Origin of the sequence: Streptomyces sp. NPDC127108, assembly GCF_042677545.1 — a bacterium.
Taxonomy (GTDB): Bacteria; Actinomycetota; Actinomycetes; order Streptomycetales; family Streptomycetaceae; genus Streptomyces.
The window spans coordinates 1-91625 of sequence record NZ_JBHXTE010000042.1 but is presented as its reverse complement, the minus strand read 5'-3'; the positions used below and the strand labels follow the sequence as shown (position 1 = coordinate 91625).

Annotated in this window: 78 protein-coding genes and 1 tRNA gene; 40 read left to right on the top strand and 39 right to left on the bottom strand. The window is 73.0% G+C overall.

Annotation, left to right across the window (positions count from 1 at the left end; genetic code table 11):
* Nucleotides 1-49 precede the first annotated feature (49 nt).
* A complete protein-coding gene (locus tag ACFVHO_RS30630) occupies nt 50-1096 on the bottom strand; it encodes a lytic polysaccharide monooxygenase (RefSeq protein ID WP_385721635.1) in 1047 nt (348 codons plus the stop codon).
* 196 nt (nt 1097-1292) lie between these two features.
* Nucleotides 1293-1979: a response regulator gene (locus ACFVHO_RS30625; protein ID WP_385721632.1), complete on the bottom strand. Its 687-nt coding sequence runs from the start codon at nt 1977-1979 to the stop codon at nt 1293-1295.
* Between the two features lie 159 nt (nt 1980-2138).
* On the opposite strand from ACFVHO_RS30625, the gene ACFVHO_RS30620 reads away from it, so the two are divergent.
* The 4 genes from ACFVHO_RS30620 to ACFVHO_RS30605 are packed head-to-tail and all read left to right on the top strand — an operon-like array spanning nt 2139 to nt 5671.
* Entirely contained in the window at nt 2139-3140 is a 1002-nt protein-coding gene (locus tag ACFVHO_RS30620) for a Bug family tripartite tricarboxylate transporter substrate binding protein (protein WP_385721630.1), read from the top strand.
* Nucleotides 3137-3673 carry a tripartite tricarboxylate transporter TctB family protein gene (locus tag ACFVHO_RS30615; protein WP_385721627.1) on the top strand — a complete coding sequence of 179 codons (537 nt, stop codon included), beginning with the start codon at nt 3137-3139 and terminating at the stop codon, nt 3671-3673. The genes ACFVHO_RS30620 and ACFVHO_RS30615 overlap by 4 nt, the downstream gene beginning before the upstream one ends.
* Nucleotide 3674: 1 nt before the next feature.
* Nucleotides 3675-5183: a tripartite tricarboxylate transporter permease gene (locus tag ACFVHO_RS30610; RefSeq protein ID WP_385721624.1), complete on the top strand. Its 1509-nt coding sequence runs from the start codon at nt 3675-3677 to the stop codon at nt 5181-5183.
* Complete coding sequence (locus tag ACFVHO_RS30605; protein ID WP_385721622.1) at nt 5180-5671, top strand: GNAT family N-acetyltransferase; 492 nt, start codon at nt 5180-5182, stop codon at nt 5669-5671. The genes ACFVHO_RS30610 and ACFVHO_RS30605 overlap by 4 nt, the downstream gene beginning before the upstream one ends.
* A gap of 19 nt (nt 5672-5690) precedes the next feature.
* Here the strand turns inward: ACFVHO_RS30605 and ACFVHO_RS30600 are convergent, their stop codons facing one another.
* The gene (locus ACFVHO_RS30600) at nt 5691-5843 is read right to left on the bottom strand and encodes a hypothetical protein (RefSeq protein WP_385721620.1); all 153 of its coding nucleotides are present in this window, start codon (nt 5841-5843) and stop codon (nt 5691-5693) included.
* A 126-nt stretch (nt 5844-5969) separates the two neighbouring features.
* On the opposite strand from ACFVHO_RS30600, the gene ACFVHO_RS30595 reads away from it, so the two are divergent.
* Nucleotides 5970-6599 (top strand): class I SAM-dependent methyltransferase, encoded by a 630-nt coding sequence (locus ACFVHO_RS30595; protein ID WP_385721617.1) that lies wholly within the window; start codon nt 5970-5972, stop codon nt 6597-6599.
* Between the two features lie 97 nt (nt 6600-6696).
* Here ACFVHO_RS30595 and ACFVHO_RS30590 read toward each other — a convergent pair whose 3' ends face one another.
* Together ACFVHO_RS30590 and ACFVHO_RS30585 are read right to left on the bottom strand one after the other, a co-directional pair.
* Nucleotides 6697-7212 (bottom strand): DUF402 domain-containing protein, encoded by a 516-nt coding sequence (locus tag ACFVHO_RS30590; RefSeq protein ID WP_385721614.1) that lies wholly within the window; start codon nt 7210-7212, stop codon nt 6697-6699.
* Nucleotides 7193-8125 carry a GNAT family N-acetyltransferase gene (locus ACFVHO_RS30585; protein WP_385721611.1) on the bottom strand — a complete coding sequence of 311 codons (933 nt, stop codon included), beginning with the start codon at nt 8123-8125 and terminating at the stop codon, nt 7193-7195. Before ACFVHO_RS30585 ends, ACFVHO_RS30590 begins: the two co-directional genes overlap by 20 nt.
* A 73-nt stretch (nt 8126-8198) precedes the next feature.
* Here ACFVHO_RS30585 and ACFVHO_RS30580 point away from each other — a divergent pair, with 73 nt between their 5' ends.
* Entirely contained in the window at nt 8199-8591 is a 393-nt protein-coding gene (locus tag ACFVHO_RS30580; RefSeq protein ID WP_385721608.1) for a GntR family transcriptional regulator, read from the top strand.
* A gap of 82 nt (nt 8592-8673) precedes the next feature.
* Here the strand turns inward: ACFVHO_RS30580 and ACFVHO_RS30575 are convergent, their stop codons facing one another.
* Nucleotides 8674-9768 (bottom strand): DUF5925 domain-containing protein, encoded by a 1095-nt coding sequence (locus tag ACFVHO_RS30575; RefSeq protein ID WP_385721606.1) that lies wholly within the window; start codon nt 9766-9768, stop codon nt 8674-8676.
* 130 nt (nt 9769-9898) lie between these two features.
* Between ACFVHO_RS30575 and ACFVHO_RS30570 the strand changes: the two genes are divergently transcribed.
* Nucleotides 9899-11323, top strand: coding sequence for a xylan 1,4-beta-xylosidase (locus tag ACFVHO_RS30570; protein WP_385721603.1), 1425 nt, complete (start codon nt 9899-9901; stop codon nt 11321-11323).
* Nucleotides 11324-11426: 103 nt separating this feature from the next.
* On the opposite strand, the gene ACFVHO_RS30565 is transcribed toward ACFVHO_RS30570, so the two are convergent.
* From ACFVHO_RS30565 to ACFVHO_RS30540, 6 genes are all read right to left on the bottom strand, one after another.
* Nucleotides 11427-15782 (bottom strand): lipopolysaccharide biosynthesis protein, encoded by a 4356-nt coding sequence (locus tag ACFVHO_RS30565; RefSeq protein ID WP_385721601.1) that lies wholly within the window; start codon nt 15780-15782, stop codon nt 11427-11429.
* Nucleotides 15775-16578: a polysaccharide deacetylase family protein gene (locus tag ACFVHO_RS30560; protein ID WP_385721599.1), complete on the bottom strand. Its 804-nt coding sequence runs from the start codon at nt 16576-16578 to the stop codon at nt 15775-15777. Before ACFVHO_RS30560 ends, ACFVHO_RS30565 begins: the two co-directional genes overlap by 8 nt.
* On the bottom strand, nt 16575-17615 hold the full coding sequence (locus tag ACFVHO_RS30555) for a glycosyltransferase family 2 protein (RefSeq protein ID WP_385721596.1): 1041 nt from the start codon (nt 17613-17615) through the stop codon (nt 16575-16577). Before ACFVHO_RS30555 ends, ACFVHO_RS30560 begins: the two co-directional genes overlap by 4 nt.
* Nucleotides 17612-18424 (bottom strand): glycosyltransferase family 2 protein, encoded by an 813-nt coding sequence (locus ACFVHO_RS30550; RefSeq protein ID WP_385721637.1) that lies wholly within the window; start codon nt 18422-18424, stop codon nt 17612-17614. The genes ACFVHO_RS30555 and ACFVHO_RS30550 overlap by 4 nt, the downstream gene beginning before the upstream one ends.
* Nucleotides 18425-18931: 507 nt before the next feature.
* On the bottom strand, nt 18932-20035 hold the full coding sequence (locus ACFVHO_RS30545; protein WP_385721593.1) for a GNAT family N-acetyltransferase: 1104 nt from the start codon (nt 20033-20035) through the stop codon (nt 18932-18934).
* A gap of 14 nt (nt 20036-20049) precedes the next feature.
* Nucleotides 20050-20370 carry a hypothetical protein gene (locus ACFVHO_RS30540; protein WP_385721590.1) on the bottom strand — a complete coding sequence of 107 codons (321 nt, stop codon included), beginning with the start codon at nt 20368-20370 and terminating at the stop codon, nt 20050-20052.
* A gap of 347 nt (nt 20371-20717) precedes the next feature.
* On the opposite strand from ACFVHO_RS30540, the gene ACFVHO_RS30535 reads away from it, so the two are divergent.
* Nucleotides 20718-21539 carry an SGNH/GDSL hydrolase family protein gene (locus ACFVHO_RS30535; RefSeq protein WP_385721587.1) on the top strand — a complete coding sequence of 274 codons (822 nt, stop codon included), beginning with the start codon at nt 20718-20720 and terminating at the stop codon, nt 21537-21539.
* 63 nt (nt 21540-21602) lie between these two features.
* Here ACFVHO_RS30535 and ACFVHO_RS30530 read toward each other — a convergent pair whose 3' ends face one another.
* The 4 genes from ACFVHO_RS30530 to ACFVHO_RS30515 all read right to left on the bottom strand — a co-directional run bounded on the left by ACFVHO_RS30530 (nt 21603) and on the right by ACFVHO_RS30515 (nt 28892).
* Nucleotides 21603-23318, bottom strand: a complete 1716-nt coding sequence (locus ACFVHO_RS30530; protein ID WP_385721584.1) for a serine/threonine-protein kinase — start codon at nt 23316-23318, stop codon at nt 21603-21605.
* Between the two features lie 42 nt (nt 23319-23360).
* Nucleotides 23361-25313 carry a nickel transporter gene (locus ACFVHO_RS30525; RefSeq protein ID WP_385721581.1) on the bottom strand — a complete coding sequence of 651 codons (1953 nt, stop codon included), beginning with the start codon at nt 25311-25313 and terminating at the stop codon, nt 23361-23363.
* A gap of 44 nt (nt 25314-25357) precedes the next feature.
* Complete coding sequence (locus ACFVHO_RS30520) at nt 25358-26785, bottom strand: tetratricopeptide repeat protein (RefSeq protein ID WP_385721578.1); 1428 nt, start codon at nt 26783-26785, stop codon at nt 25358-25360.
* Between the two features lie 511 nt (nt 26786-27296).
* Nucleotides 27297-28892: a DUF4331 domain-containing protein gene (locus ACFVHO_RS30515; protein ID WP_385721576.1), complete on the bottom strand. Its 1596-nt coding sequence runs from the start codon at nt 28890-28892 to the stop codon at nt 27297-27299.
* Between the two features lie 255 nt (nt 28893-29147).
* Here ACFVHO_RS30515 and ACFVHO_RS30510 point away from each other — a divergent pair, with 255 nt between their 5' ends.
* The 3 genes from ACFVHO_RS30510 (at nt 29148) to ACFVHO_RS30500 (ending at nt 30891) form a co-directional block, all read left to right on the top strand.
* Nucleotides 29148-29690 (top strand): sigma-70 family RNA polymerase sigma factor, encoded by a 543-nt coding sequence (locus tag ACFVHO_RS30510; RefSeq protein ID WP_385721574.1) that lies wholly within the window; start codon nt 29148-29150, stop codon nt 29688-29690.
* Nucleotides 29687-30502 carry an anti-sigma factor domain-containing protein gene (locus ACFVHO_RS30505; RefSeq protein ID WP_385721571.1) on the top strand — a complete coding sequence of 272 codons (816 nt, stop codon included), beginning with the start codon at nt 29687-29689 and terminating at the stop codon, nt 30500-30502. The genes ACFVHO_RS30510 and ACFVHO_RS30505 overlap by 4 nt, the downstream gene beginning before the upstream one ends.
* Before the next feature lie 116 nt (nt 30503-30618).
* Nucleotides 30619-30891, top strand: coding sequence for a hypothetical protein (locus ACFVHO_RS30500; RefSeq protein ID WP_030356142.1), 273 nt, complete (start codon nt 30619-30621; stop codon nt 30889-30891).
* Nucleotides 30892-31165: 274 nt separating this feature from the next.
* On the opposite strand, the gene ACFVHO_RS30495 is transcribed toward ACFVHO_RS30500, so the two are convergent.
* The 3 genes from ACFVHO_RS30495 to ACFVHO_RS30485 all read right to left on the bottom strand — a co-directional run bounded on the left by ACFVHO_RS30495 (nt 31166) and on the right by ACFVHO_RS30485 (nt 36008).
* Entirely contained in the window at nt 31166-34012 is a 2847-nt protein-coding gene (locus ACFVHO_RS30495; protein WP_385721567.1) for an AAA family ATPase, read from the bottom strand.
* A 62-nt stretch (nt 34013-34074) separates the two neighbouring features.
* On the bottom strand, nt 34075-35001 hold the full coding sequence (locus ACFVHO_RS30490) for an NADP-dependent oxidoreductase (RefSeq protein WP_385721564.1): 927 nt from the start codon (nt 34999-35001) through the stop codon (nt 34075-34077).
* Entirely contained in the window at nt 34998-36008 is a 1011-nt protein-coding gene (locus ACFVHO_RS30485; protein WP_385721561.1) for a zinc-binding dehydrogenase, read from the bottom strand. The genes ACFVHO_RS30490 and ACFVHO_RS30485 overlap by 4 nt, the downstream gene beginning before the upstream one ends.
* A 237-nt stretch (nt 36009-36245) precedes the next feature.
* On the opposite strand from ACFVHO_RS30485, the gene ACFVHO_RS30480 reads away from it, so the two are divergent.
* Nucleotides 36246-37637 (top strand): MFS transporter, encoded by a 1392-nt coding sequence (locus tag ACFVHO_RS30480; RefSeq protein ID WP_385721559.1) that lies wholly within the window; start codon nt 36246-36248, stop codon nt 37635-37637.
* 29 nt (nt 37638-37666) lie between these two features.
* Here the strand turns inward: ACFVHO_RS30480 and ACFVHO_RS30475 are convergent, their stop codons facing one another.
* Genes ACFVHO_RS30475 through hmgA form a run of 3 tightly spaced genes read right to left on the bottom strand, consistent with a single transcriptional unit; the run spans nt 37667 to nt 41016 of the window.
* Complete coding sequence (locus ACFVHO_RS30475) at nt 37667-38860, bottom strand: type ISP restriction/modification enzyme (RefSeq protein WP_385721556.1); 1194 nt, start codon at nt 38858-38860, stop codon at nt 37667-37669.
* A 25-nt stretch (nt 38861-38885) separates the two neighbouring features.
* Nucleotides 38886-39635: a GntR family transcriptional regulator gene (locus tag ACFVHO_RS30470; protein WP_385721553.1), complete on the bottom strand. Its 750-nt coding sequence runs from the start codon at nt 39633-39635 to the stop codon at nt 38886-38888.
* A 52-nt stretch (nt 39636-39687) separates the two neighbouring features.
* Entirely contained in the window at nt 39688-41016 is a 1329-nt protein-coding gene (gene hmgA / locus ACFVHO_RS30465) for a homogentisate 1,2-dioxygenase (RefSeq protein ID WP_385721551.1), read from the bottom strand.
* A 121-nt stretch (nt 41017-41137) separates the two neighbouring features.
* On the opposite strand from hmgA, the gene ACFVHO_RS30460 reads away from it, so the two are divergent.
* The 6 genes from ACFVHO_RS30460 to ACFVHO_RS30435 all read left to right on the top strand — a co-directional run bounded on the left by ACFVHO_RS30460 (nt 41138) and on the right by ACFVHO_RS30435 (nt 50003).
* On the top strand, nt 41138-41797 hold the full coding sequence (locus tag ACFVHO_RS30460) for a TetR family transcriptional regulator (RefSeq protein WP_385721548.1): 660 nt from the start codon (nt 41138-41140) through the stop codon (nt 41795-41797).
* Between the two features lie 141 nt (nt 41798-41938).
* On the top strand, nt 41939-44380 hold the full coding sequence (locus ACFVHO_RS30455) for a molybdopterin oxidoreductase family protein (RefSeq protein ID WP_385721545.1): 2442 nt from the start codon (nt 41939-41941) through the stop codon (nt 44378-44380).
* Between the two features lie 121 nt (nt 44381-44501).
* The gene (locus ACFVHO_RS30450) at nt 44502-45989 is read left to right on the top strand and encodes a CitMHS family transporter (protein WP_385721543.1); all 1488 of its coding nucleotides are present in this window, start codon (nt 44502-44504) and stop codon (nt 45987-45989) included.
* A complete protein-coding gene (locus ACFVHO_RS30445; protein ID WP_385721540.1) occupies nt 45989-47290 on the top strand; it encodes an MFS transporter in 1302 nt (433 codons plus the stop codon). Before ACFVHO_RS30450 ends, ACFVHO_RS30445 begins: the two co-directional genes overlap by 1 nt.
* Before the next feature lie 194 nt (nt 47291-47484).
* On the top strand, nt 47485-48873 hold the full coding sequence (locus ACFVHO_RS30440; protein ID WP_385721537.1) for an aldehyde dehydrogenase family protein: 1389 nt from the start codon (nt 47485-47487) through the stop codon (nt 48871-48873).
* A gap of 44 nt (nt 48874-48917) precedes the next feature.
* Nucleotides 48918-50003, top strand: a complete 1086-nt coding sequence (locus tag ACFVHO_RS30435; protein ID WP_385721534.1) for a Zn-dependent alcohol dehydrogenase — start codon at nt 48918-48920, stop codon at nt 50001-50003.
* A gap of 28 nt (nt 50004-50031) precedes the next feature.
* On the opposite strand, the gene ACFVHO_RS30430 is transcribed toward ACFVHO_RS30435, so the two are convergent.
* Nucleotides 50032-50679 carry a TetR/AcrR family transcriptional regulator C-terminal domain-containing protein gene (locus ACFVHO_RS30430; RefSeq protein WP_385721531.1) on the bottom strand — a complete coding sequence of 216 codons (648 nt, stop codon included), beginning with the start codon at nt 50677-50679 and terminating at the stop codon, nt 50032-50034.
* 98 nt (nt 50680-50777) lie between these two features.
* Here ACFVHO_RS30430 and ACFVHO_RS30425 point away from each other — a divergent pair, with 98 nt between their 5' ends.
* Nucleotides 50778-51929, top strand: a complete 1152-nt coding sequence (locus tag ACFVHO_RS30425) for an acyl-CoA dehydrogenase family protein (RefSeq protein WP_385721527.1) — start codon at nt 50778-50780, stop codon at nt 51927-51929.
* A gap of 88 nt (nt 51930-52017) precedes the next feature.
* A complete protein-coding gene (locus tag ACFVHO_RS30420; RefSeq protein ID WP_385721524.1) occupies nt 52018-52644 on the top strand; it encodes a TetR/AcrR family transcriptional regulator in 627 nt (208 codons plus the stop codon).
* Here ACFVHO_RS30420 and ACFVHO_RS30415 read toward each other — a convergent pair.
* Nucleotides 52635-53099, bottom strand: a complete 465-nt coding sequence (locus ACFVHO_RS30415) for a MaoC family dehydratase (protein WP_385721522.1) — start codon at nt 53097-53099, stop codon at nt 52635-52637. The two genes, ACFVHO_RS30420 and ACFVHO_RS30415, sit on opposite strands and share 10 nt — an antisense overlap.
* Nucleotides 53100-53195: 96 nt before the next feature.
* On the opposite strand from ACFVHO_RS30415, the gene soxR reads away from it, so the two are divergent.
* Nucleotides 53196-53657: a redox-sensitive transcriptional activator SoxR gene (gene soxR / locus ACFVHO_RS30410; RefSeq protein WP_385721519.1), complete on the top strand. Its 462-nt coding sequence runs from the start codon at nt 53196-53198 to the stop codon at nt 53655-53657.
* A gap of 95 nt (nt 53658-53752) precedes the next feature.
* On the opposite strand, the gene ACFVHO_RS30405 is transcribed toward soxR, so the two are convergent.
* Nucleotides 53753-54454 (bottom strand): 3-keto-5-aminohexanoate cleavage protein, encoded by a 702-nt coding sequence (locus ACFVHO_RS30405; protein ID WP_385721516.1) that lies wholly within the window; start codon nt 54452-54454, stop codon nt 53753-53755.
* Nucleotides 54455-54493: 39 nt separating this feature from the next.
* Here ACFVHO_RS30405 and ACFVHO_RS30400 point away from each other — a divergent pair, with 39 nt between their 5' ends.
* Nucleotides 54494-55012: a hypothetical protein gene (locus ACFVHO_RS30400; protein WP_385721513.1), complete on the top strand. Its 519-nt coding sequence runs from the start codon at nt 54494-54496 to the stop codon at nt 55010-55012.
* 3 nt (nt 55013-55015) lie between these two features.
* Here the strand turns inward: ACFVHO_RS30400 and ACFVHO_RS30395 are convergent, their stop codons facing one another.
* Nucleotides 55016-55624 carry a hypothetical protein gene (locus ACFVHO_RS30395; protein WP_385721510.1) on the bottom strand — a complete coding sequence of 203 codons (609 nt, stop codon included), beginning with the start codon at nt 55622-55624 and terminating at the stop codon, nt 55016-55018.
* A gap of 255 nt (nt 55625-55879) precedes the next feature.
* On the opposite strand from ACFVHO_RS30395, the gene ACFVHO_RS30390 reads away from it, so the two are divergent.
* Nucleotides 55880-58726, top strand: a complete 2847-nt coding sequence (locus tag ACFVHO_RS30390) for a penicillin acylase family protein (RefSeq protein ID WP_385721507.1) — start codon at nt 55880-55882, stop codon at nt 58724-58726.
* Nucleotides 58727-58796: 70 nt separating this feature from the next.
* Here ACFVHO_RS30390 and ACFVHO_RS30385 read toward each other — a convergent pair whose 3' ends face one another.
* Nucleotides 58797-60125 (bottom strand): serine-threonine protein kinase, encoded by a 1329-nt coding sequence (locus ACFVHO_RS30385; protein WP_385721505.1) that lies wholly within the window; start codon nt 60123-60125, stop codon nt 58797-58799.
* Between the two features lie 117 nt (nt 60126-60242).
* Nucleotides 60243-60878 carry a hypothetical protein gene (locus ACFVHO_RS30380; RefSeq protein ID WP_385721502.1) on the bottom strand — a complete coding sequence of 212 codons (636 nt, stop codon included), beginning with the start codon at nt 60876-60878 and terminating at the stop codon, nt 60243-60245.
* 242 nt (nt 60879-61120) lie between these two features.
* On the opposite strand from ACFVHO_RS30380, the gene ACFVHO_RS30375 reads away from it, so the two are divergent.
* Complete coding sequence (locus ACFVHO_RS30375) at nt 61121-62089, top strand: LysR family transcriptional regulator (protein ID WP_385721499.1); 969 nt, start codon at nt 61121-61123, stop codon at nt 62087-62089.
* A gap of 21 nt (nt 62090-62110) precedes the next feature.
* Here ACFVHO_RS30375 and ACFVHO_RS30370 read toward each other — a convergent pair whose 3' ends face one another.
* A complete protein-coding gene (locus ACFVHO_RS30370; protein ID WP_385721496.1) occupies nt 62111-63439 on the bottom strand; it encodes an erythromycin esterase family protein in 1329 nt (442 codons plus the stop codon).
* A 237-nt stretch (nt 63440-63676) separates the two neighbouring features.
* On the opposite strand from ACFVHO_RS30370, the gene ACFVHO_RS30365 reads away from it, so the two are divergent.
* The 3 genes from ACFVHO_RS30365 (at nt 63677) to ACFVHO_RS30355 (ending at nt 66866) form a co-directional block, all read left to right on the top strand.
* Nucleotides 63677-64441 carry an SDR family oxidoreductase gene (locus tag ACFVHO_RS30365; RefSeq protein WP_385721493.1) on the top strand — a complete coding sequence of 255 codons (765 nt, stop codon included), beginning with the start codon at nt 63677-63679 and terminating at the stop codon, nt 64439-64441.
* Nucleotides 64438-66201 carry an AMP-binding protein gene (locus ACFVHO_RS30360; protein WP_385721490.1) on the top strand — a complete coding sequence of 588 codons (1764 nt, stop codon included), beginning with the start codon at nt 64438-64440 and terminating at the stop codon, nt 66199-66201. Before ACFVHO_RS30365 ends, ACFVHO_RS30360 begins: the two co-directional genes overlap by 4 nt.
* Nucleotides 66202-66272: 71 nt before the next feature.
* Nucleotides 66273-66866: a TetR/AcrR family transcriptional regulator gene (locus tag ACFVHO_RS30355; protein ID WP_030356177.1), complete on the top strand. Its 594-nt coding sequence runs from the start codon at nt 66273-66275 to the stop codon at nt 66864-66866.
* A gap of 86 nt (nt 66867-66952) precedes the next feature.
* On the opposite strand, the gene ACFVHO_RS30350 is transcribed toward ACFVHO_RS30355, so the two are convergent.
* The 3 genes from ACFVHO_RS30350 to ACFVHO_RS30340 all read right to left on the bottom strand — a co-directional run bounded on the left by ACFVHO_RS30350 (nt 66953) and on the right by ACFVHO_RS30340 (nt 69715).
* Nucleotides 66953-68167: an acyl-CoA dehydrogenase family protein gene (locus ACFVHO_RS30350; RefSeq protein ID WP_385721486.1), complete on the bottom strand. Its 1215-nt coding sequence runs from the start codon at nt 68165-68167 to the stop codon at nt 66953-66955.
* 18 nt (nt 68168-68185) lie between these two features.
* Nucleotides 68186-69229, bottom strand: coding sequence for a phosphotransferase family protein (locus tag ACFVHO_RS30345; RefSeq protein WP_385721483.1), 1044 nt, complete (start codon nt 69227-69229; stop codon nt 68186-68188).
* A gap of 189 nt (nt 69230-69418) precedes the next feature.
* On the bottom strand, nt 69419-69715 hold the full coding sequence (locus ACFVHO_RS30340; RefSeq protein ID WP_385721480.1) for a hypothetical protein: 297 nt from the start codon (nt 69713-69715) through the stop codon (nt 69419-69421).
* Between the two features lie 131 nt (nt 69716-69846).
* On the opposite strand from ACFVHO_RS30340, the gene ACFVHO_RS30335 reads away from it, so the two are divergent.
* Nucleotides 69847-70794, top strand: coding sequence for an NADP-dependent oxidoreductase (locus ACFVHO_RS30335; RefSeq protein WP_385721477.1), 948 nt, complete (start codon nt 69847-69849; stop codon nt 70792-70794).
* Between the two features lie 106 nt (nt 70795-70900).
* Here ACFVHO_RS30335 and ACFVHO_RS30330 read toward each other — a convergent pair whose 3' ends face one another.
* The 3 genes from ACFVHO_RS30330 to ACFVHO_RS30320 all read right to left on the bottom strand — a co-directional run bounded on the left by ACFVHO_RS30330 (nt 70901) and on the right by ACFVHO_RS30320 (nt 72310).
* A complete protein-coding gene (locus ACFVHO_RS30330; RefSeq protein WP_385721475.1) occupies nt 70901-71326 on the bottom strand; it encodes a DUF202 domain-containing protein in 426 nt (141 codons plus the stop codon).
* Entirely contained in the window at nt 71323-71715 is a 393-nt protein-coding gene (locus tag ACFVHO_RS30325) for a YidH family protein (protein ID WP_385721473.1), read from the bottom strand. The genes ACFVHO_RS30330 and ACFVHO_RS30325 overlap by 4 nt, the downstream gene beginning before the upstream one ends.
* Nucleotides 71716-71776: 61 nt before the next feature.
* Entirely contained in the window at nt 71777-72310 is a 534-nt protein-coding gene (locus tag ACFVHO_RS30320) for an NUDIX hydrolase (protein WP_385721470.1), read from the bottom strand.
* A 476-nt stretch (nt 72311-72786) separates the two neighbouring features.
* On the opposite strand from ACFVHO_RS30320, the gene ACFVHO_RS30315 reads away from it, so the two are divergent.
* From ACFVHO_RS30315 to ACFVHO_RS30295, 5 genes are all read left to right on the top strand, one after another.
* A complete protein-coding gene (locus ACFVHO_RS30315; protein WP_385721469.1) occupies nt 72787-74442 on the top strand; it encodes an FAD-binding dehydrogenase in 1656 nt (551 codons plus the stop codon).
* A gap of 252 nt (nt 74443-74694) precedes the next feature.
* Nucleotides 74695-75657, top strand: a complete 963-nt coding sequence (locus tag ACFVHO_RS30310) for a hypothetical protein (RefSeq protein WP_385721466.1) — start codon at nt 74695-74697, stop codon at nt 75655-75657.
* A 116-nt stretch (nt 75658-75773) separates the two neighbouring features.
* The gene (locus tag ACFVHO_RS30305; protein WP_385721462.1) at nt 75774-77366 is read left to right on the top strand and encodes an APC family permease; all 1593 of its coding nucleotides are present in this window, start codon (nt 75774-75776) and stop codon (nt 77364-77366) included.
* Between the two features lie 134 nt (nt 77367-77500).
* Nucleotides 77501-78262, top strand: coding sequence for a molybdopterin-dependent oxidoreductase (locus ACFVHO_RS30300; RefSeq protein WP_385721459.1), 762 nt, complete (start codon nt 77501-77503; stop codon nt 78260-78262).
* Nucleotides 78246-78857 (top strand): cytochrome b/b6 domain-containing protein, encoded by a 612-nt coding sequence (locus ACFVHO_RS30295; RefSeq protein WP_385721456.1) that lies wholly within the window; start codon nt 78246-78248, stop codon nt 78855-78857. Before ACFVHO_RS30300 ends, ACFVHO_RS30295 begins: the two co-directional genes overlap by 17 nt.
* Nucleotides 78858-79115: 258 nt before the next feature.
* Here ACFVHO_RS30295 and ACFVHO_RS30290 read toward each other — a convergent pair whose 3' ends face one another.
* Nucleotides 79116-80522: a gluconate:H+ symporter gene (locus ACFVHO_RS30290; protein WP_385721454.1), complete on the bottom strand. Its 1407-nt coding sequence runs from the start codon at nt 80520-80522 to the stop codon at nt 79116-79118.
* A 136-nt stretch (nt 80523-80658) separates the two neighbouring features.
* Nucleotides 80659-81168 carry a gluconokinase gene (locus ACFVHO_RS30285; protein ID WP_385721451.1) on the bottom strand — a complete coding sequence of 170 codons (510 nt, stop codon included), beginning with the start codon at nt 81166-81168 and terminating at the stop codon, nt 80659-80661.
* A gap of 137 nt (nt 81169-81305) precedes the next feature.
* Here ACFVHO_RS30285 and ACFVHO_RS30280 point away from each other — a divergent pair, with 137 nt between their 5' ends.
* The 3 genes from ACFVHO_RS30280 to ACFVHO_RS30270 all read left to right on the top strand — a co-directional run bounded on the left by ACFVHO_RS30280 (nt 81306) and on the right by ACFVHO_RS30270 (nt 83835).
* A complete protein-coding gene (locus tag ACFVHO_RS30280; protein ID WP_385721448.1) occupies nt 81306-82022 on the top strand; it encodes a FadR/GntR family transcriptional regulator in 717 nt (238 codons plus the stop codon).
* Between the two features lie 158 nt (nt 82023-82180).
* The gene (locus ACFVHO_RS30275) at nt 82181-83395 is read left to right on the top strand and encodes a low temperature requirement protein A (RefSeq protein WP_385721445.1); all 1215 of its coding nucleotides are present in this window, start codon (nt 82181-82183) and stop codon (nt 83393-83395) included.
* Nucleotides 83396-83430: 35 nt separating this feature from the next.
* Complete coding sequence (locus ACFVHO_RS30270; RefSeq protein WP_385721442.1) at nt 83431-83835, top strand: YchJ family protein; 405 nt, start codon at nt 83431-83433, stop codon at nt 83833-83835.
* 24 nt (nt 83836-83859) lie between these two features.
* Here the strand turns inward: ACFVHO_RS30270 and ACFVHO_RS30265 are convergent, their stop codons facing one another.
* Nucleotides 83860-85152, bottom strand: a complete 1293-nt coding sequence (locus ACFVHO_RS30265) for a lipase family protein (protein ID WP_385721439.1) — start codon at nt 85150-85152, stop codon at nt 83860-83862.
* Nucleotides 85153-85533: 381 nt separating this feature from the next.
* Here ACFVHO_RS30265 and ACFVHO_RS30260 point away from each other — a divergent pair, with 381 nt between their 5' ends.
* Nucleotides 85534-88410: a peroxidase family protein gene (locus tag ACFVHO_RS30260; protein ID WP_385721436.1), complete on the top strand. Its 2877-nt coding sequence runs from the start codon at nt 85534-85536 to the stop codon at nt 88408-88410.
* 51 nt (nt 88411-88461) lie between these two features.
* Here ACFVHO_RS30260 and ACFVHO_RS30255 read toward each other — a convergent pair.
* Nucleotides 88462-88549 (bottom strand) — tRNA-Leu (locus tag ACFVHO_RS30255).
* A gap of 178 nt (nt 88550-88727) precedes the next feature.
* Here ACFVHO_RS30255 and ACFVHO_RS30250 point away from each other — a divergent pair.
* The 3 genes from ACFVHO_RS30250 to ACFVHO_RS30240 all read left to right on the top strand — a co-directional run bounded on the left by ACFVHO_RS30250 (nt 88728) and on the right by ACFVHO_RS30240 (nt 91462).
* A complete protein-coding gene (locus tag ACFVHO_RS30250; protein ID WP_385721433.1) occupies nt 88728-90071 on the top strand; it encodes a M20/M25/M40 family metallo-hydrolase in 1344 nt (447 codons plus the stop codon).
* Nucleotides 90072-90253: 182 nt separating this feature from the next.
* Complete coding sequence (gene chpH / locus ACFVHO_RS30245; RefSeq protein ID WP_030686223.1) at nt 90254-90487, top strand: chaplin ChpH; 234 nt, start codon at nt 90254-90256, stop codon at nt 90485-90487.
* Between the two features lie 156 nt (nt 90488-90643).
* On the top strand, nt 90644-91462 hold the full coding sequence (locus ACFVHO_RS30240; RefSeq protein ID WP_385721430.1) for a chaplin: 819 nt from the start codon (nt 90644-90646) through the stop codon (nt 91460-91462).
* The last annotated feature ends 163 nt before the right edge of the window (nt 91463-91625 follow it).

The window sequence follows — 91625 nt, the reverse complement described above, 5'->3', positions numbered from 1 at the left end:
TCACCACTCCCTGGCCGCGGATGACCTCCCTACGGCCGGGAGGGCCCGGTCAGCGGCCGTGACGGCCGCCGGTGGCCGCGCGGCGGCGGGTCGTCGCGAACATCGCGGCCGCGCCGACCGCGAGCACCGCGGCGCCGCCGATCGCGATGTACGGGGTGGTGCCGTCACCGCCGGTCTCGGCGAGGTTCTCGTCGGCGGCGACGGGCTTGCCCGCGGCGCCCTTCACCTCGGGCTGATTGCCGCCGGTGCCGGGGGCGGCCGCCGCGCCGTCCCCGGCGTCCGTGGTGTCCCCGGCGTCCTTCGCGGGCTTCGCCTCCGTGACCTTCGGCCCGGTCTTCGCGTCGCTGTCGCCGTGGCCGCGGTGCTCCACGGACGACTTGTCCGCGCCGTCGGCTATGTCCTTCTCGGAGGGTGCGGAGGCGACGGGAGCTGCGGCCCCGGCGCCCGATCCGCCGCTGCCCTTGCCGCCGAACACCACGTCGGAGCAGGTGTAGAAGGCCTCGGGGGAGTCGGAGCGCTGCCAGATCGAGTAGACCAGGTGGCGGCCGGACTTGGCGGGCACCTTCCCCTTGAAGACGTAACTGCCGTTCACCAGCTTCGGGTCGGTGACCTTCGCGAAGGGCCGCGCCTCCAGGTCCGACCACTTCAGGGGCTTCTTCGGGTTGTACGAGTCCTTGGTGACGTACAGCTCGAAGGAGCCCCGGTGCGGGGCGGTGGCCCGGTACTTGAAGGTGTGGTCACCGGCGGTGAGCCTGGAGGACGGCCAGTCGGCACGCGGCAGGTCGAGCCCCTTGTACTTGTCGTTCCCGGCGCTGCACAGCTTCCCGTCCGGGATGATCTGCTTCGACTTGCCCGCGGCGTTGGCGATGTTGACGCCGTTCCAGTCGTACAGGGCCTGCGTCCCGCCGGCTGCCACAAGTGCCTTGCACGCGGCCGACTTCGGCGCCTCGGGCCCCTCCTGGAAGCAGGCGGACACCCGGCTCACCGGGTCCGTCATCGACCCGTGCGCGGCGGCGGGCGACGCGGAGAGCACGGTCAGGGCGAGCGGGGCGACACCCGCGACGGCGAAGGCGACGACCTTGCGAGCTGCGGTCATGGGGGGATCTCTCCTAGGGCGGCGAACAGATGGGGGCGGACGAGTCGCGGGCCCCTGCGGCGGGCGGGGCGCGAACCTCGCGGCGATCAGCAAGCTAGCCGCCGGGATCCCCGAATTCGCCTGCTGGGACCGGCTGGAGGCGATCCTTATGCTCGCGTTAAGGACCCCCTCAGCCTGCCCTCAGGTCACCCGCCCCTCACCCCACCCACCGGTACCGCCGCTCCGGCCGCCCCGCCCCGCCGTACCTGAGGGTCACCTCCGCGCGGCCGGTGTCCGCGAAGTACTCCAGGTAGCGGCGGGCGCTGACGCGGGAGAGGGAGCCCGCCTCCGCGCACTCCGTGGCGGAGAGGCCGGCGGGGTGGGCGCGCAGGGTGTGCTCCACCAGCTCCGCGGTGTGCGGGGCGAGGCCCTTGGGGAGTTCGCGGGAGCCGGGCGGGCGGGTGCCGAAGATCTGGTCGACGTCCTCCTGACGGGCCTCGGCCAGGCCGTCCAGGCGGGCGCGCAGGGCCGCGACGTGCCGCAACTGCTCATGCAGGGCGGCCTGGTTGAAGGGCTTGATCAGATAGTGCAGGGCCCCGGCGCGCAGCGCGGCCCGGACCACCTCCGCGTCCCGCGCGGCCGTGATGAACAGGACGTCCACCGGCGCCCGCCCGGCATCCCGCTCCTCCGCCGCCCGCAGCTCCCGCAGCACCGCGATGCCGTCCATGTCCGGCAGATACACATCGAGCAGGATCAGGTCCGGCCGCAGCCGCTCCGCCGCCCGCAGCGCCTCCGTGCCGCTGTGCGCCACCCCCACCACCGTGAAGCCGTCCACCGTGGCGACGTACCGGCCGTGCAGCTTGGCGACCATGAAGTCGTCGTCGACGACCAGCACTCTCGTCATTGCCGGGCCCCCCTCGCCCCTCGTCGTCGCCGCAGGTTACGAGCGTGACCACAAGGACCACAACGTCCGTTGATTCCGGAAGAGAGACAGCTTCTTAACGCGTGGGCAACATGTGGGCCACTTCACACATGTATCCGGTCAGACAGGTGGTGGCACCCCGTGCGACTCCGCACCCCCAGGCGACTACGCGTCCCCCTCGCCCTGCTCGGGTCCGCGCTCCTCGTCCTCGTGGGGCCGCCGCTGCTCACCACGGGCAGCGGCGACGACACCGGCACGAAGATCCCCGGCCTGCGCCTCATGGTCCCCAACACCCCCGGCGGCGGCTACGACATCACCGCCCGCACCGCCGCCAAGAACGCCGAGGACGCCGGACTCACCCACAACATCGAGGTGTTCAACCTGCCCGGCGCCGGCGGCACCGTCGGCCTCAGCCGCCTCGTGAGCGAGCACGGCAACGGCAAGCTCGCCATGTCCATGGGCCTCGGCGTCGTCGGCGCCGCCCGCTCCAACCACGCCCCCAAGACCCTCGCCGACACCACCCCGATCGCCCGCCTCACCGAGGAGCAGGACGTCGTCGTGGTCTCGAAGGACTCCCCGTACAAGACCATCGGGCAGCTCGTCGACGCCTGGAAGGACAAGCCCGGGAAGATGCCCGTCGGCGGCGGCTCCTCGCCCGGCGGGCCCGACCACATCGCCCCCATGCTCATGGCCCGCGCCGCCGGGATCCCGCCCAAGGACGTCAACTACGTGCCGTTCGACGGCGGCGGCGAACTCCTCGCCTCGATCCTCGGCAGCAAGGTCGCCTTCGGCGTCTCGGGCGTCGGGGAGTACCTGGACCAGATCAAGTCCGGCGAACTGCGGCTGCTCGCCGTCACCGGACCGAAGCGGGTCAAGGGCCTCGACGGGCCGACCCTCAAGGAGTCCGGCTACGACGTGAACTTCACCAACTGGCGCGGCATCGTCGCCCCGCCCGGCCTCTCCGACGCCGAACGCGACAAGCTCACCGGCCTGATCCGCAAGCTGCACGGCTCCAAGGAGTGGCGCGCGTCCCTGGCGAAGAACGGCTGGGACGACGCCTTCCTCACCGGCGAGAAGTTCGGCGACTTCCTCGACGCCCAGGACAGACGCGTCGTATCCGTACTGAAGGAGCTGGGGCTGTGACGACCACCACCGAACCGACCGCGGAGCAGACCTCCACCCGCCGCGCCTGGCTGCGGGAACACTCCGAACTCGGCGTCTGCGTCATGCTGCTCGCCCTCGGCGTCGTCGTCCTCACCGACGCCCTCACCATGGACGTCGCCCTCACCCAGCGCGGCCCCGTCGGCCCCCGGACCGTCCCCGTCGCCGTCGGCACCGGACTGCTCGTCGTCTCCGTCCTGCTCGCCGTCGACGTGCTGCGCGGCGGCCGCGGAGAGGCCGAGGGCGGCGAGGACGTCGACCTGTCCGAACCCGCCGACTGGCGCACCGTCCTGCTGCTCGCCGGGGTCTTCCTCGCCACCGCCGTCCTCATCGAACCCGTCGGCTTCCCCGTCGCCGGAGCACTCCTCTTCTGGGGCGCCGCCTACGCCCTCGGCAGCCGCGCGGCGCACCGCGACCCACTCATCGCCGCCGGGCTCTCCCTGGCCACGTACGCCCTCTTCAACAACCTGCTCGGAGTGCCGCTGCCCGGCGGCCCCCTGATGGGAGTGCTGTGACATGAACGCCTTCAGCTCCCTGATGGACGGCTTCGGCACCGCCCTCACCCCCATGAACCTCCTGTGGGCCGCCGTCGGCGTGCTCCTCGGCACCGCCATCGGCGTCCTGCCCGGCATCGGCCCCGCGATGGCCGTGGCGCTGCTGCTCCCCGTCACCTACGGGCTCGAACCCACCGGCGCGTTCATCATGTTCGCGGGCATCTACTACGGCGCCATGTTCGGCGGTTCGACGACCTCGATCCTGCTGAACACACCGGGCGAGAGCGCCGCCGTCGTCGCCGCCATGGAGGGCAACCCCATGGCCAAGTCCGGGCGCGGCGCCCAAGCCCTCGCCGCCGCCGCCATCGGCCACTTCGCGGGCGGCATGATCGGCACGGTCCTCCTGGTCGCGCTCGCCCCGAAGGTCGCCGACCTGGCCGTCGACATCGGCGCGCCCGACTACTTCGCCCTCATGGTCCTCGCGTTCATCGCGGTGACGTCGGTGCTCGGCTCCTCCCGGATCCGCGGACTCGCCTCCCTCCTCATCGGCCTCACCCTCGGCCTGGTCGGCCTCGACCAGATGACCGGCCAGCAGCGCCTCACCTTCGGCTCGCTCCAACTCGCCGACGGCATCGACGTGGTGATCGTCGCCGTGGGCCTGTTCGCGATCGGCGAGGCCCTGTGGGTGGCGGCCCACCTGCGCCGCACCAGCGGCCGGGCGATCCCCGTCGGACGCCCCTGGCTCGGCAGGCAGGACGTCAGACGCACCTGGAAGTCCTGGCTGCGCGGGCCCCTCATCGGCTTCCCGTTCGGCGCGATCCCCGCGGGCGGCGCCGAGATCCCCACCTTCCTCTCCTACGTCACCGAGAAACGCCTGTCCAAGCACAAGGACGAGTGGGGCAAGGGCGCCATCGAGGGCGTCGCGGGACCGGAGTCCGCGTCCTCCGCGTCGGCGGCGGGCACCCTCGTGTCGATGCTGACCCTCGGCCTGCCCACCACGGCCGTCGCCGCCGTGATGCTGGCCGCCTTCCAGCAGTACGGCATCCAGCCCGGACCGCTGCTCTTCGAGCGCGAGTCGGAGCTGGTGTGGGGCCTGATCGCGTCCCTGTTCGTCGGCATGGTGCTGCTCCTCGCCCTGAACCTGCCCCTGGCCCCCGTGTGGGCGAAGCTCCTGCGCATCCCGCGGCCCTACCTCTACGCGGGCATCCTGTTCTTCGCGGCCGTCGGCGCGTACGCGGTCGGCGGGGAGGCGCTCGACCTGGTCGTCCTGCTGATCATCGGCCTGATCGGATTCGGCATGCGGCGCTACGGACTGCCCGTCCTGCCCGCCGTCATCGGCGTCATCCTCGGGCCAGGCGCCGAGCAACAGCTGCGCCGCGCCCTGCAGATCAGCGACGGCAGCGTCAGCGGCCTGGTGGACACGCCGTTCTCCGTGTCCGTGTACGCCGTCGTCGCGCTGATCGTGCTGTGGCCGCTGCTGCGGAAACTGGTGCGCGGCCTGCTGAAGTCCCGTCGTAACGTGACGGGATGACAGACAGGATCAACGCGGCCGAGACCCCCGGCGCACCCGCCGTCCGCCTCGCCACAGCCGCCGACGTGCCCGCCGTGAAGGCGGTCACCGACGCGGCGTACCACCACTACATCGAACGCATAGGCCGGGTGCCCGCCCCCATGGAGTCGGACCACGCCGCGAACGTGGCCGCGGGGCGGGTGCACGTCACCGAGGACACGGCGGGCACGGTCGTCGGCCTGGTGGTCCTGTACGCCCACGAGGACCACCTCTACCTGGACAACATCGCCGTCCACCCCGACGCGGCCGGGCAGGGCATCGGGCGCGTCCTCCTCGAATTCGTCGAGGCGCACGCCCGGGCCCTTCGCCTGCCCGAGATCCGGCTCTACACCAACGCCATGATGTGGGAGAACCAGAAGATCTATCCCCGGTTCGGATACGACTTCGTGGAGCGGCGCGTGGAGGGCGTCTACGACCGCTTCCACTACCGCAAGAGGCTCACCGACTGAGGCGGGCGCCCGCCCCCGGCTACTCGGTCGGCCACCAGACGCGCAGGACGTCTCTGCGGACCTCGGGGCGCTCGCGGGGCAGCCGCTGGGCGCCCTCGCGGGCCTCCCGGCTCTCCCTCGCGCGGCGCGCGGCGGACTTCTCGACGGTCTTGTGCACGGTCACTCGGCGCATGACGGCCTCCCTGCCTACCTCGTCGTGCCGTACCCACCGAAGAGCTCGGTGACACAGCGGTAGACCAGTTCCGGGAGCGTTTCTCATCGCGGGTCGATTGTCAGTGGCGCGTGTCACGATCGGCGCATGAGCTTTGACGTGGGCAATCGCGCGGGGGACGACGGCCTAGGCATCGACTGGGACGCGCAGGCCGCGGCGTTCGACGACGAACCGGACCACGGCCTGCGCGACCCCCTGGTGCGCGCGGCCTGGGCCGACCGCCTCGCCGACTGGCTGCCGGACGCACCGGGCGACGTCCTGGACGTGGGCTGCGGCACGGGCACCCTGTCACTCCTCGCCGCCGAGCGGGGACACCGCGTCACCGCGGTCGACCTCTCCCCGGAGATGACGAAGCGGGCCCGCGCCAAGCTCACCGCCCACGACGCCCGCGTCCTCGTCGGCGACGCGGCCCGGCCCCCCGTCGGCGACCACCGCTTCGACGCGATCCTGGCCCGCCACGTCCTGTGGATGCTCCCCGACCCGGACGCGGTCCTGCGCCACTGGCACACCCTCCTCCGCCCCGAAGGCCGCCTCATCCTCATCGAAGGCGTCTGGGGCACCCTCAGCCCCGTCGGCATCCCCGCCCCCCACCTCATCCGCTCCCTGACCCCCCTGGTCCCGCACACGCACACGGAGCGCCTGTCGGGCGACGCGCGACTGTGGGGGAGAACGGTGGCCGACGAGAGGTACGTGGTGGTGGGGACGGCGGCGCCTTAGGTTCGGCCATGGGGGGAAAGCCCTTCCGGCGATTGAGGACGAGGCCGGAGGCCGATTCGGTGGGAGCCGGGGTGGGGCGCGGCGAGGCGCACCTGGATCACGCGGACGGGTGGGTCCGGGGGAAGTTGCCGCCCGCCTTGGCCAGTTGTTCCAGGGCGTCCAGGGCCGCGAGGGCCGCGGCTGCCGCGGGTGGGTCCGTTTCGGGGAGGGGGCTCGCGGCGAACTCGTCCTCGTCCAGGCGGAGGATCGTGGTGCCGTCCGCCGAGCACCAGAGGTCCAGGTCGAGGTCCTCCACGGTGAGGACGGCGCCCTCGCGCACGGCCGGGCGGGTCACGTCGCAGTACCAGCCCTTGAGCGTGCCGTCCGCCGCGTACACCTCCTTCACCGCGTACCAGCGGTCCCGCCAGAAGTGCTCGACGAACACGTCGCCGGGCTCGAAGCGCACGAAGCCGAAGTCCCGTACGCCCGCGCCCGCCCAGGGCGCCCGCACCGTGACGCGGGTGCCGTCGTCCGACAGGAGCCGCGCCGGATAGCGGATCTTCGTGCGGCCCGCCTTGCGCAGGACGACCTCCACGTCGGTGGCGGGGATCTGCTCAGCCGAGGGTGCGGACATGACGTACCTCCGTGTCACAGATCTCGTAGCCGAACCACTTGTTGATCGCGAGCATCGGGCCGTTGTCCGCGTCGTTGCCGGTGAACGCCTCCGTGAACCCGGCGGCCCGCGCCCGGTGCAGCGAGTCGTTCTTCGCCAGCTTGGCCAGCCCCCGCCCGCGGTGCGCCCGAGCCGTGCCCGTCATCCCGCTCGCGTACCGCGACGCGTCGTCCGTGCGTGCCAGGCTGAACGCCGCGGGCCGCCCGTCCACCACGGCCACCGTCGTCAGCTCCTGGTCGACCAGGGGGTGGTGCCAGGTCTCGGCCAGCCAGTGCTCGTAGTCGGTGAACTCCGCCGCCACGTCGCTCGGTTCGTCCGCGACCGTCTCCGCGTCCAGGTCGAACAGGGGGCGCGCGTCGACGGCGAACTCGGCGCCGCTGCGCAGCTCCACGCCGGGCGGCGGCTCCGCCAGGGGCGGCAGCTCGCCGTTCGCCAGGTCCAGGCGGAGGAAGTGCGCGGACCGGCTCGCGCGGTAGCCGCGGCGCGCGGCGAACGCGCGGTTCTCCTCGCTGTCGAGGACCCAGGAGTACAGGGTCGTCGCGCCCTTGCCCGCCAGGTACTCCTCCGCCGTGCGGACCAGGAGCGAACCCGCTCCGACGCCCCGGTGCCCCGGGTGGACGTAGACGTTGGCGAAGCTCTGGCCCGGCTCCGGGCTGTCGTACGCGATGCCGGTCTGCGCGGTGCCGACGACCTCGCCGTCCACCTCGGCGACCAACTGGAGGTAATGCGCGTCGGGATGGGCGTGCGCCGCGTCGAACGCCACGGACGCGGACGTGGCCAGCATGGCGGGCACGCAGACGCGGCGGACCGCCGCGAACGCGGAGCTGTCCGCGGGATCGGTGGGGCGCAGGGCGCGGACCAGGACTTCTGTCATGGGCCGGACGGTAGTCGGGCCGCGCGGGAGCCGCCTCTCCTTTTTCCCGCGCGGGGTGCGGGACAATCGCCGCGTGACGCTGAAGATCGTGATCGATGAAGGTGCGGAGGGGCGGGCCGCGGCCGCGCCGTACGAGCAGGTGCGGGCGCAGATCGCTGCGCAGGCCCGGAGCGGGAGCCTTCCGGTGGGCTACAAGCTGCCCACCGTGCGCGGGCTCGCCGAGGGCCTCGGGCTCGCCGCCAATACCGTCGCCAAGGCCTATCGGGCGCTTGAAGAGGACGGGGTGATCGAGACCCGGGGAAGGAACGGGACGTTCGTGGCCGCCGCGGGGGACGCGGCGGCCAAGGGTGCCGCTTCGGCCGCGCAGGCCTACGCGGAGCGGGTGCGGCGGCTCGGCCTCTCCGAGGAGGACGCGGTGGCCGCCGCCCGGGACGCGCTGCGCGCGGCCTACGGCTCCGCCGGCTGAGGCTCTCCAGGGGGAAGGTCAGGCGAGGTCCCATACGTACAAGGCCGGCCGAGGTCCCATACGTACAAGGCCGGCCCAGGCCCTACAGGTACAAGCCCGCGTCGGCCCCGTCCCGTGCGGCGGGAAGAGCGGTCGGCGACTGCCCCCGGCGCAGCGCGTACAGCTCGGCCAAGGTCGCCCCTTCGCGGGACACGCCCTCGGACGTGCCGAGCCAGTCGACGGACTCGGCGAGGGTGAGCGGGCCGACCTCGATGCGGGCCAGGCAGCGGCCGGGGCGGACCACGGCCGGGTGGAGGCGCTCCAGGTCCTCGTTGGTGGTGACGCCGACGAGGACGTTGCGGCCCTGGCCGAGCAGCCCGTCCGTGAGGTTGAGCAGCCGGGAGAGCGCCTGGCCCGCCGTGTGCTTGGCCTCGCCTCGGATCAGCTCGTCGCAGTCCTCCAGGAGCAGCAGCCGCCAACGCCCCTTCGCCGTGCCGTCGTCCTCACCGATGGCGATGTCCATCAGATAGCCGACGTCGGTGAACAGCCGCTCCGGGTCGAGGACGCAGTCCACCTGGCACCAGTCGCGCCAGGACCGCGCGAGGGTGCGCAGCGCGGACGTCTTGCCGGTGCCGGGCGGCCCGTGCAGCAGCAGGAGGCGCCCCGAGATGTCCTCCGGCGTGGTCTTCATCAGCTTGTCCATGGCGTCGGCGACCGGCGCGGTGTAGTTCTCCCGCACCTCGTCCCACGTGCCCGCGGAGATCTGCCGGGTCGTGCGGTGCGGCCCGCGCCGCGGCGAGACGTACCAGAACCCCATGGTGACGTTCTCCGGCTGCGGCTCGGGGTCGTCCTGCGCCCCGTCCGTGGCCTCCTTGAGGACCCGCTCGGCCAGCTCGGCGCTGGTGGCCGTGACCGTGACGTCCGCGCCGCGGTTCCACCGGGACACGAGCAGCGTCCAGCCCTCGCCCTCGGCGAGCGTGGCGCTGCGGTCGTCGTCGCGGGCGGCACGCAGCACCGTCGCGCCGGGCGGCAGCAGCGCGGAGCCGGGCTTCACGCGGTCGATGTTGGCGCTGTGCGAGAACGGCTGCTCGCCCGTCGCGAAGCGGCCGAGGAACAGCGCGTCCACGACGTCGGACGGGGAGTCGCTGTCGTCGACGTTGAGCCGGATCGGCAGGGCGTCCTGAGGGTTCGCAGACATGCCGCCATGATCCGTCACGGGTGCGCTTCCGTGCACGCGGTTTCCCCAGTGCGCCACCCCGCGCGCCGTGGAGCCGACACTCGCGCGGAACCGCCCCCACCGCGAGGGCACGCCGATACGCTTGCCCGTGATGGGACGTCATGGGTGGCAAGTGGATGCACGGCGGTGGCGTCTCACCGCCTTCGTCGGTGTGGCGATGGCCGCGCTGGCCCTGGTCCTGACCATGCTCACGCTGCCCGAGGGGGAGCGCGGCAGCACGGCGGGCACGACGCCGGACGGCGACAAGGTGTACGGCACACCGGCCCCGACCCGCGGTGAGGCACGGCCCGACGTCGGCTGGGGCTTCACCCACACGCAGTACAGCGCCAACGAAGGAGACGACGAGGCGGTCGACCGGGTCCAGAAGCTGCTCGCCGACCAGCCGCGCCCGCTGCCGCAGATCCAGCACGTCATGGGCTGGGGCGCGGGCAACCCCGAGCCGGTCAAGGGGCGCTACGACTTCGAGGCGATGGACCACCGGATGGACTTCATCCGGGCCACCAAGGGCACGCCTGTCGTCACCCTGTGCTGCGCCCCGGACTGGATGAAGGGCGGCAAGCCCGGCTCCGACAACACGAACTGGAGCCAGGACTCCCTGGAGACCGCGCCCCGGCCCGAGCACTTCGACGACTACGCCGCCCTCGCGGCGACCGTCGCCAAGCGCTACCCCGACGTGCGGCACTTCCTCGTCTGGAACGAGTTGAAGGGCTTCTGGAACTCCGCCGAGGCCCGCTGGGACTACGAGGGCTACACCAAGTTCTACAACCTCGTCTACCAGGCCCTGAAGAAGGTCAACAAGGACATCCAGGTCGGCGGCCCCTACCTGGTCATGGACAGCGTCGACCCGCGCGGCCCCGACGGCTCCTCGGAGTCCGTGGAGGGCCCGTGGGGCCGCCTCGACCAGCGGTCCGTCGAGGCCTTCACGTACTGGAACAAGCACAAGGACGGCGCCGACTTCGTGGTCGTCGACGGCGCCAGCTACACCGAGGACGACGAGCTGCTGCCCGACGAGTTCGGGGCCACCGAAAAGTTCACGGCGGTCGGCCGCTGGGTGCGCGAGCAGACCGGCGACCTGCCGCTGTGGTGGGCCGAGTACTACGTGGAGCCGGGCGACCGCCAGGACAACCGCGACGACTGGGCCGAGGAGCGCCGCGTCGCCGTGCACGCCTCCGGCCTGATGGCGATGGCGCGCGGCGGCGCGACCAGCGGCTTCTACTGGAACCCGCAGAAGCGGGCCGGGAGTTGCGCGGGCTGCCTGTGGAGCCCCACCCAGAGCGCCGACGGCGGCCGCGAACAGCCCATGCTGCGACTCCTCGCCCGCTTCTCCGACGCCTTCCCGCCCGGCACCCGCTACGAGAAGGTGGACGTCGCCGAGGACGACGCGCCGAACGTCCGCGTGCTCGCCGACGACAAGACCGTGCTGGTGGTGAACACCCTCGACCGGAAGATCAGCGCGAAGGTCGACGGCAAGCGGTTCGACATGGCCGGGTACGAGGTCAAGTGGCTGACGAGGTGAAGCGGCTGACGAGGTGAAGTGGCTGACGCGCTGAGCCGCCTCACCGCGTGAGTCCCTCCGGCCGCGCGCCCGGCCCCTCCGGGTCCCGCTCCGCCGCCCCGTCCTACGCCATCGTCAGGAACCGCTGGATCAGCGACGCCACGAACACCGCGAGCAGCGGCAGCGAGAACCAGAAGCTGCTCTGCAGCCAGCGCTGCTGACCCACGCTGGGCGCCGCCGCGACCCGCACCACCTCGCGTGCCGCGAGCAGCACCATCAGCGCGAGCACCGCGAGGGCGCCCACCACCGTCCACGGCGTCCACGTCACCTTCGGTCCGACGGCGCCCGGGTCGGCCTCGGTGACCGGTCCTTCCGGCTGCTCGCGCAGCGCGTACAGGCTCGCGTCGGCGTTGCCGTAGACCTTCTTCAGCTCCGGGCGCTTGTCGAGGTTGCGGGCGAGGCGGGTGTCCCAGTTCGCCGGATAGCCGGTGTCCATCTGCAGATAGACGGTCTGGCTCCGGTTGATCATGAGGTACGAGTTGGGGCCCGCGTCCTTGAGCGCCTTCACCAGGCCGGACACCAGGACCGGATCGGGCGGCGCGAGTGTCGGCACGTACTCGACCTTCTCCGCGTCCTGCTTGCCCCAGGGGATCGCGGGCGTCACGTTGTTGACGGTGTCGTTGCTCATCCACAGCAGCCGCACCGTCGGGTCGTCGTGCGCGTACACGTACTCCATGGCGGCGACCTCGCCGGTCCTGACCCGCTCGAAGGGCTCGTTGCCCCAGCGCGCCACCAGGAAGCCGCCCACCAGGACGAGACCCGCGAGCAGCGCGGCCAGCGGCGCGAGGCTCACCTTGTCCCGGTCGCGCTCCTTCTGCGTGACGCCGGTGCGCGGGAACAGGGCGAGCGCGGCGAGCAGCGCGGCGCCCGGCAGCGCGAACATGAAGACGCGCAGCGCCATCTCGCCGCCGTACGACTGCATGCCGAAGCCGAGGAACGGCACGAAGGTCAGGACGAGCAGCGACACCTCGCGGTACTTGTGCCCGCGCCTGCGCAGCCAGCCCCAGCAGGCCATGGCCATCACGCCGCCGGCGAGCGCCACCCGGACGTACAGCACCAGCTTGTGCGTCGAACTGCCGCCCTCGATCCGGCCGGACACCGACGACGACACATTGCCGCCGACGCCGCCGACACCGCCGAAGAGCTCGTCGAAGTGCCCCGACCAGTACGGCTCGGCGAAGAAGCCCAGCCAGACGGCGACCATGACGCCGCACAGCAGCGGCAGCCCGCGCAGCTCGCAGCGGCGCAGCAGGACCAGGGCGGTGAGGACGCCGAGCATGACGAACGGCGTCAGCTGGTGCGCGGGCACCGTGCCCGCGAAGAGCCCCAGGAGGACGAGGAGCAGCACCGCCTGCTGACGGCGGTCGGCGGGTTCGACCTCGGCCTCGCCGGGCCGCCGCTTCGTCCAGAGCACGCGCGGCGCGCGGAACCACACGAGCAGGATCGCCACGAACGCGATGTACAGCAGATACGTGAAGCCCTGCGGCGAGAAGTAGTCCTGGCCGACCCAGCCGCTCAGGACGAAGATCCACAGCCCGGCCCACTTGGCGCGCCAGCTCGCCCGCAGGGAGCGCGTGAGCAGCAACATCGGGGCCAGGTAGAGGAGTTGGATGACCGTCGGCCACCAGCGGATGACCTCGGTCAGGTCCGAGACCCCGCACGCCTCGGCGAGGAACGTGGCGGCGGCGAAGAAGCCGGGCCAGCTCCAGCGCGCGTCCAGGTCCGGCACCGCCGTGCCGGTCCGGTCGATGTACTCGATGAAGCCCAGGTGCTGCCAGGCCGTCGCGAACCGCGGCTCGGTCTCGATGACGGCGGGCAGCGCGTGCAGGGACACGACGGTGGCGAGCAGCGTAAGCAGGAGCAGCCAGCGGTGCTGCCGCTCCAGCCACAGCAGCGACGCGAACACGCCCACCATGAGTGCGGCGCCGACCAGCGTCGGCAGCGGCAGCACGGAGACGATCCCGAGCCCGCCCATCCGGTCGAGGTCGCCCTCGTCGAGCCCGAACGCCGGTACCCAGTACAGGCCGAGGGCGAGGAGCAGCAGGAAGCCGAGGACGAGGGGCCTGCGGGGGGTGCGGGACGGGCGCGGGGTGGGCGCGGCGGCCGGGGGAGTCGGGGTCGGGGACAGCGGGCCGGGCTTTCCGATGGTGGCTGGTTCGGTGGTGCCCGGTCCCGAGGGGCCCGGAACCGTGGCGCCGGGTCCTGCGGCGCCCGGACCTGTGGCGCCCGGCCCGGTCGTGGGCCGTGTCGCGGGCGGTGTGCCGGGCGGACCGGCCGTGGGCGGCGGCACGGCGACGGGGGGCGCCTTCGGATCGGCCACGGTCGGCCAGGGCTCCTTCACGGGCAGGCCCATCGGGTCGAGGTCGAGGTCGCTGTCGGCGATGGGGCGGCCCGCCGAGTCGGCGGGGCTCTCCGTGTCCGGGTGGTTCCCGGCGGCCGAGTGGCTCTCGGCGCGCGAGTGGCTCTCCGCGCGCCGGTGGTGCTCCGCGTCCCTCGGGCCCGTCCCGCCGACGGGCTCCGTGACCGACGCCGGCCCGGGCGAGGCACAGCTCTCCGACCTGCCGGACCGCTCCCGCGCCATCGACTTGTCCGGCGCCTGCGACCGGCTGTCCGGTACGTCCGACCGGCTGCCCGGCGCCTCCGACCGGTCCGACGACCTGTCCGGGGCGGGCCGTTCCGAAGTGGACCCCTGCGCGCCCGCGCGCACCCCCGCGGCGGGCGTCGTGCGCGCCGACCGGGCCGCCCAGGTGGGCCGGTGCCCCTCCATCTCGTCCCCCTTGCCCGCTCCCACGGGCCCTCGCGCCGTCGGGCCCGGACGCACGTCCGGGCGGCGTTCCTGGTGCTCCAGGTCGATCTGGACCGCCAGTTGAAGTGTGTCGGAGTCCAGGGACTCGCGCAGCGCCCACGCGGGGCCGTGCCGCCGCTCCTTGTGCCCGGTGTGCCCGGCGTGCCCGTGCCCGGGGCGCTGCGGGGTGAGTTCGACGGTGGTGCTCGCGGACACGTCCCCGGTGCCGAGGTCCGCCAGGTCCCCGTCCGGCGCCGCGCGGTCGGCGGCCGGGGCCGCGCGTGTGATCGCGTACAGCTTGGGCGCCGCGATCGCCACGATCACCGTGAGGCTGGAGATCTCCGCGACGCCCGCGCCGGTCAGCCCCATCCGGGGGAGCAGCAGCAGCGTCAGGCCGAGCACGAGCGCGCACAGCAGGCCCTGCAGCCAGGCGAGCCCGGAGGTCCGGCTCTGCGCGCGCAGGACGGCGAAGTACGTCTCCATGACCACCCGAAGGAGTGCACCCACCGCGAACCAGCGCAGCAGCGGAGTGGCCGCCTCCGAATAGCCCTGGCCGAACACGTGCAGGATGTACGGCGCGCCCACGAAGAGGATCCCGCACACCGGGAGCATGATCCGCGCCATCCGGCGCAGCGCCGCACGGGTGTTGGCGGCGAGCCGGGCCGGGTCGTGCGCGCCCTCGACGGTCAGCGACGCGCCCATGTTGATGGCGAGCAGGTTCGTGGTGCCGCCGATGGTCGTCGCGATGTAGAAGTACGCGTTGTCGGCGGAGCTGACCTGCGCGGCCACGATCACCGGCACCAGATAGACCACGGCGAGGGAGCACAGCGAACCGGTGTAGTCACCGGCGAGGAAGCGCCCCATCTCGCGCAGCGTCGGGGGAGTGGTCCTGTCCTCGGTGGCCCGCACATGGCGCGGCACCAGGCGCCGGAAGACCAGCCAGCCCAGCGGCACCACCGAGAAGGCGATCGCGGCCACCCACGACACGAACACCCCGGCCGTCGGTATGGCCGCCGCGAAGGCGATCAGGAGCCCGAGCTTGACGACGGAGAACACCGTGTTGCCGACCGGCACCCACAGCGCGTTGCGCAGCCCGGTGAGCACCCCGTCCTGGAGGGTCAGGAGCGACCACGCCACCACCGCGCCGACGAAGCAGATCCCGGCCACAGGACCGTGCAGGAAGCGGTACGAAGGGCCCCACAGGCCGAGCGTGGCCAGGAAGACGAGCGCCGCACAGGCGACGACGACGGAACTCATCGCGTACGTACGGAAGATGAGCTTGCCCGTGGCGCGGCCCGCCACGGGGATGAAGCGGGCGAGCGCGCCCATGAGCGTAACGGCGGTGATGCCCGCGAGGAGCTTCATCGCCGCAATGGCCGCCGAGCCCTGGCCGACCGCCGATTCCGAGTAGTACCGGGCGGCGGCCAGCCAGAAACCGAGGCCGAGCAGACCGGAGATGCCGGTGTTGAGCATGAGCGCGTAGGCGTTGCGGAACAGCGGGTTCCCGCCGCCGCTCCGGCCCGCTCCGGGCAGCCGCATTCTCCGGACCCGACGGCTCTTGCCGGACGGCGGTGTGCCGTCCGTCTGCGCGTCGGTCCCGGTGACCGCTGCCTGTGCGGTGGTCGTGTCAGACACGGGGGCGAGCTGCCTTCCGGCGGGCTTGTCGGGCTCTGCGGACGATGGCGTATCCCTTGCTGAGCACCCGGTCCCTGGCGAAGGACCGGACGATCGAGCGGCCGAGCAGCAGCCGTTCGAACTCCCCGATCCGGGTGCCGCGCCGCACCGTCACCCGTCGCAGCGCGTACGGGCCCTGGCAGCGCCGCGCCAGGCCGTTGCCCACGGCGAGGGACTGACCGAACCCGGCGCCGCGGACCGCGCACCGCACCCGGCGGCTGGAGTAGCCGTAGGGGTAGGCGAACGACACCGGCGGGGTGCCGAGTTCATCGGCGAGGATCTCACGACAGCGCACCAGCTCGAACCAGAGCGCGTCGTCGGAGAGCTGGTCCAGCTGCGGATGCGTATGGCTGTGCCCCCCGATCTCCGTGCCGGCCGCGGCCAGTTCGCGCACCTGGTCCCAGCCGAGCATGGTGTCGAGGCCGCCGCCCGTGTCGTACTTCCCCGGGAGCCAGCCCGTCGCCACGAACAGCGTCGAGCTGAAGCCGTGCCGGGCGAGCGCCGGGAGGGCGTGCCGGTGCACGCCCTCGTAGCCGTCGTCGAAGGTGATCAGGACCGGCCGGGTCGGCAGCGGGCGCCCGGGTTGACGCCAGTGCCAGGCCAGTTGGGAGGTGGTGAGCGGGGTACAGCCGAGGGCGCGCACCACCTCCATCTGCTCCGCGAACGCCTCGGGCGAGACGGACAGGTCGTGCGTCGCCTCGTTCGGGTGCGGGGCGACCGCGTGGTACATCAGGATCGGTATCCCGCCGGTGCTCATCTGCCGCCCTCACCGCCTCTCGTCCCCGTGCCCCGGGTGCCCTCGGTGCCCCGCGTCACGGGGCCCGGGCCGGTCACGTCGACGACGGCGAAGGTCGCCCCCGCCCGCCGCGCCCGGACGCTCCCGACGACGTACCCACCGGCCGCCGCCATCACGCCCGCGACGATCGCCCCCGCGCGCCCGGCGCCACCGGGGCGCGCGAGCACCGCGTCCCGCAGTCCACGGCCGACCCCGGCCGGGAGCACCCGGGTGGTGTACCGGCGCTCGGACTCCAGGCCCTTGTCGGCGCCGACGCTCCGGGACACCAGGGCCTTGGACAGGCCCTCCGCGTAGGCACGGGTGCGGAAGTAGCCGAACCGCTCCCGGGCCGCGGGCACCCGGTGGTGGATCACCGCGCGGTCGTCGATGAGCAGCACGGCGTCGGGGCGGGCGCGGGTGAGCCGGATGCACAGCTCCGTCTCCTCGCAGCCCAGCGGGCGCTTGTCGCCGTCACGCCCGATGCCGGTCGCGAAGCCGCCCGCGATCTCGAAGGCGGAGCGCCGGAAGGAGGCGTTGCCGCCGAGCACGTTGCGCACCGCGACCCGGCCCGTCGGGTGGCCCCGGTACATGCACCCGACGACCCAGTCGAACTCCTCGGGGAACCAGCGGGGCCGGCGGCCCGACTCCCAGGCGGGCAGCGTGCGGCCGCCCACGGCGAGGACCCGCGGGTCCTCGTACCCGGCGGCGAAGTGGCGCAGCCAGTCCCGCTCGGCGACGGCGTCGTCGTCGAGGAAGGCGACGATCTCGCCGCTGGACTCGGCGATGCCGGTGTTGCGGCCCGCGGACAGGCCGCGGGGGCCCGCGTTGGCGAGCACCCGCACTCCCTGTGTCTCCTTGTACTCCTTGGCCAGGCGGTCCAGGAGCGGCGTGTTGTGGTCGACCACGAGCAGGGTCTCGTGGGCGGTGTGGGACTGCGCGCGCACCGAGGCGACCGCTGCGAGGATGTCCTCCCAGCGGTCCTCGGTGTACGCGCACACGACCACCGAGATGGAGATCAAGAAGCCTCTCCCTGGTGCCGTGGCTGGGGCGCGGCCTTCGAACCCTGGCGCTGCGTACGCTTGTTGGAGCGCTCGGTCAGGATCACCTTGAGCACGCGCAGTCCGTCGCGCACGGCGCTGAGGTTGCTCACGCCGTGGATGCGCAGGTACTCGTGGCTCGGGATCTCCTGCACCTTGAGCCCGGCCTTGACGACGCGGATGTTCATCAGCGTCTCGACCTCGAAGCCGGTGCAGTCGAGTTCGATCTTGTCGAGGCAGTGCCGCCAGAACGCGTTGTAGCCGTAGCACAGGTCCGTGTAGCGGGCGCCGAACTTGGCGTTGACCACGGAGCACAGGACGTGGTTGCCGAGCTTGCGGATGAAGGTCATGTCGTCGGTGCCGCCGCCGTTGGCGAAGCGGGAGCCCTTGGCGAAGTCGGCGCCCGAGACGAGGGCGGAGACATAGCTGACGATCTCGTGGCCGTCCGCCGACCCGTCCGCGTCGACCATCACGATGATGTCGCCGGTGCAGGCCTCGAAGCCGGTGATGAGCGCGTCGCCCTTGCCCTTGCCGAGCTGGCGCACCACCTTCACGTCCGGCCACAGCTCCCGGGCCACGGCGACGGTGTCATCGGTGGAATTACCGTCCACCAGTACGACTTCATGGATCCACTCGGGCAGCGTCTTGAACACGTAGGGAAGGTTCTCCGCCTCGTTCATGGCGGGAATCACGACGCTCACCGGTGGCGCAATCGCCAGATGTGAGGAAACCGGACGGTATTCGTGCTGACTGGGAATGGCGGGCAATCCCGCTATGGCGGTCCCTTCCATTGGTCCGGTCTTTTCCTTCGACCCGTCAGGAGTGTTCGACGACGGTTCGATTAAAGGATCTTGCCCCCGGCCGGCCGGGCGCACAGCAGAACTCATGAGTCTGATCCCTCTCGTCCGGTGGACCACCCGCCCCCGGGCAGTCCGGTTGTGGATCCGGTTCGAAAGGGGGGATTCTCACTGCGGTCATGGCGGAATGGATTTCCGGGCACGCCGAGTGAGCTGGCATGACTGCGCGGCACGTGATCCGGCAGGAATTCGATCACCGGACACGAGCACCCCCCTACAGCGCCCCGCCCCGGAACCATCGCGGTCTTGAGCCCTCCCCTAGACCGACTGCCGATGGACCGATGCGGGTGGATGTACGACGGTATTGATGCTTGCGACCGTATGGCAAGACCTGGAACGGGGTCTCACGTTTTCGGATATTTGACCGTTCTCTTTGGACACCACGGGAGTGTCCGGATCACCCATCACCCCTGGCGTTCCTTGGCACTTCCTGCGCGCTTCTTAATCGTTCCGGCGCCTGGCTCTGATCTTTCCCAGGCGTTTGAGCAGGCGATCTGCGGGTCCGAACAATTCCGGTCGGCCTACGACGGTATTGCGCAGCGCCCGTACGGGTGCCCGGTGGACACGATGTCCGATTGCAACGGGGTGGCGCAGCGCCACCCACCCTTCCGACACCATGAGTTCACGTGTCTTCAGGGAGTCCTTCCACTGCTTCTGGCCACGCCCGAGGTCGATGTGCGCGATGCCGTCGGCGGCGGCCGCCTCGGCCATGTGCAGATGCAGCAGGAGGCCTGGTGAGTACCGGGCGAAGTCCGGGTCGTACGCCGGGAACCAGCAGACCAGGACGCGCTCGCTGCGCGGACCGAAGTGCGCGGCGATCGGCGCGCCCCCGGCGTAGAGCACGGAGAGGACGCCTGCGAAGGAGTCGCCGCGGCTGTGGAAGAGCTGGTGCACGAGGCGCGTGATCCAGTCGTGCGCGAAGCGGTCGCTGCGGCCCGTCCTGCGGTACTGCGCGGACTTCCAGGCGATCAGCTTGCGCAGCGCGGCCGGGTCGCGCTCGTCGTGCACGTAGCGCACCTCGCCGTGGTCGCGCTGGAGCCTGCGGCCCTTGGCGAGGGTGGAGCGGAGGAACTTGGGGGATCGGGCCCGCACCCGGGCGAGATAGCCCTCGTAGCCCTCGTCGAGGTCCATCACGGGGGAGGCGAAGCGGCCGGACGCACCGGTCTCGAACGCGTCCTGGCCGGCCGCGAGATGGTCGAACTCCCACATCGCGAGCCCGCAGTCACGGAGCAGCCCCCGGGCGTCCCACGCGAAGCCGGGCCGGTGCACCAGGCCCTGGCAGTCGGAGACGCCGAGGCCGACGGCCCGGCCCACGCCGGTTCTGGATCTCTGGAACGGGAAGTACGCGGCGGGCTCGCCGTCCTCCCGGGCGACGGCGACCCGCACGTTCCTCCGGACCCGCGCCATGGCGAGGGTGAACTCCGGTGCCAGGAACGGGTTCGAGAGGTCGGGCGACCCGTTCAGATGAGCCTTGGACTGCATGGCCGTCCATGCCGCCCGGTCGGCTGCGGTGAGCTCGCCGGGGCGGTGCACGGTGACCTCCACGTCATCACGTCCGTCTATCTCGGGGCGCGGTGACGCCGTCGCCGCGCCAGGGCCGACAGGAAGACGAGCACGCTGAGCGCGCCGACCGCCGCGACGCCGCCGCGGATCGACCACACGTGCAGCGCCAGCATCGTCTGGGCGACCACCAGGTCGACCACGAGCGCCCCGCTGCCGCAGGCAACGACGCGGGCCCAGGTGTCGAGCCCCCGCAGCCACGGGGACAGGGCGAAGCCGGGGGCCGCGAGCAGGAAGAAGAGGACGAACGGGGCGCGCAGCGGCGAGGAGAGGTCGAGCAGCGCGAACGCCGCACCGACGCATCCGGCGGCCACGGCCACGCCCGCGAACAGTGGTGTCAGATCCGCGGACGCCGCTGTGCGCGGCCCTCTGTCAGGGTCTTGGTCCGGCCGTCCTGTACCGGAAGACGCTGACTTGATCCTGATGGTCTGCATGGGCGACTTGCCCCCCGAAGCGCCGGATGCCGGGCTTCAATGTCGCTCAGTTCGCGGCGGCCCGTCAAGATGCGGAGACGGTGTGCAGATGTTCGTTGTCGGACTGTAGTCCGATCGGTGAACTCTCCTGGCGGGCAAGGGAATTACTGAAGAATTGATTGACATGGACACTATCGGCAACGGGTGGTGCGTGCTACCACTGTCGAGGCAGAAATCCTGCTAAGGGAGGTTCCATGAGATTGTCCCGTTTCACGGCATACGCTTCCTCGCTCCTCCTCGCCGCCGCCTGCACCCTCACCGGGGTGGCCACGGCGCACGCGGATTCCGGTGACGACCGGGCCGCCGCCCCCGCCTACGTGGCGCTCGGCGACTCCTACTCCTCGGGCGTCGGCGCCGGCAGCTACGACAGCGGCAGCGGAAACTGCAAGCGCAGCACCCGCTCCTACCCGGCGCTGTGGGCCGCCGCCAACTCGCCGTCCAGCTTCAGCTTCACGGCCTGTTCCGGCGCTCGGACGGGTGACGTCCTGAACAACCAGCTGGGGCCGCTGAACTCCGGCACCGGACTGGTGTCCCTCTCCGTCGGCGGCAACGACGCGGGCTTCGCCGACGTGATGATGACCTGCGTACTGCAGTCCGAATCAAGCTGTGTGACGCGCGTCAACCAGGCCAAGGCGTACGTCGATTCGACGCTGCCCGGCCAGCTCAACCAGGTCTACTCCGCGATCAAGAGCAAGGCGCCGTCCGCCCGCGTCGTCGTCCTCGGCTACCCACGCTTCTACAAACTCGGCGGCAGTTGCCTGGCCGGGCTCACCGAGGGCGAGCGCCGTGCCATCAACGGCGCCGCCGACCACCTCAACACCGCCACCGCCAAGCGCGCGGCCGACCACGGCTTCACCTTCGGTGACGTCACCACCACGTTCACCAACCACGAGATCTGCTCCAGCGACTCATGGCTGCACAGCGTGAACTGGGGCAACATCGGCGAGTCCTACCACCCGACCGCCGCGGGCCAGTCCGGCGGCTACCTCCCGGTCTTCCGTGGAGCCGCTTCCTGACGGTCCGTCACGACCCGCGGCGGCACCGGCCGCCGCTCCGCCGGACGCACTGATCGTCCGGACTCACTGATCGTAAGGAGAGGAGGAGTCCCCACCGGTGGTCGGGGGCTCCTCCTCGCACGTCACGGAGTACGCGACGGAGTTCGACGTCGCGGTCAGCGGGCTGCGGACCTCGACCCGCACGCTGCCGCGGTGCGTCCCGGGATCCGTCCAGGCCGGCACCTCCACATGGTTGACCTGCTTGCTCTTGCCGCCGCCCGACGGGAACGAGAGCGTCTTCCAGCCCGGGTCGCTCGACTCGCCCTCGGCGGTCACCCACCGGTACTGCACGCCCACCGGCACCCGCCCCACGGTGAAGGTCGCCGCGAACGACGGCGCCTCGCCGGACGGCACCGGGCACGCGCCCGTGTACGAGGTGCGGTGGCCGGTGACGCTGACGCGCACGGACTGGGCGGGGGTGGTGGTGCCGCCGTTCCCGCCGCCGCCGGTGGAACCACCGTTGCCACCACCGCCGTTGGTGCCGCCGTTGCCGCCGCCTCCGCCGCCGGACCCGCTGTTGCCCCCGCCGTCGGACCCGCCCCCGCCGTTGCCGCCCCCGTCCCCTCCGGCGCCGCCGTTGGTGCCGCCGTTGCCGCCGCTTCCGCCGCTGTTCGAGCCGCCGGTCGTGCCGCTGCCGCTGTCGGCGCCGCCGTTCTTGTCACCCGGATCGTCCTTCACCAGGGCGTAGGTGACACCGCCGATCGCCAGGGCCACGGCGGTCAGGCCCGCGACGAGCACGGCGGTCGTACGACGCGAGCGGGACTGGGGCGTCGTGGTCGTCGTGTCGGTCGTGGGGGTGGTGCCGGTCGGCGCGGACGAGGCGAAACCGCCGGGCGGCGGTGGCGGAGGGGGAGTGGGGTCGTGCCGTTGGGGTGCGGCGACCGTCGGCTGGTACGAGGCCGAGGGCTCCGTGCGCGGTGCGTGGCCCTCCGCCACGAGCCGCAGATCCCGTTCGGTGTCCGCCGCGAGCGCGCGCTCCGCCGGGTCCTTGCGCAGCAGACCCTCGATGACCGGAGTCAGCGGCCCCGCGCGGCGCGGCGGCGGCAACTGCTCGTCGACGACGGCCCGCAGCGTGCTCAGCGGGGTGTCCTGCCGGAACGGCGAGACGCCCTCCACGGCCGCGTACAGGAGCACGCCGAGGGACCACAGGTCGGACTCCGGTCCCGGGCGGTGGCCCAAGGCCCGCTCCGGGGCGAGGAATTCGGGCGACCCGACGACCTCGCCGGTCATCGTGAGCGCCGAACTCCCCTCCACCATCGCGATCCCGAAGTCGGTGAGCACGACCCGGCCGTCATTGGACAGCAGGACGTTGCCGGGCTTGACGTCGCGGTGCAGCACCCCCGCGTCGTGCGCGGCGCGCAGCGCGCCCAGGACCTCCGCGCCGATGTACGCGGCGCGCTGCGGGGTCATCGGGCCCTCGGCCTCCAGGGTGTCCGACAGGGACAGACCGCGCACCAGCTCCATCACGATCCACGGGCGCCCCTCGTCGGTGGCGACGTCGTACACCGTCACGACATTGCGGTACGGGATCCGGGCCGCGGCCCAGGCCTCCCGTTCCAGGCGGGTGTAGAGCCGCTCGACCTCGCTCGCCGGGAGCCCCACGGGCGCGCGGACCTCCTTGACGGCGACCTCGCGGCCGAGCACGTCGTCCCGGGCCCGCCACACCGTGCCCATGCCCCCCTCGCCCAGCGGCGCCAGGAGGCGATAACGCCCAGCGATCACTCGCGCTTCATCGGACACGAGCCCCCCATTCGCAGCCGTGCGATTCTCCACAAAAGTAGCTCAACCGAGCGCTGTTGCGGCCCCTTTGAACACCAATCCGCACCCGAGCGCGAGCACCACGCACGCGGAGCCCAGCGGTGCGAGGCGCCGGGTGAGCCCGGCGAGCCGCACCCGCCCCGCCCGCCTCCGCGAAAGCCGCCGCTCCGCCACCGCGGCCACCCGCGTCCCCATCCGCACGACGAGGAACCCGGCCGCCGTCAACGTGATCGCGAGCCCCGCGCCGTACGCGAGCACGAGCAGGAGCCCGAACCAGGCCTCGCCGAGAGCGGCGGCGCCGACGAGCACGACGACGGCGGAGGGGCTGGGGACGAGACCACCGGCGAAGCCGAGGAGCAGGGTGCCGCGGAGGGTGGGGGGCGCGGGCGGATGCTCGTGGCTGTGCCCGTGCCCATGGGAGTGGTGGTGATGCGCATGCCCATGACTGTGCCCATGACTGTGGGCATGAATGTGGCCGTGACTGTGGCCATGGGAGTGACCGTGGGAATGCCCATGCGAATGACCGTGGGAGTGACGGCGATGTCGCCAGGCCCGGCGGAGCAGGACGGCGCCCGCGCCGGCGACGAGGAGGCCGCTGGCGACGCCGAGCCAGGCGACGACGGAGGGGGCGGCGGCGGAACCGCCCGCGACGAGGAGCCCGAGCGCCACGACGCCCAAGGTGTGGGTGACGGTGACGGAGGCGGCGAGGGGCAGCACGTCACGCAGGGAGGCGGTGCCACGGGCGGCGGCGGTGGCGGCCATCAGGGTCTTGCCGTGCCCCGGGGCGAGGGCGTGCAGGGCGCCCAGGAACAGGGCGGTGCCGAGGGCCGCGGCGGCGAAGGTCCAGGTGAGGTCGTGGCGGGCGACGAGACGGGTGAGGGCGTCGGTGGCGGCGCGGGGCAGGGCGGAGGCGGGTGGTGCGGGGTCGGCGGCGAGGGCGGGGCCGCCGGGGCGGACGCGCAGGGTGGCGGAGGTGGTGTCGGGAGGGGAGGAGGTGAGGCGCTTCGGATAGCGGGTGAGGGAGCGGGAGGCGGAGGTCGCGGGTACGTCCGTGTCGGTGAGGGTCATGCGGTCGCCGCGGGCGGTGATCTCGCGCCAGCCCGGGGTGGGCTGGCCGGTGGAGCGATAGGTGAGGGCGAGGTTCTCGCCCTTCGGGAGCGGGGCGGCGAAGCGGCACTCGACGCGGACGGTGGGAAGCCCGGCCTGGCCGGTGCGCACGAGGGCGCGGGCGGCGCGGGACCGGACGGGGACGGGGCGCCCGCCGAGGGCGACGCGGGTGCCGGCGGCGGCCTTGCGACACCGCTCGGCGGCCCAACTGGCCGCGCCCGCACGCTTGATGCCGGGTTCGGCCTGGGAGGCGGGGATCTCGGCGAGGTCCTCGACGTGGTCGACGCGGAGGCGCCCGGGGGCCAGGGTGAGGGCGTCGTGCTGGTTGACGGTGAAGTTGCCGAGGGGATGGGCGGAGGCGGGTGCGGCGGGAAGGAGGAGGGCGCCGCAGAGCCCGAGGAGGACGGCGACGAGGGCGCGGCGGGCCCAGGTGGTGGCGCGCTCCCGGGTCCGGGTCCGGCTTGCGGTGCGCGTCCGACGAGGGGTGAGCGTCCGACGAGGGGCGAGCGTCCGACGAGGGGCGAGCGGTCCCCCCGGTCGGCCCCGTCCGGGACGTGGCCCCCGTCGTACCCGTCCGCCCCCGAACGGCGAGAGCCACCGAACGAGCCCCGCACGACGCCTTGGCGCGTCGACGGCAAGCGCACCGCTCTGGGTGCGCGGATTCGCCTCTGGCTCGGCGTCGGGTGCGGGGTGGCCGGGCAGGGATGCCGTCCACGGGGTGGCACTCGCCCGACTGCCCGGGGCACCGGGGTCTGCCTGGGGCTGACCGCTCAGGGTGCCGGGATCGGCCTCCGGTTCACTGTCCGGTGCGGGGTGACGGGTGGGTGGGTGGGGGCTGTCCGCCGCGGAGCGGCGGGACAGGAACGCCACCCACCGAACCGCACCCGCCCCCGCACCCGTACACGAAACAGTCCTCATCCCAACCCCTCCAACAGTCGCCCTGCGTCCCGAGAACCCACGGGCGAGAACCCGGAGTTGAGCTCGAGCGCACGCTCGAGCCAGCGCCGCCCCGCCGAGGGGGAGCCGGCGCGCAGCTCGATCACCCCGCGGTGGTAGAAGAAGGACGCCTCACGGAACCCCGTGGCCGTGGCCCGCCGGGCGTACCGCAGCGCCTCCTCGTCGCGCCCGACGGCATGCAGCGCCCAGCCCAGCGCGTCAGCGGTGTGCACGGTGCGCCGCCGCTCCCACTCGGCCCGCGCCGCGGCCAGCGCGGCCTTCGCGTCCCCGTGGTCCACGGCGGCGAGCGCGGTGTCCAGATCGGGGTTGACCCCGTTCGCGCGGGCCAGCCGCGTCCACGCCTGGATCAGCCGGTACTGCTCCCGGGCCCGCGCCGACTTCCCCTGGGACTCGTACAGTTCACCGAGAGCCACCAGCGTGCCGGGAAGCGGCTGCCGGGCCACGGCATCGCGCAGATCGGCGACGGCGGCCCCCGTCTCGCCCTGGGCGGCCCGCACCCGCCCCCGCGTCTCCAGCGCGGGCACGTACGACGGGTCGGCCCGCAGCGCGACCGCGCACCGGCGTGCGGCCTGCGCGTACTGACCCTGCCGCCAGGCGAGTTGGGCCAGCGCAGTGGCGACGTACGCGACATCGCCGGGCGCCCGCGCGGAGGTGAGGGCGCGTTCCAGGACGCGCCGCGCCCCGCGGACGTCCCCGCGCAGCTCCAGCACGTACGCGTACCGCGTGAAGACCGGAATGCCGGGCCGCCGCGCGTCGGCGGCCCGTGCCGCCCGCAACGCCCGTTCGTACGAGCCGAGTTCGACGAGCGCGTCGATACGGGTGGCGAGCGCCCGCTCGCTGTACGGGTTCACGGCCAGCGCCCGCTCGGCGTACCGCAGCGCGCCGGGAAAGTCGTGCCGCGCGGCGGCGAGCGCGCCGAGCCCGGCAAGGGCACCGTCGTGGCCGGGGCGGAGCGCGAGCGCGCGGTCCAGGGCGCGCTCGGCCTCGGCGTACCGGGTGGGGTCGGCGTGCGTGCGCGCCTGCTCGACGTACGCGGACCCGAGCGCGGCCCAGGACGTGAAGTCCCGGGGCCGCACCCGCACCCGCTCCCGCAGCGAGGTCACTCCACGGTCGAGGTCGCCCGCGCGCAGCCCGTCGGGCGGTGCCGCGTACGGGGCCGGCGGGGCGGCCGTCGCGGACGGCCGCCCCTCCTCCCGGAGCGCGCCGACGACCACCGCACCCGCGGTCAGCGACACCGCGAGCGCGACGACGGCCCCGAGCCGCCACCCGGCCCGCCGGGCGCCCCCCGCACGAGAGGGCCGGGTGTCCGGCGCGTCCCCGAGCCGCCGCCCGTCGGTCCCGACGGCCTCGGCCCGCTCCCCGGCCGGGGTGCCGTTGAACGGCACCCCGGCGGAGTTGGCGGACTCGGTGGGCTCGGCCGCCCCGGTGGACCCTGCCGCCTCGACGGAGTCGGCGGTCTCGGCAGTACCGGCAGTACCGGCAGTACCGGCAGTACCGGCAGGCCGAACTGACCCGACCGTCCTGGCGGCACGGGCCGATTCGGCGGCACCGGCAGGACTCGAGGGACTGGCGGAATCGGCGGACCTGACCGGGCCGGTGGACCTGCCCGGATCGGTGGATCCGACCGACCTGGTGGGCCCGCCCGGATCGGTGGATCCGACCGACCTGGTGGGCCCGCCCGGATCGGCGGACTTGACCGGATCGGCGGACTTGACCGGGCCGGTGGACCTGCCCGGATCGGCGGACCCGACCGACCTGGCAGACCCGCCCGGACCGGAAGACCCAACCGAACTGGCAGACCCAGCCGACCCAGCAGACCCGGTCGACCCGACGGACTGGGCGGACCCGGCGGACCGAGTCACCCCCCACCAGTCCCCGAAGCGGCGGCCGGCCATCTCAGACCCCCGTGATCCCGGACCCGCGTCCCCGCGGACCCGCGCCGCCGCCTCGCGTGCGCCACCACACGATGCCGAGGGTGAGGAGCAGCAGCCCGGCGCCGCCGGCCGCGGCGGATGCCAGGAGGACGGTGTCGGTGGAGTCGTCCGTGTCGCGTCCTGCGGTGTTCGGTGCGCCGCCGGTCATGGCGTTGGGCGCCCCGGAGCCGTCGTCCGAGCCGGAGCGGGCGCCCTTCTCGGCGAGGGGGCCGCGCGAGCCCGCCGTGGGCAGGGCCACGTACGGGAAGGAGCGTCCGAACTCGCGGTCGTTGGCGTTGACGGCGTCGCCCAAGTCGTTCTTCTGGCCGACGAGTTCGCCCTGGACGACCTGGAGGGATATGTCGAGGACGTCGTCGCTGAGCCGCCGCCCGTTGGGGTAGCCCGCGTTGTCGCCGTCCAGGACACCGAGGCGTTTCGGTGAGGCGCTGGGCTTGATGGAGGTGTTGAGCCGCAGGACCTCGGCGGGCCGCACCTTCGGCGGCTGGTTGAGGTCCTTCACGCCGGTCAGGAACACCGACACCAGGTCGTTGCGGGGCTCCTTCGGCGCCTTGATCTTGTAGAACGACTCGATCAGGCGCGGCAGCTCCGGCTTGGTGACGTACGGCAGGAAGTCCGCGTCGTTCCAGGGCGCGGACGCGTTGAACTTGTCCTTGTCCTTCATGGGGACGACGACCTCGTTGACCAGCGGCCCCCCGAGCCGGGAGACCTGCGTCCACTTCCCGTCGGCGTTCTTGCGCTGCGTCGTGGACCAGATGCCGACGGTCGGCTGCTTCTCCGACTGGCGGATCGAGGCCGACGGCACCTGCAGGGCGACGGAGTTGACGTTGTACCCGGCGAGGGTGTCCCGCCCGACCTCCGACAGATCGCCCCCGTACAGCAGATCGAACACCCGCAGGTCCAGGAAGAACGGATCGTCGGCCTGTCCGGCGAACGCCGTGCCGCCGTCCGCCGTCTTCCGTACGGCCTGCCCACGCAGCTTGGCGTAGTCGGGCATGGACGCCTTGCCGACGTGGCTGGGCGCGATCGGCAGATCGTTGGCGACCTTCTTCGTCGAGACGACCTTCTGGTCCTTCAGCCGCAGCAGGTCGATGTCGTACGTCTGCGTCACGTTCAGATCGGGGTCGTCGAGGGACGTGACGGGACCGGTGTTGTAGAGGAACGTGTTCCCGTTCTTCGTACGGGTGTCGAAGGTCCAGCGGTACAGCAGGTCGCCCTGCGCGTCGCCGTCGCTGTCGATGTGCACGTCGTACTGGGCGTCCTCGGGGAACGGGTAGAAGTTCGGGCCGCCCGCCGGTTCCTCGAACGGGGTCCAGTTGGCGACGATCGTCGTGGTGTCGGGCTTGTCGGGGCTGACGAACGCGTACACGTCCGTGTTGTCGTACTGCGGCTGCCCCGAGATGAGCGGGGCCTCGCGGTGGCTGGAGGCGCGGGCCGCCTCCGGTTCGAGCGTGCCGGTCCCGGCGGCTGCGAGCCCCCCGGCGGCCAGCACGCCGCACACGAGCCCGACGATGCCACGGGTGCTCCGTAGCTTCGCGCGGCTCTTCGCGACTGCTGTCATCGCGTCCGTCCTCACTGTTGTGGTGGGTGGTCGGGCGTTCCTCATGGGTTGTCCCGACGGCCGCGCGCGTGGGCCGGGCGCGGTCCGTCTGCCCCGCCATTCGGTGCCGCGCCCCGCGCGGATTGGCACCAATCCCGCCGGAGGTCTCGCACCGAACCTCCACCGCGTCCAGAATTGGGCGCCCGGGGAACGGGGAACGGCCGCGACGTGCGCCAAGAGCTCCGGGGGAGAGGCCGAAAAAAGGGGGGGACTCGGATGGACGCTGACGCACTGCTGCCCCTGGTGGCCCGTGGCGACCAGAAGGCGTTCGAGGAGCTGTACGGACTGGTGTCCGGGCCCGTGTACGGACTCGTCCGCAGAGTGCTGCGCGACCCGGCCCAGTCGGAGGAGGTGGTCCAGGAGGTGCTCCTCGAACTGTGGCGCACCGCGGCCCGGTACGACCCGGCGCGCGGCAGCGCCCTGTCCTGGATCCTGACGCTCGCCCACCGCAGGGCCGTCGACCGGGTCCGCAGCGCGCGGGCCGCGAGCGACCGCGAGCAGCGCGTCGCCCAGCGCGCCGAGACGCCCGCGTTCGACCAGGTCGCCGAGGAGGTTGAGGGCAGCCTGGAGCGCGAGTGGGTGCGCCGCTGCCTGGAGCGCCTCACGGACCTCCAGCACCAGGCCGTGACGCTCGCCTACTACGACGGCTACACCTACCGCGAGGTCGCCCGCCGGCTGTCCGTACCCCTGGGCACCGTCAAGACCCGGATGCGGGACGGACTCCTGCGGCTCCGCGACTGTCTGGGCGCCGCCGCATGAGAACCACGGGCACCGGCCTGTTCGGCCGCATCAGGATGTACGTGGGCGGCCTGCGGATCGGCCGCACCGTGCACTCCCTCTCCGTTCCGTACGCCCTCGACGCCCTCGACCCGCAGGAGACCCGCCGCTTCGAGCGGCACCTGGAGGGGTGCCCGCGCTGCACCGACGAGGTACGGGCGCTCGCCGCCGACACCGTACGCCTGGCGCGTGCCGCCTCCGTCCCGGCGCCGCCGGACCTGCGGGACCGCATCCTGACCGCCGTGCGCGCCACCGAGCAGGAGGCTCCGGAGCCCGCGGTGGTGGTGCGGGAACACGGGGGCGCCCCGGCGCGCCGCCGTGCCCCCGTCCTCGTGGCGCTCGCCGCGTCCGCCGCCGTCCTCGCCCTCGTCGCCGTCGGCATCCTCGCCCTCGCCCTCGGCCGCGCCGACGACCGGCTCGACGAGGAGCGCGCCGCCGCACGTGAGATCGCCCACGTCCTGGCCGCGCCCGACGCCCGCGCGGCCCGTACCAGGGACGCCGACGGGCAGGGTCTCGGCGTCGTCGCGTCACGCGAGCAGGGGCAGGCCGTGGTCACGGCGTCCGGGCTCGGCAGGCCGCCCGCGGGGCGGGAGCATCAACTGTGGGTGATGCGCGACGGGGCCGCGCCCCGCTCCCTGGGCCTCCTCGACGGCGAAACGCCGGTCGTCGCGGACGATCTGAACGGGAGCGCCAGCTCACTCGCTGTCACCGTCGAGCCCGACGGGGGATCGGTGCGGCCCACCACCGCACCGGTTGTCCAACTCACCCTGAAATCAGTTGGATTCGGAGAGTAATCGTCAACGTCCTTGTGGGGAAGGTGAATCCTGCGACCGGGATACACGAGTGTCATGGCGGGGCGATAGGGTTAACCTGCCCTGGGCCGGGTGCCCTCGTACGGGTGGGGAGTGACATGGAACAGATAACAGTGCGCAGTAGGGCGAGGGTCCCTGCGATCACTTGTGGGAGCGGCGCGAGCAGTTCGCGTCTCGACCGTCATCTCTCGGTGCTGGGCGGCCCCGCCGTCCCGCAGCGCGAGGCGGCCGAGGCGACGCTGCTGATGCGTGAGCTCACCTCGCGTGATGTCGCGCACGACCGCAGCGGTGGCAGGCGCGCACGTGTGCGCCGGGTGTCGCTGTTCGCTCCGCTGCGGCGGTTGCGGCGTTCGCTGTTCGGCAGCCACTAGTTTCTGGCGTGGGCGCCCTGGTCTCGGGCCGTGGCGTCCCGCCGTCCTCCCTCTTTTGTTCTTCTCCCGCCCGCCCGCCCCTCCTGGCTTGTCGCCGCTTGCGCTGTCGCGCGGTGCCCGTGGGGCGGGGTGCCGTCGATCGGCCTTCGGCCTCGTCCTCAAACGCCGGACGGGCTGACAATGCTCGGCCTCGTCCGCAGCGGCCTCAAGCGCCGGGCGGGCTGAAGATCTTCGGGCGGAATGTGTCCGCCCTCGTCGCGTGAGTGAAGGTTCCTCAGTCGGTCTGCAGGTTCAGGTGCGGTAGGTCTCCTCGGGACGCGACGCCCAGTTTGGGGTACGCGTTGTAGAGGTGGTAGCCGACCGTGCGGGGGGACAGGAACAGCTGGGCGCCTATGTCGCGGTTGGACATGCCTGTGGCGGCCAGGCGGACCACCTGGCGTTCCTGCGGGGTGAGGCGGGCCGCCGTCAGCCGGTCCGGGTGCTGCGGGGACCTGCTCTCGCCGGTGGCACGCAGCTCGGCGCGGGCCCGCTTCGCCCACGGCGCCGCCTCCACCTGCTCGAACACGTCCAGCGCCGCCCGCAACGGCCCGCGCGCCTCGCTCCTGCGCCCCGCCCGACGCAGCCACTGGCCGAAGAGGAGCTGGGTACGGGCCCGTTCGAAGGGGCGGCCGTCGTCGGCGTGCAGCCGCAGGGCCTCCTCGTACGCCGCGTGCACGGCGTCGGCCCCGGCCGCCCCGGCCTCCGCCAGGAGCCCCCGGCAGCGGGCCGCGATCGCGCGGGCCCACGCCGTGCCCGTGTGCCCGGCCCACTCGGCGTACCGCGCCGCCAACTCCCTTACGCTGTCCGGCTTTCCGGCGCGGACGGCGGCCTCGACGTGGTCGGGGACGCAGTACAGGGCGACGGTCGTGTGGGACGCCGGGCCCGCCGCCAGGTCCTCGTAGCCGCGCAGCGCCGCCTCGTGGCGGCCGAGGCTCAGGTCGAGCAGGGGCCGGGCGGCGGCGCTCCACACCCGGCCCGGCGGGGCCTGCCGGGGGTCGACGAAGGCCGTGAGCTCCTTCACGCGGGCCTCGTCGCCGCCGAGCGCGGCCAGGTAGGCGAGGACGCCGGTCAGCTGCGCGGCGTAGTGGCGCTGCCCGCTGTCCTCGGCGATCCGCACCCCCTCGGCCGCCCCGGCGAGCGCGCACCCGTGCCGCCCGAGCAGCACCCGGGCCCGCGCCCGCAGGAGCAGCACCAACGGCAGCGGCCCGACCGCCCCCTGCTCACGGCACTCGCGCTCCAGCTCGGCGGCCAGCTCGATGCCGCCCTCCAGATCGCCGAGCGGCGCGAACCACGTCGCGACGGACGCCCGCTCGCGCAGGCCGAGCCCCCGCGCGCCGTCGCGCGACCGTGCGAACAGGTCCCGCAGCGGGGGCAGGGCCCGGCCCGGCTCGCCCGCCGCGAGCCGGGCGATGCCGTCGACGGCGGGCAGGTACGGCGGGGCGCCCGGCGGCGTCGCGAGGCCCAGGGCCGCCACCCGGTCGGTGATCTCGTCGATGGACGGCCGGTGCCCCGCCACCCAGGCCGCCGTCATGGCCTCGTACAGCAGGAGCGCCGCCGTGTCCGGCGCCCGCCCGGCGATCGCCGACGCCGTGTCCAGGAGCACCTGGTGGGCCGCGTCGAACTCCTCGCGCTCCCGGGCCACACCCGCGCGGACCCGGGCGAGCCGGGCCAGGACGGCCGGGTCGGTGAGGTGCGGGGCGGCGCGCCGGGCGAGGTCGGCCGCGTGCGCGCTCTGGCCCGCGTCCGCCGCCGCCACGGCGGCGAGCGCGAGGCGCCGGGCCCGGGTGGCGCCGTCCGGGGTGAGCCGGGCGGCCCGTTCGCGCGCCGCCGCCTCGGCCGCGTAGCCGCCGCGGGCACGGGCGTGCCGCGCGGTCTCCTCCAGGGCGGCGGCCACGTACTCGTCCGGCGCGGTGGCGGCCGCCGCCAACTGCCAGGCGCGGCGGTCGGCGCCGCCCACCCGCGGCAGGGCGTCCGCGAGGGCGCGGTGCGCCGCGACCCGGGCGGCGAGCGGGGCCGACTGGTAGGCGGCGGTGCGGATCAGCGGGTGCCCGAACACGAGCCGGCCGCCTTCCAGACGCATGAGCTGTCGGCGTTCGGCCGGTTCGAGGTCGGCGACGCCCGCCCCGAGCGCGCTCGCCGCGGCCGTCGTCGCCTCCAGATCGCCGGTGCCCTCCGCCGCCGCCACGAGGAGCAGCGTGCGGGTCGCCTCCGGCAGCGCGCCGACGCGGTCCACGAACGTCTGCTGGACGCGGGAGCCATGCGGGAGCGCCACCGCGTGCGAGGGGCCGGCGAGCGCCCCGAGGTGCCCCTCCCGCTGGGCCGCGGGGAGTTCCCGCAGCGCGAGCGGGTTCCCGTGTGCCTCGCTGAGGATCTCGGCGCGTACGTACGGGGGCAGATCGCCCGCGTGCTCGGCGAGGAGGTCGGTGGCGGCCTTGTCGTCGATGCCGGTGACCCGCAGCTCCGGCAGGCCGGGTGCCGGGAACCGGGGCGCGTGCCCCTCACGGACCGCGAACAGCAGCACCACGCCCTCGGCGGCGAGCCGCCGCGCCGCGAACAGCAACGCCTCGGCGGACGCGTGGTCCAGCCAGTGCGCGTCGTCGACCACACACAACAAGGGCTGCCCGTCGGCGAGTTCGGCGAGCAGCGTGAGAACGGCGAGGCCGGTGAGGAAGCGGTCGATGGTGGTGGGGTGGGGGCCGGGCGCGGGGGTGGTCCGGGCGTCGGCGATGGCACTGTTGTCCCCGCCGTTCACCGGCGCGGGCCCAGGCCCCGATGTCACCTCCAGCCCCAACGCCGTGCGCAGCGCCGTCGCCTGGGGTGCGGGGAGGGCGGAGATCCTGGCGGTGTCCCGGTGGAGGAGGAGGTGGAGGGCCGCGAAGGGGAGTTCGGTCTCGGTCGCCGTGGCCGTGGTGCGGAGCACCTTGAAGTGCTCGGCCGCGGCCATCCTCGTCGTCTCCGTGAGCAGCGCCGACTTGCCGATGCCCGCCTCGCCGCGGACGACCAGGGCCGCGCTCCGGCCCTGCCGGGCCCGGGCGAGGAGGGCTGCCAGCAGGTCCAGTTCGGCGGCGCGACCTTGAAGCATGGTTCAAGTAAGCCACCGGAGTCGGTGGATATTCCCAGGTGTCGCGGGTCCGGGGCTGGGGGCTAGGGGTGCCCCGCCACCGTCAGGATCACCTTCCCCCGCCCATGCCCCGACTCCACCTCGCGCTGCGCCGCCGCGGCCTCCGCCAAGGGGAACGTGGCGCGGACATGCACTTGAAGCAGGCCCTTGGCGTACAGGTCGGTGACCTCGGCCAGGCGCCCGGCGGTGCGGGTGCCGCGGATCAGGGGGAGGCCCAGGCGTTCGGCCTCCTCGTCGTCGACCATCGACATGACGCGGGAGCGGTCCTTGGCCACGGCGACCGACGCGCGCAGCGCCTGTGCGCCCGCGCTGTCCAGGGCCGCGTCGACGCCGTCGGGGGCGATGGCACGAACCCGCTCCTCCAGGCCGTCCCCGTACGCCACGGGGATCGCGCCAAGCGCCCACAGATGGTCGTGGTTGCGGGGGCTCGCCGTACCGATGACGGTGGTGGCGCCCCAGGCCCTGGCGAGCTGCACGGACAGCGTGCCGAGGCCGCCCGCCGCGCCGTTGATGAGAACGGTGTCGCCGGGCCCCACCCGCAGCGCGCTGAGCGCCATGTGCGCGCCCTGCGCGTTGCCGGGGAAGCCGCCGGCGAGGGTGAAGTCCATGACGTCGGGCTTGGCGACGAGCTGGTCGGCGCCCACGACGACGTACTCGGCGTACGCGCCGAGCAGCGAGAACCCGAGGACGCCCGCGCCGGGCACGAAGTCCGTGACGTCCGCGCCCACCGCGTCCACCGTGCCCGCGAACTCATTGCCCGGGACGATCGGGAACTCCACCCCCGGCGGCCGCATCACCCCCTGCCGGATGCCGATGTCGAACGGCATCACGCCCGCCGCGCGGACCCGCACCCGCACCTGCCCGGGCCCGGGTTCGGGCACGTCGAGCTCCACCGGGCGCAGCACGTCCGCGTCGCCGTACTCCCGCAGGGCCATCGCACGCATCCTCATGACGCCACCTCCACGTCCACCGAACCGGGAACCAGGACGACCTTGCCGACCGTCGCGCGGCCGAGCAGCGCCGTGTGCGCGGCGGCCGCGTCCCGCAGCGGGAACGTCGTGACGGCCGGCACCAGGGTGCCGTCCGCCGCCGCGGCGAGCGCCCGCTCCTGGAGCCCGCGCAGCCCGCCGGGCACCCGGACGATCCGCGGACCCAGCGCGTACGTGGCCGTCAGGAGCCTGTCGTGCAGGTCCTTCGACGTGAACTCGGTCGGCGCGCCGGACGACCAGCCGTAGATCACGAACTGCCCGCCGTATCCGAGGAGGTCAAGGGCCGTTCGGCCCGCCGTGCCGCCCACGCTGTCGAAGGCCACGCTCACCTCACGGCCGTCGAGCCCTTCGCGGACCCGGTCGGCCCAGTCCGGCAGGGAGTAGTCGACGGCGACGTCCGTGCCGAGCGCCCGTACCCGCGCCACCTTGTCCGGGCCGCCCGCCGCGGCCACGACGGTCGCGCCGACGTTCTTCGCCGCCTGCACGAGGAGCGTGCCGATGCCGCCCGCCGCCGCGGTCACGAGGACCACGTCGTCCGGCGCGGGCGCGGCCACGTCCAGGACGCCGAGCGCCATCCGGCCGGTGCCGACCATGGCGATCGCGGCCTCGTACGACAGGGAGTCCGGCAGCGGGAACAGCGCCTCCGGCTCGCGGACCGCAAGCTCGGCGTAGCCCGCGTTGACCAGGCCGAGATGGGTGACGACCCGGCGGCCGAGCCACTCATCGCCGACGCCCGCGCCGAGCCGGTCGACGACCCCGGCGACCTCGCGGCCCGGCGTGAGGGGAGGCTCCGGCAGCGCGAAGGGCAGTTCGTCGGCCGCGCCGCGCTGCAGGGCGGTGTCGAGGAGGTGGACTCCCGCGGCCCGTACGGAGATCCGGACCTGGCCGGGTCCTGGCTCGGGGTCGGGCACCTCTTCGTGGACGAGTTGCTCGGGGCCGCCGAAGGCGTGGATGCGGATGGCGCGCATGGTGTGTCCTTCCGGGACGGGGTGGGGCGGGACGAGAGGGGGCGGTGGGGTGGTGCGGTGCGGCTTGTGCCGACATCCAGGAAGTTATGCGGGCGGTCCGCGCGGTCGCCTCTGTCGGATGACTGGGGTCGGGTGACCGGGGTGACCGGGGTCGGGTGACCGAGGGCCGCCGGGTCCGGCACATCCCAGTCATCCGACAGAGGCGACCGCCCCCACCTCGTTCCTAGCGTCGGCCGCATGACTCAGCACACTCCCGAATCCACCCGCACCCCGCCGCCCGACGGCGCCCCGCCCACGCGCTGGGCGCCCGTGGCCGTGATGGCGTTGGCGATGCTCATGGTCACCCTGGAGATCAGCCTGACGGCGGTGACGCTCCCCGCGATGGGCGACGACCTGGGCGTCGGCTCCTCGTCCGCCCAGTGGGTCCTCCTCGCGTACACGCTGCCCACTGCCGCCCTCGCGATCCCCGCGGGACGCTGGAGCGACCGCGTGGACCTGCGCGCCCTGTTCCTGTTCGCCGTGCCCGCGATCGGCCTGACCAGCGTCCTCGCGGCCGCCGCGCCCAACCTGCCGGTGCTGCTCGCGGCCCGTGTCCTCCAGGGCGTGGCGGGCGCCCTCGTCGGGGCCCTGTACCTGCCGGTGGTCGCCGCGAGCGTGCGGCCCGAACAGCGGGGGCGGGCCATGGGGTTCGTCGCCACGGTCATGCCGATCGGCTCCATGGGCGGCTCGTCGCTCGGCGGCGCGGTGGTCGACGCCTACGGGTGGCGCCCGGTGTTCCTGCTGAAGATCCCCGTGCTGCTCGTCGTGTGGTGGCTGGGGGCACGTCTGATCCCGCGCACGGACAAGGGCCTCTCGGCGCCGGGCCGTTCGCTGGTCGGGGACGGCGTGCTGCTCGGCGCCGCCGTGACCGCGCTGCTCCTCGCCCTCGGCCGGATCGAGGCGGACGCGCCCGTCGCCGCGACGCTGTTCGGCCTCGCCGCCGTCGCGGGCGCCGTGGCCTGGGCGCGGCTCGGCACCGCCCGTCCGGTCCTCGACCTGCTGCGCCGCCGCGAGGTGGGCCTGCCCGTCCTCTCGCTCTTCCTCAGCGGCACGTTCGTGGGGCTCTCCTACTTCCTGCTGCCGTACTACGTCGCCGACGTCCTGGACGCCGGAGCGTCCCTGACCGGTGTGGCGATGGTCTTCTTCATCGGCGCGGTCGCGCTGACGGCGCCGCTCAGCGGGACGCTCGCCGACCGGCTGCCCCCGCGGCTCGTGGGGGCGGTGGGGGCCGGGCTCTGCGGCGCGGGCGTCCTGAGCATGGTGACCCTCGGGCCCGACGCGGGCCTGTGGGACATCGGCTGGCGCCTCGCCCTCGCGGGCGCCGGGCAGGCCCTGTTCGGCACGCCCGTGAACGCCGGGATCCTCGGCGCGACCCCCGCGCACCTCGTCGGGACGGCGGGCGGCGTCGGCAACACGTCCCGCACGCTCGCGTTCGCGGTGGGCCCGGCGGTCGCCGCGCTCGCGTACGGCGTCGGCGGCGGCGGAGAGTCCGGCTTCCACGTGGGCGTCGTCGTGCTCGTGGTGCTCCAGGGGCTGAGCCTGGTGGCGCTGCTGCCGGGGGCCCGGGCGGGCCGCGCTCCGCACGTGTGACGCGCACCCCCACGGCGGCGCGAGCCCTCCTACAACAGCGCGAACTGCCCTTCCGGCCCCTCCTCATGGTGGTCGAGGACCGAGGCGGGCCGCCGCGCCGCCCCGGGCACCGGCAGCACCCCGGCCGCCCGCAGGTCCCCTGCCGTGATCCGATTCGTGTCCCCGGCGTCGAACGGCTCCTCCGCCGCGAGGAGCGCGAGGACCGTGACCAGTTCGAGGAGTTGGGACGTCCACTCCTGGGGCCAGACGGCCGGGCGCACGGCTTCCAGAGAGCCCGGTTCCGCGTCGGCCGTCCGCCGCTCGAACCACAGCTCCAGGACCCGCATGCCGCTCACCCGGAAGTCCCAGGCGGCCGCGGGCACGGGGGAGATGACACCGCTTCCGTCGACCAGGAGGGCTTCCTCGTCCGGGTCGTAGGCGAGGGCGCGGGGCCGCGCGGGCAGCGGTGAGCGGACGTAGGGGCGCCGCCCGCCGGGCAGTTTGGGGCGCTCGCCGCCCGCGCCCCGCAGCTGCAGCCACAGCAGCCGCCGTCCCGCCGCGACGCCCCGCTTCCACACCCGGGCGTCGGAGGTCAGCGGCACCGCGCAGCCCGACGCCGAGGCCCGGGCGGCGGCCAGCGTCCACGCGAGGACGTCCGGGGCGGTGACCTCGGTCCCGTACACCCGTGTGAGATGGCGCGACAGGCCCGGTGCGAGGTTGGGTTCGAGGCCGCCGGGGCGCCGGAAGAGCGGGCGGATGCGGCCGGGGCGGCCCGCGGGGGAGCGCCCGTCGGGGAGCACGGTGGACGCGAGGACCGCGGGGCCCGCGCCGTCGGCCACGTACCCCTGCTCGGTGAGGAAGAGCTGCCCGGCGCCGAGGACGCGCCACAGCTCGGGCCGGGCCACGTCGATGAGCCGGTGGTCGGGGATGAGCCACTGCTCGTCGAAGGGGCCGTGCAGGACGCGGACGGGCTCGGGGCAGGGCCCGGCCTCGCGGGCGAGGCGGACCGTGCCGCCGTCGAAGCCGGGCAGCTGGGCGACGGCGGTGTGCAGGGTCCGGGACCGGGTGGGCCGAAGCAGCGCCTCGCGGTCGGCGGCGTCGGCGCGGACGAAGGCGTTCCAACGGGCCTTCAGGGACGCGGCGTCCGGCGCCATCGGCCACCCGCGCCCGGGCCTGAGCGGCGCGACGGACCACGGCAGGAGATCCGCGAGGAGCGGCGCTTCGTCGTGCGTCACGCCCGGCATCGTACGACGCTCCCGGCGGGGGCCGTCAGGTCGCGTCCAACGTGACCGTGAACGAGAACCGGTCCCCGCGGTAGTGGATCCGCGCCACGTCCAGAGCCCGCCCCTGGTCGTCGTACGTGATCCCCGTGTAGTGCAGGATCGGGCTGAGCAGCGGCACTTGGAGGAGGCGGGCCGTCTCGGGGTCGGCGAGGGTGGCCTCCACGGTGTCGGTGATGCGGGAGATCGCCACGCCCACCACGTCCCGCAGGACCTTCGTCATCGGCCACCGCTCCAGGTCGGCCGGGTCGACGCGGTCGGCGAGGTCGGGACGGATGTGGTTGCGGGCGTGGTTGGTGGGCTCGCCGGTCCTGGCGTCGCTGCGGAGGCGGTGGTACGTGGCGACCTGCTCCACGTCCGGGAAGTACTCGGCGAGTTCGGCGGGCACCGGCTCCTGCCCGTGGGACAGGAGCTTGGTGTCCATGCCGGACTGCTGGGCCACGATCGCGTCCACCGAGCCGAGGAGCCGCACCGGCGAACCGCGCTGCACCCCGGGCTCGATGAACGTGCCGCGCCGCCGGTGCCTGCTGATCAGGCCCTCGTCCTCCAGCTCCTTGAGGGCCTGCCGCATGGTGAGCACGCTGACGCCGTAGTGCCCCGCCAACTGCTCCTCGGTGGGCAGGCGCAGCGGGGCGTCGGGCGCCCGGCCGAGTATCGAGGCGCGCAGTGACTGCGACACCTGATACCAGAGCGGCAGCTTTCGGTTCAGGACGATCGAGTCCGGGGCGAAAGCGGTCACGTGGAACTCCGTACTCCGGTAGCGACGCGGACAGCGGCCGGAAGTGATGCCACTACGGCCGGAAATGACGCTCCAGACCCTGCCACACGTCGTCGTAGCCGCGCTGCAGGTGTCCGGCCGTCGCCGCCTGCTCGGTGGCGGTGACCGGCCAGCGGGTCTCGAACATGAAGGCGAGGCCGTCGTCGATGCGCTGCGGCTTCAGCTCGGCGGCGCTCGCCCGCTCGAAGGTCTCGCGGTCCGGTCCGTGCGCGGACATCATGTTGTGCAGCGAGCCGCCGCCCGGCACGAAGCCCTCCGCCTTGGCGTCGTACGCGCCCTCGATCAGGCCCATGTACTCGCTCATCACGTTCCGGTGGAAGTACGGCGGCCGGAAGGTGTCCTCGCCGACCAGCCAGCGCGGCGCGAACACCACGAAGTCGACGCCCGCGAGGCCCGGGGTGTCCGACGGGGAGGTGAGCACCGTGAAGATCGACGGGTCCGGGTGGTCGTACGAGATGGTGCCGATGACGTTGAAGCGGTGCAGGTCGTACACGTACGGGACGTGGTTGCCGTGCCAGGCGACGACGTCGAGCGGCGAGTGGTCGTAGGTCGCCGTCCAGAGGTTGCCGCAGAACTTGTTGACCACCTCGACGGGGCCGTCGACGTCCTCGTACGCGGCGACGGGGGCCTTGAAGTCCCGTGCGTTCGCGAGGCCGTTGGCGCCGATCGGGCCGAGGTCGGGGAGCTGGAAGGGCGCGCCGTAGTTCTCGCACACGTAGCCGCGGGCGCTCTCGTCGAGCAGCTCCACGCGGAAGCGGACGCCGCGCGGGATCAGGGCGACATGGCCGGGCTCGGCGTGCAGCAGGCCGAACTCGGTGCGCAGGAGCAGGCCGCCGTGCTCGGGGACGACGAGCAGCTCGCCGTCGGCGTCGCTGAACACCCGGTCCGTCATGGAGGAGTTGGCGTGGTACAGGTGCACCGCCATGCCCGTGCGCTGCGTCGCGTCGCCGTTGCCGCCGAGGGTCCACAGGCCCGCGAGCCAGTCCGTGCCGGGCGCGGGCTCCGGCAGCGGGTTCCAGCGCAGCCGGTTGGGGTCGGGGACGGACTCGGTGAAGGGGGCCGTGCGGACCGCGCCGTTGTCGACACGCGTGAACGCCGGGTGCGCGGCCGAGGGGCGGATGCGGTACAGCCAGGAGCGGCGGTTGTGGGCGCGCGGCTCGGTGAACGCGGTGCCGCTGAGCTGCTCCGCGTACAGGCCGAGGGGGGCGCGCTGGGGGGAGTTGCGGCCGTGCGGCAGGGCGCCTGCCACGGCTTCCGAGCTGTGTTCGTTGCCGAAGCCCGTGAGGTAGCCCAGCCCCTCGGCGGTCTTGCGTGCGTGGTCCCTCGGGTCGTCCCCGCTCATCACAGCTCCCTCGGCTTCCCGGCCGGTGCTCCCGACCTGATTCCTATGGAACACCGTAGGATTCACGATTTCCCAGCGCAAGAGGATCCATGAAATGTGAACAGTGCTCTACTCTCCCGGGATGCAGGACCGCAGCGCCTCCGAGCCCTCGCCCGCACCCGCCCCCGAGCCCCCGTCCACCCCCGCCGCCCTGCGCCGCGCGCCCGTCCAGCGCCGCAGCGCCGAGCGCCTCACCCGCATCCTCGACGCCTGCGCGGACCTCCTCGACGAGACCGGCTACGAGAACCTGACCACCCGGTCCGTCGCCGACCGCGCGGGCGTCCCCATCGGCTCCGTCTACCGCTTCTTCGGCAACAAGCGGGCCCTCGTCGACGCCCTCGCCCACCGCAACCTGGAGCGCTACGCCGAACGGGTCACCCGGCGGCTCGTGCCGGTCGAGCCCGGCGACTGGCGGGCCGCCCTCGACGCGCTCCTCGACGAGTACCTCGCCATGAAGCGCACCGCCCCCGGCTTCTCGCTCGTCGACTTCGGCACCCAGATCCCCGTCGGCGACCCCGGCGCAGCCCCCAACCACCGCGTCGCCGACCACCTCGCGGAGCTGCTCTCCGGCCACATCGGGCGCGCCCCCGACCCCGCCCTGCGCCGCGCCTTCCTGGTCGCCGTCGAGACCGCCGACGCGCTGTTCCGGCTCGCCTTCCGGGTGGACCCGGCCGGGGACGAGGCGATCGTGGGGGAGGCGCGGGCGCTGCTGCGGGCGTATCTGGCGGGGGTGCTGGACTGACCGGGGCGGGCTGACGGGCCGGTCCGGCGGGGGTGCCCGACCCGGCCGTGACTCTCGCCAGCATGCATACCGGTCGGTATGCTCGACGCGTCCGTGCGCCGAAGCCGCCGCCCCCGCCGGTGCGGCCGTTCTGGAGGACCCATGCCCCGCACCGCCCTGCGCGTCTGCCCCCTCTGCGAGGCCACCTGCGGCCTCACCCTCACCGTCGAGGAAACCGGCGTGACCGCCGCGCGCGGGGACAAGGACGATGTGTTCAGCCGAGGCTTCATCTGCCCGAAGGGCGCCTCCTTCGGCGCGGCCGACAGTGACCCGGACCGGCTGCGGGGGCCCCTCGTGCGCCGCGACGGTCGCCTTGAAGAGGCCAGTTGGGAGGAGGCCTTCGACGCCGTCTCGGCGGCCGTCCGGCCGCTGGTCGAACGGTACGGGCCGCACGCGGTCGGCGTCGTGCTCGGCAACCCGAACGTGCACACCGTGGCCGGTGCCCTCTACCCGCCGCTCCTGCTCGCGGGCCTCGGCACCCGCAGCCTGTTCACGGCGAGCACCCTCGACCAGATGCCCAAGCACGTCTCCAGCGGACTGCTCTTCGGCGACGCCCTCGCCATCCCCGTGCCGGACCTGGACCGCACGGACCACCTCCTGATGCTCGGCGCCAACCCGCTGGACTCCAACGGCAGCCTGTGCACCGCGCCCGACTTCCCCGGCAGGCTCAAGGCGCTGCGCGCCCGGGGCGGCAGGCTCACCGTCGTCGACCCGCGCCGCACCCGCACCGCGAAGCTGGCCGACCGGCACGTGGCGATCCGGCCCGGCACGGACGCGCTGCTGCTCGCCGCGATGGCGCAGGTCCTGTTCGCGGACGGGCTGGTCGCGCTGGGGGCGCTCGACGGGCAGGTGGTGGGGGTTGAGCAAGTCGCCGACGCCGTACGGGACTTCACTCCCGAAGCCGTCGCCGACGCTTGTGACGTTCCCGCCGCCACCATCCGTGAGCTGGCCCACGAGCTCGCGGACGCGCCCACGGCCGCCGTCTACGGGCGCGTCGGCGCGAGCACCGTCGCCCTCGGCACCCTCACCTGCTGGCTCGTCGACGTCCTGAACGTCCTCACCGGCAACCTCGACCGGCCCGGCGGCGCCATGTTCCCGCTCTCCGCCACGGACCGGGCCCGGCGCCCGGCGGGGCCCGGCAAGGGCTTCGCGCTCGGCCGCTGGCGCAGCCGCGCCGACGGGCACCCGGAGGCGAAGGGGGAGCTGCCGATCGCCGCGCTGGCGGCGGAGATCGACACGCCTGTGCGCGGGGTCGGGGCGGGGCGCGGCTCGGTGGGGGGCGGCGCGGACGGCGGCCCGGTGGACGGTGGCGCGGACGGCGGCGGCCCCGTGGGCGGCGGTCCGGGCGGAGGCGCTGTGGACGGCGGCCTCACGGACGGCGGCCTCGGGGAGAGCCCCATCCGCGCCCTCATCTCCATCGCCGCCAACCCCGTCCTCTCCGCCCCCGACGGCGACCGGCTCGACAAGGCCCTGGAGTCACTGGACTTCATGGTCAGCGTCGACCCGTACCTCAACGAGACCTCACGCCACGCGCACGTCGTCCTGCCGCCGCCCCCGCCCTCGCAGAGCCCCCACTTCGACTTCGCCCTCAACGCGCTCGCCGTGCGCAACCAGGCCCGCTACAACCGCGCCGTCGTCCCCCTGGAGGCGGGTCGGATGGCGGAGGCGGAGATCCTGGCCCGGCTGGTCCTCGCCGTGAGTGATGGGGGTCCCCCCTGCTCGAGCGGAGCCGAGAGCTTGGGGGAGCACGGCGCCGACCCGGCCGCCGTCGACGCGCTCGCCATCGACCGCACCCTCGGCAAGGCCGTCGCCGATCCGCACGCCCCCGTCCACGGGCAGGACCCCAAGGAACTGGCCGACCGGCTCACGGGCGAGAGCGGACCCGAGCGGCGCCTGGACCTGATGCTGCGCCTCGGCCCCTACGGCGACGGCTTCGGCGCGGACCCGGAAGGACTCAGCCTCCAGCGCCTCCTCGACCACCCCCACGGCATCGACCTCGGCCCCCTCGAACCCCGCCTCCCCCAGCTCCTGAAGACCCGTAGCGGCCGCGTCGAACTGCTGCCGGGGCCGATCGCCGACGACCTGCCGCGCCTCGCCCGCGCCCTGGACGAGTCCCGCGCCCCGGACGGCGCCCCGGCCGGACTCGTCCTGGTCGGCCGCCGCCATCTGCGCTCCAACAACAGCTGGATGCACAACGTCCCCGCCCTCGTCGGCGGCACCAACCGCTGCACCCTGCACGTCCACCCCGACGACGCGGGCCGCCTCGGCCTCGTCGACGGCGGGCAGGCCCGTGTCACCGCCGCCGGCGGCGAGATCGCCGTGCCCGTCGAGGTCACCGACGCCGTGCGCCCCGGCGTCGTGAGCCTGCCGCACGGCTGGGGCCACGACCGGCCCGGCACCCGGCTGAGCGTGGCCGCGGCCGACCCGGGAGCCAACGTCAACCAGCTCCTGGACGGCACCCTCCTCGACCCGCTCTCCGGCACCGCCGTGCTCAACGGCTTCCGGGTCACCCTCGCCCCGCTGTCACGAGCAGAAACCCGCTGACCTGGAGTTTTGCGCTTATTGCTCGCATGTCAACGTCTTGTTAACGCTCGATAGCCGGTCCTACGGTCATCCGAACCGCCAGACCTGGTGGTAGTTCGATGGTGAACGATAGGTAGCCCCCATGCTGACAATCCTCGGATTCGTCATGATCGCCACCTTCCTGGTGCTGATCATGATGAAGAAGATGTCGCCGATCGCGGCACTGGTGCTCATCCCCGCGCTGTTCTGCGTCTTCGTAGGAAAGGGCGCCCACCTCGGGGACTACGTCCTCGAAGGTGTGGGCAACCTGGCCCCCACGGCCGCGATGCTCATGTTCGCCATCGTGTACTTCGGCGTCATGATCGACGTGGGTCTGTTCGACCCGATCGTCCGCGGGATCCTGCGCTTCTGCAAGGCGGACCCGATGCGGATCGTGGTCGGCACCGCCGTGCTCGCCGCGATCGTCTCCCTCGACGGCGACGGCTCCACCACCTTCATGATCACGGTCTCTGCGATGTATCCGCTGTACAAGCGCCTGAAGATGAGCCTCGTCGTGATGACCGGCGTCGCCGCCACCGCCAACGGCGTGATGAACACGCTGCCCTGGGGCGGCCCCACGGCCCGCGCGGCCACCGCGCTGAAGGTCGACGCCGCCGACATCTTCGTCCCCATGATCCCGGCGCTCGCCTGCGGACTCGTCGCCGTCTTCATCCTGTCGTACGCCCTCGGCCTGCGGGAGCGCAGGCGGCTCGGGGTGCTCTCGCTCGACGAGGTCCTGGAGAGCGAGACGCGGGCCGGTGAGCCGGTGCTCGTGGGGGCGGGCGGCGAGGCCGCCGCCGGGCGCGTCAGCTTCACCAAGGGGGGCAATTCCGGCTCCGCGGGCGCCGGTTCGGGCGCCGCGACGGGCGCGGGTCCGGGCTCCGCCGCGGGTGCGGCCGGGGCCGGCGCGGACACCGGCTCCGGCGCGGACGCCGACGCCGACGACGGCTTCCAGGGGCTCGACCCCAACCGTCCCACCCTGCGCCCCAAGCTCTACTGGTTCAACGCGGCCCTGACGGTCCTGCTCCTCACCGCCATGATCATGGAGTGGCTGCCGATCCCCGTCCTCTTCCTGCTCGGCGCGGCCCTCGCCCTCACGGTCAACTTCCCGCACATGCCCGACCAGAAGGCCCGCATCGCCGCCCACGCCGAGAACGTCCTCAACGTCACCGGCATGGTCTTCGCCGCCGCCGTCTTCACCGGCGTCCTCACCGGCACCGGCATGGTCGACCACATGGCCGACTGGCTCGTCTCCACCATCCCCGACGGCATGGGCGGCCAAATGGGCCTCGTCACGGGCCTGTTGTCGATCCCGCTCACCTACTTCATGTCCAACGACGGCTTCTACTTCGGCGTCCTGCCGGTCCTCGCCGAGGCGGGCCAGGCGCACGGCGTCTCCTCCCTGGAGATCGCCCGCGCCTCCATCGCGGGCCAGGCCCTGCACATGTCGAGCCCCCTGGTGCCCGCCGTGTACGTCCTCGTGGGCATGGCGAAGGTCGAGTTCGGCGACCACACCCGGTTCACGGTCAAGTGGGCCGTGCTGACCTCGCTGGTGGTCCTCGGCGCCGGAATCCTCTTCGGCATCATCTGATGCCCGGGCCGTCCGGCCGAGGCTGGCTGCTGCGCCTCGTCATCGCCTTCAGCTTCGCGCAGGGGGCGGTGTCGATGGCGCGGCCCGCCGTCTCCTACCGGGCCCTCTCACTGGGCGCGGACGAACGCGCCATCGGCGTCATCGCGGGCGTGTACGCGCTGCTCCCGCTCTTCGCCGCCGTGCCGCTCGGCCGCCGCACCGACCACGGGCGCTGCGCCCCGCTCCTTCCCGTCGGCGTCGCGCTCATCGCGGGCGGGTGCGCGCTCAGCGGTACGGCCTCGTCCCTCACCGCGCTCGCCGCGTGGAGCGGGGTCATGGGGCTCGGCCACCTCTGCTTCGTCATCGGCGCCCAGTCGATCGTGGCCCGCCAGTCGGCACCCGCCGAACAGGACCGGAACTTCGGCCACTTCACGATCGGCGCCTCGCTCGGCCAGCTCATAGGGCCGATCGCCGCGGGAGCCCTCATCGGGCCGGATATGGACCGCACCAGCGCCCTCGCCCTCGTGGTGTCGGCGGGCGTCGGGGCGGTCGGGGTCGGGGCGCTGTGGCGGATCGAGCGCGGGGGTGGGGCGGCCGGGGCCTCGGGTGCGGGGGTGTCCGGGGCGGCGCGCCCGGGAGGGCAGGCCGGGGGCCGGGAGGCCGTGGAGCGGTCGGCCAAGGTGCCCGTGCTGGGGATCCTGCGGACCCGTGGTGTGCCCGCGGGGATCTTCATCAGCCTCGCCGTGCTGTCCGCGACGGACATCCTCACCGCCTATCTGCCGGTCGTCGGCGAGCACCGGGGGATCGCCCCCGCGACCGTGGGGATCCTGCTGAGCCTGCGGGCGGGTGCCACGATCGCCTGCCGTCTCGTGATGACGCCGCTCCTGCGGGTCCTCGGACGGCGGACGCTCATCGCCGTCACCTGTCTGCTCGGCGCGGTGCTGTGCGCCGGGGTCGCCGTGCCCGTGCCCGTGTGGGCGCTCGGCGTCATGCTCGTCCTGCTCGGCTTCTGCCTCGGCGTCGGGCAGCCCCTGTCGATGACGACCGTCGTCCAGGCCGCGCCCGCGGCGGCGCGGTCCACCGCGTTGGCCCTGCGGCTCACCGGGAACCGGCTCGGGCAGGTGGCCGCGCCCGCAGGGGCCGGGGGGATCGCCGGGGTCGCGGGCGTGGGGGCGCCGTTCGTGATGCTGGGTGTGCTGCTGCTGGGGGCGGCGGGGCTGGCCCTGAGGGCTTCTGGCCGTGAGCCTCGGGCGCCTGGGCCTGAGGCCGGCCCCGACTCTGCCCCGTCCGACGCTCCGGACCCGGCCCGTCGGTCCCGGTGAGACGGGGTGCCCCCGATCGCGCTCCGCGCTCGTCCTCAAGCGCCGGACGGGCTGATACTGCCCGCGCGTCCTCGTTCGGCCTTCAGGTGGGAGGGGGCGCTCGGAGCGCCTCTCGTAGAGGGGCCTGGTGGTGGAAAACTAACGGCGCTAGTTTGGGTGCACGGCAGCCGCAGGTCGCGTTGGGGAGGAATCGGATGAAGGCCCACGACGGGATGTACATCGGGGGCGCGTGGCGCCCCGCCGCGACGGGGGACACGATCCCGGTCGTGAACCCGGCCGACGAAGAGGTCATCGCCCACGTCCCCGCGGGCACCGCGGCGGACGTCGACGCGGCCGTCCGCGCGGCCCGGGCCGCCCTCCCCGCCTGGTCGGCCACCCCGCCCCGGGAGCGCGCGGCGCTGATCGGCGCGATCCGCGACGGCCTGGCCGCCCGCCAGGGCGAGATCGCCGAGACGGTCACGGCCGAACTGGGCGCCCCACTGCGCTTCTCGGAGGCCGTGCACGCCGCCGTCCCCGTCCTGGTCGCCGGGTCCTACGCGGACCTCGCGGCCACGTACGCCTTCGAGGAGAAGGTCGGCAACTCCACGGTGTACGCCGAGCCCGTCGGCGTGGTCGGGGCCATCACGCCCTGGAACTACCCGCTGCACCAGATCGTCGCCAAGGTCGCCCCCGCCCTCGCCGCGGGCTGCACGGTGGTGCTCAAGCCCGCCGAGGACACCCCGCTGACGGCGCGTCTGTTCGCGGAGATCGTGCACGCGGCGGGGCTGCCCGCGGGTGTGTTCAACCTGGTCACCGGGCTCGGCCCGGTCGCGGGCCAGGCGCTCGCCGAGCACGACGGCGTCGACCTGGTGTCGTTCACGGGATCCACGGCCGTCGGCAAGCGCATCGGCGCCCTCGCGGGCGCCGCCGTCAAGCGCGTCGCCCTCGAACTCGGCGGCAAGTCCGCCAACGTCATCCTGCCGAGCGCCGACCTCGCGAAGGCCGTGAACGTCGGCGTCGCCAACGTCATGGCCAACTCCGGCCAGACGTGCAGCGCCTGGACCCGCATGCTGGTGCACACCTCCCGGTACGACGAGGCGGTGGAGCTCGCCGCGGTCGCCGCCGCGAAGTACGGCGACCGCATCGGCCCGGTCGTCAGCGAGAAGCAGCGCACCCGCGTGCGCGGCTACATCGAGCAGGGCGTCAAGGAGGGCGCCCGCCTGGTCGCGGGCGGCCCCGACGCCCCGCGCGAGCAGGGCTACTACGTCCGCCCGACGGTCTTCGCCGACGTCACGCCGGAGATGACGATCGCCCAGGAGGAGATCTTCGGCCCCGTCGTCTCGCTCCTGCGGTACGAGGACGAGGCGGACGCCGAGGCCATCGCCAACGGCACCGTGTACGGCCTCGCGGGCGCGGTGTGGGCCGGTGACGACGCCGAGGCCGTGGCCTTCGCCCGCCGTCTGCACACCGGGCAGGTCGACATCAACGGCGGCAGCTTCAACCCGCTGGCCCCGTTCGGCGGTTACAAGGAGTCGGGCGTCGGCCGCGAACTCGGCGCCCACGGCCTCACCGAGTACCTCCAGACCAAGTCGCTCCAGTTCTGACCGCCGTCAGTACCCTCGTTCCTCGCCGCTAGGAGTACGCCATCGTGGTCCGCGTCCGCGCCGCCGTCCTGCCCGCCGTCGGCTCCCCCCTGGAGATCGCCGAGATCGACCTGCCCGAACCGGGTCCCGGCCAGGTGCGGGTGCGCCTCGCCGCCGCGGGGGTGTGCCACTCCGACCTGTCCCTGTCGAACGGCACGATGAGGGTGCCCGTACCCGCCGTGCTCGGGCACGAGGGCGCGGGCACCGTCGTGTCCGTGGGCGAGGGCGTCACGCATGTCGCCCCGGACGACGGCGTCGTCCTGAACTGGGCGCCTTCGTGCGGCAGTTGTCACGCCTGCGGCCTGGGCGAGGTGTGGCTGTGCGGCAACGCGCTCACGGGCGCGGGCGAGGTGTACGCGCGCCGGTCCGACGGCACCGACCTGCACCCCGGCCTGAACGTCGCCGCGTTCGCGGAGGAGACCGTGGTCGCGGCCGCCTGCGTGCTGCCCGTGCCCGACGGCGTCCCGCTCACCGACGCGGCCCTGCTCGGCTGCGCCGTCCTGACCGGGTACGGCGCCGTGCACCACGCGGCCGGGGTCCGCACGGGCGAGACGGTCGCCGTCTTCGGGGCGGGCGGCGTGGGCCTCGCCACGCTCCAGGCGGCCCGGATCGCCGGGGCCGCGCGGATCGTGGCGGTCGACGTGTCCCCGGCGAAGGAGGAGTTGGCGCGGGCCGCGGGCGCCACCGACTACGTGGTCGCCTCCGACACCACCGCCCGCGACATCCGCAGGCTGACCGGCGGCCACGGCGTCGACGTGGCCGTGGAGTGCGTGGGACGCGCCGTCACGATCCGTACCGCCTGGGAGTCGACGCGGCGCGGCGGCCGCACCACGGTCGTCGGCATCGGCGGCAAGGACCAGCAGGTCACCTTCAACGCCCTGGAGCTGTTCCACTGGGGCCGCACCCTGTCCGGCTGCGTCTACGGCAACGCCGACCCGGCCGTCGACCTGCCCGTGCTCGCCGAGCACGTCCGCGCGGGCCGCCTCGACCTCGGCGGCCTGGTGACCGACCGCGTCGGCCTCGACGGCATCCCGGCGGCGTTCGAGAACATGGTGGCGGGCAAGGGCGGGCGGGCGCTGGTGGTGTTCTAGACCCGGGCCGGGCCGGGTCCGGCCCGCGTCAGGCCGGCCGCGCCGCGGCCACGTGCGCGTACTGCACCTCCAGGCCGTCGAGCAGCGCCCGAAGGCCCGCCTCGAAGGCCCGCTCGTCCACCAGCTCCTGGTGCTCGGCGAGCAGATGGGCCTGCCCGAGGTGCGGATAGTCGGCCGGGTCGTACGCCGTCTCGTCGTCGACGAAGCCGCCCGCGAAGGAGCCGAGGGCGGAGCCCATGATGAAGTACCGCATGAGCGCGCCGATCGAGGTGGCCTGGGCCGGTGGCCAGCCCGCGTCGACCATCGCGCCGAACATCGCGTCGGCGAGCCGCAGTCCGGCGGGGCGCCGCCCGGGGCCGCGGGCCAGGACGGGGACGATGTTCGGGTGCAGGGTGAGGGCCGCGCGGTAGGAGACGGCCCAGTCGTGCAGCGCGGCGCGCCAGTCCCTGCCGTCCTCGAACATCGACAGGTCGACCTGCGCGCTCACCGAGTCCGCGACCGCCTCCAGGATCTGGTCCTTGGTGCGGAAGTGGTTGTAGAGCGAGGGGCCGCTGACGCCGAGCTCGGCCGCGAGACGGCGGGTGGAGAGCGCCGCGAGGCCCTCGGCGTCCACGAGGCCGCGGGCCGCGTCGACGATGCGATCTCGGCTGAGGAGGGGCTTGCGCGGTCGGGCCATGCGGCACATAGTAGGGCTGCCCGCAGAAACTAGCACTGCTAATTTCGGAGTCGCGGGCGAGGGCCGGAACGGGTGGAGCGAAGCGTGAGGTGGCCGCGATGAACCTGGAGCTCAGTGCCGAGCAGGCCGCCGCCAAGCGGCTCGCCCGTGACTTCGTCGAGCGTGAGATCGCCCCGCACGTGACCGCGTGGGACCGGGCCGAGAGCGTCGACAAGTCGATCGTGCGGCGGCTCGGCGAGGTCGGCTTCCTGGGCCTGACCATCGACGAGGAGTACGGCGGCTCGGGCGGCGACCACCTGGCGTACTGCCTGGTGACGGAGGAGCTGGGGCGCGGCGACTCCTCGGTGCGCGGGATCGTCTCGGTCTCGCTCGGCCTGGTGGCGAAGTCCGTCGCGGCCTGGGGCACCGAGGAGCAGAAGCGGCGCTGGCTGCCGGGGCTCACCTCCGGCAGTCACATCGGGTGCTTCGGCCTGACCGAGCCCGGCACCGGTTCCGACGCGGGAAATCTGGCCACCCGGGCGGTCCGCGACGGGGACGCGTACGTCGTGAACGGCTCCAAGATGTTCATCACCAACGGGACCTGGGCCGATGTCGTGCTGCTCTTCGCGCGCACCAACGACACCCCCGGCCACAAGGGCGTCTCCGCCTTCCTGGTGCCCACCGACAGCCCCGGACTGACCCGCCGCGCCGTGCACGGCAAGCTCGGCCTGCGCGGCCAGGCCACCGCCGAGCTGGTCCTCCAGGACGTACGGGTGCCCGCGGACGCGATGCTCGCGCCCGAGGGCAAGGGGTTCGCGGTGGCGATGTCGGCCCTGGCCAAGGGGCGGATGTCGGTGGCCGCGGGGTGCGTGGGGATCGCCCAGGCCGCCCTCGACGCGGCCGTGGCGTACGCGGGCGAGCGCGAGCAGTTCGGCAAGAGCATCGCCCGGCACCAGCTGGTGCAGGAGCTGATCAGCGACATCGCCGTGGACGTCGACGCGGCCCGGCTCCTCACCTGGCGGGTCGCCGACCTCGTCGACCGGGGGCAGCCGTTCGCGACCGAGTCCTCCAAGGCCAAACTGTTCGCGTCGGAGGCCGCGGTGCGCGCCGCGAACAACGCGCTCCAGGTCTTCGGCGGCTACGGCTACATCGACGAGTACCCGGTCGGCAAGCTGCTCCGCGACGCCCGCGTCATGACCCTCTACGAGGGCACGAGCCAGATCCAGAAGCTGGTCATCGGGCGGGCGCTGACCGGGGTGTCCGCGTTCTGAGGGCCCGGTTCATCACGGCGCCCACTTGCCTAAGCGCTTGCTCACCTTCAGGGTAGGGTGACTGTCCTGAACGGTGGAAGGAGCGCGCATGGGTGCGGCGAAGGAGACCCTCGGCGAGGAACAGCCGTGGGCCGAGGTCAGTCCCGACGCGGCGAGGCGGCTGCTGATCGCCGCCGTCGACGCCTTCGCCGAGCGCGGCTATCACGCGACGACGACGCGGGACATCGCGGGCCGCGCCGGCATGAGCCCCGCCGCGCTCTACATCCACTACAAGACGAAGGAAGAGCTGCTCCACCGCATCAGCAGGCTCGGCCACGACAAGGCGCTCGCCATCCTGCGCGCCGCCGCCGACGGCGAGGGCACCGCGGCCGACCGTCTCTCGGCCGCCGTCCGGTCCTTCGTCCGCTGGCACGCCGGACACCACACCACCGCCCGGGTCGTGCAGTACGAACTCGACGCGCTCAGCGCCGAGCACCGCACCGAGATCGTGGTCCTGCGCCGCCTCTCCGACGCCGCCGTCCGGGAGATCATCAACGACGGCGTGCGGGCGGGCGAGTTCGACGTCCCCGACGTGCCCGGCACCACGCTCGCCGTGCTGTCCCTGTGCATCGACGTCGCCCGCTGGTTCGACGTCGGCGGGCGCAGGACGCCGGACGAGGTCGGCGCGCTGTACGCCGACCTCGTGCTGCGGATGGTGGGGGCGACTCAGAAGTAGTAGCGCGACACCGACTCCGCCACGCAGGCGGGCTTGTCGCCGTCCTCGCGCTCCACGGTGACGGCGGCCGTCACCTGCACCCCGCCGTCCTTGGTCTCCTCCACCGAGGTGAGCACGGCCGTCCCGCGCACCCGCGAGCCCACCGGCACGGGGGAGGGGAAGCGGACCTTGTTCGTGCCGTAGTTGAGGCCCATCTTCATGCCCTCGACCCGCAGCACCTGCGGAACGAGCACCGGAAGCAGCGAGAGGGTCAGGTAGCCGTGCGCGATCGTCGTCCCGAACGGCCCCGCCGCGGCCCGCTCCGGGTCCACGTGGATCCACTGGTGGTCGCCGGTGGCATCCGCGAACAGGTCGATCCGCTTCTGGTCGACCGCCAGCCAGTCGCTGTGCCCGAGCTGCTCGCCGACGGCGGCGCGCAGCTCCTCGGCTGACGTGAAGATCCTCGGCTCTGCCATGTCCCCGGCCTCCCGGACGTAGGTGAACTAAGCGCTTGCTCAGCATGCGGGGTGCCCCCGACACCTGTCAACGCACCGGCAAGTAGGCTTCCAGGAGTGCCCCAGATCCCAGAGAAGGTCCACGAGCTCACGGTCGGACAGCTCGCCGCGCGCAGTGGCGCCGCCGTGTCCGCCCTGCACTTCTACGAGTCCAAGGGGCTCATCAGCAGTCGGCGCACCTCGGGCAACCAGCGGCGCTACCACCGCGACACGCTCCGCCGCGTCGCCTTCATCCGGGCCGCGCAGCGCGTGGGGATCCCGCTCGCCACGATCGGCCAGGCCCTCGCGGAGCTGCCCGAGGGGCGCACGCCCAACCGCGAGGACTGGGCGGCGCTGTCCCAGACCTGGCGCTCCGAGCTGGACGAGCGCATCAAACAGCTGGGGCGGCTGCGGGACCACCTCACGGACTGCATCGGCTGCGGCTGTCTGTCCCTGGAGACCTGCGTCCTGTCCAACCCCGACGACGAGTTCGGCGCCCGCATCATCGGCTCCCGCCTCATGGGCGAACGCCGCTCCTGACCCCGCCCGGTGACGGCCAGGCCACCCCGCCCAGCCGTCACCGTAGGACGCCGCCGTCACCATCGGGCGCCGCCGCCACCGGCCGGGCGCCCCCCTCACCGCCCCAGCGCCGCCGCCACCAACTCCGCGTTCGACCCGGCCCGTTCCCCGCCCGGCAGCACCAGCGTGTCCTCCAGGCCGATCCGCCGCCCGAGGCCGAGCCGTCCCGCGAGCGCGAGCACCGGCCAGGCGGAGCCCTCCTCGCCGTGCAGCAGCACCGGGCGGCCGTGCGCGTCGCCGATGTCCGCGAGCAGCGCCCGCGCCGTCGCCTCGGCCGTCGCCGCGTCCTGGTCGGTGACCTCCGCGAGGACCCGAAGCACCCGGGGCCCGAGCGGCGACGCCGCGAACCGCTCCGCGCCGTCGGTGCCGGACCAGAGGCCCGCCTCGACGCCCACGCCCCGTTCGAGGAGCGCCCGCGCCACCTCCTCCGCGCCCGGCTCGTGCCAGTTGACGGAGGCGTGGTCGGGCAGCACGGTCCACGCCCGCACCCGTGCCGCGCGCGCCGCCGGGTCGGGTTCGGCCCAGGCGCCCGTGGTCACGCCGACGGGCACCGCGACGGCGGCGCGCAGCGCGTCCAGGGCCGCCGCGACCGCGCGTGGCGCCAAAGTGTCTTCCCCGCACGGGGACTTGGGGTGTACATGGACATCGAGTGCGCCGGCGGCGACCGCCTCGGCCGCCGATCGCGCCAGGGCTCCGGGCGACAGCGGCACGGCCGCGCCGTCGTCCGCGCCACGGGCACCGTTCAGACATACCTGCATCGAGCCATCACAGCACGCCAACACCACACGGGGGACAGGATGAGCGTCGTCATCTGTTCATTGAAATGGGAAGCAGCACGCAGCGGACGCCAGAAGATCACCTACGACAGCGACGGGTACCACCTCGTGCGCTTCCCGTACGACGCCGGCGAGGAGCAGTACGACCCCTGGCGCATGCACGACCCGGCGCACGGCTTCACCACTCCGTCACGGTTCCCCGACGCCCGCTCGGGCCTGATATGGCCGAGCCACGACGGGTGGGGCACGCTGTCGGCGATGGTCTTCTGGGAGCCGGACAACCGGCCGACGGAGTACCGCGCGCGGTTCGTGCGCGATCCGCTGAACCTGTCGACGGGCTACGACTCCACCGCGACCACGGACACCGTCCCCACCCGGGGCGGGCAGTACCGCTCGTACACCTGGCAGATGTTCGTGCACCCCGGGACCCCGGTGGGCCTGAAGATATCCGCGCGCGGACCGGGCGACGTGAAGCTCGCCGCGCCGCTGATGCTGGCCGAGTTCAAGCTGGCCATCCACACGGACGTCGCCAGGCCCTGAGGGTCAGGCCGAGACCAGTGGGCGCGAGTGCCGCATCCGGGCGTGCCGCACGGCCTCGGGCGAGAGGACGGGGGCGGGAACCACGATGCCGCAGCTCGTGCAGACGGGGCCCGACGACGGTTCGTGCGCCAGGCCGTAGCGCCATTCGAGGGCCGTGTCGCCGCACACGGGGCAGGCGGCGCCGGGCTCTCGCTCCAGGGCGTCGATGAGTTTGCGCAGTACGTCGGGGAGCGGCGCGGACGGGTGCACGCCGGGGTCGTCGCACCAGGCGACTCCGCGGCCGCCCCAGGTGCAGCGGTGCCAGTCGTCGACGCTGCCGGGGCGGCGCAGTCCGTCGTGCTTCTCCCTGCGCCGACGGCGCGCGAAGCCCTCTTCGTAGGCGAGCCACACCGCGCGGGCCGCCTCCAGTTCGTCGAGCGCGGCCACGAGCCGCGCCGGGTCGGGTGAGCGGTCCTCGGGGCCGAACCCGGACCGGGAACACAGGTGGTCCCAGGTCGCCCGGTGACCGTAAGGGGCGAATCTCTCCAGGCACTTGCGCAGTGAGTACCGCCGCAGTGCCAGATCGCTCTGCGGATCACGCACCTGTCTCGCGAGACTCCGGAATCCGGCCATCGCCCTGCACCTCCGTCACACGTTCTCGGACGTCGCCCCGGGCCGAGGAAAGTCGCCCCGGACCCGAGGGGCATCGAGTAGACGTATCGACTCACGTTTTGGTGCCATCCGATTTTCGATGGCTTCCCATCAGCGCGTTCCCCGCAGGTCAGCGGAGATGCATGTGGCGGTTGTGAAAAGGCGACGGTTGTTCATCTTTCAGGTTCGACAACCCGACAGTAACCTCCGCCGCGACGGCCTTCCGGAGGAGCACCTATGCGACGACGCATCGCACGGCTCAGAACCCTCACGATGTCAGCGGCCCTTGTCCTCGGGGCCGGTCTGCTGCTCGCGCCGGGTCCCGGCGCCGCCGCGGCCGAACCCGCGCCCGTCACCGACTACTGCGGTGACCACTGCGCGGACATCCTGCCGCCCGGCGCGAACGGCAACGCGACCCTCGCCGAGATCCTCAGCCACCGCGTCTTCGGCACCCAGCCCGCCCACGCCGACGACCAGTTGGGCCCCTACGACGCGCTCGCGGCGGGCTATCCCTCGCTGACCGACGGCAAGCTCACCGAGTTCTTCAACGACGCCTCCTTCGGCGTCGAGCCCGACCAGGTGGCCTCCGTCACCAAGCCGCGGGACGACGTGACGATCACCCGCGACAAGAAGTACGGCATTCCGCACATCCAGGGCACCACCCGCTACGGCACCGAGTTCGGCGCGGGCTTCGCCGCGGGCCAGGACCGGCTGTGGCTCATCGACCTGTTCCGGCACATCGGCCGCGGCGAGCTGACCCCGTTCGCGGGCGGCGCCCCGGCGAACCAGGGCCTGGAGCAGCAGTTCTGGCCGCAGGCCCCGTACGCGGAGGCGGACCTCCAGCGCCAGGTCGACTACATCCGGCAGACGCAGGGCGAGCGCGGCCAGCGGGCCATGGAGGACGCGCAGGCCTACGTCGACGGCCTCAACGCCTACCGGGTGCAGGCCAAGGACGGCCGCTACTTCCCCGGTGAGTACGTCCTCACCGGCAAGATCGACGCGATCACGAACGTCGGCGAGATCCAGCCCTTCAAGATCACCGACATGATCGCGCTCGCCTCCGTGGTGGGCGGACTGTTCGGCAACGGCGGCGGGGGAGAGGTCGAGTCGGCGCTCTCGCTGCTCGCCGCGCAGCAGAAGTACGGCGTCGAGAAGGGCACCGAGGTCTGGGAGAAGTTCCGCGCCCGCAACGACCCCGAGACCGTCCAGACCATCCACGACGGCAGCAGCTTCCCGTACGCGGGCAAGCCCGAGAAGGCGCGCGGCGCCGCGATGCCCGACCCGGGTTCGGTGGAGCGCGAACAACTCGTGTACGACCGCGAGGGCGGCGCCAAGGCCACGGCGAAGAACCCGGCGAAGGCGCCCAGGAACCCGGTCGAGGCCCCGAAGAAGCTGAAGCCGCTCCAGGGCATGTACGACAAGGGCGTCCTGCCCGCCGACCTGTTCGGCTCCGCGGGCAACCCCGCGCACGGCAAGGGCATGTCGAACGCCCTGCTGGTCTCGGGCAAGCACACCGCGAGCGGCAACCCCGTCGCCGTCTTCGGCCCCCAGACCGGGTACTTCGCGCCCCAGCTCCTGATGCAGCAGGAACTCCAGGGCCCCGGCATCAGCGCGCGCGGCGTCTCCTTCGCGGGCGTCGGCATGTACGTCCAGCTCGGCCGCGGCCAGGACTACGCGTGGTCGGCGACGTCCGCGGGCCAGGACATCACGGACACGTACGCCGTCGAACTGTGCGCACCCGGCGGCGGCACCCCCGGCAAGGACGCGACCCACTACCTCTACCGGGGCACCTGCACCCCGATGGACAAGCTGGAGCGCAAGAACGCCTGGAAGCCGACCGTCGCCGACTCCACGGCGGCGGGCTCCTACCGCATGCAGGTCTTCCGCACGAACTACGGCGTCGTCACGCACCGCGCGACGGTCGACGGCAAGCCCGTCGCGTACGTCTCGCTGCGCTCCACCTACCGGCACGAGGCCGACTCGATCATCGGCTTCCAGATGCTCAACGACCCGTCGTACGTGAAGGACGCCGCGACCTTCCAGAAGGCGGCCCAGCACATCTCCTACGCCTTCAACTGGTTCTACGCCGACTCGCGCGACATCGCCTACTACAACAGCGGCGCCAACCCCCGGCGCGCCGACGGCATCGACCCGTCCTTCCCGGTGAAGGCCCAACAGGCCTACGAATGGCGGGACTTCGACCCCACGAACAACACCTCGGCGCAGACACCGGCCGCCGAGCACCCGAACTCGGTCAACCAGGACTACTACGTCTCCTGGAACAACAAACAGGCCAAGGACTTCAGCGCGGCCGGCTTCGGCCACAGCGCCGTGCACCGCGGCGACCTGCTCGACGACCGCGTCAGGAAGCTCACCGAGGAGGGCGGCGTCACCAGGGCCTCGCTCACCCAGGCGATGGCGGAGGCCGCCGTCACCGACCTGCGCGGCGAACAGGTGCTGCCCGAGCTCCTGAAGGTCATCCGCAGCAAGGCCGTCGAGGACCCGCGCCTGGCCCAGGCCGTGCAGCAGCTGGAGGCGTGGCGCAAGGCGGGCTCGCAGCGCAAGGAGACCGCGCAGGGCTCGCACGTCTACGCGCACCCCGACGCCGTACGGATCATGGACGCCTGGTGGCCGCAGCTCGTCGAGGCCGCGTTCAAGCCGGGCCTCGGGGACGGCCTCTACGCCGCGCTGACCTCGCAGCTCGGCGTGGACGAGGCGCCGTCGGCGGGGCACGGACCGACCGGGGCGCACGCCGGGTCGGCCTTCCAGTACGGCTGGTGGGGCTACGCCGACAAGGACCTGCGGACCGTGCTCGGGCAGCCGGTCGAGGGCTGGACGAAGGAGGCGTACTGCGGGAACGGCAAGCTCGACGCGTGCCGGGACGCGCTCCTGAAGAGCCTGGAGCGGGCCGTCGCGAAACCGGCGTCAGAGGTCTACCCCGGTGACGCGAGCTGCAAGGCGGGCGAGCAGTGGTGCGCGGACGCCGTGATCCACCGGGCCGTCGGCGGCATCACGCACCGTGCCGTCCAGTGGCAGAACCGGCCGACCTACCAGCAGGTGGTGGAGTTCCCCCGGCACCGGTGACCGGCGCGGGGCGGAGACCGCTTCGGCCGGACAGGGCCCGCCCTGTCCGGCCGGCGGGGCGAATCCCCGGTCAGGCGAGGGCGATCCGTCCCGCCGCGCACACCGCACGAGCCAGTTCGGGATGGCAGATGTCGCTGTGCGCGCCGTTGGGCGGACCGCCCCGCCGCACCACGGCAGCCGCGTCCACGCTCACGCACCCCCGGGCCGGCAGGGCCGCGCCGAGCGTCACCCGCCGGGCCCCGTCGACGGCCTTGAACCCGTCGAACCCGAGGGCGCCCCAGCGCTCCCACAGATTGAGGAAGCTCGCGGAGTCACCGGCGAGTTTGGAGGCGAGCGGATAGAGCTTGCCGAGCGCGTGGTCATGGCGCGAGAAACAGCACACGAGCGGCCCGTCGACCCGCCGCTCCATCCCGGCCAGCGCCCCGCCGCGCGAGCGGTCATGGGGCAGCCGGGGGCTGAACGCGTAGTGCGAGAAGGCCCCTTGGAGCAGCGTGGCGGACTTCACGCAGTGCGCCCCCGCGGGCATGCCGTGCAGCCCGTACGAGATCAGACGGGCCCCGAAGCTGTGCCCGATCAGATGCACGCGCAGGCCCGGTACGTCACCCGCGAGCAGACCGAGGGCCGGGCCGAGCCCCAGCTGCCCGATGGCACCGGCCCGGCGCTTCATCGCGTAGTAGGTGCCCTGCCGCAGCAGCTCCTTCGCGCCGCGCCACAGCCGCTTGCGCACCCCGTCCAGGAACTGCGCGCCGCGGGCGTCCTCCAGCATCGCCAGGAAGATCTCGCAGACCTCGACGGCGTCGTCGGTGAGCATCGCGGGCTCGCCCGCGCCGAGGTCGTCGGCGAACTCGTGCGCCGGGCTGGTGTCGCGCACCGCCACCAGATCGCGGACCAGTCGCGCGAACTCGTCCAGGCGGGAGCGGACTTCGGCGCGTTCCTGGAGCAGCTCCGCGAGGCGGTCGAGGCGGGCGGCCTGCTCGCGGCCCGGGAAGGTGTGCGACAGGAGGTCGCGGGTGGCCCGGTCCAGGGTCGGGTCGCCGGGCGGGGGCGGGGCGGCGGACGGTGACCCGGGTGCGGCCGCGGTCGGCCCCGCGGAGGGTTCGAAGTCGGGGATCGGCTCGTCGGGGAAGCGGATCGAGGGCCACAGGACACCGGCGTAGCCGAGGCGCACCCCGGCTCCGGCGAGCTGCTCGAAGGGGGCGAAGAAGCGCCGGTACAACTGCCGGGCCATCCGCCGGTCGTTGTTCCAGCCGTGCGCGAACACCAGCAGGTCGGTGACGCGTTCACGTTCCGCGCCCGACAGGAGCCGGTCGCGCTGCGCGGCGTCGACGTCTCCGTCGGTGTCGAAGGTCAATTCCCAGTAGGGCTCCACGACCGCATGGTCCTGCCGGTCGGCGCTCATGGCCAGATGTCGCGCGGGAACACACGGGAACTCAGGGAAACACGCGGCAACACGCGGGAGCCGGTGCCGTCCCCCGGGCGGCGGCACCGGCTCCCGCGTGGGTCTGCGGGGCCCTGGTCAGTACGGCATCCGGTCGCCGGGGTGGACGGGGGCGCCGTAGGGCACGGCCGCGGGCGGCGGCGTCTTCTGGCCGCGGGCGTAGCGGTTGGTGGCCGGGAGCCAGCAGCACACTACGGCCACCAGCACCGTGAGCAGCGCCACGAAGCTGAACGCCATGACGGATTCGGGTTCGTAGTCACCCAAGATGAGGACATGGGGGAACAAGGCCACGACGCCCGAAATGGTAATGAATACGCGCGCCCAAGTGGCCGCCTTCTTGCGGACGCAGAGCGTGAATACAAGCAGGCACACAGCGGTGAAAATGGCGAATCCGGCGCGGGCCGCGAGCGCACCGGCGCGGTCACTGACGAGCTCGTCCCAGATGGGCCCCGAGAGCGACTTGATGTCGGCCGCTGTCGTATTCGACGGCAGTCCCACGACGTCCGGATGGTCGTCGATGACGTCCCTGATGTTCTCGTCGGCCATGTCATTGCCGCCGGCGAAGACCAGCACCGCGCCGACGATTGCGGACACCGCGGATATGACAGAGGTCCAGACCAGAGTGGTCAGGGTGCCGGGCCGCCGGACCGCGCGGTTTGCGCGGGCCGCGCGGCGGGGACCGACCGGCGCGGGCGCGACCTGGTATTGACTCACGGGTGCGACTCTCCTCGGGGAGATGAAGGTTCGAGTGGGATTGGCTCGACCATTCCATGGGCACCACGAACACAGCCAGCATTTTCTGGAAGAAATCCCCAGATAATCTGGGGTGATCGAGGGATCAGTTTCCACGACGGCTATGCTGCAATGCCGTAAAACTCAAAGGGAGTTGGAGAGAGTAAGTTCGCATGGCCTTAAACGGTCCCACGCAGTACCCCGCGGAACTGCTGGACACCACGATGGATCAGCTTCGGACGCTGCTCGCCGTGCACGAGACCGGCACGGCGCTCGCCGCCGCGCGCCAGCTCGGCCGGGAACAGTCCAGCGTGCAGAAGCAACTGGACACGATGAACCGCACGTTCGGCGCGCTGTGCGGTGAGGCGCTGGTGCTCAAGCGGGGCCGCGGGAAGGACGTCCTCTTCACCGCCACCGGGGAGCATCTGGTCGCCCTCGCGCGCAGCACGCTGTCCGCGTGGTCGGACGGCATCCACGACGCGCGCCGCCGCCTCGGCCGCACCCTCTCGGTCGGCTCGACCCGCTACACCCTCGGCTTCCTCCTGGACGCCGTGGAGCGCGTCAGCGACGTCTACGAACGCCGCGGCGTGGACCTGAAGGTCACCCACGTGCGCACCGGCGACCTCTTCGCCCGGCTGCGGTCCAAGGAACTCGACCTGGTCTGCGGCAGCATCGTCGTCACGGAGGGCCAGGAGGCCGAGCTGGAGCCGTACGAGATCGTGGAGTGGCGGCGCAGCGGCCTGTCGATCCTCACGAACCTGCCGCCGGAGAAACTGCCCGGCGACTCGGTCGACGCGAGCGAGCTGCCGGGCCTGCCCCTGGTGGTCTCCGCCGGTGGTCTCATCGCCCGCTTCCTCACGGCCTGGTACGGCGCCGACTTCCGCAAGGAGATGTCCATCGCCGCCGAGATCGAGGCCGCCCACTACGGCTTCGAACTGCTGCGCTCCGGCGTGGTCAGCGGCGCGATGCTCGTCACCCGCGGCATCGCGGAGGCCGCCGAGTCCGGCAGCCTCCCCGAGGCCGGGGGGCTGCGCCGCCTCGATGTGATCGGCGACGTCGGGCCGCGCACCGAGGTCCTGGTCGGCGTCTTCACCCGGCGCGGCGACCGCGCCTCCTACGACGCGAGCCATCCGCTGAACCTGCTCTGGGACGCCCTGGCGAAGGACAACGGACGCTGGTGGCTCAGCAGTTGAGCGGCCGAGCCACCGGCGGGGCTACTGCGGCCGGTGGGCGGCCGTGGTCCGGTGCAGGTGGATGAGGACGTCGTGGTTCGCGCCGAGGCGGATCTCGTACGGGCCGTCGGGGTAGGCGGTGCCGATGCTGCGGGTCGGGCGGGGCTTGTCCAGCCACGCGCGGGCGGCGGTGGGCACCTTCCGCAGGTCCACGTAGTAGTCGTCGTACGACACCTTGTCGAGGGTGTGCTCGTTCATGCCGGGCGCCGCGGGGCCCACGGTCCGCCGCTTCCACTCCGTGTCCTCGGTGCCGGTCGCGAGGAACGAGCCCCGGTCGAAGGTGAACCCGACGCTGCGGTACTTCGACCCGAGCGCGTCCCGCAGGAACGCGCCCTGCATCTTCGGGTAGTTGGCGTCCCGTGACTCGTACCCGACGTGGGCGTTGTGGGCCGACGCGAGCACCTTGCCCCCGGTCTGCCGCTGCCACCACACCGTGTTCTCCGCCATGATCCGGTCGCGGTACAGCATCGCCCCGCTGACCCCGGCGGGCTTGTCGGTGTCGAAGGCGTAGATGTCCGCGGTCTGCATGACGGAGCGGGCGTGCTGGAGGGTCCAGGTGAACTTCGTGCCACCGTGCTCCGGCCGGATGTTCTTGACCAGCCGGTACGCAGCCCGCGCCTGCTTCGCGAGCCGGGCGCGCTCGGCCAGGGGCAGGGCCAGGTGGGCGTCCCCGTCCGTGACCTCGCGCAGCGGCGCGTACAGGGCCTTGATCCGGTCGAGCCGGTCGGGCGCGTGGCGGCGCACGTAGTCGGTCACGGCGTCGTACAGCTCGACGCCGGTCTCCGGGTTGTTGAGGTCGTTGCCCAGGAAGCGCACCTGACGGTCCGGGTGGCGCTCGTTGTACCGGCGCATCCAGGTGAGCAGTTCGATGTACTCCTCGTTGTACCAGGGCCCCTTCGACAGCTCCCGGCGGACCAGCTCCCGCACGTCGCCCGGGCCGCCGCGCACATAGGAGTCGAAGCGCAGCCCCGTGGTCCAGCTGACCTCGAGGGCGAAGGTCCGAAAGCCCTTCTCCTGGACGAGGTAGCGGAACATCCGGTCCTTCATGGTGAAGAACTCGTGCGTGCCGTGCGTGGCCTCGCCGAGGCCCACCACCTCGGCGTCGCCCACCATCCGGCCGAGCGGCCGCAGGTCCTTCGTCGAGCCGGTGGGGCCCGTGGCGCGCAGGGGGTGCGCGGCGCTCTCGATGGCCCGCACCGGGTCGCCCGGACGCGGGGCGGCGGCCGCGGCGGTCACGGGGGCGAGCAGGGCGCCGGTCCCGACCGCGGTGACCAGTACCAGAGAGACCCGCGACGGGGCGGTGCGTGCCATGTTCGTCCTCCTGGACATCGTGTTCCCTACGAAGATCACGATTCCGTGCGGCGGCCCGCGCGACCATCCCGGAGGCACCCCGTCCGGGGGTGGGGTTCGCTCCACCAGGAGGCGGGGGGCACCCGGACCGGAGACCCCCTTTCGTCACAACATACCGACTGGTTAGTCTGCGATGGAGAACGTGATCGACCAGCACCCGGTCGACGCGAGCGTGACCGAGGCCGAAGGAGACCACCCGTGGAGAGCCTGCAGGGCAAGGGAGTCGTCGTCACCGGTGCCGGCGGCGGGATCGGGGCCGCGCTGGCCCGCCGCTTCGCCGCCGCCGGGGCCCGCGTCGTCGTCAACGACCTGGACGCGGCCAGAGCGGCCGAGGTCGCCGCCGAGGTGGGCGGCGTCGCCCTGCCCGGCGACGCCTCCGCGGTCGTCGCCGACGCCCTCGCCGCGCTCGACGGCACCGTCGACGTGTACTGCGCCAACGCGGGCCTCGCTTCCGGCGGCACCGAGGCGGCGGCCGAGCGGGTGTGGGCCGACGCCTGGGACGTGAACGTGATGGCGCACGTCCGGGCCGCGGAAGCCCTGGTCCCCGGCTGGCTGGAGCGGGGCGGGGGTCGGTTCGTGTCCACGGTGTCGGCGGCCGGGCTGCTCACGATGGTGGGCGCCGCGCCGTACAGCGTCACCAAGCACGGCGCGTACGCCTTCGCCGAATGGCTGTCCCTGACCTACCGTCACCGCGGCGTCAAGGTCCACGCGATCTGCCCGCAGGGCGTGCGCACGGACATGCTCACCGCCGCGGGCTCCGCCGGGGAACTCGTCCTCGCGCCCACCGCGATCGAGCCCGAGGACGTCGCGGAGGCGCTGTTCACCGGCATGGCCGAGGACCGCTTCCTGATCCTGCCGCACCCCGAGGTCGCCGGGTACTACCAGGCGCGGGCCGCGACGCCCGACAAGTGGCTCACGAGCATGAACCACATCCAGCAGAAGTGGGAGGCGTCCGAGCGGTGAGCGAAACCCCGGCGACCCCGGCCACCCCGGCGACCCCGACGGCCCCCGCGACCCCAGCCAGGCCCGCCACCCCGCCACCTCCCTCACCCCCTTCACCTCCCTCACCCCCCACCTCCCCGTACGCCGCCAAGCCCTGGCTCGCCCTCCTCAGCGACGCCCAGCGCGCCCCCGTCGCGCCCGCCGCGTCCCTCACGCACGCCTTCCGCGCCTCCGTCGTCGCCGCGCCCGACCGCACCGCGCTCGCCTACTTCGACGGACGCCTCAGCTACCGCGAGGTCGACGCCCTCACCGACTCCGTCGCCGGGCACCTCGCCGCCCGCGGCCTGGTCCCGGGCGACCGGGTCGCGATCGTCCTGCAGAACACCCCGCACTTCGTGATCGCGCTGCTCGCCGCCTGGAAGGCGGGCGCCACCGTGGTGCCCGTCAACCCCATGTACAAGTCCGCCGAGACCCGGCACATCCTCACCGACGCCGACGTGACGGCGCTCGTCTGCGCCGACCGGGCCTGGGAGGGCGGACTGCGCGACACGGCCGCGGGCACCGGCGTCCGCGTCGTCCTCACCGCCTGCCAGCTCGACCTCCAGTCGCGCGACGACCCGCGCGTCCTCGGCTTCGAGCGGCTGCCGGTGGCCGCGGACGCCGACGACCTGGTCGCCGTCGCCCGGCAGGGCCTGCCCGCCCCCGGCGGCCGCGAGCCCGGCCCTTCCGACACCGCCCTGATCAGCTACACGTCCGGCACCAGCGGCACCCCCAAGGGCGCCATGAACACCCACGGCAACATCACCTACAACGCCGAGCGCCAGCGCGCCGGATCCGGCATCCCCGAAGGCGCCTGCTACTTCGCCCTCGCCCCGCTGTTCCACATCACCGGCATGGTCGCCCAGCTCGCCGCCTGCCTGACCAACGCGGGCACGCTCGCGCTCGCGTACCGCTTCGACGCGGGCGTGGTCCTGGACGCGTTCGCCGAGCACAGGCCCGCGTACACCGTCGGTCCCGCCACCGCCTTCATGGCGCTCGCCGCCCACCCGGCCGCCACCCGCGCCCACTTCGACTCCTTCGTCCTGATCTCCTCGGGCGGCGCGCCGCTGCCGCCCGCCCTCGTGGAGAAGTTCCGCGCGGGCTTCGGGCCCTACCTCCACAACGGCTACGGCCTCACCGAGTGCACCGCCCCCTGCGCCTCCGTGCCGCCCGGCCTGCGGGCCCCCGTCGACCCGGACTCCGGGACGCTCGCGGTCGGCGTACCCGGACCCGACACCGTCGTCCGGGTCCTCGACGAACTCGGCGCGGAGGTGCCGTTGGGCACGCCCGGCGAGATCGTCGTGCGCGGGCCGCAGGTCGTGCCCGGCTACTGGAAGCGGCCCGAGGCCACCACCGAGACCTTCCCCGGCGGCGAGCTGCGCACCGGCGACATCGGCTTCATGGACACCGACGGCTGGCTGTACGTCGTCGACCGCAAGAAGGACATGATCAACGCGTCCGGGTTCAAGGTCTGGCCCCGCGAGGTCGAGGACGTCCTCTACACCCATCCCGCGGTACGGGAGGCGGCCGTCGTCGGCGTGCCCGACAGCTACCGGGGAGAGAGCGTCAAGGCCTATGTGAGCCTGCGGGCGGGGGCGCGCGGATCGGCGGACGAGCTGGTCGCGTACTGCAAGGAACGGCTCGCCGCGTACAAGTACCCCCGTGCGGTGGAGGTCCTGGAGGAGCTGCCGAAGACCGCGAGTGGGAAGATCCTCCGGCGGGAACTGCGTTCCCGTCGATGAGGGCCCGCGGCGGAACGCGGCGGGACGCCTCGAAGACCAGAACAGCATGCAACGGAAAGCAGGTGGCGGCAGTGGCCAGAACGACGGACGGTGACGGTACGCCCGTCCCGCAGAGGCTGCTCGCCGCCGCCACCCGGCTCTTCGCCGACCGCGGCTACGACCGTACGTCCGTGCAGGAGATCGTCGAGGCCGCGGGCGTCACCAAGGGCGCCCTCTACCACTACTTCGGCTCCAAGGACGACCTGCTGCACGAGGTGTACGCGCGGATGCTGCGGGTGCAGCAGGAGCGGCTCGACGCGTTCGCCGACGCCGACGAGCCGGTGGAGCGGCGGCTGCGGGACGCGGCGGCCGACGTCGTCGTCACCACCATCGCGAACCTCGACGACGCCTCGATCTTCTTCCGGTCGATGCACCACCTCAGCCCCGAGAAGCACAAGCAGGTACGGGCGGAGCGGCGCCGCTACCACGAGCGGTTCCGGGCGCTGATCGAGGAGGGCCAGGAGGCCGGTGTGTTCTCCACGGCGACCCCCGCCGACCTCGTCGTGGACTACCACTTCGGCTCCGTCCACCACCTGTCGACGTGGTACCGCCCCGACGGCCCCCTGACGCCGCAGCAGGTCGCCGACCACCTGGCGGACCTGCTGCTGCGGGCGCTGCGACCGTAGGCCCGGAAGGCCGGGCCCGGCCGGGTCGGGGCAGGCCGGGCCGGGTGCGGGGCGACGGGCCGACGGCCTGCCGCCCCGCACCGGAATCAGAGGTACCGCTTCAACTCCCGCCGCGCCAGCGACCGCTGGTGCACCTCGTCCGGACCGTCGGCGAGCCGCAGGGTGCGCGCCGCCGCCCACAGCTCCGCCAGCGGGAAGTCCTGGCTCACGCCGCCCGCGCCGTGCAACTGCACGGCCCGGTCGAGGATGTCCACGACGGTCCGGGGCGTGGCGATCTTGATGGCCTGGATCTCGGTGTGCGCGCCCTTGTTGCCCACCGTGTCCATCAGCCAGGCCGTCTTCAGGACGAGCAGCCGCACCTGCTCGACGGCGACCCGCGCGTCCGCGATCCACTCCTGGACCACGCCCTGCTGGGCCAGCGCCTTGCCGAACGCGGTGCGCTCCACGGCCCGGCGGCACATCAGCTCGATGGCCCGCTCGGCCATGCCGATGAGGCGCATGCAGTGGTGGATGCGGCCCGGCCCGAGCCGCGCCTGGGCGATGGCGAAGCCGCCGCCCTCCTCCCCGACGAGGTTCGCCACCGGCACCCGCGCCCCGTCGAAGACCACCTCCGCGTGCCCGCCGTGGGAGTGGTCCTCGTACCCGTACACCCGCATCGCGCGGCGCACTTCGACGCCCGGGGTGTCGCGGGGCACGAGCACCATCGACTGCTGGCGGCGGATGTCCGCGCCGTCCGGGTCGGTCTTGCCCATGACGATGAAGACCTTGCAGTCGGGGTTCATCGCCCCGGAGATGTACCACTTGCGGCCCGTGATGACGTACGAGTCGCCGTCCCGCTTGATGTGCGTGGTGATGTTCGTGGCGTCCGACGAGGCCACCTCGGGCTCCGTCATGGCGAACGCCGAGCGGATCTCGCCCGCGAGCAGCGGCTCCAGCCACTGCTTGCGCTGCTCGTCCGTGCCGAACTGGGCGAGCACCTCCATGTTGCCGGTGTCCGGCGCCGCGCAGTTGAGGGCGGTCGGCGCCAGGTGCGGGCTGCGGCCGGTGATCTCGGCGAGCGGCGCGTACTGGAGGTTCGTCAGGCCCGCCCCGTACCGGGCGTCGGGCAGGAAGAGGTTCCACAGGCCCTGGCGGCGCGCCTCGGCCTTCAGCTCCCCGACGACGGCGGGCGTGTCCCAGGGCGAGGCCAGGGCGGCGCGCTGCTCCTCGGCCACCGGCTCGGCGGGCAGGACGTGCTCGTCCATGAAGGCGAGCAGGCGGCCGCGGAGTTCCTCGGTGCGGGCGTCGTATGCGAAGTGCATGGTGGTGTCCGGGTCCTCTCAGGCTTCCGACAGGGTGGTCAGGCCGTGCTCGATGAAGACGGGCACGAGCTCGCCGATGCGGTCGAAGCCCGCGCCGACCGTCTGGCCGAGGGTGTAGCGGTAGTGGATGCCCTCCAGGATCACGGCGAGCTTGAACCAGGCGAACGCCGTGTACCAGGCGACGGCGGAGACGTCCCGGCCCGAGCGGGCGGCGTAGCGCTCGATCAGCTCGGCCGGGTCCGGGTGGCCGGGGGCGCCCGCCGTGGTGCTGACGGGCGAGTCCGGTACCTCCAGGCGCACGCTGTACATCACGAGCAGGCCGAGGTCGGTGAGCGGGTCGCCGAGGGTGGACATCTCCCAGTCGAGGACGGCGGCGATGCGGTCGGTGTCGCCCGAGGTGTCGAGGAGGACGTTGTCCAGGCGGTAGTCGCCGTGCACCACGGTGGGCGCGGGGGAGGTGGGCAGCGAGCGGCCGAGGGTGGCGTGCAGCTCCTCGATGCCGGGCAGCTCCCGGCCGCGGGAGGCGTCCAACTGCTTGCCCCAGCGCCGCAGTTGCCGGTCGAGGAAGCCCTCGGGCCGACCGAAGTCCCCGAGCCCGACCGCCTCCGGGTCCACGGCGTGCAGGTCCACCAGGGTGTCGACGAGGCCGAGCACGGCGGCGCGGGTGCGCTCCGGGCCGAGCGGCGCGAGCTGCTCCGCCGTGCGGTAGGGCGTGCCCGCCACGAACTCCATCACGTAGAACGGGGCGCCGAGCACCTCCTCGTCCTCGCACAGGAGCACCGGCCGCGGCACCGGCACGTCCGTCGGGTGCAGGGCGCTGATCACCCGGTGCTCGCGCCGCATGTCGTGCGCGGTGGCGAGGACGTGTCCGAGCGGCGGGCGCCGCACCACCCAGCGCGTCGTCCCGTCCGTCACGGCGTACGTGAGGTTCGACCGGCCGCCCTCGATCAGCCGGGCCGTGAGCGGGTCCGCGGCGAGCAGGCCCGGTCGTGCGCGGTCGAGGTGGCCGCGCAGCCGGTCGAGGTCGAGGCCGGGCGGGCCGAGGGGGCGGTCTGGACTCATGGGCGAATCGCTCCTGATCATGAACGACGGGCGGCGGACGGTGGTCGGTCGTGCCAACGCTGTCGTTCATGATGCCGACCAGTCGGTATGTCGTCCAGGGGGTCCGGCCCGAACGTGATCAGGATCGCGGGGGCGCAGCAGTGGGCGCCCGGTCGGGGAAGGGGTGACCGGGCGCCCTGGGAGGAGGGTTCAGTGGTCGTCCCAGTGGCCGTCGTGCGCGGCGTGCCGGTGCCCGTCGTGGACGTAGTCGACGTGGTCGCCGTGCAGCACGCCCTCGTGCCCGCAGCCCTCGCCGTGCTGGTGGTCGTGGCCCTCGTGGGTGACGTGCGCGCTCGGCTCGCACTCGTCGTAGTGGCCTTCGTGCGCGGTGTGCAGATGGCCGTTGTGGGCGTAGTCGACGTGGTCGCCGTGCGGCACCGCCTGATGACCGCAGTCCGGGCTGTGGGTGTGGTCGTGGGCCGCGTGTTCCTGGTGGAGCGTGGTCATGTCGTACGCCTTCCTTGCGCGAGGTGTCCCTGGCGGCCGAGCCGGGTGACTCTCTCAGGCTAGTCCTCGATGCCTGTTTGATCCCGTTGTGAAACCTTTTCACTACTTCTCTGACTCCGTGAGGCAACCCGATGAAAGCGATCAGCTACCGCGCGTACGGCGGGCCCGACGTCCTCGAGTACGGCGACGTGCGCGACCCGAAGGTCGGCCCCGACTCCGTCCTGGTCAAGGTGCGGGCCGCGGCCCTGAACCCCGTCGACTTCAAGTGCCGCGAGGGATACCTGGACGCCGCCCTGGACACCGTCTTCCCGGTGATCCCGGCGTGGGACGTGGCGGGCGTGGTCGTCCAGCCAGGGGCCGCCGCCCCGGAGTTCGCCGTCGGCGACGAGGTCATCGGTTACGTACGCGAGGACTTCCTCTCGCGCGGCACCCTCGCCGAGTACGTGGCGGCCCCCGTGCGCACCCTCGCGCGCAAGCCCCGCAACCTCACCTTCGAGGAGGCCGCGGGCCTGCCCCTGGCCGGACTCACCGCCTACCAGGTGATCGACAAGGCCCTGTCCGTCACCGAAGGGGACGTGGTCCTCGTGCACGCGGCCGCGGGTGGCGTCGGCACCTTCGCCGTGCAGCTCGCCCGGCACGCGGGCGCCCGCGTCATCGGCACCGCGAGCGAACGCAACCACGCCTACCTGCGCGATCTCGGCGCGGAACCGGTCACGTACGGCGACGGCCTCGCCGAGCGGGTGCGCGCCCTCGCCCCCGAGGGCGTCGACGCGGCCTTCGACACCATCGGCGGCGACACCCTGAAACTCTCCGCGGACCTCCTCGCCCCCGGCGGCCGCCTCGCCTCCATCGCCGACGGCTCCGTCATCGCCCTCGGCGGCCAGTACTGCTTCGTCCGCCCCGACGCCGCCGACCTGACCCACCTCACCGAACTCGTCGAGCAGGACGTCCTCACCGCCCACGTCCAGGAGACGTTCCCCCTGGAACGAGCCGCGGACGCGTTCCGGCTCCTGGAGGAGGGGCGGACGCGGGGGAAGATCGTGGTGCGGGTGGACTGGGCGGCGGAGAGCGGGCAGTAGGCCGGGTGGGCTGGGTGGACTGGGTGGCGGAGGGTGGACAGCGGCCCGGGTGGACTGGGTGGCGGAGGGCGGACAGCAGCCCGGCGGGCAGCAGGCAGCGGCCCGCCTAGAGGATCAGCGCCGCCGCGCACACGGCGAGCGCCCCCGTGCACAGGGCCGCCGCCGCGGCGACGCGGGGGCCGAGAGGGCGCGGGCGGGCCGCCGTCAGCGCGGTCATCCTGCGGTGCGCGACCGCCAGGAACCCCAGCCACAGCAGCAGGCACAGCGCGCACGCGACGGCGGCCACCACGGACGCCCCGTCGTGCAGCGCCGCCCGGGCGCCGAGCACCGCGGCGACCGTGCAGGTGAGCGTGGTACGCCGCCACGCGAGGCGGGTCCGCTCGGGCTGGAGGCCGGGGTCGCGCGGCGCGGGGCCTTGGGGGGCGGTGTTTCCGGGGCCGTCGGCGCTTCCGGGCCCACCAGTGGCCCTGGCCCTGTGCGTACCTCCGGCCTCACCAGCCCCACCGGCCCCGGGATCCGCGGCCTCGGTCACCCCTCCCACCCGAACACCACGACCACCACCATGGCCACCGCGACCACCGCCACCACCACGCCGAGCAGCGCGGGGAAGCGGGACGCGGGCAGGTCCTCGCCGCGCCGCATGGCCTGCTCGCAGCGCACCCAGTGGTTGACGGCCCGCAACGCGCACAGCACCCCGGCGGCGAGCAGCGCGAGGGCGAGGCCGACGCGCACGCCCCAGCGCAGGTCGGGCAGGAACTGGTCCACGGCGAAGCCGCCGCCGATCAGCGCGAGCGCGGTGCGCAGCCAGGCGAGGAAGGTGCGTTCGTTGGCGAGGGAGAAGCGGTAGTCGGGCGTCTCGCCCTCCTGCCGGACGCGCCCGGGGGCGAACCACAGCCGCAGGCTCTGTACGAAGGTGCTCACCGTTGCACGATAGGTCGCCCGGTGCGGCTGTCGCCCGCCGGGCGCCGTAGGCCGCGCCGGGCTATCCGGCGGCCCGGAGCGCCCGCAGCCGCTCGTACGCGTCGAGCCCGTCCGGCACCCACTCCCACTCGGTGGCCCGCCGCGCCAGCTCCTCGTCCGTGAGGAAGTCGTGCCAGGCCACCTCCTCGCGCTGCGGGCTGACCGGGATCGTGCAGCGCACCTCGTACACGGACGACCACCAGGTGCGCCCGGCGCCGTCGTCGTACAGGAACTTGAACAGGGGTACGGGGCGGGGGAGTCCGCTGACGCCGAGTTCCTCCTCGGCCTCGCGGAGTGCCGCGTCGTCGTAGGACTCGCCCGCCGCGACGACGCCGCCGACGAACATGTCGTGCAGGGAGGGGTAGACCAGCTTGTCCGGGGTGCGGCGGTGCACGAAGACGCGGCCTTCGGCGTCGCGGGCCTCGATGAACACGCAGCGGTGGCGTAGGCCGCGGGCGTACACCTCGCCGCGTGGTGCCGTCCCCACGACGTTGTCGTCCTGGTCGACGACGTCCACCACTTCGTCCGCCGGATCGGCGACCCCACCCATATCCATCCCCCCATCCAACAGCACCCCCTGGGGGCTCCGTCCCCAGGCCCCCTGCCCAACAACCCGGCACCCTCAGCCCGAACAGATCACCCCCGATCGCGCTCCGCGCCTCGTCCTCAAACGCCGGACAGGCTTTATCCCACCCACCCGCCCAAACTTCCACCAGCAGCCCAACAGCCCGGCACCTTCTGCCCCACATCGGCGAAGCCCTCAGCCCACCCCGGCGAAGTGGTTTTCAGCCCGTCCGGCGTTTGAGGACGAGGCGCGGAGCGCCGATACGGGGGCGGCCCGTCCCACCCGAAGGGGACACCCACCCCCGGGGTCCGGGGCGGAGCCCCGGTTTCGGGAAGGGGCGGGACTGGGGAATGCCCCGCAGGGCAGCCACAACCCACCCCGGACAGTTGACTACACCCCCCACCCAACCCAGGATCTGACCCACCGGTAACCCGCCAGCCGAACACCTCACCCCCAGAGGAGCCCCCATGGCCTACGACGCAGACGTCATCGTGATCGGCGCGGGCCTCGCCGGCCTCACGGCGACCGCCGAACTCGTCGACGCGGGCCGCAGGGTGATCCTCGTCGACCAGGAGCCGGAACAGAGCCTCGGCGGCCAGGCCCACTGGTCCTTCGGCGGCCTGTTCTTCGTGGACTCACCGGAACAGCGCCGCATGCGCATCAAGGACCACAGGGAACTCGCACTGCAGGACTGGCTGGGGACGGCGGCCTTCGACCGCGAGGAGGACCACTGGCCACGCAAGTGGGCGGAGGCGTACGTGGACTTCGCGGCAGGCGAGAAGCGCCCCTGGCTGCACGCCCAGGGCGTCCGCTTCTTCCCGGTGGTCGGCTGGGCCGAACGCGGCGGCTACGACGCCCAGGGCCACGGCAACTCCGTACCCCGCTTCCACATCACCTGGGGCACGGGCCCCGGCCTCCTCGCCCCCTTCGTGCGCCGCGTCCACGAGGGCGCGGCCCGCGGCCTGGTGCAGTTCAAGTTCCGCCACCGGGTGACGGGCCTGGCCCGCACGGGCGGCGTCGTCGACACGGTGAGCGGCGAGATCCTGGAGCCCTCCGGCGTCGAACGCGGCAAGGCCAGCAGCCGCGAGGTGACCGGCTCGTTCGAGTTCCGCGCCCAGGCGGTGATCGTCACGTCCGGCGGCATCGGCGGCAACCACGACCTCGTACGCGCCAACTGGCCGAAGCGCCTCGGCACCCCGCCGGAGAAGATGATCTCGGGCGTGCCCGCGCACGTGGACGGCCTGATGCTCGGCATCGCCGAGGGCGCCGGCGCCCACCTGATCAACCGCGACCGCATGTGGCACTACACGGAGGGCATCGAGAACTGGGCCCCGATCTGGGACAAGCACGGCATCCGCATCCTGCCGGGCCCGTCCTCGCTGTGGCTGGACGCCCGCGGCAACCGCCTGCCCGTACCGCTGTTCCCGGGCTTCGACACGCTCGGCACGCTGGACCACATCATGCACACCGGGTACGACTACACGTGGTTCGTGCTCAACCAGCGCATCATCGGCAAGGAGTTCACGCTCTCCGGGTCCGAGCAGAACCCCGACCTGACGGGCAAGTCCGTGCGCGGCGTCATCGACCGGGCGCGGGCCGACGTGCCGGGCCCGGTCAAGGCGTTCATGGACCACGGCGTGGACTTCGTCGTGGAGCGCGATCTGGGCGCGCTGGTGCGGGGCATGAACGCCCTGACGAAGGAACCCCTCATCGACGAGGCGGCGCTGCACCGCACCCTGGCCGCGCGCGACCGTGAGATCGTCAACCCGTTCACGAAGGACCTGCAGGTCAACGCCATTCGTGGGGCACGCAAGTTCGTCGGCGACCGGCTCATCAGGACCGTCGCGCCGCACCCGATCCTCGACCCGAAGGCGGGCCCGCTCGTCGCCGTGCGCCTGAACATCCTCACCCGCAAGACCCTGGGCGGCCTGGAGACCGACCTGACGTCGCGCGTGCTCCAGGAGGGCGGCGACCCGCTGCCGGGCGTGTACGCCGCCGGGGAGGCCGCCGGTTTCGGCGGCGGGGGAGTGCACGGCTACCGCTCCCTGGAGGGGACGTTCCTCGGCGGCTGCCTGTTCTCGGGGCGCGCGGCGGGGCGGGCGGCGGGGCAGGCGGTCGGCTAGTCGGGCGAGGTGCGTCCGGCAGGGTTCCGTCGGGCGGAGCTCCGTCCGACGGACCACGCCCGAGGCGTCGCGCAAGTCGGACGTGCGGGGGCAAGTCGGCAGGGAGGCGCCAAGTGGGGCGGGAGGGGCCGGGGTTGGGTAAGGGGCCGCGTACGGGCGCGGCGGTAACGGGGCCTTGACGCGGAGCGTCACGTACCGCTTTGCTGTGCGTGATCACACGCTCGCCCAACGCGTCGGGGAGGACGTCCCGCGGTGTCTCCACCTCCGCCCCCGCCGCTCGGCCGCTCCCGCAAAAAGGCCGCGCACACCTTCGACGCCGCCCTCGACGACGCCGAACTCGTCACCGCCCGCGCCGCGTTGGCCCAGGGCCGCTGGACCGAGGTGCGCGCGCTGCTCGCGGCCACCGGCGACGACTGGGACCGCAGGGGCCACCGCTTCGATGTCCTCGGGCGCGAGTCCGCCACCGCGGCCTGGGCCCGCGACTGGCGGCTCGCCGAACCGGAGAGCGTCGACGCCGTCGCCCTGCTCGCCTTCGCCGCCGTGCACCGGGCGCTGCGCGGCAAGGAGCGCTCGGAGAAGGCCCGCGCCGCCTGCCGCGAGGCCGCCGCGCTCGTCCCCGCCGACCCCACCCCGTGGCTCGCGCTGCTGCTCCTGGAGCGCAGCCTCGGCCACGAGGAGGACGTCGTACGCCTCTTCGACGAGGTCCGCCACCGGCACCCCGAGCACCACCACGCCCACCACCTGATGGTCGCGCGGCTCGCCGAGCGGCGGCCCGGGGCGGGCCAGGACCCGCTGCACGAGGTGTACGACTTCGCTTCCTGGGCCGCGGAACAGGCCCCCGACCACTCGTCGTTGTCCGTGCTCCCGGTGATCGCGCACGCCGAGCGGTACCGCGTGCTCGCCACCGTGGGCACCGAGAACAAGGACCCGGTCGCCTCCGGGCACTGGACGAGCCGCCGCGCCCGGCAGGTGATGAAGGCGGCCTTCGACTGGTGGCTGGAGTGGGAGATGCCGCACGAATCGGTGCACCCGCGTGCCTTCGTCGACCTCAACTTCCTCGCCCACGCCAGGTTCTGCGAGGGCCGGGCGGCCGAGTCCGCGGCCCTGTTCCACCGCATCGGCAGGCACGCCACCGAAGCCCCCTGGTCCTACCCGGACCGCGATCCGTACCAGGCCTACTTCGCCGCCCGCGGCGCGGCACTCGGCACGGCCTGACCCCGCACCACCCCGACCCCGCACCACCGTGACCTCGCACCACCGCGACTCCGCACCACCCGGCACATGAGACGCACGACCAACGGCCCCCTGCGGGCGGAAAGGACAACCGCGCCATGGCGACGGGCAGTTCGAACGCGAGTGCAAGCAGTGCCGGCGGCGGCACGGGATCCCGCGGCAGGTCCGTCCCGCAGCAGCGCGGCATCAGCACCTACATGGGCCAGGAGCGGGCCCTGCGCGCGGGCCGCCTCGGCACCGCGGGCCTGCTCCTGTCCGTGCTCGCCGCGACCGGGCCGCTCATGGTCGTCGCGGGCGTCATGCCGACGACGTACGGCGTGATGGGGGTGGTGGGCCAGCCCCTGCTCTTCCTGATGCTCGGCGTCGTCCTCGCCCTGTTCAGCTTCGGCTACGCGGAGATGAGCCGGCACGTCCACAACGCCGGTGCCTTCTACGCCTACATCTCCCGCGGTCTCGGCGGCACCGCGGGCGCGGGCGCCTCCGTCGTCGCACTCGTGGCCTACAGCGCCCTGCAGGTCGGCCTGTACGGCATCCTCGGCTTCGAGGTGTCCGGGCTGCTCGACAAGTACTTCGACGTCACCGTCGGCTGGTGGCTGCCCGCCCTCGTCATCGTCCTGCTCGTCGGCGCCCTCGGCTGGCTGAAGATCGACCTCAACGCGCGCGTGCTCGGCGTCCTGCTGCTCGTCGAGGTCGCGCTCGTCGTCATCTTCGACATCGCCGCCGTCGCCGACCCGGCGAAGGAGGGCCTGTCGCTGCACGCGTTCAACCCCGACACCCTCACCGGCGCGGGCGTCGCCACCTCGCTGTGCTTCTGCATAGCGGCGTTCACCGGCTTCGAGCAGGCGCCCGTGTACGCCGAGGAGACCAGCCGTCCCCAAGTCGTGGTCGCCCGCGTGATGTTCTTCGCCGTCGGCTTCGTCGCCCTGTTCTTCGCCCTCAGCTCCTGGGCCCTCACCGTCGCCGCCGGACCCTCCGACATCGTGCCCGCCGCGCGGCAGCAGAGCGCGGGCTTGCTCTTCGGACTCACCGAGCCGCGCCTCGGCGGCACCTTCACCGACGTCCTGCACATCCTGTTCGTGACCGGCATCTTCGCGGCCATACTGAGCTTCCACAACGTCGTCGCCCGCTACGCCTTCGCCATGGGCCGCGAAGGCCTGCTGCCCGCGACCTTCGGCCGCACCAACAGCACGAGCGGCGCGCCGGGCACGGGCTCGCTGCTCCAGACCGTCGTCTCCGTCGTCGTCGTGACCGCCTTCGCCCTCACCGACGACGGCCCGGCCGGCGACCCGACCGCGCCCGTCCTGCACCTGTTCACCTGGGGCGGCAACGTGGGCGCCCTCGGTGTGCTGCTCCTGATGGCCACCGCGTCCGTGGCCGTCATCGTCTTCTTCGTCCGGCGCGGCGCCGCGGCCGCCCAGGCCTGGCGGATCACGGCGTCCGCGCTCGCCGCGGTCGCGCTGCTCGTCATCGCGGGCTACACCGTCAAGGACTTCGACGTCCTCGTCGGCACGGGCCCCGACTCCTCGCTGAGCTGGGTCCTGCCGGGCATCATCGGCGTCGCCGCGGTCGTCGGCCTCGCGTACGGGGCGTACCTGAAGTCGGCCCGCCCGGCGGCGCACGCGCGCATCGGGCTCGGCAACGAGGCGTTCCAGCTGGAGAAGGCGGCGGGGGACGCGGGGCGCGAGGCCTGAGCGCTGGGGCGTGCCGCACGCGGCCCGTGCGTGCCCCGCGCCTCACCCCCTCCGGGGCCCCGCAGATGTGACGAACCGCTGACGGGCATCCGCGGGCCCTGGCCTCCCGTGCCCGCGGGTGCTCGAATCGAGGGGTGACCACCGAACACCGGGACGCCGCCGACGAGCGGGACCCGGCCGCCCAGCCAGAGGCCGACGGCACCCCCGTGGGCCGTCGCCTGGTCCTCGGCACGCTCGCGCTCGGCGCCCTCGGCGTGGCCGCCGCGCCCCCGCTGCAGCGCGGCCTCGAACGGTTCCTCGGCGCCGCCTCCGACAAGGACCCCACCGGCCTCACCCAGCTCCTGCCCAACGGCGGCGGCTTCCGCTACTACTCGGTCGCCTCCTCCGTGCCGCGCAAGGACGCCTCCTCGTACCGCCTCACGGTGACCGGCCTCGTCGAACGCCCCGCCACGTACACCCTCGCCGAACTGCGCGCGCGCCCGCAGACCAGGCTCGTCCGCGACGTGCAGTGCGTGACGGGCTGGCGCGTGCCGGACACCCCCTTCGAAGGCGTCAGGCTCTCCCGGATCCTCGACGCCGCCGGGGTCCGCCCGGACGCCCGCGCCGTCCGCTTCACCTGCTTCGACGGGACGTACAGCGAAAGCCTCACCCTCGAACAGGCCCGCAGGAACGACGTGTTGGTGGCCCTGCGCATGCAGGACAAGGACCTGAACCACACCCACGGCGGCCCCGTCCGCCTCTACGTCGCGCCCATGTACTTCTACAAATCCGCGAAATGGCTGTCCGGCATCGAACTCACCGACAAGGTCGAGCCCGGCTACTGGGAGCGCAGGGGGTACGACGTGGACGCCTGGGTCGGCCGGTCGAACGGGCGCAGCGATGACCCCACCGTCTGAGCCCGGGCGGGTGCGGCGCTTCAGCCCCGGCGAGCGGTGGGTGCACCGGGGCACGGCCTGGCTGATGACCGTGTGCGTGCTCAGTGCCGCCTGTCTGTACGTGCCCCAGCTCGCCGAACTCGTCGGCCGCCGGGCCCTCGTGGTGGACGTCCACAGGTGGTCCGGGCTGCTCCTCCCCGTGCCCTTCCTGGCCGGACTCGCCTCCCGCGCCTTCCGCGCGGACCTGCGACTCCTCAACCGCTACGGCGACCACGACCGGCGCTGGCTGGCCGCCGTCCGCCACCGCGATCCGCGCCGTACGGCGCGCTGGGCCGGGAAGTTCAACGCCGGGCAGAAGGTGTATGCCGCGTGGGTCGGCGGGGCTGTGCTCGTCATGCTCGGCACGGGGCTCGTCATGTGGCGCACTGACCTCTTCCCGCTCCTCTGGCGCACGAGCTCCACGTTCGTCCACGACTGGCTCGCCCTCACCCTCGGGCTCGTCCTCCTCGCCCACGTCGCCCTCGCCGTCCGCGACCCGGAGGCCCGCCGCGGCATGCGCACCGGGTCGGTCGACCCGGGGTGGGCGGACCGGGAGCATCCCTTGTGGCGCAGGTAGCCCGTCCTCGCGGGGGCGCCCCAGTCCCGCCCCTTTCCCGAAACCGGGGCTCCGCCCCAGACCCCCGCTCCTCAATCGCCGGAGGGGCTGGATATGTCGCCGCTGCGGCAACGTTTCAGCCCGTCCGGCGTTTGAGGACGAGGCGCGAAGCGCCGATCGGCGGCGGCCCGTCCCACCCGAACGGGACACCCACCCCCGGGGTCCAGGGGCGAAGCCCCGGTTTCGGAGAAGGGGCGGGACTGGGGCGCCCCGCGAGGCCTACAACACCAGCGAAAGCAGCAGCACGAACCCCAGCGCCACCACGGAGATGATCGTCTCCATCACCGACCACGTCTTGATCGTCTGCCCCACATCAAGCCCGAAGTACTCCTTCACCAGCCAGAACCCCGCATCGTTCACATGGCTGAAGAACAACGACCCCGCCCCGATGGCAAGCACCAGCAACGCGGCATGCGAGGTGGACATGTCCGCGGCAAGCGGAGCCACAAGCCCGGCGGCGGAGATCGTGGCGACGGTCGCCGACCCCGTGGCGAGCCGAATCGCGACGGCGATGAGCCAGGCGAGAAGGAGCGCGGGAATGGACCAGTCCTCGGAGAAGTCGAGGATCATCTGGCCGACCCCCACGTCGATGAGGGTCTGCTTGAAGCCACCACCGGCGCCGACGATCATCAGCACCCCGGCGATGGGGGCGAGGGACTTCTCGACGGTCGTGGAGAGCCGCTCCTTGGTGAAGCCCGCGGCCCGCCCCAGGGTGAACATCCCGACGAGCACGGCGGCGAGCAGCGCGATCAGGGGGGACCCGACGACGTCGAAGACGCGCTGGACGGTGGCGTCGGGGTCGTCGACGACGATGTCGACAAGGGCCTTGGCCAGCATCATGACGACGGGCAGCAGGACGGTGGCGACGGTGACGCCGAACCCGGGCCGCTTCTCCAGGTCTTCGGAGGGCCGCTGCGGAATCATCTTCTCGGGCGGAGCCACGTCCACCCACCGGGCGGCGACCTTCGAGAAGACGGGACCCGCGATGATGACGGTGGGGATGGCGACGAGCACGCCGAGCGCGAGGGTCACGCCGAGGTTGGCCTTGACGGCGTCGATGGCGACGAGAGGGCCGGGGTGCGGCGGGATGAGGCCGTGCATCACGGAGAGCCCGGCGAGGGCCGGGATGCCGATGCGCATCAGGGAGTAGTTGCCGCGCTTGGCGACCATCAGGACGACGGGGATCAGCAGCACGATGCCGACCTCGAAGAACAGCGGAAGCCCGATGACGGAGGCGATGAGCACCATCGCCCACGGCATGGCACGCCCGCCGGACTTTCCGGCCTTGGCGAGGATCGTGTCGACGATCTGGTCGGCGCCGCCGGAGTCGGCGAGCAGTTTGCCGAGGATCGCGCCGAGCGCGATGAGGACGCCGACGCCCGCGACGGTGGACCCGAGCCCGGTGGTGAAGCTGGCGATCGCCTTGTCGAGCGGCGCGCCCGCGAAGGCGCCGAGCGCCAGCGAGCCGATGGTCAGCGCCAGGAAGGCGTGGACCTTGAACTTCGTGATGAGCAGAACGATGACGGCGATGCCCGCGAGAACGGCGATCCCGAGCTGGGCGTGGCCCGCCGAGGTGATCGGTTCGACGGGGTCCGCTGCCAGCATCTCGACGCTGAGACTGGTCACGGTGGGTTCCTTGTACGTGGACGTGGACGTGGACGTGGAAGGGGGTGCGGGGGCGTGCGGGGAGGGAGTAGGGGGTGCCGGGCCCGGCCGGGGGAGCGGCCGGTCAGTGGTGGGTCAGGGGCCGGTCGGCGGCCGGTCAGTGGTCGCGGGCGGCGAGTGCCGCCGCGGCCCGCTCGGCGATCTCCGCAGGCGTGCCCGCGACGTCGACGTCGACGCCCGCCTCGTCCGCCCCGAGGGGCTGGAGCGTGGCGAACTGCGAGTCGAGCAGCGCGGTCGGCATGAAGTGGCCCTTGCGCTGTGTCATCCGCTCCTCGATGAGGGCGCGGTCGCCGGTGAGGTGTACGAAGACGAGGCCGGGCGCGGCGGCCCGGAGCCGGTCGCGGTAGGACCGCTTCAGCGCCGAGCTGCTGACCACGCCGCCGAGTCCGGCGCGGCCGTGGGCCCACTCGCCGATGGCATCCAGCCACGGCCAGCGGTCGTCGTCGGTCAGCGGGGTGCCGGCCGACATCTTGGCGATGTTCGCCTGGGGGTGGAAGTCGTCGCCCTCGGCGTAGGGGACGCCGAGCCGGGCGGCGAGCAGGGGCCCGACTGTGGTCTTGCCGGTGCCCGCTACGCCCATGACCACGACGACGTGGGTGGTGCTCATCGCTGCTGCTGCCTCGCTGTCCTCGTCGACATCGATCGGTTCACGCCACTGAAACCCATTAGGTCAGACGAATTCAAGAGGCTGTGATGCAAAAGTCTGACTTTTTGAGTACGCGAGTCCCCTCGTACGCTGACGTCATGACCGCACAGGCCCGGGGGCTGCACGCTCGCGTACTGGACAGCCTCGGGCCCGCCATCACCGCGGGCGAGTACCCACCCGGCAGCGTCCTGCGCACGGACGAACTCGCACAGCGCTTCGAGGTGTCACGCTCGGTGATGCGTGAGGTGGTGCGTGTCCTGGAGTCCATGCACCTGGTCGCGTCCCGGCGCCGCGTGGGTGTGACCGTGCGGCCCACCGAGGAGTGGAACGTCTACGACCCGCAGGTCATCCGCTGGCGCCTCGCGGGCGCCGACCGCCCGCGCCAGCTGCGCTCCCTGACCGTCCTGCGCTCGGCCATCGAGCCGGTGGCCGCGGGCCTGGCCGCGCGGAACGCCACCGCCGAGCAGTGCGCGGCCCTCACCGAGTGCGCCCTCGGCATGGTCGCCACCTCCCGGGGCCGTCGGCTCGAGGAGTACCTCGTGCACGACATCGCCTTCCACCGCGTGGTCCTGGACGCCTCCGGCAACGAGATGTTCGCCCGGCTCGGTGACGTGGTCGCCGAGATCCTCGCGGGCCGCACCCACCACGACGTGATGTTCGAGGACCCCGATCCGGCCGCCGTGACCCTGCATGTGCGCGTGGCCGAGGCGGTACGGGAGGGCGACGCGGACCGCGCCGAGGCCCTCACCCGCGAGATCGCCGAGGGCGCCCTCAAGGAGCTGGACATCCTGGCGCCACCGCCCTCCCCGCGCTGACCCTCCGGCCCACCCCACCCCGGCACCGCACCGCCCCGCCCCGGCCACCCCGCGACCGCCCCGGCCGCCCGCCCTCACCCCGGCCGACCTGCGCCCCACCGCCCCCTGGGCCATCCTGACCGGAGTACCCCAGGGGGGCCGCAGAAGGGCGCGCCGAGATGAGCGAGGACACCCCCGCGGGCATCGGCCACGGCCGGACCGTCAAGCCGCTCGTGCGGATGCGGGCCCGCCGCCCCGACGAGAAGCACCGCGCCGCCACCCCGCTGGAGCTGCTGTTCGACCTGTGCTTCGTGGTGGCGGCCGGCCAGGCGGGGGCCCGCCTCGTGCACGCCCTCGCCGAGGGCGACACCGGGCACGGCGTCACCGGCTATCTGCTCGTGTTCTTCGCGATCTGGTGGGCGTGGGTGAACTTCACCTGGTTCGCCTCCGCGTACGACACCGACGACGTGCCGTACCGGCTCGCCACCCTCGTGCAGATGGCGGGCGTCCTCGTCCTCGCGGCCGGGATCCCCCGGGCCTTCGACGACGGTGACTACGGGGTCGCGATCACCGGCTACGTGATCATGCGGGTGGCGCTCGCCGCGCAGTGGCTGCGGGCGGCCCGCGGCGAGAGCGGGGCGGGGCGCACGGCCGCGCTGCGCTACGCGATCGGTCTGGTCCTCGTGCAGGCGGGCTGGGTGGTGCTCCTGCTGCTCCCGGACGCGGCCTGGGCCTGGGGCGTCGGGCCGCTGATCGTCGCCGAGATCGCGGTGCCAGCCTTCGCCGAGCACAGCCGCCGCAGCCCCTGGCACCCGCACCACATCGCCGAGCGCTACGGCCTGTTCACGATCATCATGCTCGGCGAGTCCGTCGCCGCCGCCACGGTGGCCGTGCGCTCCGCCCTCGACGACTCGGCGGCCCTCGACGAACTCCTGCCGATCGCCGCCGGTGGCCTCGTCATCGTCTTCGCGGCGTTCTGGATCTACTTCGCGGTCCCCATCCACGAGTACCTCGTCTCGTCCCGGCAGGCGTTCGCCTGGGGGCTCGGCCACTACGCGATCCTCGGCTCCGCCGCCGCGATCGGCGCGGGCATCGAGGTCGCCGTGGAGCAGGCCACCCACCACGCGCACATCTCCACGCTCGCCGCCTCCTGCGCCGTCACCGTGCCCACCGCGCTGTTCCTGATCAGCACGTGGGCCGCGCACTCCCGGCACTTCAAGACCGGCATCGCCCAGCAACTGGTCCTGCCCGTCACCGCCCTGCTCGTCCTCGCCGCGAGCTTCGCCGGACACGGGGCCGTCCCCCTCGCCGCCCTGGTGACGGCCTGCTCGGTGGCCGTCGGCCTGTGGCTCGCCCGCCCGAAGGCCGCGGTCGCGCCCACCGGCACCGGGTGAGCGCCGCCGCCGGGGCCGAGGGGACAATGGGCGGCATGTCCCGACGCACCCCCACGCGCCCCGAGCCCTGCCCCTGCGGGCACCCCCTGCCGTACGAGAAGTGCTGCGGCCGACTGCACCGGGGCGAGGCCGCCGCCGCGAACCCCGAGGAGCTGATGCGGTCCCGCTACAGCGCCTTCGCCCGGCGCGACGAGGCGTACCTGCTGCGCACCTGGCACCCCAGGACCCGGCCGCCGCGCATCGAGTTCGACCCGGCGATGCGCTGGACGGGGCTCGCCGTCGAGGAGACGGCCGACGGCACGGCGTTCCACTCCACGGGCACCGTCACCTTCCGCGCCCGCTACACCGACGGCGGCCGCCCCGACTCCCTGCACGAGCGCAGCCGCTTCGAGCGGGTGGACGGGGCGTGGGTGTACGTGGACGGCGACTTCGTCGACTGACCGGAGCCGCCCGGTCCGGCCGCCTCAGCGCACGTCCCCGTACTCGCTGAGGACCCCCGCCGGGGCCAGCGCGTTGACGTAGTGCCCAGGGCCGTGGTCGTCGAAGGAGTACGCGAACGGGACGGTGCGCGTCAGGGCGAGGCGGGCGGCGAAGAAAGCGAGCGGCGCGACGACCGCGAGCCCGGCGAGGGTGTCCATCTGCGGATAGTGCCGGCCCGGCTCGTGGACCTCGCTCCAGCCGGACTCCTGGACGTGCCGCAGCGGCGTCAGCACCCGTTCCGCCGCCCGCACCGCGTGCTCCGGCAGCCTCCGCAGCGGCGCGCGCAGCAGCCGCCCCGGCAGCGCCACCGCCTCCACGCCCGCGTTCCCGAGGGCGGCCAGTGCGCCGTCGACCGGGGACCGCGCCTTGCGGTAGTGGAACTCCCGGCCGAAGGGCGCGTACGGGCCGACCGGGCGCGGCGGCAGCGCGGGCACCACGTCGCGGTCGTAGATGTACCGCAGCAGCCGGTCCCGCAGCACATGCACCCCGCGCTCGTCCACGGCCTTGCGGCAGGCCCGCGCCAGGTCGGGACCGCCGACCATCGGCTGGCCGAAGGTGTAGACGGCGCGCAGCTTCTCCGCGACGGCCCGGTAGCGCGGCTCGTGGGCGAGGACCACGCCCATCAGCGCGGCCGTCGCACCGCCCAGGCTGTGCCCGGTGATGTACAGCGCCCGCATGCCGTCCCCGCGCACGTCGTGCTCGTCCGGGTTCACCGACTCGCCGCGCAGCGCCCGCTCCAGGGCTCCCATGACCAGGTGCCGGGTCGCGCGCATCGTGCGGTAGAAGCCCGCGTGCACCTCGTGCCTGCGGCCGTCGAGCTCCACCGACAGCGTCTCGGGCCGCACGTCGGCGTCGGTGAGGATGCTGATGATGTCCTCGGGCTGGGTGCCGCGGTAGCAGAGGATCACCACCCGCCGGTCCTCGTCCTGCACGAGATACGCGGCCGACGCGACGTACATCGCGTCGACGCGCAGCTCGAACACCCGGCAGCGGTTCCGCTCCAGGCCGAGCCGCGTCATCATCATCGCGACGGTGTCCGGCGCGCCGCGCTGCGCGAACCCCGCGTAGGCGTACGCCGAGCAGGTCGCGAGCGCGTGCGGGATCACGCCGTCCGGATCCGGCTGCTCGGCGCCGTCGACCAGACGCTCCACCAGGTCCGGATAGACCGGGAATCCCGTGCTTTCAGGTCCCTCGTCCCCCTTGTCCCCATTGTTCGCGGACCGCTTGAACGGTCGCAGCTCGGCGAAGCCCGGACCCACGACGTACTCGTCCCGCATGGCGTCCCCCGTAACAGGCGGTGGCGGCACCGGACTTGCGAGCACACCACCGGAGCGCGCGCACCGTCAACGCGAGCGCGCGCCCGCTTCCGCGACCCGTCGGGACCCGGCCACACCGGCGCCCCGCGCGTGGGGTTGCTGGAGAAGGAGACGCGCACGGGACGTCCCGCCACCGGGCACAGGGCCCCCGGCCGCGTCCCTGACGGGCCCAAACGCCGCAGCCCGCGTGCCAGTTCGAGCCGGGCGAGCACCCGCGCACATAGGCGGGATCGCCCGCTGCGGTCCGTCCGGCCCCGCCAGTAGCGTCTACGCCTCTGCGGTGCACGCCCGCACCTCGCGTGCGCGCGGTCCGTTTCCTCCTCCGTCCGAAGGAAGCGCCCGATGATGTCTCAAGGACAGCCCTCAGGACAGTACGAGCAGAGTTACGAGCGCTATCAGGGCGGCAGCCCCGAAGCGGAGCGCGTCCTCTTCGAACGGCTCGCCCGCGAGCTGATGAAGGTGCAGAGGGCCAACATGCGGGCCGCGAACGCCGGTTCACCGGCCCGCGTCCAGCACGCCAAGTCGTCGCTCGGCGTGGAGAACGCACGCCTGCGCTTCCGCGACGACCTGCCGGAGGAGCTGCGCTGCGGCTACGCCCAGCCCGGCGCCGAGTACCCCGCGACGGTCCGCCTCTCCGGCGCGAGCGGCATCGGACAGGCCGACGGGGCGCCGGACCTGCGGGGCGTCGCCGTGCGCGTGGAAGTCTCCGCGGAGGAGAGCCACGACCTGCTCGCCACCAACTGGCCGGTCTCGCACGCCAAGGACGCCCGCGAGTTCGTCGCCTTCGCCAAGGCCCTCGCCGGTGCCCGCAGCCCGCTGCAGAAGGCCTTCGGCCTGCTCGTCAAACTGCCGCTCGCCGTCGGCCTCTCGACCGCGACCCGCATGCGCCGCAACATCCAGGCCGCCACCCGCCACACCGTCAACAGCCTCGCGGGCGAGACGTACTGGAGCCGCGGCGCCACCCTCTGGGGCACCGCCGGACCCGTCCGCTACCTGCTGCGCCCGGCCGGCAGCGCCGCCCCCACCCCGCGCCCGGACCGCCGCGACCCCAACTACCTGCACCGCGAGCTCGCCCACCGCCTCGCCACCGCCGACGTCGCCTTCGAACTGTGCCTGCAGCGGTACGTCGACGAGACCCGCACGCCCGTCGAGGACGGCGCCGTGGAGTGGCGCGAGGCCGTCAGCCCCGCCGTGCCCGTCGCCCGCCTCACCATCCCCAGCCAGGACCTGGACACCGCCCAGGCCCGCTCGGCCGCGCGGCGCGTGGAGGAACTGGCGTTCAACCCCTGGTACACCACCGACGAGTTCCGCCCCCTCGGCAACCTCAACCGCGCCCGCAAGGCCGCCTACGAGGCGAGCGCCGCGTACCGCCAGGGTCTGCGCTTCAGCACCGCGGAGCCGGTGCGCAACCGGGTGCTCGGCATCCCCGTGGGCGCCGCCTTCCGGCTCCTGAACCGGAGCGTGCCCTGGCACCGCCTGCCCCTCCAGCTGAGCCTGCTGAACCTCGTCTTCCTCCGGAAGGTGCTCCGCCGCTTCAACCTCATCGACACCGACGTGCACGAGGCTCCGCCCAGGGCCGTGCCGGTGCCGCTGCCCCCCGACGAGCGGCTGCGCACGGCCCGCTCCTACGACGGCACGTACAACGACCTGTCCGCGCCCGCCATGGGCGCCGTCGGCGCGGCCTTCGGCCGGAACATGGCCCCTGACTACCGCCCCGACCTCTTCGACACCCCGAACCCGGTCACGGTCAGCCGCCAGCTCCTCCACCGCGAGAACTTCCTGCCCGCGACGACCCTCAACGTCCTGGCCGCCGCCTGGATCCAGTTCCAGGTCCACGACTGGGTCAACCACCGCCGCCACCCCGCGGGCACGAAGACCGTCGAGGTGCCCCTGCCGCCCGGCTCGTCCTGGCAGAACACCCCGGGCGGGCCGGCCGAGAGCGTCATGCGCTTCGCCGAGAACGAGGGCATCCACGTGTCCGACGGCCGCCCGCCCGTCCTCTTCGCCAACACCGCGTCCCACTGGTGGGACGGCTCCGAGGTGTACGGCGCCGACGAGGCGACCGCGAAGTTCCTGCGCGCCCCCGACGGCGGCGCCGATCTGCGCCTGGAGGAGGGGCACCTGCCCCTCGGCCAGAACGGCGTCCCGCTGTCCGGCTTCACCGACAACTGGTGGCTCGGCCTCAGCGTGATGCACACCCTGTTCGCCCGCGAGCACAACGCGGTCTGCGCGGCGCTGCGGCAGGCGTACCCCTCCATGAGCGAGGACTCCGTCTACCACACGGCCCGGCTCGTGGTCTCCGCCCTCATCGCGAAGATCCACACGGTGGAGTGGACCCCGGCGATCCTCGCCACCGAGGCCATCGACCTCGGCCTGCACACCAACTGGGACGGACCACCCGACAACTGGCTCAACAAGCTGGGCCTGTGGCTCCTGGAGGCCCACTCCCTCACGGGCATCCCCAAGACCCTCCCGGACCACCACGGCGCCCCGTACTCCCTCACCGAGGACTTCGTCACCGTCTACCGCATGCACCCGCTCATCCCCGACGACTACGAGCTGCGCGAGCACCACTTCGGCCGCCGCCTGGAGACGGTCGGCTTCCTCGACATCAACGGCGCCGCGGCCGAGGGCGCCATCCGCAAGACCGGCCTGGCCAACACCCTGTACTCCTTCGGCATCGCCCACCCCGGCGCGATCACCCTCCACAACTTCCCGCGCGCCCTCCAGAAGTTCGAGCGCGAGGGCGAACTCATCGACCTCTCCGTGGTCGACCTCGCCCGCACCCGCCGCCGCGGCGTGCCCCGCTACAACGACTTCCGCGAGGGTCTGCACAAACAGCGCGTCCGCAGCTTCGAGGACCTCACCCAGAACCCGGAGACCCTCGCCCGTCTGAAGGACGTCTACAGCTCCGTCGACGAAGTCGACACCATGGTCGGTCTGTTCGCCGAGAACCCGCCCACCGGCTTCGGCTTCAGCGACACCGCGTTCCGCGTCTTCATCCTGATGGCCACCCGCCGCATCCAGAGCGACCGCTTCCTCACCGTCGACTTCCGCCCCGAGATCTACACCCCCCTGGGCATCGACTGGGTCCAGAAGGGCGGCATGAACTCCGTGATCCTCCGCCACTGCCCCGACCTGGCCGCCCTGCTCCCGCGCAAGGCCAGCGCCTTCGCCCCTTGGCGCCAGGTGCCGCCGACGAACAACGGAGGGACGTAGCAGACAAGGGCCGGACATGAAGAAAGCCCCTCGCGAGAGGGGCTTTCCTGCTGGTGTCCGAGGGGGGACTTGAACCCCCACGCCCGATAAAGGGCACTAGCACCTCAAGCTAGCGCGTCTGCCATTCCGCCACCCGGACCGGTGGTCTGTCGCGGTTTCCCGCGGCGACGTGGAAAACCATAGCAAACATTCAGAGGGTCCTGATCACGCTGGTCCCGGGGGTGAACGGCGTATGACGAGGGGCGCCCGGCCTTGGGTCCGGGCGGTCGGCGCGGGAGGATGGGAGGGACCCACAGTGCGACAGCGGGAGGAACAGCGTGAGCGAGCCGACCAGGGGCGGCAGGGCGGACGGGGCACGGGCCGTTTCCGGCGAGGACGAGGTCGTCGACCTGTGCCGGGACCTGATCCGGATGGACACCAGCAACTACGGCGATCACTCCGGCCCGGGGGAGCGCAAGGCGGCCGAGTACGTCGCGGAGAAGCTCGCGGAGGTCGGGCTCGAACCGCGGATCTTCGAGTCGCACCCGGGACGCGCGTCCACCGTGGCGCGCATCGAGGGCGAGGACCCGTCGCGGCCCGCGCTGCTCATCCACGGCCACACCGACGTCGTACCCGCCAATGCCCAGGACTGGACGCACCACCCCTTCTCCGGTGAGGTCGCGGACGGCTGCCTGTGGGGCCGGGGTGCCGTCGACATGAAGGACATGGACGCGATGACCCTCGCGGTCGTGCGCGACCGGCTGCGCAGCGGCCGCAAGCCGCCGCGGGACATCGTGCTCGCCTTCCTCGCGGACGAGGAGGCGGGCGGCACGTACGGGGCGCGGTACCTGGTCGACAACCACCCGGACCTCTTCGAGGGCGTCACCGAGGCGATCAGCGAGGTCGGCGGGTTCTCCTTCACCGTCAACGAGCAGCTGCGGCTGTATCTGATCGAGACGGCACAAAAGGGAATGCACTGGATGAAGCTGACCGTGGACGGCAGTGCCGGACACGGGTCGATGATCCACAAGGACAACGCCATCACCGAGCTGTCCGAGGCCGTGGGGCGGCTCGGGCGGCACAAGTTCCCGGTGCGGGTCACCAAGACCCTGCGGCACTTCCTCGACGAGCTGGGCGACGCCCTCGGCACCGAGCTCGACCCGGAGAACATGGACGACACGCTGGCCAAGCTCGGCGGCATCGCCAAGCTGATCGGCGCCTCGCTGCAGAACACCGCCAACCCGACCCAGCTCGGCGCCGGTTACAAGGTGAACGTGATCCCCGGACAGGCCACCGCGCACGTCGACGGCCGTTTCCTGCCCGGGTACGAGGAGGAGTTCCTGGCCGACCTCGACCGCATCCTCGGCCCGAACGTCAAGCGGGAGGACGTGCACGCGGACAAGGCCCTGGAGACCACCTTCGACGGGGCGCTCGTCGACGCCATGCAGATGGCGCTGCAGGCGGAGGACCCGATCGCGCGGGCCGTGCCCTACATGCTCTCGGCCGGCACGGACGCCAAGTCCTTCGACGACCTCGGCATCCGCGGCTTCGGCTTCGCTCCGCTCAAGCTGCCGCCGGAACTGGACTTCGCGGGCATGTTCCACGGAGTGGACGAGCGGGTGCCGGTGGACGGCCTGAAGTTCGGGGTCCGGGTGCTCGACCGGTTCATCGACGCTTCCTGAGCTCCTGGTTTCTCGGCTTCCTGCGCCGGCGCGTGCCGAAACGAAACTCCAATAATCGGCAGCGCGTGCGCAATTGACCGAAAAGAGTGAAAGCAGCCTTGCTCTCGTAGCCCTCAACTTCCTCCTTCGTTACAGGTGGTGCGGTCCGCGGCTGGGACCGCATTTGCCAACTAGGAGGAATAATGATCAAGAAGGTCGTTGCCGCTGCGGTAGCCACCGGCGGTCTGGTGCTCGCGGGTGCGGGCGTCGCCGCTGCCGACGCCGGTGCACAGGGTGCCGCCGTGCACTCCCCGGGCGTCGCTTCGGGCAACGTCGTCCAGATCCCCGTGCACGTGCCGGTGAACGCCTGCGGCAACACGATCTCCGTGATCGGGGTGCTGAACCCCGCCTTCGGGAACTACTGCGTCAACAAGTGACGCCGCTGTGTCTCACCCCGTGAGGGGCCTCACCCCATGAGGGTCTGAATTCCGTCGGCCCCGGAGTGCGTGTCACGCACTCCGGGGCCGACGGGCATTGGGCGCACGGCGCACTGGGCCCGTGCGCAATTCCGGAAGGCAAGGCAGGAACTAGCTATGCGACAGGTCACGCGCAAAGGCCTGATCACCGTGGCGGCCGCAACCGGCGCACTCGCTGTCTCTGGTGGTTACGCACAGGCCGACTCCAACGCCCATGGCGGCAGTTCGAATTCACCCGGCGTGCTGTCGGGCAATTCCGTCCAGCTTCCCGTGGACGTCCCGGTCAATGTCTGCGGCAACACCGTGAACGTCATCGGGGGCCTGAACCCGGCGGCGGGCAACAAGTGTGCCAACACCTCCGGCTCCCGTCACGGTGGCGGTGGCTACGGGGACGACCACGGGGGCAAGCCCTCGGGCGGCGGCTCCACGGCCGACGGCGGCGCCCACGGCTCACCGGGGGTCGGCTCCGGCAACAGCGTGCAGCTGCCGGTCGACGTCCCGGTCAACGTCTGCGGCAACAGCGTCAACGTCGGCGGCGCCGGCAACGCCGCCGTGGGCAACGAGTGCGGCAACGAGTCCGACAGCCACACCGGTGGGAAGCCGCCCACGAAGCCCGACCACCCGGGCAAGCCCGACCACCCGGGGAAGCCGCAGCAGCCCGGCAAGCCGCAGCAGCCCGGCGGCGGCGTCAAGCCCGAGCAGCCGGGCAAGCCCCACCAGCCCGGCAAGCCGGGCCAGCCCGTCTCGCCCGCGCAGCACAAGCCGGAGCGTCCGGCGGCCGGGCCGAACGTGCCCGAGGCGCACATGATCACGCCGCCCAAGGGCAAGGACCAGCTCGCGCAGACGGGCAGCTCCCTGCCGGTCGGCGTCGCGCTGCCGGTCGGCGCGGGCATGCTGCTCGCGGGCACCGTCCTGTACCGCAGGACGCGTGCCTGAGAGCCGGTGACCGGCGCACCACCGGGTGAACGGCCCGGCGCGGGCCCCGGGGGTACGCGTCAGGTGACATCGGGTGACATCAGGTGAAAACGGAGCGGGCCCCGCGATCGCCGGGCCCGCGCCGTTTTCACACCGTCCGCCGGGGACCGGCCGGTCGTCCCCG

Bases quoted from the DNA above. Each gene is read 5' to 3' on its own strand.
- ACFVHO_RS30515 (WP_385721576.1), bottom strand. From the start codon at position 28,892: ATGACAGCAGTCGCGAAGAGCCGCGCGAAGCTACGGAGCACCCGTGGC.
- ACFVHO_RS30285 (WP_385721451.1), bottom strand. From the start codon at position 81,168: ATGAGCACCACCCACGTCGTCGTGGTCATGGGCGTAGCGGGCACCGGC.
- ACFVHO_RS30375 (WP_385721499.1), top strand. From the start codon at position 61,121: ATGGATCAGCTTCGGACGCTGCTCGCCGTGCACGAGACCGGCACGGCG.
- ACFVHO_RS30550 (WP_385721637.1), bottom strand. From the start codon at position 18,424: ATGGAAGGGACCGCCATAGCGGGATTGCCCGCCATTCCCAGTCAGCAC.
- ACFVHO_RS30260 (WP_385721436.1), top strand. From the start codon at position 85,534: ATGATGTCTCAAGGACAGCCCTCAGGACAGTACGAGCAGAGTTACGAG.
- ACFVHO_RS30610 (WP_385721624.1), top strand. From the start codon at position 3,675: ATGAACGCCTTCAGCTCCCTGATGGACGGCTTCGGCACCGCCCTCACC.
- ACFVHO_RS30605 (WP_385721622.1), top strand. From the start codon at position 5,180: ATGACAGACAGGATCAACGCGGCCGAGACCCCCGGCGCACCCGCCGTC.
- ACFVHO_RS30570 (WP_385721603.1), top strand. From the start codon at position 9,899: ATGGGACGTCATGGGTGGCAAGTGGATGCACGGCGGTGGCGTCTCACC.
- ACFVHO_RS30495 (WP_385721567.1), bottom strand. From the start codon at position 34,012: ATGCTTCAAGGTCGCGCCGCCGAACTGGACCTGCTGGCAGCCCTCCTC.
- ACFVHO_RS30485 (WP_385721561.1), bottom strand. From the start codon at position 36,008: ATGCGCGCCATCCGCATCCACGCCTTCGGCGGCCCCGAGCAACTCGTC.
- ACFVHO_RS30370 (WP_385721496.1), bottom strand. From the start codon at position 63,439: ATGGCACGCACCGCCCCGTCGCGGGTCTCTCTGGTACTGGTCACCGCG.
- ACFVHO_RS30630 (WP_385721635.1), bottom strand. From the start codon at position 1,096: ATGACCGCAGCTCGCAAGGTCGTCGCCTTCGCCGTCGCGGGTGTCGCC.
- ACFVHO_RS30480 (WP_385721559.1), top strand. From the start codon at position 36,246: ATGACTCAGCACACTCCCGAATCCACCCGCACCCCGCCGCCCGACGGC.
- ACFVHO_RS30625 (WP_385721632.1), bottom strand. From the start codon at position 1,979: ATGACGAGAGTGCTGGTCGTCGACGACGACTTCATGGTCGCCAAGCTG.
- ACFVHO_RS30345 (WP_385721483.1), bottom strand. From the start codon at position 69,229: ATGAGTCCAGACCGCCCCCTCGGCCCGCCCGGCCTCGACCTCGACCGG.
- ACFVHO_RS30420 (WP_385721524.1), top strand. From the start codon at position 52,018: ATGGGTGCGGCGAAGGAGACCCTCGGCGAGGAACAGCCGTGGGCCGAG.
- ACFVHO_RS30385 (WP_385721505.1), bottom strand. From the start codon at position 60,125: ATGAGCGCCGACCGGCAGGACCATGCGGTCGTGGAGCCCTACTGGGAA.
- ACFVHO_RS30595 (WP_385721617.1), top strand. From the start codon at position 5,970: ATGAGCTTTGACGTGGGCAATCGCGCGGGGGACGACGGCCTAGGCATC.
- ACFVHO_RS30510 (WP_385721574.1), top strand. From the start codon at position 29,148: ATGGACGCTGACGCACTGCTGCCCCTGGTGGCCCGTGGCGACCAGAAG.
- ACFVHO_RS30295 (WP_385721456.1), top strand. From the start codon at position 78,246: ATGACCCCACCGTCTGAGCCCGGGCGGGTGCGGCGCTTCAGCCCCGGC.
- ACFVHO_RS30585 (WP_385721611.1), bottom strand. From the start codon at position 8,125: ATGACAGAAGTCCTGGTCCGCGCCCTGCGCCCCACCGATCCCGCGGAC.
- ACFVHO_RS30440 (WP_385721537.1), top strand. From the start codon at position 47,485: ATGAAGGCCCACGACGGGATGTACATCGGGGGCGCGTGGCGCCCCGCC.
- ACFVHO_RS30350 (WP_385721486.1), bottom strand. From the start codon at position 68,167: ATGCACTTCGCATACGACGCCCGCACCGAGGAACTCCGCGGCCGCCTG.
- ACFVHO_RS30275 (WP_385721445.1), top strand. From the start codon at position 82,181: ATGAGCGAGGACACCCCCGCGGGCATCGGCCACGGCCGGACCGTCAAG.
- chpH (WP_030686223.1), top strand. From the start codon at position 90,254: ATGATCAAGAAGGTCGTTGCCGCTGCGGTAGCCACCGGCGGTCTGGTG.
- ACFVHO_RS30500 (WP_030356142.1), top strand. From the start codon at position 30,619: ATGGAACAGATAACAGTGCGCAGTAGGGCGAGGGTCCCTGCGATCACT.
- ACFVHO_RS30590 (WP_385721614.1), bottom strand. From the start codon at position 7,212: ATGTCCGCACCCTCGGCTGAGCAGATCCCCGCCACCGACGTGGAGGTC.
- ACFVHO_RS30320 (WP_385721470.1), bottom strand. From the start codon at position 72,310: ATGGATATGGGTGGGGTCGCCGATCCGGCGGACGAAGTGGTGGACGTC.
- ACFVHO_RS30450 (WP_385721543.1), top strand. From the start codon at position 44,502: ATGCTGACAATCCTCGGATTCGTCATGATCGCCACCTTCCTGGTGCTG.
- ACFVHO_RS30390 (WP_385721507.1), top strand. From the start codon at position 55,880: ATGCGACGACGCATCGCACGGCTCAGAACCCTCACGATGTCAGCGGCC.
- ACFVHO_RS30405 (WP_385721516.1), bottom strand. From the start codon at position 54,454: ATGCAGGTATGTCTGAACGGTGCCCGTGGCGCGGACGACGGCGCGGCC.
- ACFVHO_RS30305 (WP_385721462.1), top strand. From the start codon at position 75,774: ATGGCGACGGGCAGTTCGAACGCGAGTGCAAGCAGTGCCGGCGGCGGC.
- ACFVHO_RS30425 (WP_385721527.1), top strand. From the start codon at position 50,778: ATGAACCTGGAGCTCAGTGCCGAGCAGGCCGCCGCCAAGCGGCTCGCC.
- ACFVHO_RS30560 (WP_385721599.1), bottom strand. From the start codon at position 16,578: ATGAGCACCGGCGGGATACCGATCCTGATGTACCACGCGGTCGCCCCG.
- ACFVHO_RS30475 (WP_385721556.1), bottom strand. From the start codon at position 38,860: ATGCCGGGCGTGACGCACGACGAAGCGCCGCTCCTCGCGGATCTCCTG.
- ACFVHO_RS30490 (WP_385721564.1), bottom strand. From the start codon at position 35,001: ATGAGGATGCGTGCGATGGCCCTGCGGGAGTACGGCGACGCGGACGTG.
- ACFVHO_RS30575 (WP_385721606.1), bottom strand. From the start codon at position 9,768: ATGTCTGCGAACCCTCAGGACGCCCTGCCGATCCGGCTCAACGTCGAC.
- ACFVHO_RS30340 (WP_385721480.1), bottom strand. From the start codon at position 69,715: ATGACCACGCTCCACCAGGAACACGCGGCCCACGACCACACCCACAGC.
- ACFVHO_RS30455 (WP_385721545.1), top strand. From the start codon at position 41,939: ATGCCCCGCACCGCCCTGCGCGTCTGCCCCCTCTGCGAGGCCACCTGC.
- ACFVHO_RS30535 (WP_385721587.1), top strand. From the start codon at position 20,718: ATGAGATTGTCCCGTTTCACGGCATACGCTTCCTCGCTCCTCCTCGCC.
- ACFVHO_RS30505 (WP_385721571.1), top strand. From the start codon at position 29,687: ATGAGAACCACGGGCACCGGCCTGTTCGGCCGCATCAGGATGTACGTG.
- ACFVHO_RS30265 (WP_385721439.1), bottom strand. From the start codon at position 85,152: ATGCGGGACGAGTACGTCGTGGGTCCGGGCTTCGCCGAGCTGCGACCG.
- ACFVHO_RS30280 (WP_385721448.1), top strand. From the start codon at position 81,306: ATGACCGCACAGGCCCGGGGGCTGCACGCTCGCGTACTGGACAGCCTC.
- ACFVHO_RS30460 (WP_385721548.1), top strand. From the start codon at position 41,138: ATGCAGGACCGCAGCGCCTCCGAGCCCTCGCCCGCACCCGCCCCCGAG.
- ACFVHO_RS30445 (WP_385721540.1), top strand. From the start codon at position 45,989: ATGCCCGGGCCGTCCGGCCGAGGCTGGCTGCTGCGCCTCGTCATCGCC.
- ACFVHO_RS30415 (WP_385721522.1), bottom strand. From the start codon at position 53,099: ATGGCAGAGCCGAGGATCTTCACGTCAGCCGAGGAGCTGCGCGCCGCC.
- ACFVHO_RS30270 (WP_385721442.1), top strand. From the start codon at position 83,431: ATGTCCCGACGCACCCCCACGCGCCCCGAGCCCTGCCCCTGCGGGCAC.
- ACFVHO_RS30400 (WP_385721513.1), top strand. From the start codon at position 54,494: ATGAGCGTCGTCATCTGTTCATTGAAATGGGAAGCAGCACGCAGCGGA.
- ACFVHO_RS30315 (WP_385721469.1), top strand. From the start codon at position 72,787: ATGGCCTACGACGCAGACGTCATCGTGATCGGCGCGGGCCTCGCCGGC.
- ACFVHO_RS30430 (WP_385721531.1), bottom strand. From the start codon at position 50,679: ATGGCCCGACCGCGCAAGCCCCTCCTCAGCCGAGATCGCATCGTCGAC.
- ACFVHO_RS30600 (WP_385721620.1), bottom strand. From the start codon at position 5,843: ATGCGCCGAGTGACCGTGCACAAGACCGTCGAGAAGTCCGCCGCGCGC.
- ACFVHO_RS30395 (WP_385721510.1), bottom strand. From the start codon at position 55,624: ATGGCCGGATTCCGGAGTCTCGCGAGACAGGTGCGTGATCCGCAGAGC.
- ACFVHO_RS30335 (WP_385721477.1), top strand. From the start codon at position 69,847: ATGAAAGCGATCAGCTACCGCGCGTACGGCGGGCCCGACGTCCTCGAG.
- hmgA (WP_385721551.1), bottom strand. From the start codon at position 41,016: ATGAGCGGGGACGACCCGAGGGACCACGCACGCAAGACCGCCGAGGGG.
- ACFVHO_RS30240 (WP_385721430.1), top strand. From the start codon at position 90,644: ATGCGACAGGTCACGCGCAAAGGCCTGATCACCGTGGCGGCCGCAACC.